This window comes from Pseudomonas salmasensis (assembly GCF_014268375.2).
GTDB lineage: Bacteria > Pseudomonadota > Gammaproteobacteria > Pseudomonadales > Pseudomonadaceae > Aquipseudomonas > Aquipseudomonas salmasensis.
Map to the genome: position 1 here is coordinate 1,093,657 of NZ_CP077083.1, position 115,343 is coordinate 1,208,999.

Below are 115,343 nucleotides of genomic sequence, written 5' to 3' on the forward strand. Positions count from 1 at the left end.
GGATTGATCCCATTCAGCACGCCGTCGTCCGTGACCTCGTTGGCGGTGTAGGTGTCTTCAAACACAACGCCTTCACTTTCGTACGTCATCCACATTAGTTGATCAGCATGGATGAAGCTCCACACCGGGATGTAAGTCCGCGCGGTCGGGCTGAGCTGCGACAAGTCCAGAACTGGCCCGCTGATGCCTTCGATAGTCGGCGTCGGCAATCCGGTCAGCGGCAGCAGCCGCAGGGGCACGATCACGGACTCGTAGAGGAACGTGCCACGATGGAAGTAATATTGCACATTGATGGTGTTGCCGCCCTCACGAATCCCGCGGGCGATGGTGCGAGCGTCGATCCACACGCTGGCTTCATGGGTAGTTGGGTTACCAGCGACATTATCTGCGAAGCTGCCGTGATGATCAGCGGTGATCCAATCCACCGTAATAAGGTCACTGTCCAGCATCGGCCGAAATTTCACGATTACCCGTGTGCCGCTTATTGCCGCCAACGGATTGAGTTCATCGGGAGAGGTGGAGGCCCCCTCGATAATCGGCCGTTCCAATTCCACACCTTTGCCCACGGTGAGCATCAGTACTTCTGAACGCAGCACTACTTTCGGCGGGCCAGCGCGCTCCAGGCTGTAGGAAATGCGCAGGCTACCGTTAAGGTTTTTATCAAGAATGTCGCGGGTGACTGGATAGTTTAGCTCCTTGCCAGCGGTTGCCGAGTTGATCGTGAGGGTGCCACTGGCGGATCCGCCAAGACCCGAGCCAACGCACGACCAGTGAAGCGTGTCGCCGGCCTTTGTGTCCAAGTAGGTAAAGGTCACCAGCGCATCACTGCCGGGCACATCAGCCGGGTCCACGTTGTTACCAATAGCGCCTTGCAAGCGTGGCGCCGGCATGTCGGCGGTGCGCTCACCGACTTGCGCCCCGAGCATCGCCGATGGACGAATCGCCAACGCGCCGCCTCCCAGGATATGGGCGGCGCCGTCATTGGTGGTGTAATAGATCTGGATTGGACCCCGCCCGTTGAATTGCTCCAACTCAGCGGCCGTGACCGAGTAGGTGCCACCCTGCGAACCTGCATATTGTGCTCGACTAAAAATAGTCGCATTACCCCCTCCCGGCGGTACATGGGTGATGTACAACGTTTCCAGCCAGCCGGGGTCATGCGGCTCGTAAGCCGGGATGGTGACCGTGATGTCCTCACCTGCCGGAATCAACCCCAGTTCGATAGGGCTGACGCTGGGCACGGGCATTGAAACCTTGGTGCCAACCACGGTGATCGTGATGCTACCGGACTCGCGCGGTAGCGGCGCATCGGCTTGCCAGGAAAATGACACCCGAAGTGAGCCACCGACGACTTTCGCAATGATGTCGTTCTCGATGGGAATAGAGGTAAACCCCCTGTTCAAATCAGGCACAGGTCCCAACCGGATAGTTTCGCTGGTGCCATCGTCTCGCGTGCAAAGCAAGGAAACGGTGATCTTATACTTGGGGTCAGGCTCTGGAAACTGCCGGTCTGTCAGGGCGATGAGTGTGAAGGTCGAGCCGCTCTGGGTATCGAAGTCGATCTGCCGGGACTCTCGGTCATCCACCAGAAAAATCGGCGCGCCCAACAGGTTGGGATCCAGTTCGGCGTTGAGGAAATAGGGTTTGGAGTACTGATATTTTTCGCCGGAGAAGTTCTCTACCACATCCCGCACCCGAAAACGCAGGGTTAATGTGCCCCGTTGTCCGCCCTGCGCAATGATCGACTTATCCACAAACACACGGATCGGCTCCGCTGCGCCCGCTTCATCGGACGTGACGGTATGCAGTACAAAAATGCCATCCCAGGACAGTTCGATCACATCGTTCTTGCGAATGTGTTCGTACGACTCAATCAGGCAATACACGCCAAGGCCGATATTTTCCAAGCGCAGGGTCTCGCCTTCGGGGAACCCTTCGACTTCCATGACCAATCCGGTATGCCATGAGCTGCCCGGGTCGATATCGGTGCCTCCCGGCCGGGTGGTCTTGATCAGAATAATCTGTTGAGGGGATGTGCTTTCGGAGCCACTGCCTGCCCGCCGTACTCGACCATAGGTCACCACCTCACCCTCGGGCATACGCTCCTCGGGAATGGCCAGGTTCTGGCGAACCAGGGTGGTATCCTCAACGAGATCGTCAGCGGCCGCGTAAACCAAATCGTCAAAGTAAATGGCGAAGTAGTCGTTGGAACTCTGAGAAGTCCAATTCTCAAAGGAATAGAGCGCATAAGGACGCACATGCCGGATGCCCAGGCCATAGACCGCAACCTCACCAGGCACATAACTTAGCGGTATAGCCGGGTAGGCCGAGTAAGGATGGTCCAGGTCTTCCACGCGCTGTGGGCCGGCGGCAATGGATTCTCTCTGGCGGGGCAGGCAGGCGATGGGCAAAGAAGTGTCGTCAGAGGCGGAGGGCGCGCGATCACTATCCGAATCAGGGTAACCAGACATGAAGTGTTCTCCTGGCTGAAGGGCACGCACAGAAAGTTATGCGTGGGGCCAGGAAGATCAAACAGCGGTGAGGGAAGCCGCGTCTAGCTGTGAGAATTGACAGTGGCGACAAGCGGTATATTGGGGCGAGTGAAAAGCCCGCCGCCCCAGCGGGCTTTTTTTTGCCTGCTTTTTGGTCAGCAAACGGCCTCACCCTGTAGGAGCGAGCTTGCTCGCGAAGAACGTCAACGATAACGCGGGCATTCTGGTTAACCGCGGTGTCATTGCGTTTTTCGCGAGCAAGCTCGCTCCTACAGGGGGTTGGGGATGGGTTTCAGCGTGTGGCTTGTTCGCGAATGGCGCGCTGGGTCTCCAGCACCTTGGCCAACGCCGTTTCAGCCTCGGCACTCTGCTGCGGCACCCGAATCGCTGCCGACACCAGCGTGATCAGCTTGGCCATCACCTCGGCATCCGTGGCCGGGCGGCCCAGGCTCATGGAGTTCATCAGCAGGCGCAGTTCGGTGCCGGCCATGACCCCGGAAATGGCCTTGAGGGCAAATTGCAGGCGCACCCCCAGTTCATTGCGCGGCAAATCCGGCAAGGCCAGGGCGAAGGCTTCAAAGAAACGCTGGAACACCGGCTGGTAATGCACCTTGAGGTACTCCTGGATAAACGGCGAGGTGTCGCTGTAGACCCGGCCCAGGAAGCGGATAAACGAGCGCCCTTCCCCGCTGGCCGGGTCGCTGCGTTCCAGGCCCATGGCCGGGGCAAACAGCACGCCCAGCAACGTGTCGCAGTCCAGCGGGCCGTCGGATTCGGCTTCACAGCGCGCCAACAATTCCAGGCGCTGCTCGTTGAGCGGCTCCAGGCGCTGCATCAGCAGGGTTTTCATCAGGGAGTCCTTGTCCCCGAAGTGGTAGTTCACCGCCGCCAGGTTGACCTGGGCGCGTTCGGTTATCTGCCGTAGCAACACGGCGTCATAGCCGTACTTGATGAAAAGAGCCTCTGTCGCATCCAGCAGTCGAGTCTTGGTAACGTTTGGAGCGCTGAGTTTCTTCGCGACCATATGGGTTCCACGGCGGAAATATTGTTTTAAAAAATAATTTGATTTTTTATACCGGGGCGGCCCGTCGAAAGCAAGTAGTGACACTCCGCCATATCTTGCAAAGCCCGTATATTCGGGCTTTTGAGGCAAATAGAAGGTTTTTTAACTGCCTCTGACACCCAGCGAGAAAATCGTTTCAACCGGTAAAACCGCTCTACCTCGACGGCTGGCGAAGCGTGAGGAAGGCAGTTACTATTCAAACAATATTTTAAAAACAAGAAATAAAACCAGTCCGTGACGCGTACAGGCAGCTTCCGAACTTGTTACAAAGGTTTTCCGGGGGCAAGGCGGTACCGTCGAGACTGCAGGCGTAGTCATGATGACACAGACCCCCGCGCACCCAGGTTTGATTTCCCTGCAAGGCATCGGCAAGCGCTATCAGCTCGCCGGGCAAGAATTGAGCATTCTCAATGATGTGTGCCTGTCCATCGCCAGCGGTGACAGCTGCGGCATTCTCGGGGCCTCTGGCTCCGGCAAAAGCACCCTGCTCAACATCCTCGGCCTGCTAGACCTGCCCAACTGCGGCCAATACCACTTTGCCGGCCACGATATCTTCAACGCCACCCCCGATGAGCTGGCGGCGATCCGCAACCAGCAGATCGGCTTCGTATTCCAGAGCTTCAACCTGCTGCCCCGCCTGAGTGCCCTGGACAACGTCGCGCTGCCCTTGAGTTATCGCGGCGTGTCGCGGCATGAATCGGTGGAACACGCCCAGCGCATGCTCGCACAGGTCGGCCTCGGCGAACGCGCCCATCACCGCCCTGCCGACCTCTCCGGCGGCCAGCGCCAGCGCGTGGCCATTGCTCGCGCTTTGGTCGGCAACCCCTCGGTAATTCTGGCCGACGAACCCACCGGCAACCTCGACAGCACCACCGCCCAGGAGATCATGGACCTGCTGTTGAACCTCAACCGTGAACAACAGGTGACGCTGATCATCGTCACCCACGATCCGCACATTGCCGAGCGCCTGGAGCGCAAGATCCTGGTGCGCAACGGCGTGGTGCATGAGGCCGGGCGCCCATGAGCCTGCGGGTCGAGCAGAGCCTCAGCCAGTTGCTGCATGAAGCCTTTATCAGCCTGCGTACCCTGGGCAAGCGTTCGATCCTGGCGCTCTTGGGGATCGTCATCGGCAGCTCCTCCGTGGTGGCGTTGATCAATATCGGCCACAACGCGGCGGTGGATGCCGCGATGATCTTCAAGGACATGGGCACCGACACCCTCATCGCCCAGTTCCCGCCCAAGGGCAGCAGCAACGTGCCGATGCGCACACAGCTGGACCTCGACGCGGTGCGCCAGGCAGTGCCGGGCATTGCCCATATCGGCGCGCTCAGCCTGTTCAGCGGGCCCATCGTGTTTCATGGGCGCACCACCAATGCCAGCTTTGTCGGCAGTACTGCCGGTATCCAGCACGCCATGCGCCTGGCGCTGCGTGAGGGGCGCTTCCTGTCACCCTTCGATGCCAACGAAACCTACGGGGTGATCGGCGACCAACTCGCCCAGGCCCTCGGCACGCCGGGCGACCCGCTGCAACTGGGCGACCGTGTGCGTATCAACGACTACCTGTTTCTAGTGGTGGGCATCCTGCACAACCAGCCCCGGGCCATGCTGATGCCGGTGCAAGCCAACGAATCGCTGTTTATTCCCGCCGAAGGCATGCGCCGCATCTACGCCACCCCGCAGATCAACAACCTGATCATTCGCGCAACGCCTGGGCAAGACATGGAACGTATCGCCAGGGACGTCACCGCCGCGTTGCAGCCCCAGCTCATCGACCATGACGTCGACATCACGGTGCCCCAGCAAATGATCGATGGCATGACTCGCCAAAGCCGCACCTTCGCCTACCTGCTGCTGGCCCTCGGCGCGATCTCCCTGGTGGGCGGCGGTGTCGGGGTGATGAACGTGATGCTGATGAACGTCTCGGAACGCCGCCGTGAGATCGGCATCCGCATGGCCTTGGGCGCGCGCCAGCGAGACATCCGCAACCTGTTTTTGCTCGAAGCGGTCACCCTCACCGCCGTGGGTGCGCTGTGCGGCGCGGTGCTAGGTATGACCGCTGCTTGGCTGTATGCGTGGCTGTCGGGCTGGGCCTTTGCCTTGGCAGTGGCTGCCCTGCCCCTGGGCGTTGGCAGTACGTTGCTGGTGGGTTTGTTCTTTGGCATTTACCCGGCGGTGTCGGCCTCACGCTTGCAGCCGGTCGAGGCCCTGCGCGATGAATAAGTACCTGCCACTGCTCATGCTGATCAGCCTGCCGGGCATGGCCGCCGACGTGGTCATCAACCCTCAGGCACCCAGCACCACCCGCAGCGGCTACGAGCGTAGCGTCTCGCTGAATGCCCAGGCCACCACCATGACCCTGGGCGACGCGGTGTACCTGGGCCTGCGCAATAACCCGGCGATTCGTAGCGCCTACCTGCAGCGGGTGGCGCAGAAGTTCGACCTGCGCGTGGCCGAAGACGTGTTCAACCCCAAGCTCACCCTCAACAGCTATTACCGCAGCACCCGCGGTTCCCAAGACAATGCGCGCAACGCCAACGTCGCGCCCAGCAGCAGCCTGCTGGGTGAATACGGCACGCGCTTGAGCATGGCCTGGACCCAGCAGCTAAACAACGCCAACCGCGCCGGCCGCTACCGCAGCGATGGCCTGGACCTGGCGATCATCCAACCGCTGATGCGCGGGGCCGGCTGGGATGCCACCACCGCACCGCTGCGCCTGTCGCGCCTGGCCGAGCAGGCCAACCGCCTGAACCTCAAGGCCACCGTGGCGCAGACCATCAGCCAGATCATCGCCACCTACCGCGAGTTGCTGCGCGCCCAGGAACAACTGGTGATCGTGCAGGAAGCCCTCAAGCGCTCCACGACCTTGCTGGAGGTGAACAAGGCGCTGATCAGCGCCGGGCGCATGGCCGAGTTCGAGATCGTGCAGACCGAAGCCGATATCGCCACCCAGCAATTGGGCGTGGAAGAAGCCCGCAACCAACTCGACACCAGCCGCCTGGCGTTGCTGCGCCTGCTGGCCCTGGACCTGTCGACACCGGTGCGCGCCACCGAGGCCCTGGAAGCCAGCCCCATGGAGATCGACAAACGCCAGGCCTTCAACCTCGCGCAAAACCAGCAACCGGAATACCTCGCCGCCCTGCTCGGCAGCCAGCAGGCCGATCTTAACCTGGTGATCGCCAAGGATTCCGGGCGCTGGCAGGTGGACCTGGTGGCCGGCGCCAACCAGATACGCGCCGCTACCGATAACGACGACGGCCATAACAATAACCGCACCTGGGACAGTTACGCCGGGGTGCAAGTGCAGATCCCCATTGGCGATATCAGCACGCGCCAGGCCGAAGTGCGTGCGCGGGTAAATGTGGAGGATCAGGAAATCCGCATCACCGACGCTCGCCAGGAACTGGAGCGCAACGTCAACAACGTGGTGCGTGACCTCGGCACCCGCTGGCGCCAATATGAAATCTCCAAGCGCGCCGTGGAGTTGTCGCGGCGCAAGATCGAGATCGAGCGGGAAAAACTCAGCGCCGGGCGCTCCACCAACTTCCAGGTGCTGAGCTTCGAAACCGACCTGCGCAACGCCGAAAATGCCCAGCTCAATGCGCTGATCGCTTATTTGAACGCCCAGACCCAGCTCGATCTGACCCTGGGCATGACGCTGGAAAGTTGGGAAATCGCCCTCAATGACTACTAATAAAAAATTGCTGATGGCCGTTGCCTTGATCCTGTTGCTGGGCGGCGCGGCAGTCAGCCTGCTGAGCCAACGCAGCGGCACCGAGCCGGCGAACACGGCCGAGCAGTGGCTGGCCGTGAAGCCCGACCCGCTGGTGCACCAGATCGGCCTGGTGGGCAAGATCGAGCCGCAGACCACCGTCACCCTGACGGCACCGTTCGACGGTAATGTGCTGGCCAACCTGGTCGAACAAGGCCAGCGCGTCGAAGCCGGCCAGGTCCTGTTACGCATGGACCCAGCGACGCTTGAAGTACAACTGCGCGACGCCCTCTCCGCGCAACTCAAGGCCCGGCGCACCGTGCAGGAAATGCAGGACTGGGGCAGCAGCCCCACCGTCAGCCGTGCCCGTCGCAGTTTACGCACCGCTGAAATGACCGCGGGCAACACCCAACGCAAACTCACCGAAAGCGAAAACCTGTTCAAGCGCGGCATCATCCCGCGCAACGAACTGGATGACCTCAAGCAGCAGACTCAGCAGCAGCAACTGGACCTGGCGGCGGCGCGCAGTGAACTGCAACAAGCCCTGGACCAAGGCCAGGGCGAATACCGGCAGATCGCCGAGATGGAACTGACCAATGCCACGGTGAAGTACGAAGCCTTGCAAACACTGCTCGAAGGCAAGGAGGTCAAGGCGCCCTTCTCCGGCATCGTGGTACCGGCACCCGGCAGCACCAATACGGCTCAAGGTGGCGGTAATAACAGCGCGCCGGTGCAGGCCGGCAGCAAGGTCAGCCAGGGCCAGGTGCTGTTCGGCCTGGCCAATATCGAACAGTTGAAAATCGTCGCCAAGGTCTCAGAGCTGGATATCAACCAGTTGCGTCAGGGCCAAGCCGTGGAAGTGATGGGTGATGGCTTTGATGGCGAACGGCTGACGGGTTCGGTCAGCGTGGTCAGCGGCTTGGCCATCGCCAGCGACAGCCAGGGCAGCGCGCAGTTTCCGGTGACCTTGTCGATCCCCAGGCTGACGCCACAGCAGTTGCAGCGGGTACGCCTGGGCATGAGTGCGCGGTTGACGATCGTCACCTACAACAATGACCAGGCGATCGTGATTCCCAGCCAGGCGATCCAGGCGGACATGAGCGTGGCGTATCGGGCGGCGATGGATCAGCCGGTGCAGCGGGTAAAAGTAACCACTGGGCAATCGACGCCCCAGGGGGTTGAGGTGTTTGGGCTAGAGGCGGGGTTTGTGAGGGTCGGGGAAGTCAGTCACTGACACTCGATCCCGGGTATGCCCTAACTGTAGGAGCGAGCTAGCTCGCGAAAAACGTCAACGATAACGCGTGCTTCCTGAACAAACGCGGTGCCCTCAGGCTCTTCGCAGGCAAGCCAGCTCCTACATCTGGCCCTGTGGCATCCGTTAGATAGCCGTCGTAATCCTGGCGGCCAGTGCCTTGGCCTGCAGCGCCACATCGGTCACCGCCGTGCTCTCCCACCACATCCCCCGTAACGGCGGCCCCATGGCGAACAGTCGCGGGCTGACCTGGCCGCGAGCATCCACCACCGCCCCCGTTGCATCCGCCGCAATCCCCAGCGCCAACGGCCCAGGCTGGACCAACCCACGCTTGAGCAGTTGCTGCGGTAACGGCCGGGCCACCCGCCGCCAGTCGTATTCAATGCCGCTGGAATTGATCAGCGCGGCGCCCACAACCTGATTAATCATCTCTTCACCACGGTAGCGCAGTGCAATGGCAACCCCCTCTTGCGATGGCACCAAGCCCTTGAACGACGCCGCGTGAATCCGCAACCGCCCTTGCTGGTGCAACCACGCCACCAACTGCGCGCTCAAGGGGGGCGAACGGTGATGGTGGCTTTCCCACCAGGGCCGCACATGCCGCACGAACTGGCGTTTCTGAGCCTCAGTGGCCTGGCTCCACAGGCGTGCTATATGCACGCGCACCGTGTCCAGCGGTGCCTGCCAGTCGATGCCTTGCTCCAGCGCGAGCTGGCACTGGCGTCGCACCTCACGCAGCAATTGTCGGGGGCTGCTCAGGCGGTGGTCAGCGGCGAGGAAGTCGTTCCAGCTCGGCGGTTGCCGGCGTACATGGGGCAACAAGCCGTGGCGCGAAAAAACATCGATAGGCCCGCGATGCCCGGCCTGCTCCAGGGAGACCACGGCATCGACCATGGTCAGGCCGGAGCCGATGATCAGCACCGTCGATTGGGGGTCCAATTGGGTCATTGCGTGCACGTCCCAAGGATCCAGCGCAGCGGCGTTCAAACCTGTGGACTCGGTTTGCGGGGTACGCGCCGCCGGGAACATGCCGGTGGCCATTACCGCACAGGCGCCCCGCAGTTGCTCGCCATTATCGAGGGTCAACAATGTCGAGGTGGCGTCGACTTGCAGGTCTACCACTTCGGCGCGGATGTGCTCGACGGTCGAGGTGGACAGCGCCTTGGCCTGTGCCAGGCGCTGCTGGGCGTACAGGCCAAAAATCCCGCGCGGCGGGAACAGTTCGCTGATGGGCACGTGCTGTTGATACGACTCGGGCCATCCCCCGGCGTTGATGTGATCGGTGAGCCACTGGGTGAGGTCGTCAGCATTGTCCGGGTCAACGCTCATGCGTGCGGCATTGCCATTCAACGTGTGGCCCAATTCGACTGCGCTGTAGGCTTCGCCGCGCCCCAGCTCGGCACGCGGTTCGACTATCAGGATGCGCCGCGTGCCTGGCAGGCGCAGCAGTTGCACGGCCAGCATCGTGCCGCTCAGGCCACCGCCGATAATGAGTACGTCAGCGTTGCGGGTGGAGTCGCTCATGCAGGTTCGCCCCTAAAATTTAGCCAAATACCTGTGATGCCAGTAACGCGCCCTGCAGAAACATTCGGTTGCATCTGCATCGTGGGCCGGACGGAACCGCATAGGTGATGACTACCAATAAACGTCGAGCGTTCTTTTCGCTCAAACAACTATTCCATTTCTGAACAGGTGTTGAAAATGACAACTATCCCGACCGGTATCCCGCCCGCTTTTTTCCCACAGGCCGATACACCGTCAGCACCGGGCAATCAAGCGGAACACGAGAAACCGCCCGCGGCGAAACCACCGCACGACAGAGACTTTATCTCCCCGAGAGAGGAAGAGGGTGGGTGGTTGGGAGGGCGCGACGGAAAACCCCCACCGCATTGGAAATGGTAAGTTCTAAAAATTCCTGACGCCTTCATCACATGATTAGCAAGAGATAAGGCCATGGGCACCTCTGAAAAAAGGTGCCCATGAAAACCATTTGCGCTCAAATCACCACATTTCGAACAAACCGCACCGCAGCATTCCCATCATTGCGATAAGCATGGGGCTGGTGGCTGGCGAACATAAAGAACTCTCCAGCCTCGATGACATTTTCCTGATCACCTATTACCAGTGTCAGGCTACCCTCGAATACAAACAGCTGTTCGCTCCACCCTTCCAGGTCAGGGTCCGGGCAATAACGATCACCGGGCTCAAGACGCCACTCCCACAACTCGACCTCACGCCGTGCCGTGGCCTTGGCCAGCAACACCGCCTTACTGCCAGCAATGTCGCCCGCCCAAGCCAACTCATTGATACGGCTATGATCGCGCACATCCGGCGCCTGAATCAGGTCACTGAACGCCACGTCCAACGCTTCGGCGACACGGTCCAGGGTCGACAGGCTGACGTTCTTCTCCCCCGCCTCAATCGCCACCAACATGCGCCGGCTGACACCGGATTTTTCCGAGAGCGCGGTCTGGCTCAGGTCGGCGGCATGGCGCAGGCGACGAACGTTCTGGCTGACGTGCTGCAGGACCGAAGCCCGTTGCGGATTTTCTTTGTGCACTATATTGCTCAATAGGTGGGTGTGCGCAGTATACTGCCCAGCGTGCGGCGCATTGTGCGGTCCGTGCTTTCCCCTTGCAAGACCGAGCCGCCATGACCGCCCCGAACTCCCCGAACTCCCCGTCGCGTTTCAACCGTTTCAGTAAAGCCGAATGCATCCTGGTGGTGATCACGATGATCTGGGGCGGCACCTTTTTGCTGGTGCAGCACGCCATGACCGTCAGCGGGCCGATGTTTTTTGTCGGCCTGCGCTTCGCGGCGGCGACGATCGTGGTGGGGTTCTTTTCCTTGCGCACCCTGCGCGACCTGACCCTGTTCGAATTGAAGGCCGGGGTGTTTATCGGGGTGGCGATCATGTTCGGCTACGGCTTGCAGACCATCGGCCTGCAAACCATCTTGAGCAGCCAGTCGGCGTTTATCACCGCGTTGTATGTGCCGTTCGTGCCGCTGTTGCAGTGGCTGGTGCTGGGCCGTCGCCCGGGGTTGATGCCGAGCATCGGCATCATGCTGGCGTTTGCCGGGTTGATGCTGTTGACCGGCCCGGCGGGGGCTTCACTGAACTTCAGCCCAGGTGAAATCGCCACGCTGATCGGTGCCGTGGCTATAGCGGCCGAGATCATCTTGATCAGCGCATTTGCCGGCCAGGTGGATATTCGCCGGGTGACCGTGGTGCAACTGGCCACCGCTTCGGTGCTGTCCTTCATGATGGTGGTGCCGATGGGCGAGGCGTTGCCGGGCTTTTCCTGGCTGCTGCTGTTCAGTGCCGTGGGCCTGGGCTTGACCAGTGCGGTGATCCAGGTGGCGATGAACTGGGCACAGCAGAGTGTCTCGCCAACGCGAGCGACGTTGATTTATGCTGGTGAGCCGGTGTGGGCCGGCGTTGTGGGGCGAATCGCCGGGGAGCGGTTCCCACCGATTGCTATGTTGGGGGCTGTGTTGATTGTGGTGGCGGTGATTGTGAGCGAGTTGAAGACCAAGGGGCAGAAGGCCGTTGAGTTGGCAGAGGCGTTGGAGCAGGAGCGGCAGGGGTAGCCCACGATCAACAGTAACCACGATGCGAAGCGAGCCGCTCTTGCTCTTGCTCTTGACCTGCTTTTGATCTCAGGCGCCCCGTCAAACCACGCTGGCCGGAATTCGACAGGGATTTGGGGGGTAAACCGGCAGGGATGCCGGTTTAGCCGCCCCGCGCCATGGATGGCGCGCGGCGGCGGCCCCCCAAATCACGGGCGGATTACGGGCACACCGAGCCCAAGCGAGGTGCCGAGTGGTGGGGCAAGAGCGTTTTGCTTACTTTTGCGCTGTTCAAAAGTGAGCCGCTGTCAGAGCGGAACCCTAGGTGGCCGTTACCGCAGCAATGGATATGTACACAATCCAACTGTGTTGACTGCAAGGACGCCTTCGCGAGCAAGCCCGCTCCCACAGTTGGATTGTGGGGTGTCAGGTAGAGAAGTGTCGGCTGATAGGCCGCCATCGCAGGCAAGCCAGCTCCCACAATTGGATCGTGGGGTTTCAGGGAGACAAGCGTCGACTGGCAGGCCGTCACGGGAGCAAGCTCCCTCGCCACAGGTACGGCGTCGCTGCAGATAACGGCTCCCACAGAGGTCGGCATTTTAATTCAAGGGCCGGTTCAAACAGTGCCAAATGGGAAATTTCAGCTTACCTTGTAGGATCCTGCCACATCTTGGCGTTTGGTGATCGTGAAAGCGGCACGTATGATGCATCCCAAACTCCCGCAGATTAGAAGCCTATGTCCCTGATAGTTCTACTGCTTCTGCCTTTTATCGGCAGCTGTCTGGCGGCCTTGCTGCCGCATAACGCACGTAACACCGAATCCCTGTTGGCCGGCCTTGTGGCATTGGTCGGTACTATTCAAGTCGCCCTGCTCTATCCCCAGATCGCCCACGGTGGCGTGATCCGCGAAGAACTCATGTGGTTGCCCAGCCTTGGGCTGAACTTCGTGTTGCGCATGGATGGGTTCGCCTGGCTGTTCTCGATGCTGGTGCTGGGCATCGGCACGCTGGTGTCGCTGTATGCGCGCTACTACATGTCACCGGACGACCCGGTGCCGCGTTTCTTTGCGTTTTTCCTGGCGTTCATGGGCGCCATGCTTGGCCTGGTGATCTCCGGCAACCTGATCCAGATCGTATTCTTCTGGGAACTGACCAGCCTGTTCTCGTTCCTGCTGATCGGCTATTGGCACCACCGTGCCGATGCGCGCCGTGGTGCGTACATGGCGCTGATGGTCACCGGCGCAGGTGGCTTGTGCCTGTTGGCGGGTGTAATGCTGCTGGGGCATATCGTCGGCAGCTATGACCTGGACCAGGTGCTGGCGGCGGGCGATCAGATTCGCGCGCATTCGCTGTACCCGGTCATGCTCGCCCTGGTGCTGGTCGGGGCCTTGAGCAAGAGCGCGCAGTTCCCCTTTCATTTCTGGCTGCCCCACGCCATGGCGGCACCGACACCGGTTTCGGCCTACCTGCACTCGGCGACGATGGTGAAGGCCGGCGTGTTCCTGCTGGCCCGCCTGTGGCCATCGCTGTCCGGCAGCGAAGAATGGTTCTGGATCGTCGGCGGTGCCGGCGCCCTCACTCTCCTCCTCGGCGCTTACTGCGCCATGTTTCAAAACGATCTCAAGGGCCTGCTGGCCTATTCCACCATCAGCCACCTCGGGCTGATCACCCTGCTGCTGGGCCTTAACAGCCCGCTGGCCGCTGTTGCCGCCGTCTTCCACATTCTTAACCACGCCACGTTCAAGGCTTCGCTGTTCATGGCGGCGGGCATCATCGACCACGAAAGCGGCACGCGGGATATCCGCAAGCTCAGCGGGCTGGTGCGCCTGATCCCGTTTACCGCGACCCTGGCGATGGTCGCCAGTGCGTCCATGGCCGGGGTGCCGTTGCTCAATGGCTTCCTGTCCAAAGAGATGTTCTTCGCCGAAACCGTGTTTATCTCCTCGACCCAATGGGTGGAAATCGCGCTGCCGGTGATCGCGACCATCGCCGGTACGTTCAGCGTGGCCTATGCCCTGCGCTTTACCGTGGATGTGTTCTTCGGCCCGCCCGCCACCGACTTGCCGCACACGCCCCACGAGCCGCCGCGCTGGATGCGCGCACCGGTCGAGCTGCTGGTGTTCACCTGCCTGCTGGTGGGGATTTTCCCGGCCCAGGTGGTCGGTTCGATCCTCGCCGCTGCCGCCCTGCCGGTGGTGGGCGGTACCTTGCCCGAATATAGCCTGGCGATCTGGCACGGCTGGAACGCGCCGATGATCATGAGCCTGGTGGCGATGACCGGCGGCGTGGTGCTGTACCTGATGCTGCGCAAGCAACTCAAGCGTGGCCGCTTCGAATACCCACCGCTGATCGGCTATTTCAACGGCAAGCGCGGTTTCGAGCGCTGTCTGGTGGTGATGATGCGCGGCGTGCGCCGCATCGAGAAACGCATCAGCACCAAGCGTCTGCAAACCCAGTTGTTCCTGTTGGTGCTGCTGGCGGTGATCGGCGCGATGATCCCGATGATCAACAGTGGCCTCAGTTGGGGCGACCGCCCGAAAATCCCGGGCTCCATCGTCTTCGTCACCCTGTGGTTGCTGGCGATTGCCTGCGCACTGGGTGCCGCCTGGCAAGCCAAGTATCACCGGCTGGCGGCCCTGACCATGGTCAGCGTGTGCGGCCTGATGACCTGCGTCACCTTCGTATGGTTCTCGGCGCCGGACCTGGCCCTCACCCAACTGGTGGTGGAAGTGGTCACCACCGTGCTGATCCTGCTGGGCCTGCGCTGGCTGCCAAGGCGGATCGAAGAGGTCTCGCCCCTGCCCAGCTCGCTGCGCAAGGCGCGTATCCGTCGCCTGCGTGACTTGCTACTCTCCACTGTGGTGGGCGGCGGCATGGCGCTGCTGTCCTACGCGATGCTGACCCGCCAGACGCCCAACGATATCTCCTCGTTCTACCTAAGCCGTGCCCTGCCCGAAGGCGGCGGCAGCAATGTGGTGAATGTGATGCTGGTGGACTTCCGGGGCTTCGACACCCTGGGCGAAATCACCGTACTGGGCGCCGTGGCCTTGACCGTGTACGCCCTGCTACGCCGCTTCCGCCCGTCCAAGGAAAGCATGGAGTTGCCGCCCCAACAACGCCAACTGGCGCCGGACGTGGCGACCGACCTGGTCAACCCGCGCCAGGCCAGCGACACCGCCCTGGGCTTCATGATGGTGCCGGCGGTGCTGGTGCGCCTGCTGCTGCCGATTGCGCTGGTGGTGTCGTTCTATCTGTTCATGCGCGGCCACAATCAACCGGGTGGTGGTTTCGTCGCCGGGCTGGTGATGTCGGTGGCGTTTATCCTGCAATACATGGTCGCCGGTACCCAGTGGGTCGAGGCGCAGATGAGCCTGCGGCCGATGCGCTGGATGGGCTTCGGCCTGCTGTCGGCCACCTTGACCGGGCTGGGTGCGCTGTTCGCCGGCTACCCCTTCCTCACCACTCATACCTGGCATTTCAGCCTACCGCTACTGGGCGATATCCATATCGCCAGTGCGCTGTTCTTTGACGTCGGCGTGTACGCCATGGTCGTGGGCTCGACCCTGTTGATGCTTACCGCCCTCGGCCACCAGTCGGTGCGCGCGCATAAACCGAGCAACCAGCCCAAAGTGGTTGCTGCAACCGAAGGAGCCGCCTGATGGAAGAAGTCATCGCAATAGCCATTGGGGTCCTGGCGGCCTCCGGCGTCTGGTTGATCCTGCGGCCACGGACGTTCCAGGTGGTCATGGGTTTGTGCCTGCTGTCCTACGGGGTCAACCTGTTCATCTTCAGCATGGGCAGCCTGTTTATCGGCAAGGAGCCGATCATCAAGGACGGCGTGCCCCAAGACCTGCTCAACTACACCGACCCACTGCCCCAGGCCCTGGTGCTCACGGCCATCGTCATCAGCTTCGCCATGACCGCGTTGTTCCTGGTGGTGCTGCTGGCATCCCGGGGCCTGACCGGCACTGACCATGTAGACGGCCGGGAGCCCAAGGAATGACGTGGATGAATCAACTGATTGTCGCGCCGATCCTGCTGCCGCTGCTCACCGCCGGGCTGATGCTGATGCTGGGCGAGAAACGCCGCCCGCTCAAAGCCCAGATCAATCTGTGCTCCAGCATCGTCGGCCTGGGCGTTGCCGTGCTGCTGTTGTACTGGACGCAACAAGGCGGCCCCGGCTCCATTGGTGTGTACCTGCCGGGCAACTGGCAAGTGCCGTTCGGCATCGTGCTGGTGGTGGACCAGCTGTCGGCGATGATGCTGGTGCTTACCGGGGTGATCGGCGTGAGTGCGCTGCTGTTCGCCATGGCGCGCTGGGACCGTGCGGGCACCAGCTTCCATGCCCTGTTCCAGATCCAACTGATGGGGCTGTACGGCGCCTTCCTCACCGCCGACCTGTTCAACCTGTTCGTGTTCTTCGAGGTGCTGCTGGCCGCCTCCTACGGTCTGATGCTGCACGGTTCCGGCCGTGCACGGGTGTCGTCGGGGCTGCATTACATTGCGATCAACCTGCTGGCGTCGTCGCTGTTCCTGATTGGCGCGGCGATGATCTACGGCGTCACCGGTACGCTGAACTTCGCTGACCTGGCATTGAAGATCCCGCTGGTGCCAGAGGCCGATCGCGGCCTGTTGCATGCCGGTGCGGCGATCCTGGCGACGGCGTTCCTGGCCAAGGCCGGCATGTGGCCGCTGAACTTCTGGCTGGCGCCCGCCTACTCCTCGGCCAGCGCGCCGGTGGCGGCGATGTTCGCGATCATGACCAAGGTCGGCGTGTACACCGTGCTGCGCCTGTGGACCCTGCTGTTCTCCGGCCAAGCCGGCGCCTCGGCGCTGTTTGGCGGTGACTGGCTGGTGTACGGCGGCATGGCAACCATCATTTGCGCGGCACTGGCGATGGTGGCGGCGCAGCGCCTGGAGCGCATGGCCAGCCTGAGTATCCTGGTGTCGGCGGGGATCCTGCTGTCGGCGGTCGGGTTTGCCCAGCCGAGCCTGACTGCTGGGGCGCTGTTCTATCTGGTCAGCTCCACCCTGGCACTGAGTGCGCTGTTTTTGCTGGCGGAGTTGATCGAGCGTTCGCGTTCGGCCAACGACCTGCCGCTGGATGAGGAGATTGATGCGCTGCCCAAAGCCATGGAATCGCTGCATCCGCGCCCGGGCGTGAACCTGGACGATGAGCAAAAAGCAGTGATCGGCCAGGTCATCCCTTGGACCATGGCCTTCCTGGGCCTGAGCTTTATCGCCTGCGCGCTGCTGATTATCGGCATGCCGCCGCTGTCCGGGTTTATCGGCAAGCTCAGCCTGTTGAGCGCGCTGATCAACCCACTGGGCCTGGGCAACGCCGTGGACGAGTCCATCCGCCCGGCGGCCTGGGGCCTGGTGGCGCTGCTGATTCTCTCTGGCCTGGCCTCGCTCATCGCTTTCGCCCGCCTCGGCATCCAGCGCTTCTGGACCCCGGAAGAACGCCCATCACCGCTGCTGCGCCGCTACGAGTGTGTGCCGATCTTCCTGCTGCTGGGGTTGAGCATCGCGCTGACCTTCAAGGCCGAGGCGCTGATGCGCTACACCCAGGCCACCGCCGAAAGCCTGAACAACCCGGAACACTACGTGATGGCAGTGCTCGCGACCCGGCCAGTGCCTAGCCCTGAAGCCAAGGCCGCCGCCCTGGAGGTGCAGCCATGAAACGTCTGTTCCCGGCTCCCTGGCTGTCGTTGGCGTTGTGGGTATTGTGGCTGGTGCTGAACTTGTCGATCAGCCCCGGCAACCTGCTGCTGGGCGCACTGTTGGGCTTTCTTGCGCCGCTGATGATGGCGCCGCTGCGCCCGCTGCCGATCCGCATCCGCCGCCCTGGGGTGATCATCCGCCTGTTCTTCCGGGTCGGCCTCGACGTGATTATCTCCAACCTGCACGTGGCCTGGGGCGTACTCACCTGCGGCTCACGCCCACCGCGCTCGCGCTTTATCAAGATCCCCCTGGACCTGCGCGACGCCAACGGCCTGGCTGTGCTGGCGATGATCACCAGCGTGACCCCCGGCACCGTCTGGTCGGAACTGGCCCTGGACCGCAGCATCCTGCTGCTGCATGTCTTCGACTTGGATGACGAGGCCTCGTTTATCCAGCAATTCAAGCACGCCTACGAACGGCCCCTGATGGAGATCTTCGAATGAGCGCCCTGCTCGCCAATGCGATCCTGTTCAGCCTGTTCCTGTTCTCCCTGGCCATGGTGCTGACCCTGGTGCGCCTGTTCAAAGGCCCCTCGGCCCAGGACCGGGTACTGGCGCTGGACTACCTGTACATCCTGGCGATGCTGATGATGCTCACCCTGGGTATCCGCTATGCCAGCGACACTTACTTTGAAGCGGCGCTGCTGATCGCGCTGTTCGGCTTCGTCGGCTCGTTCGCCCTAGCCAAATTCCTGCTGCGTGGCGAGGTGATTGAATGATGCCGTTATGGGTTGAAATTATCGTGGCGGCGTTGCTGTTGCTCAGCAGCCTGTTTGCCTTGATTGGCGCGATTGGCTTGCTGCGGATGAAGGCGTTTTTCCAACGCATGCACCCGCCGGCACTCGCCTCGACGTTGGGGGCGTGGAGTGTGGCGTTGGCGTCGATCATCTACTTTTCGGTGCTCAAGTCCGGGCCGGTACTGCATGGCTGGTTGATTCCGATTTTGCTCGCGATCACCGTGCCGGTCACCACACTGCTGTTGGCGCGAACCGCCCTGTTCCGCAAACGCATGGCCGGCGATGACGTCCCCGCCGAAGTCAGCAGCCGCCGCTGATTCATCAAACGAACGAATTAAAAATGTGGGAGCTGGCTTGAGATAGCCATAGGTATCTACACAACTTTGGTGCGACGCTGAACCTGTGGTGAGGGAGCTTGCTTCCGTGACGGCCTGACAGCCGGCGCCCATCTACCTGGCACCCCGCGATCAACCTGTGTGCGGGCTTGCTCGCGAAGACGGCCTGACAGCCTACCGGGATTTAGGATCAGACTGAGTACATATCCGTTATTTAGGTAACGGCCACCTAGGGTTCCGCTCTGACAGCGGCTCACTTTTGAAAAGCGCAAAAGTAAGCAAAACGCTCTTGCCCCACCACTCGGCACCTCGCCTAGGCTCGGTGTGCCCGTAATCCGCCAGTGATTTGGGGGGCCGCCGCCACGCGCCATCCATGGCGCGGGGCGGCTAAACCGGCATCCCTGCCGGTTTACCCCCCAAATCCCTGTCGAATTCCGGCCAGCGTGGTTTAACGGGGCGCCTGAGATCAAGATCACAAGCAGATCAAGATCAAGAGCGGCTCGCTTCGCATCGTGGTTACCGTTTGCTGTTACAACCCACAGAGTTGTGTAGATACCTATGGCCATCGCAGGCAAGCCAGCTCCCACATTTGGTTTGGCGCCAGGCAATCGAGCGGATACGCGCCGCCCATTGCGCCAGCTCAGCATCATCGCGCTACGCGCCACACCGGGAAGCGCCCGGTCGATCAGCAAAGCGGTTCTTGGTGGTAACCATTACCTCAGCTGGCACCTGATCCATCTAGGCATTGACGCCCAGCCAGAAATTTCCGACAGCGTTTTAGGGTTGCCCCTCGGAAGATGCCTGCCTAATCTTCGGCGGTCGCTGCAAATTCAGCGACCGGGTTTCGCAGCTCGGTTAAACTCTAGACGCACAGCGTCCACCTCAAGATAGCGGGCGCTTTTTTATGCCTGATGTTATGGCGGCTGTGCGCGGGATACCTTCGGGTATGCCGGGAGCCTAGAGTCCCGGTCTGCGAACCTGCGTACAGCTGCCACCCCAATATCGTTTCGCAGCGAGGGGTGGTGACTCCAATACTCTAGGAGCTTCGCCATGATTAAAGACAGTCCTAATCCGCCTTCAGATTCAATCACGCTTCACACTGCTGCTCATCGAGCAATCAACCACTATCTGAACCCGTCTGAGAAACCAGAGCCGCCTGCTGAGGGCCATGGCTTGTTTACCGTGCGAGAAGGACTAGACGTCGAGACGCTGCTGGTCAACGCATCTGAGGATCTAGCGTCGGTTCATGCACTGGCAAGCCACTTGGCTTTTGAGATCGACGGCAATCCTCGCAGCGTCGCCCTGGGGATTTGTCGGATGCTGGAGGGGATCCAGTTAATGGTGGATAAAACACTAAGCCTCAAAGACCATCCAACTCACACATAAATCTGAAACCGAAGAGTTCGCAAAGTGGGCACGGTAAAAAATTTGGGAGCTGGCTTGCCTGCGATTGCAGCGGGTGAGCCAACATTTTCGGTAACTGACACTCCGTCATCGCGGGCAAGCCAGCTCCCACAGTGGATCGAATGAAACGTTAAACAGTGTGCAAAAAAACGCCCCGAACCAGTCGGGGCGTTTTTTATTCAGCGTGCAGCTATCAACGGTCAGTCAGCCAGCCGCCACGTCGTCCCACCCTTGCCGTCTTCCAACACCACACCCATCGCGGTCAGTTGGTCGCGGATACGGTCGGATTCCGCCCAGTCTTTATTGCTGCGAGCCGCCAGACGTGCCTGGATCAGTGCATCTACCTCAGCCGCATCCACACGCCCTTCAGCGCCGGCTTGCAGGAAGTCATCGGCCTCCATCTGCAACACGCCCAGCACGCTGGCCAGTTCTTTCAGACGTGCCGCCAGGCCCGCCGCTGCGTCGATATCGGTCTCGCGCAGGCGGTTGATCTCGCGCACCATTTCAAACAGTACGGCGCAGGCTTCCGGGGTGCCGAAGTCGTCGTTCATCACTTCGGTGAAGCGTGCCACGAAGGCTTCGCCGCCAGCCGGTGCAACCGCGGGCAGGCCTTTCAACGCGTGGTAGAAACGCTCCAGGGCGCCCTTGGCGTCCTTGAGGTTGTCTTCGGAGTAGTTGATGGCGCTGCGGTAGTGGCTGGACACCAGCAGGTAGCGCACCACTTCCGGGTGGTACTTTTCCAGCACGTCGCGGATGGTGAAGAAGTTGTTCAAGGACTTGGACATCTTCTCGCCATTGATGCGGATCATGCCGCAGTGCATCCAGGCGTTGGCGTAGGTCTTGCCAGTGGCGGCTTCGCTCTGGGCGATTTCGTTTTCGTGGTGCGGAAACTCCAGGTCGCTGCCGCCGCCATGAATGTCGAAGGTCTCGCCCAAGCAGCAGGTGGACATCACCGAGCATTCGATGTGCCAGCCCGGACGCCCAGCGCCCCACGGCGACTCCCAGCTCGGCTCGCCCGGCTTGGTGGCTTTCCACAGCACGAAGTCGAGCGGGTCCTGCTTGGCTTCGTCGACTTCGATACGCGCGCCGATGCGCAGGTCTTCGATCTTCTTGCGCGACAGCTTGCCGTAGCCCATGAATTTGGCGACGCGGTAGTACACGTCGCCATTGCCCGGGGCGTAGGCGTAGCCCTTGTCGATCAAGGTCTGGATCATCGCGTGCATGCCCGGGATGTGGTCCGTGGCACGCGGCTCCATGTCCGGCTTGAGGATGTTGAGGCGCGCCTCGTCCTCGTGCATGGCGGCGATCATGCGCTCGGTCAGCGCGTCGAACGACTCGCCGTTCTCGTTGGCACGGTTGATGATCTTGTCGTCGATGTCGGTGATGTTGCGCACGTACGTCAAGTCATAGCCGCTGAAACGCAACCAGCGGGTCACCAGGTCGAAGGCAACCATGCTGCGGCCGTGGCCGATGTGGCAGTAGTCGTACACGGTCATGCCGCACACGTACATGCGCACCTTGTTGCCATCCAGCGGCTTGAAGACTTCTTTGGTCTTGCTGAGCGTGTTGTAGATCGTTAGCACGATGTTTCCCTTAAATCACTGGCCCCACGAATCTCGCAAGGTCACGGTACGGTTGAATACCGGAGCACCAGGTTTCGAGTCCTTGATATCCGCGCAGAAGTAGCCTTCGCGCTCGAACTGGAAACGGTCTTCCGGCTGTGCGTCGCCAAGCGATGGCTCGGCACGACAACCAGTGAGTACTTGCAGGGAGTCAGGGTTGATGTTGTCGAGGAAACTGGCGCTGTCTTCAGCCTTCTCAGGGTTGGGCGAGCGGAACAGACGATCGTACAGGCGCACTTCGCACTCGATGCTGGCAGCGGCCGGTACCCAGTGGACCACGCCCTTGACCTTGCGACCTTCAGGGTTCTTGCCCAGGGTGTCCGGGTCGTACGAGCAACGCAGCTCGACGATGTTGCCATCGGCGTCCCTGATCGCTTCGTCGGCACGGATCACGTAGCTGCCGCGCAGGCGCACTTCGCCGTTCGGCTCCAGGCGCTTGTAGCCTTTTGGCGGCTCTTCCATGAAGTCGTCACGGTCGATGTAGATTTCGCGGGCGAACGGCAATTTGCGCACGCCCAGCTCTTCTTTCTGCGGGTGACGCGGCAGTTCGAGGTTCTCGACCTGGCCTTCCGGATAGTTGGTGATCACGACTTTCAACGGGCGCAGCACGCACATGGCGCGCGGCGCGTTGGCATCCAGGTCCTGGCGGATGCTGAATTCGAGCATGCCGAAATCGACCACGCCGTCGGAGCGGTTGGTGCCGACCATGTCGCAGAAGTTGCGGATCGACGCCGGGGTGTAGCCACGGCGACGGAAGCCCGACAGGGTGGACATGCGCGGGTCATCCCAGCCATGTACGTGTTTTTCATCGACCAGTTGCTTGAGCTTGCGCTTGCTGGTGATGGTGTAGTTCAGGTTCAGGCGGCTGAACTCGTACTGACGCGGGTGCGCCGGCACCGGCAGGCTGTCCAGGAACCACTCGTACAGCGGGCGATGGCTCTCGAACTCCAGGGTGCAGATGGAGTGGGTGATGCCTTCGATGGCGTCCGACTGACCGTGGGTGAAGTCGTAGTTGGGGTAGATGCACCATTTGTCACCGGTCTGGTGGTGATGGGCATGGCGGATGCGGTACATGATCGGGTCGCGCAGGTTCATGTTCGGCGAGGCCATGTCGATCTTGGCGCGCAGTACGCGGGCGCCGTCCGGGAACTCACCGGCGCGCATACGGTTGAACCAGTCCAGGTTCTCTTCCACCGAACGGTCGCGGAACGGGCTGTTCTTGCCCGGCTCGGTCAGCGTGCCACGGTACTCCTTGGCTTGCTCCGGGGTCAGGTCGTCCACATAGGCCTTGCCGGCCTTGATCAGCTCGACGGCCCAGTCGAACAACTGGTCGAAATACTTGGAGGCATAGCGCACTTCACCGGACCATTCGAAGCCCAGCCACTTGATGTCGCTTTCGATGGCGTCGATGTATTCCTGGTCTTCCTTGGCCGGGTTGGTGTCGTCGAAACGCAGGTGCGTGACGCCACCGAACTCCTGGGCCAGGCCGAAGTTCACACAGATCGACTTGGCGTGGCCGATGTGCAGGTAGCCGTTGGGCTCAGGTGGGAAACGGGTGACGATCTGCGTGTGCTTGCCCGAATCCAGGTCCGCCTGGATGATCGGGCGCAGGAAATTGACCGGGACGGCAGGTCCGGCCTTGGTATTCGAGGTAGGGTCGACAGTGGGCTTGCTCATAGGATCCTTGAACAGACAGGTGCGTGGCCAGGTGGGGCCAGATAAAACAAAGGGCTCATAATAGCCGAAGCAGTCAAGACACATACAGAGCGCGGCCAATTAATTGCCCGGGCGGTAAAAAACCACCTCGAAATTCCCGCAGGGCACGCTAAACTGCGCGCCTTGGCCGTCGTTTAGCCAGACAGGTAAGGTGCCCAGGCGCCCACACCCACGAATTCCCTGAAAAGAGTAGCGCACATGACTCAAGTCAAACTGACCACCAACCACGGTGACATCGTCATCGAGCTGAACGCCGAGAAAGCGCCGATCACCGTCGCCAACTTCATCGAATACGTTAAAGCCGGCCACTACGAAAACACCGTTTTCCACCGTGTCATCGGCAACTTCATGATCCAGGGCGGCGGTTTCGAGCCTGGCATGAAAGAGAAGAAAGACAAGCGTCCAAGCATCCAGAACGAAGCGGACAACGGCCTTTCCAACGACAAGTACACCGTCGCCATGGCCCGTACCATGGAGCCGCATTCGGCCTCCGCGCAGTTCTTCATCAACGTCGCCGACAACGCCTTCCTGAACCACAGCGGCAAGAACGTGCAGGGTTGGGGCTACGCAGTGTTCGGTAAAGTCACCCAAGGCACCGACGTTGTCGACAAGATTAAAGGCGTATCGACCACCTCCAAGGCCGGTCACCAAGACGTTCCAGCCGAAGACGTGATCGTCGAGAAAGCCGAGATCATCGAAGCGTGATATTGCTGATTTCAGACTTGCATCTGGAAGAGGAACGCCCGGACATCACCCGGGCGTTTCTGGATCTGCTCCACGGCCGCGCCCGTGGCGCCCAGGCGTTGTACATTCTGGGGGACTTCTTTGAAGCCTGGATTGGCGACGATGGCATGACCTCCTTCCAGCGTTCCATCTGCGCGGCTCTGCGCGAGCTGAGCGACAGCGGCACCCCGATTTTCATCATGCACGGCAACCGCGATTTCCTGATCGGCAAGGCGTTCTGCAAAGCGGCAGGCGCCACCTTGCTCAAGGACCCGACGGTCGTGCAACTGTATGGCGAGCCTGTGCTGTTGATGCACGGCGACAGCCTCTGCACCCGCGACCTCGGCTATATGAAGCTGCGGCGCATCCTGCGTAACCCGATTGTGCTGTTTATCCTGCGCCACCTGCCCTTGGGCACCCGCCACAAACTGGCGCGCAAGTTGCGCAGTGAGAGCAGCGCCCAGGTGCGCATGAAGGCCAATGATATTGTCGATGTCACGCCGCAAGAAGTGCCCCGGGTGATGCAGCAGTTCGGCGTGCGCACCCTGGTTCACGGCCACACCCACCGCCCCGCCATCCATAAGTTGCAGATCGGCGACCAGGCGGCCAAGCGCATTGTGCTGGGGGACTGGGACAAGCAAGGCTGGGCGTTGCAAGTGGATGAGCAAGGGTTTCAGCTGGCGGCGTTTGACTTCGTCAACCCGCAGTTGGCATTGCCTGGCGCATAACCTGCGACACAACACCGATCAACCTGTGGGAGCTGGCTTGCCTGCGATGCAGACACCTCGGTGTATCAGATGCACCGAGGTGATGCTATCGCAGGCAAGCCAGCTCCCACACAAGCCAGCTCCCACAGGGACCGCGCTGACCTTATGATCAGTGCCCCGACGCCGCCGGCCCGGCCTTTGCCGTAAACGGCGGTTTGGCCAGCCACACCAGCAACATCAAGCCCATGAACATCCAGCCCAGCAACGTGAAGTAATCCACGGTGGACATCATGTATGCCTGGCTGGTGAGGATCTGGTCCAGTTGGGTATAGGCCTTCTGCCCTGCCCCGCCCAGCGCCTGCAACGCATCGCGGGTGGTCGAGTCGTAGACGGTCATGTTCTCGCTCATGTAGGCATGGTGCTGGTCGGCCCGGCGGATCCAGATCCAGGTGGTCAGCGAGGCCGCAAAGCTGCCGCCCAAGGTGCGCAGGAAGGTCGCCAGCCCGGCGCCGTCGGCAATCTGGTGCGGCGGCAAGTCGGACATCAGGATGCTCAAGGTCGGCATGAAGAACAGCGCCACGCCGATGCCCATGAACAGCTGCACCAAGGCGATATGGGTGAAGTCCACTTCGTTGGTGAAACCGGCGCGCATAAAGCAGCTCAAGCCAATCGCCAGGAACGCCAGGCCCGCCAGCAGGCGCAGGTCGAACTTGTGCGCGTACTTGCCCACGAAGGGCGACATCAGCACCGGCAAAATGCCGATGGGCGCCACCGCCAGCCCGGCCCAGGTGGCGGTGTAGCCCATCTGGGTTTGCAGCCACTGCGGCAGGATCAGGTTGATGCCGAAAAAGCCCGCATAACCGAGGATCAACACAATGGTGCCGATCCGGAAGTTACGGTGCGCGAACAGCCGCAGGTTGACCACCGGGTGCTTGTCGGTCATCTCCCAGATCACGAACACCGCCAGGGCAATCACCGAAATGGCCGCACCAATGATGATGAAATTGGACTCGAACCAGTCCAGGTCATTGCCCTTGTCGAGGATGATCTGCAAGGCGCCAACCCCGACGATCAGACTCAGCAGCCCAACGTAGTCCATCGGCTGGTAGCTGGTGACCACCGGGCGTTTTTTCAGCTGCGCACGCACCACCATCACCGCAAAGATACCGATGGGTACGTTGATGAAAAAGATCCACGGCCAGCTGTAACTGTCGGTGATCCAGCCACCAAGGATGGGACCTGCAATCGGCGCCACCACCGTGACCATCGCCAATAACGCCAAGGCCATGCCGCGCTTGGCGGGTGGATAGACCGCAATCAACAGCGTCTGCGTCATCGGGTACAACGGCCCGGCGACCAAGCCTTGCAGCACGCGAAAGCCGATCAGCTCAGGCATCGAGGTAGAGATACCGCACAGGAACGACGCCAGCACAAACAGCAGGGTCGCCCACAAAAACAGCTTCACCTCGCCAAAGCGCCGGCTCAACCAACCGGTGAGCGGCAAGGCGATGGCGTTGCTCACCGCAAACGAGGTAATCACCCAGGTGCCCTGCTCCGAACTCACCCCCAGGTTGCCGGAGATAGTCGGCAACGCCACGTTGGCGATGGTGGTGTCGAGCACCTGCATAAAGGTCGCCAGCGACAGGCCAATAGTGGCCATCAACAGGCTGGGTGGCGTGAACGAGGCGTTATTGCTCATCAGCGTTGCGCAGCCTTGGGAGCGGCGACGCTGTTGTCATGGATCAACTGGTTGATCATGGCATCGGCTTCGGCCAATTGGCGGTCATACACGTTGGTGGTGAACGAGGCTTTTTGCGGCGCCTGTTGCGCCAGCACCGGGCCGCTCTGGTCGTGCAGGTCGACGTTGACCACGGTGCTCAAGCCCACGCGCAGCGGGTGCTTGGCCAACTCTTCGGCGTTGATGTGGATACGCACCGGTACCCGCTGCACGATCTTGATCCAGTTGCCGGTGGCGTTCTGCGCGGGCAGCAAGGCGAACGCGCTGCCCGTGCCGGCGCCGAGGCTGTCGACGGTGCCGCTGTACTTCACGTCGCTGCCGTAGATGTCCGACTCGATATCCACCGGCTGGCCGATGCGCATATCCCGCAGCTGGGTTTCCTTGAAGTTGGCATCGATCCACAGCTGGTCCAGCGGGATCACCGCCATCAACGCAGTACCCGGCTGCACGCGCTGGCCCAGTTGCACGGTGCGCTTGGCCACATAGCCGGTGACCGGCGCGATCAAGGTGCTGCGCGCATTGGTCAGGTAGGCCTGGCGCAGTTGCGCGGCGGCCGCTTGCACGTCGGGATGGGACGAAATCACCGTGTCATCCACCAGGGCGTTGGTGGTTTTGAGTTGTTGCTCAAGGTTGGTCAAGGCGTTCTTGGCGGCGGTCAGGCTGTCGCGGGCGTGGGACAGTTCTTCCTGGGAAATCGCGCCGCCCTGGGCCAGGGTCTTACGGCGGTTGTAGTTGTCCTGGGCGGTTTGCACATCGGCTTTCTGCGCATTGACCTGGGCTTTCATACCATCGACGTTGCTGTACAAACCGCGCACTTGGCGTACGGTGCGGGCCAGATTGGCCTGAGCACTTTGCAGGCCGACGGCGGCGTCGTTGGGGTCGAAGTTGATCAGCACCTGGCCTTCGTGCACCAGGTCGCCATCGTCAGCGCCAATGCTGACCACGGTGCCGGTGACCAGCGGGGTGATTTCCACCACGTTGCCGTTCACATAGGCGTCATCGGTGCTTTCATTGAAGCGCCCGTAGAACTCATACCAGGCCCACACGCCCACCACACTGAGGATGACGATCAGCGCCAGGCCGATCAGCATCACTTTGCGTTTGCGCGGGTTGGTGTCGTTGGGTTGTTCGGTTGCGTTGTTGCTGTCGGCAGTGGCCATGACAAATACCTCAAATTATTCCGTGCGTGTAGCTGGGGTGGTCGCGGCCACGCTGTTGGCGTGGTACCCGCCACCCAGGGCCTGCATCAATTGAATCGACAGGTCGATCTGCGCCGCATTCAGGGTGGCCAGCTGACGCTGGGCCTGTAGCAGTTGCTGCTCGATGCTGAGCACATCCAGGTAGTTACCGATGCCGGAGCTGTAGCGTTGCACCCCGGTGTCGTAGGACTGTTGCGCGATGTCGGCGGCGTGTTGCTGGGCCTGGATCTGCCGCCCGGTGTCGCGCAGTTGCGAGAGGGTGGAGCCGATATCACCCAAGGCTTGCACCAGGGTTTTGTTGTACTGGGCCACGGCCAGGTCGTAGTCAGCGTCGCGGGCATCGAGGTCGGCGCGCAGGCGACCGCCGTCAAAAATCGGCAATGAGATCGTCGGCGCAATATTGAAAAAGCGGCTGGCCGAACCGAACATCGCATCGCCCAGCAACGACTCGGCACCTGCGCTCGCGCTCAGGTTGAGGTTGGGGTAGAAGCGGGTCTTGCTGGCGTCGATGTTCTTGCTCGCGGCCTCTACGCGCCAGCGTGCGGCGACCAGGTCCGGGCGACGGCCGAGCAGCTCGGCAGGCAACACCGCCGGCACGGCAACGGCGCTGGGTTTGAGCACCGCTGGGCGAACCAACTCGTCACCGCGGTCCGGGCCTTTACCCAGCAATACCGCGAGCGCGATCTTGGCGCTTTGCAGTTGTTTTTCCGCGTCAATCAGTTGCGACTGGGAGCTGGCTTCCAGGCTCTCGGTCTGCTGGTACTGGTATTCGCTGTCGATACCGGAACTCAGGCGACGCTTGCTCAGGTCGAGCATCTGGCGGGTACGCTTGAGGTCATCCACGGCCAGGTCACGCACGATATGGGCCTGGCCTAGGTCGCTGTAGGCCTTGGCCACGTTGGCAGCCAGGGTCAGGCGCGCAGCCTGCTGGTCGACTTCGGCAGCACGGGCCTCGCCCAACGCGGCTTCCCAGGCGGCGCGCTGGCCGCCCCAGAGGTCGAAGTTGTAGTTGAAGCTGGCGCCGATGTTACGCACCGTCGAATAGGCATCGCCCTGCCCGCGTGGGTCCTGGTCCTTGGCCAGGCGCGAACGGCTCACGCCGGCGCTGGCATCCACCGTCGGCATACGGGCGGCGTTAGCGGCATAGGCGGCGGCTTCGGCCTGGTGGGCGCGGGCGTCGGCGACTTGCATGTCGGGGCTGTTTTGCAGGGCTTCCTGGATCAGGCCGTCAAGCTGTGGGTCGCCCAGGCTTTTCCACCAGTCAGCGGCCGGCCAGGCGGCGCTCGACAGCGTCACGCCGCTCAGGGACTTGCCGGTTTGCAAGGTATTGGCGTCGAGGCGCCGGCCCTGGGTGTCGAGGCCGCTGTAATTGGCGCAACCGGCCAACGTCATCGCCGCCAGCACCAGGCTGAGTGCGCGTGTGTTCATGATCGACCTACCCGCTGGATCGTGATGGGGTCACCCGCAGCGATCAGCATTTTCTTCAGGATCCGCTCCAAGGTTTCCAGCTCGCCCGGCTCAAGCACGCCGGCCAACTGGTTGAGGGCCTTGGCGCCGATGTTCGGGAGCATATCCGCCAGGCGCTGGCCCTCGGCGGTCAGCACCAACTGCACCTGGCGCCGGTCCAGCTCGGAACGCTTGCGGCTGAGCAGATCTTTTTGCTCGAGCCGGTCGAGCATGCGCGTCATCGAGCCGCTGTCCAGGGACAGGTTGCGGCACAGCTCCGCCGGGGTATCGACGCCGAACTGGGCCATGATGATCAACACCTTGAACTGCGCGGCGGTGATGCCGTGGGGTTCCATATGGGTGTCGATGATGCGGTCCTTGAGAATCGCAGCGCGGCCCAGCAACAGGCCGAGGTGGCAGTTGTGGAAGTTGTCAGGGGTGAAGTGAGGCATCGAAAGTCACCTTATTACTGCCTAGGCAGTGAATGTGTGACGAGATGTTACTGCTTAGGCAGCGAATGTCAAATGGAATAGTTAGGTTGCTTGGTAGTTGAGTAACTTAGAGAGAATCCAGTTAAGGCTTTTGTAGGTGCGAGCTTGCTCGCGAAAAACTCAGGGGCGCCGCGTGCATTCAGGATGCACGGGTTATCGTTGACGTCTTTCGCGAGCAAGCTCGCTCCTACATTTTTTGACCCGGCAAGGCTTAGAAATCGCGCTTGTAGAAGATATCCAGAGAACTGGCCACACCCGTCGCCACCTCCAGGTACACCTTCTTGCTCAGCAGGTAGCGCAATGCAATGGTGTTAGCCGGCTCGAACACCCCGACCCCGTAACGCAGGCTGAGCTTCTCGTTGATCTTGCCGCTGGCCACCACGGCGGTGCTGTTACCCGTACCCTGGGTGTCCAGATCAAAATCCTGAATCCCCAGCTTATTGGCGATATCCGTGGTCACCCCGGCGCTGCCCATCAAGCCCAGGCCCAGGGCGGCTTCGGCGAGCATGTTGTTGTCTTCGCCGGTGTTGGTGCGCGAACGGCCCAGCACCAGATACGACAGCGCGTCTTCCTGGGCCATGGCCGGTTCGGAGAAGATTTGCGTGGTGGGCTGTTCGGCGCTGCCGCTCAGGCGAATCCCAGCGGTCACGGTGCGCGACGATTCGATCACCACGCGCACGGCTTCGATGTCCAGGAACGGTTGGTCCAGCGGCCCGGCAAACAGCAGCCGTGCACGGCGCACGTTGAGGCGCTGGCCGTAGGCGCGGTAGCGGCCGTCGTTGAGCCACAGCTCGCCGCGGGTGTCCATGTTGTCACCGATGTGCACATGGCCCTGGACCTTGGCGGTGAGGCCGAAGCCGGCGAAGTTGAGCTGGTCTTCGCCTACCTCCACGTCGATATCCATCGCCATGGCCATCGGCGGTTTGCCCTCTTCGGTCTGGCTGCCGATGATCACCGTGTCGTCGGACACCTTGACGGTCGAAGGCGGCAGCTCGCGCACGGTGATATCGCCACGGGGGATGTGGACTTTGCCGGCAATCGCCAGTTTGTCGTCCTTGAGGCTGATCTTCAGGTCGGGCGCCACTTCCAGCTTGGCGTAGGGCTCAACGGTGACCGGCAGTTGCGAGCCTTTGAGGCTGAGGTCGACTACCAGGGCGCGGCCCCAGTCGATCTGGCCCGTAAGGCTGCCCTGGCCAGCCTTGCCGCTGTGCCAGCCGCCGTTGAGCTGCACGCTTTCGCCAGCGATCTGCGCCTGCAGGTTCAGGCCTTCGAGGCTGATGGGCAGTTCCGGCCCGGAGACTTCACCGTCCACCAGGTTCAGGTTGCCGTTGACCAGGGGCGCGAGCAAGCCGCCGGAGATGCGGCCGTTGCCGTTGAGCTTGCCGGTGAGTTTTTCCACCATGGGCACAAAGGGCCGCGCTACGGAGAGGTCCAGGCCGGCGAGGCTGAAGGTGCCAGTGATCGGCTTGTTGTTCGGCAGCGGGTTGATCTGCGCCTGCAACAACAACTCGCCGAGTTTGCCGCCACGGAAATTCAGCTGGGTGTCGATGCGCTTGGGGTTGAGGGTGGTTTCCAGTTTCAGGGTGTCGTAGGGGAAATCCAGCCACTGGCCCTTGTCGCGCACGCGCAAGGTGCCGCCACTGGCGTCCACCGCGACCACGCCTTTGGGGCCGCTCTGCGGCAGGTCCAGTTGCACATCGGCGTTGAGCCTGCCCTGCCAGGCGAAGTCTTTGGGCAAGAAGGCCGCGAGGCTGTCGAGGGGGAATTGCTTGAGGTGGTAGCGCAGCTTGGGCTCGGGCATCAGGCGCTGGTCTTCGCCACACAGGCTGGCGCCGCCGGAGACCCAGCAGTGTGCGCCAAAGGTCAGCTTGCCATCGGCCAGGCGTTCGATCTTCGCCGGGGCTTGCAGCCGCCAGTCCTGGCCACCGGCTTGCACGTCGCCACTGGCCAGGCGCCCGCGCCAGTTGTCTTTGTCGAGGTTGCCGTCCAAGGCCAGGGCCAACTTGACCAGCGGGCCAGTCAGGGCCAGTTGGACCTTCTGGTTCTTGATGTCGCCCTGGGCGCTGGCGGTGAGGTTGCCAACTTGCGTCTCGCCGCTTTGAATGCCGCTGGCCTTGAGGTCGAGCTTGGCGCGTTGGGCGCTATCGAGGTTGGCGTCCAGGTTGAGGCTTTGCAGGCGGTTGTCGGCAAAGGCCAGTTGCTGGCCCTTGAGGTCGAGCTTGCCTTGAGGCGCTTGCAAGGTGCCAGCCACCTCGACACGCCCGTTGACTTGCCCGCGCAGTTGCGGCCAGAGCTGGGCCAGGCGCGCCAGCTTGATGTCGATCTGCCCGGCCAGGCGCTGTTGCAGGCTGCCGCTGCCGTTGATGCGGTTGTCGCCCAGACGGATGTCCAGGTTGGCGAGGGTCCATTGTTCGCCGGCGCCTTCGGCCTTGGCCGCGAGCACGGCGGTTTGGCCACGCAGGCGGCCCTTGAGGTCCAGGTCGGCGTTGAGCTTGAGCTGTTCATTTTTGAACTCGCCTTTGCTGCGCAGCGGTCCGGCCAGGGTGCCGGGCAGCTCCGCGACCCAGTAGGCGGGGTTCAGCGCTGACAGATCCAGGGCGGTGTCCCAGGCAATGCCGTCGGCAAATTGCAGGTTCAGGTGGCCTTCGGCCTTGCCTTGGCCGGCACTCAGTTTCAGCTCAGGCAGGAAGAGCTGCTTGAGGTCGCCACTGAACGGCGTGACCACATTGAACTTGCCCGCCGGGCCGTCGAGGTCAGCCTTGAGATTGCCCAGGTAGTTGCCGTCTTTATAGGAGATTTCACCGTTGAAGGTGCGCAAGGCCACTTGCGGTTCGTCGATGACCGGATAGAGGCGATGCCAGGGGAAGTCCAGCCAGTCGATCTTGGCGTCCGCACTGAAGCCTTGTTGCCAGTCCAGGTTGGCACTGAGCGTGAGGCTTTGCTTGTCGCCGGCCGTCAGGTCCAGGCCGGCAATCTGCGCGCCCTTGGCGTCAACCTTGCCCTTGAGCAGTAAGTCCACCGGGCCTTTTTCGGCCGGGAGCACGGCCTTGCCCAGCAACTGGTAGCCACTGTTCAGGTCGCCTTTGGCGCTCAGGTCCAGTTGGTTGAGTTGCAAGGTATCGGGCAGGTCTGCGCTGGGTTTGAACGACTCGGAGGTGATGTGCAACTGCGCCGGCAGGTGTTCCACCAGGGGTTGCAGCTCGCCAGTGAGCTTGGCCGGCAGGTAGCCGCTGCTGTCGGCGTCGAGCTTGAGGGTCTTGAGCAGGTCGCCGTCGATCTTGAGCGCGACCGTCCAGGGGGCCCCGCCTGGGGCGTAGGGCAAGCTCAGGTTGCCGGTGGCATTCAGCGGCCAGTCGCCGGTGGGTTGCAGCAGGCCGGCGAGGTCCAGTACCAGATCGTCGCGCTGCAGGTGCACCGAGTCGATCTGCAAGCCGGCGGCGGTCCAGTGTGCGGCCAATTGCAGGCCCTTGAGTTCTTCACTGCCGTTGAACAGCAGGCTGCCGATGCGCACATCGCCCAACTGCAGGGCAACCGGCAGCTTCAGGTCGGGCAGTTGAATCGGCCCGCTGTCGCTTTCTTCGGCACTGGGGGCGAATGCCAGGCTGACCTGTTCCACATCCAGTCGGTTGATGCACAGGGTCATGCGCAGCAGGCAGCCGGGCGACCAGTCAAAAATCGGCGCATTCAGCTCGACGCGACTGCCATCCTGTTGCCACAGCAGATGGTCGGCGCGCCACTGCCCGCCCAGACGCCCCTGGAAATTTTCCACGCTCAAACCTGGCACCTGGCTTAGGGCCCAGCGACTGCCCGCCTGGGTACCGAGCACCGACCACAGCACCACTAACAGCAAAACGAGGATAGCGACCAGCGCCAGCCCCGCTATTTTCAAACCACGCATCACAGCTCAGGCCCCATGGAAAAGTGCAAGCGAACGCCGCCCGGATCTTCGAGGGCATGGGCCAGGTCGAGGCGAATCGGCCCCACCGGCGACACCCAGCGCACGCCGACGCCCACACCGGTTTTCAGGCTGGGCAAGTCCAGGTTGTTGAAGGAGTTGCCCTGGTCGATGAAGGTCGCGATGCGCCATTTATCGGTGATGGAGTATTGATACTCAGCGCTCAAGGCCACCATGTAGCGGCCACCGATGCGGTCGCCGCGATCGTTCTCGGGCGACAGGGTCTGGTACTCGTAGCCGCGCACGCTCTGATCGCCACCGGCAAAGAAGCGCAAGGAAGGCGGCACGGATTTGTAGCCATTGGTGGCACTGCCGCCAAATTGCGCACGGCCCAGGAAGCGGTGGTTATCCCACACGGTGGTCAGGCCCTTGATGGTCGCCGTGCCGTAAAGCAGGTTGGTGTCGGACCCCAGGCCCTCTTTCGCGACCTTGGTGTCGAACATCAGGCGGTAACCATGGTGCGGGTCGATGCGGTTATCACTGCGCAGGTAGGAATAACTCACGCCTGGCATCAGCAGGTTACTCAGGCCCGAGTCATTCCCCAGGCGGTATTCCTCGCGCTGGTACTTGAGGGAGATCACCCGCGTCCAGCCACTGGGCAACTTGCTGTGCCATTCAGGGCCGATGGTGAGCAACTTACTCAAGGTATCGGTGTTGGCGATCTCTTCATTCTGGTAGCCACCGGCAAAGCGCAGTTTGTCGGTGAGCGGCGGGTCCAGCGGGATGTCGTACCACAGCCCGACGTTCTGCCGTGGCGCCGACAGTTCGGCTTCCCAGCCATAACTGTGGCCCTGGGGGTTGACCCAATGGCGCGTCCAGTTGGCTTTGCCCCGTGGGCCGACGTCGGTGGAATAACCCAGGCCCAGGCCCATGGTGCGCGGCTTGCGAGTGTCCAGTTGCACCGCCACCGGGATCACGTCATCGGTGGCGGCGGTGGGGCTGGCATCCACGCGCACGCCTTCAAAAAAACCGCTGGCTTGCAGGTTCTGGTTGAGTTCGGCGACCAGTTCGGAGTCATAGGGCGTGCCGGGCTTGAACGGCACCATGCGCTGCAACAGCTCTTCATCAAAGGGCGTGTCGCCGGTAAAGCTGACCTTGCCCATGCTGTAGCGCGGGCCGCTGTCGTAAATCAGCTCGATGTCGGCCACGCCCGCTTGAGGGTCTACGGCAAGTTTCTGGCTGGTGAAGCGCCCGCTGAAAAAGCCGTAGCGCGAGGCCTGGTTCTGGATCAGGCGCTTGGCGTCTTCGTAATGGCCGTGGTTGAGCACGGCGCCGGATTTGAGGTCGTCGCTGGCGGGCAAGCGAAACGCCTTGAGGCTCGCAGCCGGGCCATCGACTCGCAGGGTCACGTTGCGCAAATGCACCGGTTCGCCGGGGTCGATGGTGAGGGTCAGGCGCGGGTTCTTGCCGCCCTTCACATCGCTGGCGATCTGTGGCTGATAGTAGCCCAGGGCCTGCGCGGCTTTGCGCGCCTGCTCCTCGGCACCACGGCTGAACCGCAGCAAGGCTTCTTCATCACGATCGCCCACCCCGCCGATATAGCCTTCGATGTTGGCTTTCAGCGCGTCGTTTGAGGGTTTGATCCGCACGTCCAGTTCGCTTTGCGCCAAGGCGCCGCAGCTTGTGAACAGCAGAATCAAGCCGCTGGTAAATCTTCCTGGAAACTTCATAGGCGCGGATGCTACACGAGCGAGGGAGGAACTTTGAACCCGGATTAGTCTGAATAATTCTGCGCTAAGCCGTTGCAGGATGTAACGCCTGGGGATTGGGATGGTAAAACACATGCTCGCGCACCGGCCCTACGGCGACTTCGCCGATTTCCTCATAGCCCTGGCGCTTGTAGAAATCCAGATAGCGGGAGTTGCCAGTGTCGAGCACCACGCCGGATGAATGCGGGTCGTCGGCACACCAATTGTGTACCGCTTCCAGCAACTGCTCACCATGGTGCTTGCCCTGGAACTGCGGGTGAATGCCCAGCAGCGGCAGCACATGCACAGATGCGTTGGGCAGGCATGCCATGACGGCATGATGGTATTCCAGATAGCGCCGCGTACCGCGCACGCCAGTGCTCAGCCACATACGGATTTGCCAGGCCCAACTTTCGGTGATGCCCAGGCGCCGCTGGGGCGGTGCGATCAAGGCGATGCCGATCAGCCGGTCATTGACGAACAGGCCGATGGCCGGGAGTTTCTGGAAGAAATGCTGCTTGACCAGTTCGCGCACGGTGGCACGTACTCGCTGTTCATAGCCCGGCCGCTCGGCTTCGAAGATGTAGGCGAAGGTCGGCTCATGGCGATACGCCTGGTACAGCAAGGATCGCGCTTCACGGGAGTAACCGCTATTGAGCAGACGGATTTCGGCAGTCGAAGTTTCAGGCATACAGTCAATCTCCCTGGGCGCCACTGAAAAAGATGGCGTTCTTATGGGTACGAACCTACACAGCACCAGTCGTTCCCACATTAGCAGCGCATTCACCCTACCGCCACGCTGGCACCCGTCCGACTTGTCGGCTAGCATCGCCCTTTTGCCAGACTGGACTGCCGACCATGAAAATCGTCTCCTTCAATATCAACGGGCTGCGTGCTCGCCCTCATCAGTTGGCGGCGCTGATTGAAAAGCATCAACCGGACGTGATCGGCCTGCAGGAAACCAAGGTCCACGACGATCAGTTCCCATTGGCCGAAGTGCAGGCCCTGGGTTACCACGTGTACTACCACGGGCAGAAAGGCCACTACGGCGTGGCCCTGCTCTCGCGCAAAGAAGCGTTGAGCGTGCACAAAGGCTTTGCCAGCGATGAAGAAGACGCCCAGCGCCGGTTTATCTGGGGCACCTTCGCCGATGAAAACGGCCAGCCGGTGACCATCATGAACGGCTACTTCCCCCAGGGCGAAAGCCGCGACCACCCAACCAAGTTCCCGGCCAAGCAGCGCTTCTATGCAGACTTGCAGCACCTGCTGGAAACCCAGTTCAGCAACGACCAGGCACTGGTGGTGATGGGCGACGTGAACATTTCCCCGCAAGACTGCGACATCGGCATCGGCGCCGACAACGCCAAGCGCTGGCTGAAAACCGGCAAGTGCAGCTTCCTGCCGGAAGAACGCGAGTGGATGGAGCGCCTGAAGAACTGGGGCCTGGTGGACAGCTTCCGCCACCTCAACCCGGACGTGACCGACCGCTTCAGCTGGTTCGATTACCGCAGCCGTGGGTTTGAGGACGAGCCCAAGCGTGGGCTGCGCATTGACGTGATAATGGCCTCCACTGGTTTGGTGCCACGGGTCAAGGATGCCGGGGTGGATTACGATTTGCGCGGGTTGGAGAAACCTTCGGACCATGCGCCGATCTGGCTGGAACTGAGCTGACCCTACGGCCCAATGTGGGAGCTGGCTTGCCTGCGATTGCCTTACGCATCAACACAACCTTACAGGCTGTAGCAACCAACGGTAACCACGATGCGAAGCGAGCCGCTCTTGATCTTGATCTGCTTTTGATCTTAGGCGCCCCGTTAAACCACGCTGGCCGAACGCAGGCTTGAATTCGTGGGTAACCCGGCAGGACGCCGGGTTAGCCGCCCCGCGCCATGGATGGCGCGTGGCGGCGGCCCACGGATTCAAGCCTGTGTTCGGGCACACCGAGCCTAAGCGAGGTGCCGAGTGGTGGGGCAAGAGCGTTTTGCTTACTTTTGCGCTTTTCAAAAGTGAGCCGCCGTCAGGGCGGAACCCTAAGTGGCCGTTACCGCAGCAATGGATATGTACACCATCCAACTGTGTTGACTGCCAAGCCGCCTTCGCGAGCAAGCCCGCTCCCACAGTTGGATGGTGGGGTGTCAGGTGGATAGATGCCGGCTGGGAGGCCGTCATCGCAGGCAAGCCAGCTCCCATAGCTTGAATCGTGTTGTGTCAGTCATATGGCTGCAATCCAACTGACTTAATCTTGCGGCACTCCCTTTGGCCTAAGAAGGTGCCGGCATGATGCTGCGCGTTCTATTCCTGTGTTTTGCAATCGCCCTCCCCGCCGTGGCGACCCCGTTGCCCATTCCCGACCAAGGCCCGGCCCTGCGCATCCAGGGTTCCAACACCATCGGCGCGGCACTCGGCCCGGCGCTGGTCAAGGGTTTGATGGAGCATCAGGGCTTGCAGGACGTACACGCTGAAGCGGGTGCGGGGGCCAATGAACAACGCGTGGTCGGCAAGACACGCCGAGGCCAGACAGTCACCATCGAGGTGGCGGCCCACGGTTCCAGCACCGGCTTCGCGGCACTGAAAAACAACCGCGCCGACCTCGCCGCAGCGTCCCGCTCGATCAAAGACAGCGAGCTGATGGACCTCGCCCCCTTAGGTGACTTGAAAAGCCCAGGCGCTGAGCATGTGATCGCCATCGATGGCCTGGCAATCATCGTCAACCCGCGTAACCCACTCAGCACCCTGAACACCGAACAATTGGCGCAGATCTTCAACGGCGAAGTCAGCACCTGGGAGGCACTCGGCGGTACGGGCGGGACCATTCATTTATATGCCCGGGATGATCAATCCGGCACCTTCGACACCTTCCGGGAACTGGTGCTGAGCCGCCGGGGCCAACCACTCGCGCCGTCGGCCAAGCGCTTTGAATCCAGCGAACAACTGTCCGATGCGGTGAGCCAGGACCCGCAAGGCATCGGCTTTATCGGCCTGCCCTCTGTGCGCCAGGCCAAGGCGGTGGCGATTATCGATGGCGACTCGCAACCCATGTTGCCGCTGACCAGCCTGATCGCCACCGAAGATTACCCGCTGTCACGCCGGCTGTTCTTCTACTTGCCGCCCTCTTCCCGCAACCCGTGGGCCAAGGCGTTGGTGGAGTTTACCCAAAGCAGCAAGGGCCAGGCGATGGTGGCGGCCAATGGCTTTATCGCCCAGCAGGTACAAGCAATTAGCGTGACGCCGCGCCCGTCGATGCCCGACGACTACCAAGCCATCGCCCGTGACGCTCAGCGCCTGACAGTGAATTTTCGCTTCGATGAGGGCAGCGCCAGCCTCGACAACAAGGCACGCCAGGATGTGCAGCGGGTGGTGGCTTATATAAATAGCCACGGCAAGCTGGATAAAAAAGTGACGCTGGTGGGGTTTGGCGATACCAAGAATGATCCGCAACGTGCGGCCTTGTTGTCGAAGTTGCGGGCGATGGCAGTGCGCCGGGAGCTGGTCAAGAGCGGTGTGGTGCTCAAGGATATTCGTGGGTTTGGCGCGCAGATGCCGGTGGCGGCCAATACGGCGGATGAGGGGCGGATCAAGAATCGGCGGGTGGAGGTTTGGGTGTACTGAGGCTTGAGTGTTGTGTTGTTGATACTGGCCTCTTCGCGAGCAAGCCCGCTCACACACTGGACCGCATTCTCATGTTGGAAATCGGTCAAGTGTGGGAGCGGGCTTGCTCGCGAATACAGGCGACGCGGTGTTACTGCCCGCCGCGCATCAATTCCCGCGGCACATATTTGCCAATCTCAAACTTGCCAATCGCCGCGCGGTGCACTTCGTCCGGGCCGTCGGCCAGGCGCAGGGTGCGTTGCATGGCGTACATATAGGCCAGCGGAAAATCGTTGGAGACCCCGGCGCCGCCGTGCATCTGGATCGCGCGGTCGATGACCTTCAAGGCCACATTCGGCGCCACTACCTTGATCTGGGCGATTTCGCTTTTCGCCACTTTGTTGCCCACGGTGTCCATCATGTACGCCGCCTTCAAGGTCAGCAGGCGAGCCATGTCAATTTCCATGCGTGAGTCGGCGATCTTGTCGATATTGCCGCCCAACCGCGCCAAAGGCTTGCCGAACGCGGTACGACTGACCGAGCGTTTGCACATCAACTCCAATGCCCGTTCAGCCATGCCGATCGAGCGCATGCAGTGGTGGATACGGCCTGGGCCAAGGCGGCCCTGGGCGATCTCGAAGCCACGACCCTCGCCCAGCAATACGTTTTCATACGGCACACGCACATTATCGAACAGCACTTCGGCATGGCCGTGGGGCGCATCGTCGTAGCCGAATACCGGCAGCGGCCGCAGGATTTTCACGCCAGGGGTATCGACCGGCACCAAAATCATCGAGTGCTGCTGGTGACGCGGCGCATCGGGGTTGCTCAGGCCCATGAAGATCAGGATCTTGCAGCGCGGGTCGCAGGCGCCGGAGGTCCACCACTTCTTACCGTTGATCACCCACTCGTCGCCCTGGCGTTCGGCGCGGGCGGCCATGTTGGTGGCGTCCGAGGACGCCACATCCGGTTCGGTCATGGCAAAGGCCGAGCGAATCTCGCCGCGCAGCAGGGGTTCGAGCCAGCGCTGTTTCTGCTCTTCGTTGGCGTAACGCACCAGTACTTCCATATTGCCGGTGTCTGGGGCTGAGCAGTTGAATGGCTCCGGGCCGAGCAACGAGCGGCCCATGATTTCCGCCAAGGGTGCGTATTCAAGGTTGCTCAGGCCGGCGCCCAACTCGGATTCCGGCAGGAACAGGTTCCACAAGCCCTCGGCCTTCGCCTTGGCCTTGAGTTCTTCCATGATTGCCGTGGGCTGCCAGCGATCACCTTCGCTGACTTGGCGTTCAAACACCGGTTCGGCCGGGTAGACATAAGCGTCCATGAACGCAGTGACGCGTTCACGCAGTTCCTGAACCTTGGGCGAATAGGCGAAATCCATGAGCAGCTCCCTTCTCTGAGAGGTTGTTTAGGTCATGCATTCGATGCTAGAACAGCGCTGATAATTTACCTAGCCTATTCTCGGCGTGTATTAACATTCATCACCGATATATGATCGGCGCATGGGCACCTCACAATAAGAGCGCAACGAAATGAATCTGAGCAAGGTCGATCTCAACCTCTTCATCGTCTTTGATGCGATTTACACCGAAGCCAACCTGACCCGCGCCGGGCAGATCGTCGGTATCACCCAGCCGGCGGTGTCCAACGCCCTGGCACGGTTGCGCGAGACCTTCAACGACCCGCTGTTCGTGCGCACCGCCCAAGGCATGGTGCCTACGCCCATGGCACAGAACATCATCGGCCCGGTGCGCAATGCGTTGTCGTTGCTGCGCGTGTCGGTGCAGGAAAGCCGCATCTTCAACCCGCAGCAGGCGGCCAAGACCTACCGCATCAGCATGACCGACCTGACCGAGGCGGTGATCCTGCCGCTGCTGTTCCAGCGCCTGCGCCGCCTGGCGCCGACGGTGGTGATCGAGAGTTTCCTGTCCAAGCGCCGCGAAACCACCAAGGAACTGGCCGCCGGGCGCCTGGATTTTGCCGTGGATGCGCCGCTCAACACCGACCCGCAGGTGCGTCACGTCAAGCTGATGGAAGACCGCTACGTGTGTGCCATGCGCAAGGGCCACCCGATGGCGGGCAAGGACAAATTCACGCTGGATGATTACTTGTCGCTGACCCATATCCATATCTCCAGCCGCCGCAACGGTTTGGGTTACGTGGACCTGGCTCTGGGCAAAATGGGCATCCAGCGCAAGATCGCCCTGCGTTCCCAGCATTACCTGATGGCCTCCCAGGTGCTGCAACAGACCGACATGGTGATGACCGTGCCCGAGCGTTTCGCTCGCCGTCATGAACTGCACTGGTTCCATCTGCCGGTCAACAACGTGCCGCCGGTGGAAACCCATTTGTACTGGCACGAAAGCACCGACCAGGACCCGGCGAACCGCTGGATGCGTGAACAGATGATCGAGTTGTGCCAGCAGGTGACGGCCCAGGAAAAGAAGTTGGATAAACAACAGGCTTGAAGTTGAAGGGCTAGCCCTGTGAGCGCATAGGTATCTACACAACTTCGGTATGACGCCGAACCTGTGGCGAGGGCGCTTGCTCCCGTGACGGCCTGACGGCCGGCGCCTATCTCCCTGGCGCCCCAGGATCCAAATGTGGGAGCTGGCTTGCTCGCGAAGGCGGCCTGACAGTCCACATAGTTGGATTGGGTACATATCCGTTCCTGCGGTAACGGCTACTTAGGGTTCCGCCCTGACGGCGGGTCACTTTGGAAAAGAGCCCCAAAGTAACCAAAGGGCTCTTGCCCCACCACTCGGCACCTCGCTTTGGCTCGGTGTGCCCGTAATCCGCCAGTGATTTGGGGGGCCGCCGCCACGCGCCATCCATGGCGCGGGGCGGCTAAACCGGCATCCCTGCCGGTTTACCCCCCAAATCCCTGTCGAATTCCGGCCAGCGTGGTTTGACGGGGCGCTTGAGATCAAAAGCAGATCAAGATCAAGAGCGGCTCGCTTCGCATCGTGGTTACCGTGTGCTGCTACAGCCCAAAAGTTGTGTAGATACCTATGTCTGTGGGAGAAGGCTTGCTCCCGATGGCTGCGCAGCGGCCCTTGACGTTTACGTCAACCTGCAATTAGCTTAGCGCCAAGACTTTCTTGAGCACTGCCATGAGCACCACCTACAGCATCTCCGACCTCGCCCGCGAGCTCGACATCACCACCCGCGCCATTCGTTTCTATGAAGAACAAGGCCTGCTGGCCCCGGAGCGTCGGGGCCAGGAGCGCATTTACTCGGCGCGCGACAAGGTCAGCCTCAAGCTGATCCTGCGTGGCAAGCGCATCGGCTTCTCCCTGGCCGAATGCCGCGAGCTGATCGAACTCTACGACCCCACCGGCGGCAACCAGATCCAACTCAACAGCATGCTGGCCAAGATCGCCGAACGCCGTGAGCAGTTGGAACAGCAACTGCTGGATATCGAACAGATGAAGCTGGAACTGGACACCGCTGAAGAGCGTTGCACCCAGGCCCTGGCGCAGACCATCAGCCAAGCCGGCCATTGAACAGAAGGTAACTGCCATGTCCCTCCCCTCCCACGTACGCCTGGTTGAAGTCGGCCCGCGCGACGGTTTGCAGAACGAAGCCCAGCCCATCAGCGTGGCGGATAAAGTCCAATTGGTAGACGCGCTGAGCGCCGCCGGTTTGAGCTATATCGAAGTCGGCAGTTTTGTCTCACCCAAGTGGGTGCCACAAATGGCCGGCTCCGCCGAAGTGTTTGCGCAGATCCAGCGCAAGCCCGGCGTGACCTATGGCGCACTGGCACCGAACCTGCGCGGCTTCGAGGATGCGCTGGCGGCCGGGGTCAAGGAAGTCGCGGTGTTTGCGGCGGCGTCCGAGGCGTTCTCCCAGCGCAATATCAATTGCTCCATCAGCGAAAGCCTGGAGCGCTTCGCGCCGATCATGGCCTCGGCCAAGCAGCACGGCGTGAGCGTGCGCGGTTATGTGTCCTGTGTGCTGGGTTGCCCCTATGAAGGCGAGATCGCACCGGAGCAAGTGGCGGCGGTCGCCCGCGAGTTGTATGCCATGGGCTGCTATGAAGTGTCCCTGGGCGACACCATCGGCACCGGCACCGCGGGCGCTACCCGACGCCTGTTCGAAGTGGTCGGCGCGCACGTACCACGAGACAAGCTGGCCGGGCATTTCCACGACACCTACGGCCAGGCCATCGCCAACATCTATGCCAGCTTGCTGGAGGGCATCACGGTGTTCGACAGCTCTATCGCAGGCCTGGGCGGCTGCCCTTACGCCAAGGGCGCCAGCGGTAACGTCGCCACCGAGGACGTGCTGTACCTGCTCAACGGCCTGGGTATCGACACGGGTATCGACCTGGAACGCTTGATTGGCGCCGGCCAACAGATCAGCCAAGTGCTGGGACGGCCAACCGGGTCCCGTGTGGCGAAGGTGCGTAACGCCGGTGAGTAGCGCAGCTGTGACAATGTGTTACCGCACCCCGGCATAACGGGTAACGCGGGAACAAAATCGTCCGCACCGTTTGAAAGAAAAGGCTGACCAAAAAACCAAGCCATTGATTTTAAAGGCTTTTAAAAAGTTGGCACGCCTTCTGCTATCTCTATGGCATAACAAGAATAAAAAGCGCCAAACCTAATAAAAATAAGACGAAACGACTCTGACATAACAAAAACAACACGGCAGAGACGCAGCTAACAGATTTTTTTGGAGAAGATGTGCTTCCCAGGGTACGGCATGCCGCAACCCGCAACCGGCTAGAGAAAAATAAAACTACCTCAGGTAGCTACCCACTGGTTGGATCGTTTACGAAGAAGCAGGTCAGCGTTCAAAAAAATACGTTTGCTCTTGACCCCGGATGGGGGTCGCCAAAAAAGCGGTACGGGCCACGGCTACCAAAAACAACAACAGGCCGCCCCTCAATAATAAGAAAAGAGCAGGCAACGACAAATTAAAGGGGACCTTCGGGTCCCCTTTGTGCTGCTCGCACTTTTTGGCTTAAGTGGATGCCACCTTCTTCGCTGAGAAATTATTAAGCACTGTGACCGTCAGGGCCTGCATCGCCGCTGTCTCCTTGGCTTGTCGCTGCGCCCCCAGCTGTCTCATTTGCTGATGGTAAAAAGCATCGGTCATGGAACCGTCGATCAGAATTTGATCCCGGTTCTTACCCAGCAGGGTAGCAACGCTGTCAACCGCTTCGTCGTACTCGCGCTGCCACACCCGTTTTGCATCTTGATCTACAGGGCGATCCGGGCTTTTTTGCAGTTCAGCTACCTTTTCCAACGCCTCTCGCTTTCCAGTTATCAACTCAAAATCGGTGGCCGTCAGGGCGTTGAATTCCTGTGTGTATTGGGTGCAAAGCTGCTTCCTCCAAAACGCCATATCTACAAAAAAACGACTCTTTTCGCTTATGTTTTTTTCGTCCTCAAGCACTTTCAGATAAGCAGCATCAAGAGCCTCTGGGCTCACACCCGCGGTTTGGCGATAGAGCATTTCGAAGGTTTTGATCGGCAAATTCAGCCGCTGTGCCAAGCCGGTGCGATACGCAAGAACGACTTCGGTCTCCTCCGCAAAGTCGGGCCCTCGCGCCTCGACATCACGCAGAGCGATGATATCCACCAACCTCAGGCGAAAAAGCCGCTCGCCCGTGCTGATAAAGGTCGCTTCTACCTCATGCTCCCCCACCCTCTCAAGCGATTGTTCCACTAACAAATCAGTTTCCAGCTTCATGAACTCAAGTACGCTTCCGTCACCACAGGTAGCGCGGCCATCGGCGGACTTAAACAATACGTCACGGGTCTTTTGATTCTCATAGACCGCTTTAATCATGTCCCAGACGCGCTCGGCCAACTGCGGTCGAGTAGCCCCGGATACGTACTCTGCGCAACGTGTCGTGTCCGCCACCACGGCGAAAAACGCCGCTGCCTGAGGACTGGAGCTGAGCTGGTCCCACATATCGCCGCGACGGGTTTGCATGTCTGCGGGAGAATCGTGCAGCCATAACCTGCGCCCCTCCAAGAGGGTGACGTGGTCATCGGTCAAGCGTTCTTGCGATAAAGGATTATCATGCACACTGATTCGATCTGGATGATCGAGGGCGTACCGAGGCAATTCAGTCATCGCGTTTGTATGCAGATCGATCCAGGCCAAGTTATTCAGATGTTCGGCGCCTCTGGGGAACGTTGTCGTTCCGGTATTCGCCAGATTCAGCCGGTTCAAATCATGCATGTTGCTCAGGTCGGCCGCCCATCCCAAATGGCGGTTGTGGGAGAGATTGAGCGTGGTCAAACTCCGCATGCCCTGGAGGCGTGCCTGGCTTTGCCTCGTCAGCCGTATGTCATTGCCGCTCAAATTGAGCGTGGTCAGACCCGCGCCACCCTTGGCGAACTCCGGCAAACGCGTGAAGTGGCTGTAGCTGATATCCAACCAGCGCAAACCGCCAAACCCATTCAAAAAGGGCAAGGATGCATCCGAAAGATACATTCTCGATAAATCAAGACAGTCCACATGATCCATGTTCGCCGTAATCGGAGGCAACTCACCGACTTGCTCATCGGCCAAGCGCAGGATGTATTCCATCCCCTCCTGCTCGGAAGCCTGGGCTTGTTGCGATGACCTACGCTGCCATGCGTCTTTGAGTGTGTTGGCGACCCGCCCTCGGGCCCTGCGTTGTTGCCACTCTCCTGCGTCGAGCCAAGCGTCCAGGTCGGTCTTGAGTTGCGTAAACTCGCGATTGAGTGCTTCCATTTTTGCCAGGAACTCAATATCGCCGACGCCTTGCAGCCCCAACATTTGCTCCACCTGCTCGATGGACTTTGACGGATAAAGATCTATCGCTGCCCTTTCACACGCATAAGGCCGACGCCCCTCGCCAACTACCGGACTCAACGGGTAACCCATGCGCCCATCGGCAAGACGCATTGGCGGTTTGTAGCGTGGTTTGACAGGCTGCATCCCTAACAGCCGGCGCAATTCATCGCGTGGCATCAGCGACATTTGCTCCAGCGCCTGTTTCAGGCTCGCGCCACGATCATGAGCGGTCAATTTCATCGCCCTCCAATCCTCGGGCGACACCGCTGACTGGACAGCCCCATAGATATCCGCCTGCGAACTCAATAGCGCAAACTTATCGTCTTGGACTTCATAAAGATTTTGGGCGCCAAACCTGATAAAGCGACGCTTGACGGCCGCATTCTCTGGCCCCAATGAATCCAGCAGACGCTCCCCTACGGGCAGCCGCTCGACGATATCGATGCGCAGGTCGCCGGGCCAACCAGGCAGCTTACTCAGGCTGTGCAGCACCATGCGTTGTGTATCGTCATTACCCAGGGTCTTGCGGTACAGCCCTTCATAAGCCCGCGCCAAACGCACTTGCTGTTGATAATGGCGAGCCTCTTCCGCCAGGCGCAACGGCACACGATTGTGTTCGGTGAGACTCTTCATTTCTGCGGAGTTGGCAGCGTTCAACAGTTCTTCAATAACGGCCTGGGGAAGCGAGGGAAACACACGCTTGATCAACCTTGCGGCCTCGCTGCCTGCGCTCTGGGCAGCGGCATAGCGCTGAGCGAAAAGCTCAGACAGGTGCGCCGCCCTCTGTGAGGCGCTGACAGTGTTGGGTTCCTGCGCCACTGCACTGTCCATTTCCAATCGCTTCAAGGTATCGGCCAGGAGGGCAGGCAGTGGTGACTGATCTGCATGCATTTTGCGCAGAGCGTCCATGGTGGTTTCAGACATTTGCACAATACGTTCAAGCTTGAGTGGTTCATTTGCAAAACGCTCTGCTGTCGGGCCAAGCCGCTGCATCAACTGCGAATCGGTCAATGTCAGCGGGTTTTCATGCTCATGGGCCCAAGCCCCAGCGCGCGTACGGCTTACCTTGGGGGTGTAAGCTGCCGCGTTGTCCGGGTGCAGGATTTTATAGTCATTGCTGGTCCCCACCCTCTCCACCCGGTAATACGTAGCGTTTTCCCGCAGGTACAAGCCGCCTTCATGTTCGTATAAGCCATGCTCATTGGCCGAGAGCCCATCGGGCAGTGTGACCTGTCGCTGGTAGGGTTTGAGGTCAGGAGAATACAGACGGATATTGCCGTCAGGGCAACGCACGTGAGCCAGGCTCTCGACAAATGCTGTATTGACAAGCGGTAAAAACTTGGCGCCCACATATATTGTTGCCGCATTGAAGAGGATGGTTGAAACGTGGACCCACGCGGCTTTTTTATCCCCCTCTTCCCACGCCTCTATACCTGAGCCGACCTCATACAACATTTGCACCGCGCCAACCAGCAACATGACGGGCGCCAGTTCTGGAAAGACAAGGACTGCCACGTTCAAGACATTCAAAGCCGTACTGCCTAACTTAACCAGCCACGCGTTACGCGCACGTACCTCTGCCGCATCGGTGGAAACGGCGATCGCCTGGGCGTTATTGAGCATGAGATCGACGTTTTGCCGAGCATAGTCTTGCCACAACAACGAAAGACGCAGCCCGTAGCCAATGGTGAATGTTTTTATGTCTTTTTTGTCGGCATCAAACTTTTCAAGTTCAGAAAATTGTTCAGTAGGGTCAAGGTGCCGCTTGAGTTTGGTAAAAAATTGTGACTGGCTCGCGTGCGGAACGAACTGACTGAAAAAGAGCCGGTAATCCGCCTGGCATAATCGCTCCACCACATCGACTTTAAAGTCATTTAAGCCTTTGTACTCCTTTAGCATGCAAACAGGATCTCCCGGAATGAATACTAAACAGGGCTCGCGCTTGTACACAAATACACCGTGCACGGGGTAAATATTCAAATGACCGATAACAATAATTTTTGCCAACGGCTGACCCAGCACGTTCAAACATGAACAACTGACTGTTTTGCCCCGCCACGTCAGCGCCTGCTGATGCCACACCAACTGTTGTATCAGTTGGTAGGCATCTTGCTGGATGTCCCCGCGCTCAACCGCCACTTCGGCGGCGAACGCCAACTGCTGCAGGGTCGCGCCAATCATGAGGTGACGAACGGCTCTTGCCGAGGTGCCCATCGCTAAGTTTGGCGTATCGACAGGGCTGACAAACGACTCAACATGCCTCAAGTATTGCGCGCCTAAATCCAACGTTCTGCACAGACGTGCAAACAAGGAGGGTTTTATCGACGTTTTACGAGCGAGGACCTCGGCCTGATTAAATGTAAGAGACCGCTCGTGAAAATCATACCGTGTGATAACACTGGCATCCTCGTCAGCCACTTCAAGCGTCTCTTCGGTCGCGAAGTTATTTAACGCGGCCTCGATTAAACTGACGCCCTCATAGCGGCAATATCCAGTGGCCTCCAGACCAAAGACTTTTGAGCGATCGGCAGGCACAAATACCTTCCGCGCAAAAAACAGCCGCCTGACATCGTGATCCTCACCAAACTCCTTTTTCATTGCCGCCACGAGAAGAGGCTCGCAGAATGCTACAGCACCATGCATTTTACTGAACTTCGCATCCAGCTTGTTCAGTGCTCTAAAACTACGCGTATAGGCCGTCGTCACGACCAGCTTTCTCTGCGGCGATAAATTTGTATACCACTGCGGCACGACTAACTGTGTTTCAGAGAACGCCTTTTTGTGCTTGAGAGTAGCGCCGCCATACCACGATGGCACCCGATCCAGAATGACATTCGCGTGCACACTCTGCGCCGCCCCCGATTGACTGCTATCGCGTTGATCAAGATCGCTCATTTACCGAATTCCATTTGACAGAACAAACAATCAATATCCGATCATTGCCCCATCAAACAGGGGTATCCACATACCCCACACTGCGATGACACCCTCCCTCAGCCGCGAGTAGACGCCAACTCCTCTATGCTGATCTCCCGCATGCGAAATTTCTGGATCTTGCCCGTTACCGTCATCGGAAACTCATCCACGAATTTGAAATGCCTGGGCGTCTTGAAATGGGCGATACGGTCCTTGCACCAGCTCAATAGCTCCAGCTCGTTGGCCACATGGCCGGGATGAAATTTGATCCAGGCGACGATTTCTTCACCGTAACGCTCGTCCGGGACACCAATGATCTGCACGTCCGCCACCGCCGGATGGGTAAAGAAAAATTCTTCCAGCTCACGCGGGTACACATTCTCGCCCCCGCGAATGATCATGTCTTTGTTACGCCCGGCAATGCACACGTAACCCTGATCATCCATGGTCGCCAGATCGCCAGTGTGCATCCAGCCGGCGTCGTCGATGGCTTCACGGGTGCCTTCAGGGTTGTTCCAGTAACCGAGCATCACACTGTAACCCCGGGTGCACAGCTCACCGATCACGCCGCGCGCCACGGTGTTACCGGCCTCGTCGACAATTTTGGTTTCCAATTGCGGTTGGGTGCGGCCCACGGTGGTGACCCGCCGTTCTATATCGTCATCCGCCCCAGTCTGCAGCGACACCGGGCTGGTTTCGGTCATGCCGTAGGCGATCTGCACTTCCCCCATGTGCAGCTCATGGATGACCCGGCGCATCACTTCGATCGGGCAGGTCGCCCCAGCCATGATGCCGGTGCGCAGGCTGGACAGGTCGAACTCGGCCCGGCGCGGGTGATCGAGCAGCGCGATGAACATGGTCGGCACGCCATATAAGCCGGTGGCTTTTTCTTCGGCCACGGCGCTCAGCGTCAGCAACGGGTCGAAGCCGTCATTGGGGTAGATCATGGTAGTGCCATGGGTGATACAACCGAGGTTGCCCATGACCATGCCGAAGCAGTGATACAGCGGCACCGGGATCACCAGGCGGTCCCCTGCGCTCAGGCCCAGGCTTTCACCGACCATGTAACCGTTATTGAGGATGTTGTGGTGACTGAGGGTGGCGCCCTTAGGGAAGCCGGTGGTGCCGGAGGTGTACTGGATATTCACAGGTTGATCGAAATGCAGGCTGGCCTGGCGGCTGTGCAGTTGCTCGGGCGACACGCCTGCGCCAAGGGCCGCCAACTGCGACCAGGGCATGAATCCCGGCGGCGGGCTGGGGTCGAGGCTGATGAGGCCGCGCAGCTCGGGCTTCAGCACCTGGAGCATGGCGTGGTAATCGGAGGTCTTGAACGAACCGGCGCATACCAGCCATTGGCAACCGGACTGCTTGAGCACGTAATCCAACTCGCTGCTGCGATAGGCCGGGTTGATATTGACCAGGATCACCCCGAGCTTGGCGCTCGCCACCTGGCAGATCAACCACTCGGCACAGTTAGGCGCCCAGATACCCAGGCGGTCACCGGTTTGCATGCCCAGGGCGAGGAACGCGCGGGCGTGTAGCTCAACCGTCTCGGCCAGCTGTCGCCAGGTGTAGCGCCGCTGCTGGTGGCGCACCACCAAGGCTTCGCCCTGTGGAAACTGCGCGACGGTGTGATCGAATGCCTGGCCAATGGTCATGGCCAGCAAGGTCTTATCCTGGGAGCCACGGCTGTAGCTCGGGTGCGGTTGATCCATAACGACCCCTGTTATCTTTTTTGTAGGTTGACGTATACGTAAACTACGATTGACAGCGCCGTAACGCAAGCTTACGTTAACGTAAAGGTGAGCGCCCTCCTCCCGCGCCCCGCCCACACAACAACAAAGCTCACATTAAGGTGCCTGTCCATGAGTTACCCGTCCCTGAACTTCGCCCTCGGCGAGACCATCGACATGCTGCGCGACCAGGTGCAGTCCTTCGTGGCCAAGGAGATCGCACCGCGCGCGGCCCAGATCGACATCGACAACCTGTTCCCCGCTGACCTGTGGCGCAAGTTCGGCGACATGGGCCTGCTGGGCATCACCGTGCCCGAGGAGTACGGCGGTGCCGGCCTGGGTTACCTGGCCCATGTGGTGAGCATGGAAGAAATCAGCCGTGGCTCAGCTTCGGTGGCGTTGTCGTACGGGGCGCACTCCAACCTGTGCGTCAACCAGATCAACCGCAACGGCAACCACGCACAAAAACTCAAGTACCTGCCCAAGCTGATCAGCGGCGAGCACATCGGCGCCCTGGCCATGAGCGAGCCGAATGCCGGCTCCGACGTGGTCTCGATGAAACTGCGCGCCGACAAGCGCGGCGACCATTACGTACTCAATGGCAGCAAGACCTGGATCACCAACGGCCCGGACGCCAATACCTACGTGATCTACGCCAAGACCGACCTGGATAAAGGCCCCCACGGCATCACCGCCTTCATCGTCGAGCGCGACTGGAAAGGCTTCAGCCGCAGCAATAAATTCGACAAGCTGGGCATGCGCGGCTCCAACACCTGCGAGCTGTTTTTTGACGATGTCGAGGTACCCGAAGAAAACATCCTCGGCGTGCTCAATGGCGGCGTGAAAGTGTTGATGAGCGGCCTGGACTACGAACGCGTAGTGCTCTCCGGTGGCCCTACCGGGATCATGCAGGCATGCATGGACTTGATCGTGCCCTACATCCACGACCGCAAGCAGTTCGGCCAGAGCATCGGCGAGTTCCAGCTGATCCAGGGCAAAGTCGCCGATATGTACACCCAGCTCAACGCCAGCCGCGCCTACCTCTACGCGGTGGCCCAGGCGTGCGAGCGTGGCGAGACCACGCGCAAGGACGCTGCGGGCGTGATCCTTTACAGCGCCGAGCGCGCCACGCAAATGGCCCTGGATGCGATCCAGATTCTGGGCGGCAATGGCTATATCAACGAATTCCCCGCCGGGCGCCTGCTGCGTGACGCCAAGCTCTACGAAATTGGTGCGGGCACCAGCGAGATTCGGCGGATGTTGATCGGTCGCGAACTGTTCAACGAAACCCGCTGAAGGAGCACGCCCATGGCCACCTTGCACACCCAGCTCAACCCGCGCTCGGCGGAATTCGCCGCTAACCGCGCGGCGATGCTTGAACAGGTCAACGCCCTGCACAGCCTGCTCGCCCACGTCCACCAAGGTGGCGGCGCCAAGGCCCAGGAGCGCCACACCTCTCGCGGCAAGCTGTTGCCCCGCGAGCGCATCAACCGTCTGCTCGACCCCGGCTCGCCGTTTCTGGAGCTGAGCCAACTGGCCGCCCATCAGGTGTACGGCGAAGACGTCCCGGCGGCCGGGGTGATTGCCGGCATCGGCCGGGTGGAAGGCGTCGAATGCATGATCGTGGCCAACGATGCCACGGTCAAAGGCGGCTCCTATTACCCGCTGACGGTGAAAAAACACCTGCGTGCCCAGACCATCGCCGAGCAGAACCGCCTGCCGTGTATCTACCTGGTGGACTCCGGCGGCGCCAACCTGCCACGCCAGGACGAGGTGTTCCCCGACCGCGAGCACTTCGGGCGGATCTTCTTCAACCAGGCCAATATGAGCGCCCAGGGCATTCCACAAATTGCCGTGGTGATGGGCTCGTGCACCGCAGGCGGCGCTTACGTGCCGGCCATGGCCGACGAAGCGATCATGGTGCGCCAGCAAGCCACCATCTTCCTCGCCGGCCCGCCGCTGGTAAAGGCCGCCACCGGTGAGGTGGTGAGCGCCGAAGACCTGGGCGGTGCCGATGTGCATTGCAAAATCTCGGGCGTGGCCGACCACTATGCCGACAGCGATGAACACGCCCTGGCCCTGGCGCGGCGCAGCGTGGCCAACCTTAATTGGCGCAAGCAAGGTGAGCTGCTGCAACGCCCACCGGTGGCGCCGTTGTACAGCAGCGACGAGCTGTACGGCGTGATCCCGGCGGATGCCAAGCAACCCTTTGATGTGCGCGAAGTCATCGCACGCCTGGTGGACGGCTCGGTGTTCGATGAGTTCAAGGCCTTGTTCGGCACGACCCTGGTGTGCGGCTTTGCGCATTTGCATGGCTACCCTATTGCGATCCTGGCCAACAACGGCATCCTGTTCGCCGAAGCCGCGCAAAAAGGCGCGCACTTTATCGAATTGGCCTGCCAACGCGGGATTCCCCTGCTGTTCTTGCAAAACATCACCGGTTTCATGGTCGGCCAGAAGTACGAAGCCGGCGGCATTGCCAAGCATGGCGCCAAGCTGGTGACCGCCGTGGCGTGCGCCAAGGTGCCGAAATTCACCGTGATCATCGGTGGCAGCTTTGGTGCGGGTAACTATGGGATGTGTGGCCGCGCCTACGACCCGCGCTTTTTGTGGATGTGGCCCAACGCACGCATTGGCGTGATGGGGGCCGAACAGGCCGCCGGGGTGTTGGCGCAGGTCAAGCGCGAACAGGCTGAGCGCGCCGGCAACGGTTTCAGTGCCGAGGAGGAAGCCGCGATCAAGCAGCCGATCCTCGACCAGTATGAAACCCAGGGCCACCCCTACTACTCCAGTGCACGCTTGTGGGATGACGGCGTGATCGACCCGCTGCAGACCCGCGACGTGCTGGCCCTGGCCTTGTCTGCCGCACTGAACGCCCCCATCGAGCCGAGCCGCTTCGGCGTGTTCCGTATGTAACCTGTAGGAGCGAGCCTGCTCGCGAAGAACCTCAAGGCAACGCGGTCATCCAGAAGCCCCGCGTTATCGTTGACGACCTTCGCGAGCAAGCTCGCTCCTACAGGAAGCCTCTCATTATCATGGAGCTCCTTGCATGAGCGACTTCAACACCCTCGAACTGATCACCGACCGCCGTGGCTTTGCCACGCTGTGGCTCAGCCGTGAAGCCAAGAACAACGCCTTCAACGCCCAGATGATCCGCGAGCTGATCCTGGCCCTTGACCGCGTACAAGGCGACCCGTCCTTGCGCTTTCTGGTGCTGCGCGCGCGCGGCAAGCACTTCAGCGCCGGTGCCGACCTGGCCTGGATGCAGCAGTCGGCCGAGCTGGACTACCACACCAACCTGGACGACGCCCGCGAACTGGCGGAGTTGATGTACAACCTGTCCAAGCTGAAAATCCCCACGCTGGCGGTGGTGCAAGGCGCCGCCTACGGTGGCGCGCTGGGCCTGATCAGTTGCTGTGACATGGCCATCGGCGCCGATGATGCGCAGTTCTGCCTGTCGGAAGTGCGTATCGGCCTGGCACCGGCGGTGATCAGCCCGTTCGTGGTGCAGGCCATCGGCGAACGCGCTGCCCGTCGTTATGCGCTGACCGCCGAGCGGTTCGGCGGCCAGCGCGCACGGGAGATCGGCTTGCTGGCGGAAAGTTATCCCGCCGAGACTCTGGATCAGCAGGTCGCCCTGTGGGTCACCAACCTGCTGCAAAACAGCCCGGCGGCCATGCGTGCCAGTAAGGATTTATTGCGTGAAGTAGGCAACGGTGCCCTCACCCCCGCGCTGCGCCGCTATTGCGAAAACGCCATTGCGCGCATTCGGGTGAGCGCCGAGGGCCAGGAAGGCTTGCGCGCGTTTCTGCAAAAACGTGCGCCGAGTTGGCAAACCCAGGAGCCGCGCTCATGAGCACACTCACCACCGTTCTGGTGGCCAACCGTGGCGAGATCGCCTGCCGGGTCATGCGCACCGCCAAGGCCATGGGCTTGACCACCGTGGCCGTGCACAGCGCCATCGACCGTGATGCCCGCCATAGCCGTGAAGCGGATATCCGCGTCGACCTGGGCGGCAGCAAAGCCACCGACAGTTACCTGCAAATCGACAAGCTGATTGCCGCCGCCCACGCCAGCGGCGCCCAGGCGATTCACCCCGGCTACGGCTTCCTCTCGGAAAACGCCGGCTTCGCCCGGGCCATCGAGGCGGCAGGCTTGATCTTCCTTGGCCCGCCCGCCTCGTCCATCGACGCCATGGGCAGCAAATCCGCGGCCAAGGCCCTGATGGAAACGGCTGGTGTACCGCTGGTGCCGGGCTATCACGGCGAGGCCCAGGACCTGGAGACCTTCCGCGCCGCCTGTGAGCGTATCGGCTACCCGGTACTGCTCAAGGCCACGGCGGGCGGCGGTGGCAAAGGCATGAAGGTGGTCGAGGACGTCAGCCAATTGGCCGAAGCGCTGGCCTCCGCCCAGCGTGAGGCGTTGTCGTCCTTCGGCAACGGGCAAATGCTGGTGGAGAAATACCTGCTCAAGCCGCGACATGTGGAGATCCAGGTGTTTGCCGACCAGCATGGCCATTGCCTGTACCTCAATGAACGCGACTGCTCGATCCAGCGGCGCCATCAAAAGGTCGTGGAAGAAGCCCCGGCTCCCGGCCTGAGTGTTGATCAGCGCAAGGCCATGGGCGAAGCAGCCGTGCGCGCTGCCCAGGCCATCGGGTATGTCGGCGCAGGTACGGTGGAGTTTTTGCTGGATGCCCGTGGCGAGTTTTTCTTCATGGAGATGAACACGCGGCTGCAAGTCGAGCACCCGGTGACCGAAGCGATTACCGGCCTCGACCTGGTGGCCTGGCAGATTCGGGTGGCCCAGGGCGAGGCGCTGCCGATCACGCAAGAGCAGGTCGCGTTGAACGGTCATGCGATTGAAGTGCGGCTGTATGCCGAAGACCCGGCCAATGACTTTCTGCCGGCCACCGGGCACCTGGCGCTGTACCGCGAGTCCAGCCCGGGCCCTGGGCGTCGAGTAGATAGCGGCGTCGAGCAAGGCGACAGCGTGTCGCCCTTCTACGACCCAATGCTCGGCAAGTTGATTGCCTGGGGCGAAGACCGCGAACAGGCGCGCCTGCGCTTATTAAGCATGCTGGATGAGTTTGCGGTCGGCGGGCTCAAGACCAACCTGGGCTTTTTGCGGCGCATCATCGGGCACCCTGCGTTTGCGGCGGCCGAGTTGGACACCGGGTTTATCCCGCGCTATCAGGATGAGCTGTTGCCCACGCCAGGTGCCTTGAGCGATGAGTTCTGGCAGGCGGCGGGCGCGGCGTTTATGCAGAGCTTGCCGGTGGGTGACGGGCCGTGGGCAAGTCATCAGGGCTTTCGTGCGGGCCTGCCTGCCGAAGTGTCGCTGCACCTGAGCTGTAATGGTCAGGATCGGCTGGTGAAACTGGCGGGGCACACCACGCAGTTATGCGACGAACAGTTGCTGACTGAACACCAGGGCGTGCGCCGTGCCCATCTGGCGGTGCGCAATGAAGGCAGCCTGTACCTGCGTTGGGACGGCGAGATGCATGCTGTCAGCCTGTTCGACCCGATTGCGGCGGTCGAGGCTAATCAATCTCATCAGGGCGGCCTCACTGCCCCCATGAACGGCAGCATCGTGCGGGTGCTCGTAGAAGTGGGTCAAACCGTTGAGGCTGATACTCAACTGGTGGTGCTCGAAGCCATGAAGATGGAGCACAGCATCCGTGCGCCCCACGCCGGGGTGGTCAAGGCGCTGTTCTGTCAGGAGGGTGAAATGGTGGCCGAAGGCAGCGCATTGGTGGAGCTTGAAACGGCCGGCTAGAACTTCGCCGTGGCTTGCACCACCACACCCAGGAGGCGGCAGCCGTCGGTGAGCAGCACCTTGGGGTAAGTGGGATTGAGCGGCACCAGGTAGTGCTGGCCGCTTTCTTCCTGCAATTGGCGAAAGGTGGCCTGAGGGTTGCCCGCCCATTGGGCCACCACCAGCCTGCCGGGCTCGGGCGCGATGGCCGGGTCAACCAGGATCATCATGCCAGCCGCAATGCTCATGCCCGTGGGCGCAGTCATGGCGTCTCCCGTCACCGGCAGCCAGAACGCCTCGCCTCGCGCGTGGTAATCGGTCAATTCGTAGCGCTCGGTTCTGTAAGGTGCCCGCTCCTCACGCAACTCGCAGGCCTGCTTCCAGTCGCTGACCGGGTAGCGGAAATACGGGTTGTAGTGCAATTCCAGCTCAGGCGCTTGCGCGGCCCGTTCACGAATCTCCAGCGCCACCTCCAAATACCCCAACCCCAGTTCGGCCAGTACGCGGTTCATGTCCGCCAGGCTCGGCACACGGCGTTTATTGAGCCAATGGCCGATGCCGCCCTGGGACATGCCCAGGCGCTGCGCCAGTTCATCCTGCGTGACCTTGCGGTCTTTCATGTTGGCTTTGACCAACGCTATCCAGTTATCCATGGTGCATCACCATACGGCGCCTGTTTTTGCGGGCAATAAACAGTTTGTAGTAATCCATAAAACGACAGGAATACGATACGTACTATCATCAAGCCCAAGGATTTCGACACCCACCGGAGTACTGCCGCTTATGACCACCCGCCCACATCCATTGCCCGAAACACCCGAACTGACTGAAGTAAACGACATGTGCACCAGTGGCGCTGCACAGCGCGCATTGGACTATTACTTGAAAGAACACCGGTCGATGCCGGCCTCGGACGGGGCCCTGTTCGCAATCAAACCCGACGTCAGTCAGGAGGAAGCCCTGGTACACGCCTCGGACCTGTTGCGCAGTGCAGCGGCTAGCGCCTACGAATCGGCGTGCAGCCATCAGGGCAACCAGCGTGACCTGGCGTTTTCGGTGGTGTATTTGATCGATATGGCGAAGGCGATGGTGGAGCGATCGTTGCAAGCGCCAGGGGCGACGGCAAACGCATAGCAGACACGAAAGAAAAATATTTCTATCCCACGGATAAAAACATTTGACTTGCAAATGATAATGATTATTATTGGGCTCAGCTGATCGCGAGATCAGTCGATAGACCAAGAGACCTTAGGTCGGACTCTTGGAATATCTCCTCATCAGGCTAATCACGGTTTTTGACCCGGCTCTTTGGCCGGGTCTTTTTTTGCCAGTTTCCCTGGCGTGGCTTCAGGCTAATGAAGACTGTGTGTTGCTTGATGGCGCGCATGGTAGCAAAAGACTATCGCCCAAAGAAAGTCGTCCGAACGCTCTAGCCCGTATATCTGCGAATTAGCGCTTGAGAATCAATCTCATAGACTCTAAGCTGCCGCGGCGTCACGGATGACGCCCCCTCCCCCTGCAACAATTTTTGCATCCAGGTTTTACCGAACGCCTGTGTAAGATAGCCGCCACATCACTCATATTCAGGCAACCAGACTATGACCGTGGCCTTGACCTCCATCAAGATCTGCACCGACTTCGACAGCGGCAACATCCAGGTCCTGGATGCCAGCGACGCTTATCAGTTGTTGCTGGCAATCAAACCCGACACCCGCAGCGATCACTATCAATGGTTCCACTTCAAGGCCGAAGGCATGCATGTGGGGCACACCCACACCTTTCGCTTGAGCAACGCCGGGCGCTCGTCTTACAAAAATGCCTGGAGCGGCTACAACGCCGTGGCGTCCTACGACCATATCAACTGGTTCCGGGTACCGACGCGCTTTGATGGCGAGATCCTGCACATCACCCTCCAGACCCGGCAAAAGCACGTCTGGTTTGCCTACTTCGAGCCCTACAGCCGTGAACGCCATGACTGGCTGATCGAGCAAGCTTTGAAGTACGCCGGGGTCACCCTGCTGGCCACCGGCAAAAGCGCTGAAGGCCGCGATATCCAACTGCTGCGCCGTGGCAAAGGGATCGAAGGCCGGCGCAAGGTGTGGATCATCGCCCAGCAGCACCCCGGCGAACACATGGCCGAATGGTTTATGGAAGGCGTGATTGAGCGCCTGCAAAAGGACGGCGACGACGAACTGAAAAAACTGCTGGCCGTCGCCGATCTGTACCTGGTGCCGAACATGAACCCGGACGGCGCCTTCCATGGCCACCTGCGCACCAACGCCATGGGCCAGGACCTCAACCGCGCCTGGCAAAGCGCCAGCCAGGAACTCAGCCCCGAAGTGTTGTTCATCCAGCAACAGATGGAAAAATACGGCGTGGATATGTTCCTCGACATCCACGGCGATGAAGAAATCCCCTACGTGTTCACCGCCGGCTGCGAAGGCAACCCCGGCTACACGCCGCGCATCGAAGCCCTGGAAAAACACTTCCGCAGCCACCTGAGCCACCTGACCCGGGATTTCCAGACTACCCACGGCTACACCCGCGACCTGCCCGGCCAAGCCAACATGACCCTGGCCTGCAACGCGGTGGGCGAAAAGTACGACTGCCTGTCCCTGACCCTGGAAATGCCGTTCAAGGACAACGACGACGCGCCCAACCTGCGAACTGGCTGGTCAGGCGATCGTTCCAAACAGTTGGGCAAGGACGTGTTGAGCAGCGTCGCTGATATCGTCGGGCGTTTGCGCTAGCGCCTGAGGCGAGCGCTGGTGGCGAGCGAGCTTGCTCGCCACCAGAAGCGGTCAATCTTTACTGCCGGTCATGCTTTGCAAGACACCATCGCGGCGGATCAAACCGTGGAACAACGCGGCCGCCAGATGCACCAGCACAGTGAGAAACAGCAGATAGGCCAAATAACCGTGAGCCTTGCGCAACAACGCAAACAACGGCGCATTCGCCCCCACCAGTGCGGGCAGTTGCAGGTTACTGCTGAGCATCACCGGGTCACCGGCCGCCGAAATCATCGCCCAACCCAGCAGCGGCAACACCAGCATCAAGGCGTACAACAGCACATGGGAAGCCTTGGCTGCCAGCTTTTGCCACACCGGTAAATCCGCTGGCAACGGCGGCTGGCGCGTCGAAAAACGTACCACCAGGCGCACGATCACCAGCGCCAGAATCGCAATGCCCAGCGGCTTGTGCAGGTGGATCAGCCACTCATGGCGCTCCGACACCGACGCCGCCAAACCCGCGCCGATAAACAACATGGCGATGATCATCAGCGCCATCAGCCAGTGCAGCACGCGCGCCAGAGGCGCAAAAAACCGCGGTTGAGCATTCATGGCTTCGACTCCTGAGGGGCGCTGTGCAACGGGCTGACTTCACCGGCGCGGCGCAGGTACGAACTGGCATACGCGGCCGAACGTGCCGCCAGCAGTGGGTCGTTTGAGGCTTGGATACCGCTGGGCAGAATCAGCGGGTCAAAGTTGATATCGCGGCAATCGCCGTCCGCCTGTGGCTGGCTGCTTTGCAGCACAAGGGTGCCAGCGTTGAGCACCTTGTGCGTGCCGGTCCAAGTCTTGCTCGCGTCGTCCAGCGGATCGCCGGGGTTGGCCAGGGTCATGTTCAACTGCCAACGCAACGGCCCGGCAGCCAGGCGTCGCACCAAATCCTGCTCCAGGAAGTCACTGCCAGCAGGTGCGGTATCACCGGCTGCGTCCTGGCTCTGGGGCACCACCTCCCAACGCACGGCCTGGCGTGCGCCATCGGCAGCCACCAAGTAAAACGCGTTGATGCCGTTATAGGTTTCGGTCGCGTAACTGGCCGATGGCTTGGCGGTCTTGACCCAGGCCAGGAATGGCGCGGTCTCCGGGTGTGCGGCAAAAAACGCCGGCATGCTCGACGGGTTCGGCTTGCCGGTAGCCGGGTCTGGCGCGCCGGCCTTGAGCAACTGGTAGAACGCCTCGGGCGTGCCCACCGGGAACACCGGCATGCTGTTCATCCCCGTACGCCATTGCTGGCCGTTGGCCTGGCTGAATTGCACGGCAAAGCTGCGAATCGGCACACTGCTGTCCGGCGCGTAGGGGTTACCGCTGGGCAAGGCAAAGCGGCCGATGATCGGGGTCTTGGCCTCGCTGAACACCTGGGCACTGGAATACGCACGGGCCTCGCTACTGCTCTGGAAATACCCCGCCACGCATACGCCCTTGGCATGGTTGCGGCGAAAGCCCGGATGCACGCCGTTATTGGTTTCCAGGGCATTGACCAAGGTTTTTGGCCGCAGGCGTTGTGGGTCGAGCGTGCCATTGACGTAGGCAAATGCCCCGGCAACAACCGCAACCACGGCACCGATGCCGGCGAGTCGTGCGATCAGGCTCGCAGTGCTCAAAGGAGGACGAGGGGGTGATGAGTGATCTACCATGCAGGAACTCCAGGGCCAGAGGCCTCAGGCTGAAACATAAGGTCGGAGCATTAAGACGAACGCCGATGAGCTCTATTCCCAAGCCCTGGATTTATTTTGCGGGACGGGGAATAACCTTCAACGCCGGACGTCTCTCTAGTCCCAGCGTAGTGACCAGCCAGACGCCCATGCATGAACTCGACGAACAGTTACGTGAACTCATCCCCAGGTTGCGGCGTTTTGCCGTGTCCCTGACGCGCAACAGCAGCGGCGCCGATGACCTGGTGCAATCGACCCTGGAGCGCGCGATCGTCGCCTGGGCCGATAAACGTCTGGAGGGCGACCTGCGCGCCTGGCTGTTTTCGATCCTCTACCGGCAATTTCTCGACGCCCACCGCCGCAGCCGCCGCTATGCGCGCATGCTCGAATTCTTCACCGGCCGCGATGACGTGCAACCTTCGGTGGAACGCACGGTGCTGGCCCAATCCACCCTGCAAGCCTTCGATCAACTGAACACCGAACAGCGCGCCCTGTTGCTGTGGGTGTCTGTCGAAGGCTTGAGCTACAAGGAAGTGGCCGAGATCCTCAAGGTGCCCATCGGCACCGTAATGTCACGCCTGTCCCGCGCACGCCAAGCGTTGCGTCAACTCAGCGATGGCGAGATGACCGGCCCTTCCCTGCGGAGACTCAAATGATCAGCCTGCCCCCCAGCGAACGCGATTTACACGCCTATGTCGATCACCAATTGCTGGACAGTGATCGCCGCGTGCTTGAAACCTGGCTGGCCAGCCACCCCGAAGTGGCGGCCCAGGTACAGGCTTGGCAACAGGATGCGCAGTTGCTGCGTGCGTCGCTGAGCGGCGCCCTGCAACAGCCGCACAACCCGGCATTGGACCCGGCGCTGATTCGCCAGCGCATCAAAAAACAATCCCGTCGGCACCTGGCCACGGCGGCATTGCTGCTGATCGCCGTGAGCCTCGGCGGGGTTGGCGGTTGGCACGTCCGCGAAGCCACCCAGCCGCCGCTGCTGCCGATGACCGACGCCATGCAGGCCTACCGCCTGTTTGCCCAGGACGGCATCATGCCCGCCGACTACAACGCCCAGGACCGCGGCACCATGCAGGCCTGGCTCGACCGCTATTTCAACCAGGCCCATCGCCTGCCTGACCTGAGCCAAGCCGGTTTCAAGCCGGTCAGCGGGCGCCTGCTCACCACCGACCAAGGCGCGGCAGCCATGGTGCTGTACCAGGACGCCCAAGGCCGGCGCATCAGCTTCTACATCCGCCCGCCTGGCCCGAACAACGGTTTCCTGCCTCGCGGCAGGCGCAGTGCCGATGGCTTGCAGGCCGACTACTGGTCGGGCGGCGGCTACAACTATGCGATGGTCAGCCCGGTGGATCAGGCTGCCGCGCTGCAGACGCCCTTCTAGAAACCGACGTCCAGCACCACATTGTCCAGATAGGTGCCAGCCGGCGGCGTGGGCTGGTCGGTGTAGACCTTGGCGTTGTAGTTGTACACCTGGCTACCGATGCCCAGGCCATTGCCAGGATTGACCTCAGCCGTGGAGCTGGCCCGCCGCGCCGCGCCGACACTGCCCCAACGCGTGGTGCCGGCGCTTTTAAAAATGTCATAAGCCAGGTAATTGCCGCCGGAAACCATACGCCGCCGACCGCCGACACTCACCGGGTTCTGACCATCGCTCAAGCCCACGGTATAGGCGCTGCCCTTGGTGCAGGCGATGTTGATGGTCTGCCCGGTCACCGCAGTGAACCCACTGACCACCGGTGCGCTGCCAAAGCTGATATTCGGGGCAGTGATCTGGCAGTCGTTGGTCACGGTCATGTTGACGGTCAGGGACGCCGTGCCGCTGCCAATGTCACGTCCCAGGCAAATGCCGCCAAGGCCGATCCCCGAGCAATAATTCCACACCCAGGCGATGCTCAATGTCTCGGTGTACACCCCGGCGGCGACGTTGCTGCCGGTGATACTGCTCAGGTACAACGGCACGGTTTTCGCGCCAGGCCCAGTGACAAGGCCAATACTCTGGGCGATGCCGCCAGCGCCGCCGAAATCGAACTGCGCACCACGGGTAATAGGATAACTGGTGCTGTTGTTGCCATAAATCGTGTAGCCGATCACATCACCGGTCGGCCCGACCATGCCGCTTTGGGTCGAGGTGATCGTGGCGTAAAAGTGGTCGGTGGGTACCAGCAACGAAATCAATGCCGGGGTGCAACTCAAGCCCGAGTTTGTCGTAGAGCTGGTTTGCGCGGCGGTACGCACCGTCATCGAACTGATCGAGCCAAAACTGGCCGGCACGGTGGACACCACCGAACACGCCGCCATGGCCTGCCCGCAAAACAACACACCTACGCCATATAACCCTACGCTGCCCCTCACCTGAACACTCCCTGTTCAATCTCTCATTGGCACACTAACGGCCCGATCAAGGGCACATCCTGTTGCTGCTCATCCATATCGAAGGTTGCCTGGCAGGTGCGGCCCTCTCCCAAAGTGACCTGCAAGGTGTTGTGGGCGCTGAGGTTTTCCAGATACACCAGGCCATCCCAGCCGACCACCGCCTGAGTGTTGCTTTGCTCATGCACCACCAGGCTGCCCAGCGGCAATTCCTGGTGCTGGCGGTCCACCAGGGTGATGCTTGCGGCGAGCACACGGCGCAGCGGGAATTCCAGCAGGTAGCCACTGCCTCGGCGTACCGACACGCGCTGTTCCACATTGGGGCTCTGCACATTCGCCGGCAGGTTCAACGGGTCGATCTCATATTTACCGCGGTAGTAGGCACTGCTCCACGGCACCAGCAAATGGCCGTTGTGGTCAGTCTGGCCCACCAGTTGGTTTTCGTAGCGCACCGGAATCCCGGCGAAACCCTGGGTGCTCACCACCACAAACGCGTCATTGATACGGTTGGCGGCAAAGGTTTCGCCGCCCATCCATACCAGCGAGCCGCTGGCATCGGCCCAACGCGTCATGGCCTCGCTGCTGCCGTACACACCGGCCTGCAACTGCACCGACTGCAAGCGCCAGGTCAGGTCGGCCTGCCGATAGCTGGGGGCATCCCCCTGGGCATAGCCGAGGTTGTAGCCCACCCCGCCTTCGCTGGGCACCGCTCGGCTGTAGTTGATGCGCTGGCGACTGGCGCCGTCCTTGCTGCGCTCGGTGCTCAAGGCCAGGCTGCCGTTGAGGTCGAACGGGATGACCAGTTGCGCCTGCATGGCCCAGTTGCTGTCGCCGATTTCGCGGTTGGCCGACAGATAAAAGCTGGTGTTGCGCCACAGCGGTTTGCTCCAGCTCAGGTTGAGCAGGCGCGTGCGCGAGTCGTCCGCCGCCTGCACGTCGAAATAGCCCAGGCCCAGGCTGCCGAAACGCTGGAGGTTGAGGCTCAGGGTCACCTGCTCGCTGCGCTTGCTGAGGCTGGCGTAAGGGGTATCGACCAGGGTCAGGTCGGCGTAGTCGTCGCGACGTTCCACCCGTTGGTACATAAAGCTGTAGCGCGTGCTGTTGTACTGGTAACCGAGGCTCAGTTGCTGGCCGGTGCGGCTGTCGAACTGGCTCTGGCTGAGGGCGGTATTGAGCACACCGAAGTTGCCCAGGCGCAGGTTGCCGCCGAGCCCGCCGAGGGTCAGGTCGCTGGAGGCTTCGGCGTGGCTTTCCAGGGTGAGGTTATCGGAATAGCCATAGCGGAACGTGCCACTGGCCACGCCCGGCCCGTAGCCGAAATCCCGCAGGGTGTAGTCACGGCGCAAGGTACCGGCGGCCAGCGAAAAATCCGTCAAGCCTTGTTGCAGCAAGGTGCTGGTGACGTAGAACGGCACCGTGGTCGACACTTGGCGGCCCAGGGCATCGGTGGTGACCACCACGGCCTCGCCGGCACCGTTGATGAACGGGATGTTGGTCAGGGTGTAGGGGCCGGGTTGCAGTTGCGCGGTGTCGGATTTGTAGCCGTTGATAAACAGGTCCACCGACGACGGCACCGCCGCCTCACCGGCAAACTGCGGCAAGGGGTACGTGACCAGGTCGGGGCGCACGGCAAAATCGCGCGACAGTTGCACCCCGCCCAGGCGCACCGAGCTACTCCAGGGCAGCGCGCCGCTGATCACGTCGCCGGCCTCGTAGGTGAGCAGGCGCTCATCGTCGGAAAAACGCCAGGTGGTGTCGTAACGCCGATAACCCTTGTTGAGGGTGCCACCGCTGATTCCATCGGACAGGGTCTGGCGCAGTTGCCCGGTAGTGGACAAGGTGCCCCAGGTGTCGAACAGCCGCACTTCGTTCCAGGCCGCGAGGTAACTGCCGCCGTCGTCGGTGTCATTGAAATACACGTCATAGTTGAGCAAGGCGCCGAAGCTGCTCATGGCCTGGGTGCGCGGATAGGTGTTGCGGTTGCCGATGAACTGTTCCTGCAACCACGAGGGCGGCACATCCAGCAACAGGCGCTGGCCGTTGCTGTCGTAATCGCTGTGCAGGCCCGGCACTTGGTCCAGGGCTACGCTGCCGACGGGTTCACCCGGCAGTTTCATGCCCACGTCCTGCAACGCGCTGGCCGGCACAAACAGCTGGCCGGCGCGCTGCTCCACCGCAATGACGCGGCCGGTATCCATCTGGTTGACCACCAGTTCCAGAAACAGCTGTGCATCGGCAACTGCCTCCATGCTACCGGGCGGCGGCGGCAAGTCGCCTGCCATCGCTGCGCCCCACAGCCAGCTTGCTACCGCCACCGACGGCCATAAAACCCGAGCCCAACCACGACTCACCATGGCGTTGTGTCCTTCAATGGACATCTCCATCCTGTCAAAACCCGGGCGTGTGCCCGTCCAGCTGCTTAACAATCAGCGCGTGGGCGCCAGGCTCTCCAGTTGCGGCGCGCCGTTGACCCGTACCTGCAACGGCTGGTCGGACGATACGGCGTCCGGCACCGGCCAGCGCATGCTCGCGCCCGGCAGCACATAGCCGAGCAAGCCGTCCACCAACGGCCGGGTCTGCCCGCCCTGTTTGAATGACGCATCGGTAAGCCGCGCATGCACGGCGCCCTGGTTGCGCACCTCGATGTAGTTGCGCCCTGCCACGTTGACCTTCTGCCAGCTCAACTGCGGCTTGCCCGCGCCCTTGGGATCGCGTTGGCGGGTAGCGTCGTCCTTGCTCCACAAGCCGGCGCCGTAGGCAAACAACGGCACCGAATAACGCATCTGGAAGCGAATCGCCGCCGCGGTGTTCTTGCCCTCCGGCGGCGTGGGCACCTGCAACGCCGAGGGGATTTCATCAATGATGATGCGATAGGCCAGCTCCTGCCCCGGCGGTACTTCCCGGGTGCGGGTCAGGCGCACCAGTTGTTTCTGGCCCGGCTCGATTTTGGCCACCGGCGGGCTGCCGATCACATCGCGCTGGTTCTGGTACTGCTCGTCAAAGCCATTCTGGCTCCAGGCAAACACACGGATCTGCAGGTTGGCGGTCTCGGTGCCACGGTTCTCCAGCCACAGCGCGCTGGCCTGTTGGTCGGCCTCCAGCACTGGGTCGATGGGCCAGATCAGCACCGAACTGGCCGCCTGCACAAAACCGGCAGAGCACCACGCCCCCCAGGCGAAACCTATGGTCCATAACCGTCGCAAAGCACACCCCATAACACCCCTCCTTAAAACCGTTAGCCCTACCACGTCAGCTGCACCTGCAGCGTGTCGCTGTACGTCCCCCCAGGCTGATTGCCCGGTAAAACCACTCGCCCGTAAATCGGCAGGCTGATGTTGCTCGCATCGCTGTACGTCACGCTGACGCTCTGGCTGATGCCCAGGCTCTGGCTGAACGCCGCATCGCGAAACAATTGGTAAGCCACCCGCGCGCTGCCACTGTTGAGCTGCAAGTTGCGCCCGGTGCTGCTGTGCAGGCCGCCATCGACGCTCATGCTCAGGGCTACGCCCGGCGTGCATTGCAGGGTTACGCCGCCGGTGAGAGCCGCTGTGACCGTGCTGGTGGCCAGGGCCGAATAGCTGCCGTAGGCCAAGGTGCCGTAGTTGGAGCTACCGCCCACGATCAGGCAGCCCGGCGTGATGGTCGCGCTCACCTGGAAGCTCTGGTTGACCACCGCCGACAGCGGCAACGGCATCGCCAGGCCAATGGCGAGCAACACCCTGGGCCACATCGTTAGAACGTCAGTTCCACGGCCACCGTGTCGGTGTAGGTGCCCGCTGGCAGCCCCGCCTTGCCCACCGCCCTGCCGTAAAGGTTGACGGTCTGCGCCACGCCGGTACTGGTGGCGAGTGTCACCACGCCATCAATCGCCAGAAGCGCGGAACGCCCACTGTCAGTGTAGAAATCGTAGGGCACGAAGTTACCCACGCCATCGGCCAGCGCACGGGTGCCTCCTGGGGAAGCGCCATCGTGGGCGCCGGCACGCACCTTGATCGTTGGCGCGGTGCCAGCCGAACACAGAATCGACAACGCGCCGCCGGTACCGGTGCCGCCGAGCAACTGGGCGTCGGCATTGGTAAACAGGCTGTTGGTGGTACCGAAGTTCAAGCTACCGAAATTCAGCCCGGTGGCCGCGCCGGAGCCGTTGACCTGGCAACTGGCAATCAAGGTCAGGCTGGAACTGATCTGCCCGGTCACCGTGGTCGCCGCGTTCAGGCTGGACGCCAGCCCCAGGCCCAGGGCACAGAGGCCGATTCGCGATACAAGTACATGCATGATATCCATCCTCATGGTTTACCAATCCAGAGTCACCGTCAGGGTGTCTGTGTAGATGCCGGCCGGTAGGGCCCTGGTATTCGCCACCACGGAGCCGAATACCGGGATCGGTATCTGCGTGCCCTGGGTCACGACGAAATTGCGTTGCTGGCCGATGCGGTAGGCACTGCGCCCCTGGGGGTCGGCCGAGAGTCGATAGGGAATGGTCTGGCGGCCATTGCTCAGGCGCCGCGTGGTGCCGTCGCCGTTGGCGCCCCCGTCGATGGTCACCGTGAAACTGCTGACCACCGAGGGGTTGCAGGACACCGACAGCGGCGCCTTGTCGCCATCGGAAATCGCCGCGTCCAAGGTCTCGTTCCAGGTCGGCCCCTGGCTGCCAAAGTCCAACAGCGCGGTGCCGCCTTCGGGGGTGACCGGCGCGGTTTCCACGCCCTTGCTCACTTCGCAACTGGCGGTGATCACCAAGCGCGCGTGGACCTGACCGTTGACCACCGCCGCCTGCGCGTCATCCGCCAGCAACAGCAGGCCGCCCAGGGCCGTCACGGCCAGGTAGCGGCTTACCATGTGACCGTGACCTTGAGCAGGTCGGAATAACGGCCGACGGCGGGGATGTCCTTGAGCGGTTCGATGCGCCCATACAGCGGCAGGTCTACAGAGCCGGTGTCCGGCACGCGGCCACTGACGGGCACGTCCACCGGCAAGGGGATCAGCCGCGCGGCGTCGGCATAGATTCGATAGGGAATGGGCCGGCTGGAGGGTGCCGGATTGGCGAGATAACGCACTTCGCCGACGCCGCCATGCAGGCCGCCGTCAACGCGCACCTGGTAAGGCGTGTCGGGGTTACATTCCAGGCGCGGCTGGCGCTGGCTGATCAGGGCCGCACTCAGGGGGCCGGCCGGGTCATCCAGACGCGGGCCGCTGCCGAAATCCAATACGCCAAGTTGCTCGATGCCCGCACTGCGGGTGGTGCCCACCAACTGGCAACCCCGCTGCACGTCGATGCGCACCTCTACTTGGAGTTGCGCAGCAAAAGCCGTGTTGCAGAGCATCGTGCCCATGACTGCCAATACCGCCGGTCCCTTCACAGCCCCAATTCCTTATACAGGGGTGACAACTGTGTATGAGGTTAGCCAGTTAACCCGAAAGTGCCAGTTTGCAAGGCTTGGGGCCCTTCGCTATTGGTCAAATGGTTTCGAGCGTCTTACAGTGAGCGACCATCGTAATACAGAGTGTTTATTCTTGGCCGTGCTTGCCCTGCTCCAGCGCCTGCTGGGTAAAAAAACCGACGCCTCGGACGCCTCGCCTATCCCGGCATACTTTCAAAAAAAGGCCGAACAACAGGGCTATACCCTCAGTGATGGGCAAATCCGGGCGATTACCGCCCTGAATCGCGAGGCCCAGCACCTGCTCAACGGCCAGCCCACGCGCAGCCTGTACCTGCACGGCCCGGTGGGGCGCGGCAAAAGCTGGCTGCTGGACGGGTTTTTCCAGGCGCTGCCCCTCGCCCAGAAGCAGCGCGTGCATTTCCACACCTTCTTCGCCCGGCTGCACCAGGGCATGTTCTTGCACCGCGAGCATGACGATGCCCTGGGCGTCACGCTGGACGAGCTGCTGGCCGGCTGCCGAGTGCTGTGTTTCGACGAATTCCATGTGCACGATATCGGCGATGCGATGCTCATCAGCCGCTTGTTCAAGGCCCTGTTCCAGCGCGGCGTGCTGGTGCTGGTGACCTCCAACTACCCGCCCGAAGGCTTGCTGCCCAACCCGCTGTACCACGAACGCTTCAAACCGGTGATCGAGCTGATCGCCGCGCGCATGGAGGTGCTGGAAGTCAGTGCGCCCCAGGACTTTCGCAGCCTGGCCCAGGCCCACACGCAACAGCGCTTCACGGGCGGCCAGTACGTCTGGCCAGGTACGACTGGCCAGCGTGAAAGCCTGGGCCTGCCTGCCACAGATTGCCCGGCGCACACCCTGAAGGTCGGCACTCGGCAGTTAAAGTGCCGAGGCCATCAGGCGCGAACCATCGCCTTCACCTTCAACGACCTGTGCGAACAACTCACAGCGGTCATGGACTACCTGTTGTTGTGCCAGGACTTCGACCACTGGATCATCGACGGCCTGCCGCAGCTGGCCGAATGCCCCATCGCCGTGCAGCAGCGCTTTATCAACCTGGTAGACGTGCTCTACGACCAGGACAAGCAACTGACGCTGATCGGCCACCAGCCCCTGGATAAATGCCTGGAAGGCCAGGCCATTGACCTCGCCCGCACCGCCAGTCGCCTGCGCCAATTGCACACGCTGTGCCCGCAAACCGCGCCCGAGCCGCTATCATGAGCGCCTTTTACGCCCTCTTCCGAGCACCGCGCCCTGCATGAATACCCTCGCCCAACTCAAGGCTGGCCAATTGGCCGGCGCGACGCGCCTGGACCTGGCCTGCGGGCTGACCGAGTTCCCCCGGGAAATTTTCGATCTGGCCGACTCGCTGGAAATTCTCAACCTCACCGGCAACGCCCTGAGCAGCCTGCCCGACGACCTGCACCGCCTGACGCACCTGCGCGTGCTGTTCTGTTCGGACAACGCCTTTACCGAACTGCCGCAATGCCTGGGCCAATGCGCCCAACTGAGCATGATCGGCTTCAAGGCCAACCAGATCCGCCAGGTGCCCGCCGCCGCCCTGCCCCCGCTATTGCGCTGGCTGATCCTCACCGATAACTGCATCAGCCAGTTACCCGATGAGCTTGGCCAACGCCCGTTGCTGCAAAAGTTGATGCTGGCCGGTAACCAGTTGACCCACCTGCCGCCAAGCCTGGCCCAGTGCCAAAACCTGGAGTTGATCCGCATCGCCTCCAACCGCCTCACCCACCTGCCACAGTGGCTGCTGACCCTGCCGAGCCTGACCTGGCTGGCCTACGCCGGCAACCCGGTGGAAATGGCTGTGCAGGTAAGCAGTGATGAGGCGACGCCGAACATCGCCTGGCACGAACTGGCAATGGGTGAAGTCCTGGGCGAAGGTGCCTCGGGGATCATTCGCAAGGCGCTGTGGAAACCCCGGGCGTTGCCGGTTGCGGTCAAGCTGTACAAGGGCACCATCACCAGCGACGGTTCACCGCTGCATGAAATGCAAGCCTGCATCGCCGCCGGGCTGCATCCCAACCTGATCAAGGTTGAAGGACGCGTCATCGGCCACCCCGACAACCAGGCCGCCCTGGTGATGGACCTGATCGACCCGAGTTACCGCAACCTCGCGGCCCTGCCGAGCCTGGCGTCGTGCACGCGGGATATCTACGCACCTGCCACCCGTTTCAGCCCGGAGGTGGCACTGCGCATGGCGCAGGGCATTGCTTCGGTGGCGGCGCACCTGCATCGGCACGGCATTACCCATGGCGACCTGTATGGTCACAATATTTTGTGGAACGCAGCGGGTGATTGCTTGCTGGGAGACTTTGGCGCGGCGTCATTCCATACCACGGAGGACACGCTGCAAACCCGTGCGCTGCAGCGTATTGAAGTGCGCGCGTTCGGAGTGTTGCTGGGGGAATTGTTGGAGCGGGTTGAGGCCAGTGACGAACGCTTGCAGGCACTGCAACAACGCTGCTGCCAGCCGGATGTGCTGACGCGGCCGGGCTTTGAAGAGATCGAAGCCTTGCTGCACGCTATCTAACTGTAGGAGCGAGCTTGCTCGCGAAAAACGTCAACGATAACGCGTGCGTCCTGAATAAACGCAGCGCCGGTGAGTTTTTCGCGAGCAAGCTCGCTCCTACAAAGCAATTTGACCGCTTGTACTCAGATAGAAATCAGCCCGCCAGGCCGACAAACATATCCTGCACATCATCATGGTTGTCCAGGCCTTCCAGGAACGCCTCGACTTCAGCCATCTGCTCATCGGTCAAACCGCTGACCGGGTTCTTGGAGATATAACCCAGCTTGGCCGACAACACGGTAAAGCCCTGCTCCGGCAACGCCTTCTGCACGGCATCCAGGTCGGTGGTTTCGGTGATGAACAAGGTGGCGCCTTCTTCGCCCTCTTCAAAGTCCTGGGCGCCTGCTTCAATGGCGGCCATTTCCGGATCGGCGTCCGAGGTGTCCGGCGATGCTTCGATCAGGCCCACATGGTTGAAATCCCACGCCACCGAACCGGAAGCGCCCAGTTGGCCCTTGCGGAACGCCACGCGGATTTCCGCCACGGTGCGGTTGATGTTGTCGGTCACGCACTCGACGATCAGAGGTACCTGGTGCGGCGCGAAACCTTCGTAGGTCACGCGGTGGTATTGCACGGTTTCACCGAGCAGACCGGCGCCCTTCTTGATCGCGCGGTCCAGGGTTTCCTTGGGCATCGAGGCCTTTTTGGCCTGTTCCACCACCAGGCGCAGATGCGCGTTGGTCGCGGTGTCGGCGCCGTTGCGGGCGGCAATGGTGATTTCTTTCACCAGCTTGCCGAAAATCTTGCCCTTGGCATTGGCTGCCGCTTCTTTATGTTTGACTTTCCACTGTGCGCCCATGACTCACTCTCTTATTTCCATCGCGCCCAAACGTCTACTGGCCGGCGCTTTGGGGGCAGAGTTTATAGCGCGAGAACGCTTCGTTCCACCAAAAAACCGGCCAGGGTACTCAGGTGCGCAAGGGTTTGACCGCAACGTGTGTAAGCGCCTTCACGCCAACTCGAAAAACGCCTGAATCAAGCGCAGCGAGCGACGGCGCTCCATGCAGCCGAGCATGTGCCGGTTCAGCAGGCCATCGCCGAGGATCGGCACCGCTTGCACACGCGGGTCCGGGCTGACCTCCATCGACGACACCACACCCACGCCCAACTCTGCCGCCACCGCTTCGGTCACGGCTTCACGGCTGTCCAGTTCCAGCAGCACTTTGGGTTGCACATTTGCCGCAAGGCAGGCGTCATCAAAGGTGCGTCGGGTGATGGAACTGGGCTCGCGCAGCACCATGATCACCTCATGCAGCTGCGCCAGTTCAATTCCCTCGGGCTGCCTGGCCCACGGGTGCGCGGCCGGCACCAAGGCGCAAATCCGTGACTGGTCCAGGGGTTGCACGTGCAGGCCATTGCGCGGCTCCACCTCGGTGAGCACCGCCACATCGGCATGTTCGGACAGCAGCGCCGCCAGGGTTTCCTGGGCATTGCCCAAACGCAGGTTCACGGTAATGCCGGGGTAGCGTGCGCGCAGGCTGGCGATCATCGGCATGACCAAGTGGGGCCCATCCGCCGCCACTTCCAGGCGCCCGGTGAGCAACTGGCGGTTGGCCTCCAGCATGGTTTGCGCCTCGTCGACCAAACCGAAGATCGCCCGGGTGATGGCCGCCAGGCGCGCGCCTTCCTCGGTCAACTCCACCCGGCGTGCGGTGCGGCGTAACAACGGGATCTGGTAGTGCTCTTCAAGGGCCTTGATATGCCCGGTCACCGCCGGTTGGCTGATAAACAGCCGAGCCGCCGCACGGGTAAAACTGCCCTCGCGGGCCACGGCATCGAATGCACGCAGTTGAAACAGGTTCATAGCTATCGGCCTCACTGATAGCTCGCATAACAACAAACAATTTTATTGATGACAAGCCAAACTGCAATTTAGACGCCGTAGCTTGACCCCGACACCTTGCGAGGATTTGACATGACCCCTGCCGCGCCGATCCTGTTGACCCCCGGCCCCCTGACCACATCGAACCGCACCCGTCAGGCGATGATGGTGGACTGGGGTTCATGGGACGACCGCTTCAACCAGCTCACCGCCAGCGTGTGCACGCAGTTGCTGGCGATCCTCAACGGTGCCGACAGCCACCACTGCGTGCCGTTGCAAGGCAGCGGCACCTTCGCCGTCGAAGCTGCGATCGGCACCTTGGTCCCCCGCAATGGCAAGGTGCTGGTGTTGATCAACGGCGCTTACGGCAAGCGCCTGGCGAAAATCTGCGAGGTGCTTGGCCGCGAATTCAGCACCTTTGAAACCGCCGAAGACGAGCCCACCACTGCCGCCGATGTGGATCGCCTGTTACACGCCGACAGCGCCATCACCCACGTCGCGCTGATTCATTGCGAAACCAGCACCGGCATTCTCAACCCGTTGCCGCAAATCGCCGAAGTCGTCAAAAGCCACGGCAAGCGCCTGATCGTCGACGCCATGAGTTCCTTCGGTGCACTGCCGATTGATGCCCGCGAAATCCCCTTCGACGCACTGATTGCCGCCTCGGGCAAATGCCTGGAAGGCGTGCCGGGGATGGGCTTTGTCTTTGCCGAAAAAGCGGCGCTGGCTGCGTCCCAGGGCAACTGCCATTCCCTGGCGATGGACCTGTTCGACCAGCACAGCTACATGGTCAAGACTGGCCAGTGGCGCTTCACCCCGCCCACCCACGTGGTCGCCGCCCTGCATGAGGCGCTGTTGCAATATGCCGAGGAAGGCGGCCTGCCCGCCCGTCACCGGCGCTATGCGAACAACTGCCAGGCATTGCTGGACGGCATGGCCGAACTGGGCCTGCGCAGCTTTCTACCGGCGGCGATCCAGGCGCCGATCATCGCCACCTTCCACGCCCCCGACGACCCGCGCTACCAGTTCAAAGCGTTCTACGAACGGGTCAAGGCCAAGGGTTTCATTCTGTACCCGGGCAAATTGACCCAGGTGGAAACCTTTCGCGTGGGCTGCATCGGCCATGTCGACGCGACCGGTATGCGCGCAGCGGTCAAGGCCATCGCCGAGGTGCTGCACGAAATGTGTAGGAGCGAGCTTGCTCGCGAAGAGTGTTAACGATAACGCGGGCGTCCTGAGTTAACGCGGTGCCTGGATGTTTTTCGCGAGCAAGCTCGCTCCTACATAGATGAATGTTATTACCCCACAGGATCTGAACGATGAACTATCAAAACCCCAATACCCTCCAGGCCGTTATCCTCGACTGGGCCGGCACCGTGGTCGATTTCGGCTCCTTCGCCCCCACGCAGATTTTTGTCGAGGCCTTCGCCGAGTTCGACGTGCAGGTGTCTATCGAGGAGGCCCGTGGCCCGATGGGTATGGGCAAGTGGGACCATATCCGCACCCTCTGCAACCAGCCACAGGTTGCCGAACGCTACCGCCAGGCGTTCGGCCGCACGCCCACCGACGACGACGTGACCGCCATCTACCAACGCTTCATGCCGCTGCAGATCGAGAAGATCGCCGAACACTCGGCCCTGATCCCCGGTGCCCTCGACACCCTCGCCGCCCTGCGCGACCAAGGCATCAAGATCGGCTCCTGCTCCGGCTACCCCAAGCAGGTGATGGACAAGGTCGTGGCCCTGGCCGCCACCAACGGCTACGTCGCCGACCACGTCGTGGCCACTGACGAAGTGCCCAACGGCCGACCATGGCCGGCCCAGGCCCTGGCCAACGTGATTGCGTTGGGCATTGATGATGTGGCGGCCTGCGTGAAGGTCGATGACACCGTGCCGGGCATTCTCGAAGGCCGACGTGCGGGCATGTGGACCGTGGCTCTGACCTGCTCGGGCAACGCGCTGGGCCTGACCTACGAGCAGTTCCGCGCCCTGGACAGCGCCACCCTGGCCAGCGAGCGCCAGCGCATCGAAGCGATGTTCGAAGGGTCGCGCCCGCATTATCTGGTCGACACCATTACCGACCTGCCACGGGTCATCAGCGACATCAACCAGCGCCTGGCCCGCGGGGAAATGCCGCAGGCCTACTGACCGAGGTCAACACAACGGCATTGGCAACAAGCGCAGCGCTCGAAACAGGCATAAAGTTAATGCACTCCATCGCTAAAGAATGGAGGTATGCCCTGATGAGTGAGGAACACAGCAATGCCGTGGAAAAATTCCGATACGCGCTACAGCACCATGTCGATTGCGTTGCACTGGTTGATGCTGGTGCTGCTGGCGGTGGTCTACGCCTGCATTGAACTGCGCGGCCAATTCCCCAAAGGCAGCGGTGCGCGCACGCTGATTGTGGAAATGCACTTTATGCTCGGCCTTACCGTGTTTGTGCTGGTGTGGCTGCGCCTGTTCGCACGCAGCCTGGGAGTGGCGCCGAAGATCGTGCCGGCACCGCCGCAATGGCAAAGCCTGCTGGCGACGCTGATGCACTGGGCGCTGTATGCGTTGATGATCGGGTTGCCGATTGCCGGTTGGTTGATCGTCAGTGCCGAAGGACATTCGGTGATGTTCTATGGGATGGAACTGCCGCCATTGATCGCTGAGAACAAGGCACTGGCCAAGGAGATTGAAGGCTGGCATGTGCTGTTTGGCCAGATCGGTTACTGGCTGATCGGCCTGCATGCGGTGGCGGGGATCTTTCATCATTACGTGATGCGCGATAACACGGCGCTGCGCATGATGCCGGGTAGGCAAAAACGCATCATCTGATAACCGCTACCCTGTAGGAGCGAGCTTGCTCGCGAAGAACTCCCAGGCAACGCGATCATCCAGAATGCACGTGTTATCGTTCAGGTTCTTCGCGAGCAAGCTCGCTCCTACAGGAAGCCTCGGCGGCCTTGCAGGCCGCCGGTGTGGATGAAGATCAGGCGCGTGCCGGGGGCGAAGCGTCCGGCCTCGATCTGCTGTTTCAACGCCAGCAGCGCCTTGCCGGTGTAAAGCGGTTCCAGCGGTAGACCGCACGCTTGTTCGGTGCGCTGGATGAAGTCGAGCAACAGCGGATCGACCTTGGCAAAGCCACCGCGACTGGCGTCCAGCAATGTATAACCGTTGTGCACGATCGCACTCACGTTCTGCGCCACACCGTGATCATCCGGTACCGCCATTGCGCCATACACCGGATGCGCGCCCGCCTCCGCCAGCACCAACCCCGACACCGTCGTGCCGGTACCCGCCGCCAACCACCAGGCGTCGTAATCGCTCCAACCGAGGCTGCCCAACTGCGCCCGCGCCTGCTCGACCAACACGCCACAGCCCTGCGCCCCGGCCAGCCCACCGCCGCCTTCGGGTACCGGATGAAAGCCGGGATACTGCTCGCGCCAGGGTAACCAGAAGCCCGGTTCATGCCGCGCCCGATAACCGCCATAACCCAGCCAATGCAGCTGCATGCCGAAGGCTTTGAGGTCGAGAACCGTGGGGGTGTCTTGAGGATGGCCGCGCAACAGGCCGACGGTGGGGAAGCCAAAACGCTTGCCCGCCGCCGCCAGTGCATGCAGATGGTTGGAGTAAGCGCCGCCGAGACTGATCACCCCCGTGGCCCCGGCATGTCGGGCCTGGGCCAGGTGCTCGGTGAGCTTGAACCACTTGTTGCCGCTGATCAGCGGGTCGATACGGTCCAGGCGCAGCACGGCCAACTCGACCCCGTTCAGCCAGTCCAGCTGCAAGGGTTCAAGGGGTGCGTGAGGAAGCCAGTCGAAAGGGCCCATCGGCAGGTATCTGAATGAAAACGGGGCGGTAGTCTACCACCGCCCCGCTTGGCGCCTTACAGCTCGGCAGCCAGGCGCGAGCCCTGGTTGATGGCGCGCTTGGCGTCCAGTTCGGCCGCCACATCGGCGCCACCGATCAGGTGCACGTTCTGGCCGGCGGCGACCAGGCCGTCGTGCAATTCGCGCAGCGGGTCCTGGCCGGCGCAGATAACGATATTGTCTACTGCCAGTACCTGCGGCTCGCCCTCGGCGCCGATGCGGATATGCAAGCCTTCATCGTCGATCTTCAGGTACTCGACGCTGTTGAGCATCTGCACCTGCTTGTTCTTCAAGCCGGTGCGGTGGATCCAGCCCGTGGTCTTGCCCAGGCCGTCGCCCACCTTGGAAGCCTTGCGTTGCAGCAGGAACACTTCACGGGCCGGCGCATGGCGCTCGGGTTTGATCCCGGCCACACCGCCACGGGCTTGCAGTTGAGTGTCGATGCCCCACTCTTTCCAGAACGCCTCGCGATCCAGGCTGGTGGAGACGCCTGGGTGCACGAGGAATTCAGACACGTCAAAGCCGATACCGCCGGCGCCGATCACCGCCACGCGCTTGCCCACCGGCTTGCGTTCGAGGATCACGTCCAGGTAACTCAGGACCTTGGCGTTGTCGACACCGGGAATCGCCGGGGTACGCGGTGCGATGCCGGTGGCCAGGATCACCTCGTCATAACCACCCGCTACCAGTTGCGCAACGTCCACACGGGTGTTGAGGCACAGCTCGACGTGGGTGGTCTGCAATTTGCGCTTGAAATAACGCAGGGTTTCAAAGAACTCTTCCTTGCCCGGCACGCGCTTGGCGATATTGAACTGGCCGCCGATCTCGCTGGCGGAGTCGAACAAGGTCACCTGATGCCCGCGCTCGGCAGCCACGGTAGCAGCGGCCAGACCCGCAGGGCCGGCGCCGACCACCGCAACCTTTTTGATCTGCTTGACCGGCAGGTAATTGAGTTCGGTTTCGTAGCACGCTCGCGGGTTGACCAGGCAGGTGGTGAGCTTGCCGCCAAAGGTATGGTCCAGGCACGCCTGGTTACAGCCGATGCAGGTATTGATCTCATCGGCGCGCCCGGCGGCGGCCTTGTTGACGAACTCAGGGTCGGCGAGAAACGGCCGCGCCATCGAGACCATATCGGCGTCGCCTTCGGCCAGGATCTGCTCAGCAATTTCCGGAGTGTTGATGCGGTTGGTGGTGATCAGCGGAATCTGTACCGAACCGCGCAATTTGGCCGTGACTTTACTGAACGCACCGCGGGGCACTTTGGTGGCGATGGTCGGGATACGGGCTTCGTGCCAGCCGATACCGGTGTTGATGATCGTCGCGCCGGCCTGTTCGATGGCCTTGGCCAGTTGCACGATTTCTTCCCAGACGCTGCCGCCTTCCACCAGGTCGAGCATCGACAGGCGGAAGATGATAATGAAGTTCGGGCCTACGGCTTCGCGTACACGGCGCACGATTTCCACCGCCAGGCGCATGCGATTTTCAAAGCTGCCGCCCCAACGGTCGGTGCGATGGTTGGTATGGGCAGCGAGGAACTGGTTAATGAAGTAGCCTTCGGAACCCATGATTTCGACGCCGTCGTAGTCGGCGACCTGGGCCAGCAGCGAGCAGGTGACAAAATCCTGGATCTGCTTTTCGATGCCCTCTTCATCCAGTTCCTTGGGCTTGAACGGGTTGATCGGCGCCTGGATCGCGCTCGGTGCCACCTGCTTGGGGCTGTAGGCGTAACGCCCGGCATGGAGGATCTGCATGCAGATCTTGCCACCCGCGTCGTGCACGGCCTGGGTAACGATCTTGTGCTTGCGCGCCTCGTCTTCGGTGGTCAGCTTGGCCGCACCGGCGTACACGCCGCCTTCATCATTGGGGCCAATGCCGCCGGTGACCATCAGGCCCACGCCGCCACGGGCGCGCTCGGCAAAGTAAGCGGCCATACGCTCGAAACCGCCGGGCTTTTCTTCAAGGCCTGTGTGCATCGAGCCCATCAGGGTACGGTTGCGCAAGGTGGTAAAACCCAGGTCCAACGGGGCCAGCAGGTGCGGGTAGGCAGCAGCGGTCATGGTACAGCTCCACAACGGATCATCACGGGACGTGGCGCACTCGAACGGCGTGCCATCGGTTTATGTCCCACAGACTAAGAGGCGGTGGACCACGGCTCAATGACTGAAACTGACAAGTTATTGATCCAAATGCACAGCGCCCCTTGGCAAGCCGCGCCATGGGCCCTACCCTAGTCGCGAACCCTGCACCCGGTCTGTTGTCTGTTGCCCCATGCGTAAACTTCTAGCGTTCACCGTCATCATGGCCCTGGTTGCCTCCCTCGCTGCGTATCTGGTCTGGACCCAGGAGCGCCCCGTGGCGCATTACCTGTCCGACCTGCGCATCACCCTCGCCGTTAATGAGGGCGAACCGGCCGACCGGGGCAACCTGCTGGGCATCAAGCCGGAGCTGTTCCCTGCCGATTACCAGAGCCTGGAACGCCTGCACCTGAAGCTGTCGGCCTACCTGCAAAACGCTCGGGACCTTGGGCTGATCAACGCCAAGACCGTGGTGGTGCTGCCGGAGCATATCGGCACCTGGCTGATGCTCGGCGGCGAAAAGAATGAGCTGTACCAGGCCGCGCACCTCAAGGACGCCATGAACTGGCTGTCGATCAGCAACCCGCTGCAATTTGCCAAAGCCTGGATCAGCGCCACCGGCGACAACCGCATGGATGATGCCTACCTGCGCATGAAAGCCCCGGCCATGGCCCGCGACTATCAAGTGTTGTTTGGCGGCCTCGCCAAAGAATTTGGCGTGACCCTGGTGGCCGGCTCCATCGCCCTGCCCAACCCGAGCGTGATCCAGGGGCAACTGGAGATCGGCCACGGCGCGCTGTACAACGCCAGCGTGGTGTTTGCTGCCGACGGTTTGCCGCTGGGCCAGCCGCAGCGCCAGCTTTACCCGATCTACGATGAGCGGGGCTTTATCGAGCCTGGCGATGAGCATGTCGTCAATGTTGTCGATACTCCCGCCGGGCGCCTGGGCATCCTGGTGGGCAGTGACAGCTGGTACCCGGACAACTACCGCAAGCTCAACGAGCAAGGCGCGCAATTGATCGCGGTGCCGGCCTTTGTCACCGGCCGCGACACCTGGGAGCGTCCGTGGCGTGGCTTCAAGAGCGTATCCACGCCCTCTGAAGTGAGCCTCAAGCCTGAAGAAACCAGCGAGGGCGCAGCCTGGCGTCGTCTCACCCTGATCAGCCAGCCACCCGTCAGCCAAGCCACCGCCGGCATGAGTGTCTTTCTGCGCGGGCAGTTCTGGGACCTGGGCAGCGCCGGCCAGAGTTTTCTCAGCCGCAATGGGCAAGTCTTCGCCGATGGCGACGCCCGTGGTGCGCGCCTGCTGAATATCTGGCTGTAGCGCCTTGAAGCCGGTGCGCCTGGGGGATCTGTCGGTGGGCTTCGTGCACACCCTGGCCGACGCCATCCACAGCCACGGCCAGGACCCGCAACCCCTGCTGCTGCAATACGGCCTCGACCCGGCGCGCCTGGCTGAAGCCGGCGCACGCTTGTCGATCCCGCGCTACATGCGCCTGGGCCACGCGGCCATCCAACTGACCGGCAACCCCGGCCTGGGCCTGCGCATGGGCCAGCTCAGCCGCTTGAGCCAAGCCGGCCTTGCCGGTGTCACTGCCGCCCAAGCGCCCACGGTGCGCGAAGCCGCGCGCACGCTCACACGCTTTGAAGCGCTGTATGGTTCCAACTATCGCGGCCAATCGAGCTTTCATGAAGACGCCGAAGGCGCGTGGCTGCGGTTTTATTCCATCAGCCCCTATAACGCCTATAACCGCTTTGTGGTGGACTCGATCATCGCCGGCTGGCTGCAACAACTGTCGGGCCTCGCGCAACAACCGGTGCAGGCCCAGCGGATTGAAATCGAATTCGACGCGCCGGACTACCACGACCACTACAGGGTACTGGGAGAGGGGGTGGTGCACTTCGGTGCCGAGGTCAATCAACTGCGCCTCAGCCAACCGACCCTGGCGCTGCGCAACCCACAGCATTGCCCAAGCACCTGGCACCTGTTGCTGCAGCTGTGTGAAAGGGAGTTAGAGCAGCTGACTCGCACCCGCAGCCTGCGCGAGCGCATTACCCGGTTGCTCGGGCCGATGCTCAATGGCGGGCGGGAACCCGACCTGGAAGAAGTGGCGGCACGCTTGAAGCTGCCAACCTGGACGCTACGGCGCAAACTGGCCGAGGAAGGCACGCAGTTTCGCGCGATCCTCAATGACACCCGTCGCGACCTGGCCATGACCTACATTCGCGATACGGAACTGGCGTTCGGCGAGATCGCCTACTTGCTCGGTTTTGCTTCGGCCCAAGCCTTCCAAAGGGCCTTCAGACGCTGGAACAACCAGACCCCAGGGGAATTTCGCCGCAGTCAGCGGCATTCCGCCTGAAGTCAGCGTTACAGCTCGGTGGCATCGTCGACCGGATCCAGCGGGTCCAATTCGAATGCCTGGTACTCCAGCAGCTCTTCCTGGTAATCGTCCATGGTGGACTCCTTTTCGTGTTGAAAGCGGTTGCAGATTAATGACCTGCGAACCCAGCCTAAAGTGCCGTCATGACGAAAAAATGTCGACGTCGTGACATTCCTGCTCTTCAGGATTAAACGTAGCAGCGATCACTGGATTTAACTTAACCCAACCTCGGTCAACATGTGGGAGCGGGCTTGCCTGCGATAGCCATAGGTATCTACGCAACTTTGTGGGCTGGAGCAACAGACGGTAACCACGATGCGAAGCGAGCCGCTCTTGATCTTGCTCTGCTTTTGATCTTAGGCGCCCCGTTAAACCACGCTGGCCGGAATTCGACAGGGATTTGGGGGGTAAACCGGCAGGGATGCCGGTTTAGCCGCCCCGCGCCATGGATGGCGCGTGGCGGCGGCCCCCCAAATCACTGGCGGATTACGGGCACACCGAGCCTAGGCGAGGTGCCGAGTGGTGGGGCAAGAGCGTTTTGCTTACTTTTGCGCTTTTCAAAAGTGAGCCGCCGTCAGGGCGGAACCCTAAGTAGCCGTTACCGCAGGAATGGATATGTACACGGTCCAACTGTGTTGACTGTCAGGCCGCCTTCGCAGGCAAGCCAGCTCCCACATTTGGACTGCGGCGCGTCAGGTAGAGAAGCGTCGGCTGACAGGCCGCCATCGCAGCATAGGTATCTACACAACTTCGGTACGACGCTGACCTTGTGGCGAGGGAGCTTGCTCCCGTGGCGGCCTGTCAGCGACGCTTCTCTACCTGACACCCTTCCCACATTCGAGCATTGCGTTATTGCGCAGGCATCGGCAGCGGTGGAATCGCTTCCGTCGGCGCCGGCAAGGCAGGATCAGTCGGCGCCGGTGCAACGGGAGCAGGCTCTGTCACCGGTGCAATCGGTGCAGCCTCAGGTGGCGGCGCGAGCGGCTCTGCAGCAGCGGGCGCTACAGGCACGTCCTTCGGCGCTTCGACCTTCTCGGGTGCCGGAGCGGCCTTGGGCTCGGGAACACCCAGGTCGGCCTTGGGCTGCTCGGGAATATGCTCGGCCTGCTTTACTTCCTGCGGCAGGAACACATCCACCAACGCGAAGTATCGCTCGTAGAACTTGGGTGCCGAGACGGTCTCGCTGGCCACTTTCACCATCGAGTCGTCGGTGGAGCCAATCGGCATCGACACCGAGCCCAGCACGCCCACACCGAGGCTTGCGGAGTTGTTGACCTTCTTCAGCGCATAGCGGTCCTGCAAGGCGTTGGCAAACATCGTCGAGTGATTGCTGCCCTTGCCATCAGCGGCGCACACCACATTGAAACTGATCTGCAGGTGGGTCTCGCCGGTCTGCTGGAAGCTCTTGTTGCCGGCCACCAACTTCGGATCGCTGCTGGTGATGATGTAGCCCTGGCTCAGCAAGGCGCGGCGCGCAGCTTCACAGGCGGCCACATCGCTGACCGGGTAATCGCGGGAAAACGTACCGGAGTCGTCGAAGTTCTCATGTTCGTAGATAGCGGTCTTGGGTGACGAGCAGCCCGCAGCGCCCGCCAGCACCAGCGCCACCCCGAGAGTGCGCAAGTGAAATGATGTCGACATTGAAAATCCTGAAGAAAACGGTCCGGACGGTATTGTGCAACAGAACGCGACATTGAAGCGCGATTCCTGTCGGTAAAACATCTCAGGCTTAGACAGCAGCGTCAGTAGGAAAAAGCCCGGCGCACATATGATCGATAAAGGCCCGCAGCTTGGCCGAAGCGTGGCGACTGGCCGGCCACAGCAACCAGAAACTGCCGCGATGTTCGAGGTGCTCGTCCAGCACCCGCCGCAAACGCCCATGCTGTATGGCCTGGTTGACCATGTAGTCGGGCAGGCACGCAATGCCAAGTCCTTCTTGCACCACATGATTGAGGGACTCGATGGTGCTGCTGACCAGCGGTGCACGCAGGTTCAGTTCTGCGGCCCCCGGCACGGAACGCAGCGGCCAGGGCTCCAGCTTGCCGGTGGCGCAGAATTTGTGCCGCAGGCAGGCGTGATGATTCAGGTCCTGGGGTCGATGGGGCGTGCCGTGCTGCTCGAAGTAGCCGGGCGTACCGACGAGGACCAACCGGTAGTGCCCTAGATGGCGCGCCATCAAGCGCGAATCTTCTGGCTTGCCGGTGCGAATCACCGCGTCGAAGCCCTCCTCGATCACATCCACCATGCGGTCGGAAAAATCCACATCCAATTCAATGTCCGGGTAGGCACGCATAAAGTCGCTGATCACCGGCATCAACAAACCGCGCACTTGGGGCACACTGATCCGCAGCTTGCCGCGAGGGCTCGCAGTGACCTCAGTCAACTCCTGTTCGGCCGCTTCCAGTTCCGCCAGGATGCGCCGCGAACGCTCCAGGAACAGCGCGCCCTCGCCGGTCAAGGTGATGCTGCGGGTGCTGCGGTGGAACAACCTGACGCCCAGGCGCTCCTCCATCCGCGCAATGCTTTTACCCACTGCCGACGAAGACACGCCCAAGACGCGGCCCGCAGCGGTGAAGCTCAGGGTTTGCGCGACCTGCACGAATACCGAGAGGCTGCCCAGATTGTCCATGGTGATGCCTTTACCGATTACGGACATCAACGTCCGATAAGTTCGGAACCTTAGCCTGTTTTTCCGCGACTTGCAGCCCCCTACCCTGGCTCCTTGCCCTTTCAAGGAGAGCCCCCATGAACGACAGTCCCCTATTGGTCGACACAGCCCCCCACGCTGAGCCCCTGCCGCTGGCCGGTTTACTGGCGTTGGCCTGCGCCGGCTTTATCACCATTCTCACCGAGGCAATGCCCGCCGGCCTGTTACCGCAAATCGGTGCAGGGCTTGGGGTCTCCCAGGCCCTGGTCGGGCAACTGGTGACGCTCTATGCGCTGGGCTCATTGCTCGCCGCTATCCCGCTGACATTGCTGACCCGGGGTTGGCGCCGGCGGCCGTTGCTGTTGATTGCCATCGGCGGCTTTGCAGTGGTTAACAGTGTCACTGCGTTCTCCAGCCACTATGGCTTGACCTTGGCTGCACGATTTTTCGCCGGTGTGTTCGCGGGCTTGTTGTGGGCCTTGCTGGCGGGTTACGCCAGCCGCATGGTCGCGCCCCACCTGCAGGGCCGGGCGATTGCCGTGGCCATGCTGGGCGCGCCGCTGGCCTTGTCCCTTGGCGTGCCCGCCGGCACCCTGCTGGGTACGCTTGTCGGCTGGCGCGCCAGTTTTGCCATCATGACCGGCCTGACCCTGTTACTGCTGGTATGGGCGCGCTGGCAACTGCCGGATTTTGCCGGTGAACCGCCAAGCAAACGTCTCGGCTTGCGTCAGGTACTGGCGTTGCCAGGCATCCGGCCGGTGCTCTGGGTGACCTTTACCTACGTGCTGGCCCATAACATTCTCTATACCTACATCGCCCCTTTGCTAGTGCCCGCCGGCATCGACGGCGAGATCGATCGCGTGTTGCTGGTGTTCGGCTTGATGGCCCTGTTGAGCATCTGGCTGGTAGGCGTCTGGATTGATCGACACCTGAGGCTGCTGACCTTGATCAGTTGCGCGATGTTCGCCGTTGCGGCCGTGCTGCTCGGGTTGTGGTTCAACTGCGTAGTCGTCATTTACGTCAGCGTGGGTTTGTGGGGGCTCGCCTTCGGTGGCCTGCCCGCGCTCTTGCAAACCGCGCTGGCCAAATCGGCTGGCAATTCGGCCGATGCCGCCCAATCGATGCTGGTCACGGTATGGAACCTGGGCATCGCCGGAGGTGGATTGGCGGGCGGGCTCTTGCTCGAACGTTGGGGCGCCGTGGTATTTCCATGGGCCGTTCTAGGATTGATCGTGTTGGCGCTGGGCGCAATCCGGGCCAAAGGGTTGCCCGCACGATGACAAGTTTGTTTACAACTTATTCCTCACCTTTCTATCATCGTCCCTGGGTGCGTTGCTGCATAAAGTACGGCGCAGGTTAAAAGCCAAGCATTGGTCGGGCCGCCAATGGAGAGTTGTCGTGCCTGATAAACACCCCGCCATCCCACGCCCTCAGCGTTTGACTGAGGGCGCGCTGTCCGCCCTCGAGCGCTTTTCACACATCGAAGCCGTCAGCGGTATCGTGCTGCTGCTGGCCGCCATCGTTGCGCTGGTGTGGGCCAACAGCCCCGCCGCCGCGACCTACGAGCATTTCTGGAACACGCCCATCACCCTCGGGCTGGGCGACTACAGCGTGTCGCGCTCCCTGCATTTTCTAGTGAATGACGGGCTGATGACCATTTTCTTCCTGGTGGTCGGTGCCGAAATCCGTCAGGAAATCAAAGACGGCGCCCTCGCCAACCTGAAGCTGGCCACGCTGCCATTAGGCGCAGCCCTGGGCGGCGTGCTGATGCCGGCGCTCATCTACACCCTGCTCAACCACGGCACTGCCGCCGCGAGTGGCTGGGCGGTGCCTACCGCGACCGACATCGCCTTTGCCGTCGGCGTGCTCGCACTGTTGGGCAAGTCGATTCCCAGTGGCGTGCGTATCCTGCTGCTGGCCCTGGCGATCATCGATGACATCGTGGCGATCCTGATCATCGCGATCTTCTTCACCGCCAGCCTCGACTACATGGGCTTGGTAATAGCCGCAGGCGGGCTGGCTCTGGTGCTGGTGTTCCAACGCATGGGCATCAGCAAGGCGGCGATCTACCTGCTGCCGGGCGCTATTGTGTGGTTTGGCCTGCTCAAGACCGGCGTGCACCCGACGCTCGCCGGGGTGATCCTTGGCTTGATGACCCCCGTCAATTCCAAGCCCACCAGAGAACGCCCGCTGGAGACCATCGAGCGCACCTTCAACGAACTGATGGACCGGTTCTCGCAGCCAGCCGAAGGGGCCCAGCAAGTCGCCGCGCCCCTCAAGCAATTGCGCGAAGCCCAGCGGGAAATATTGCCGCCGGTGCAGCGCGTTCAATCAGCGCTGCACCCGTGGGTAGCCTTCGGCGTGATGCCGCTGTTTGCCTTGGCCAACGCCGGCGTGAGCCTGGACGGCTTCAATCTGGATGACCCGCTGGCCCACGGTGTGTTCATGGGCGTCATCTTCGCCCTGGTGCTCGGCAAGCCTATGGGCGTGATGTTGGCGAGCCTGGCGCTGGTCAAGCTGAACATCTGCAAGCTGCCGGACGGAGTGACCTGGACGGGTGTCGGCCTGGTCGGCCTATTGGCGGGGATCGGTTTTACCATGTCGATCTTTATCTCGTCCCTGGCATTTTCCGACCCGGCCCTGCTGTCGGCTGCGAAGCTGAGCGTATTGGCCGCTTCAACCCTGGCGGCAGTGATCGGGTTGACGTGGGGCAAGCTCAAGTTTGCAGCCAAGAGCGCCTAAAGCGCATTCAGCACTCACTTTATCAAGGGCAAAAAAAGACCCCGGCCTTTTCAGGTCGGGGTCTTTTTATTCAGGCCGGCATCAGTACTTCTTGATGTCTGCCTGGGTTTCCAGCTGCTTGCGGTAGGCCGCGAAGTCCTGCTGGCCAATACGAGAAGCGAGGAAGCGGCGGTATTGCGCCTTTTCTTCGTCCGTAGGGGCCGCCGCTTCGTTCACGCCGTTCAAGCGCACGATCATCAGGCTGCCATCGCGCAGGGTCACGGTGGTGAAGGTCGGCTTGTCCTTGGCCGCAGGCTTAGGCATGCGGAACAAGGCTTGCAGCACGGCCGGGTCGATAGACTCCTGACCACGGGTAGCCGCCTCAGTCACCTTCCAGGCCTGACCGTCGACCGGCTGGTCCAGCGCGGTCTTGCCATCACGCAGGCTGGCGATCAACTCGTCGGCACGGGCTTTGGCAGCAGCGCTCGCGCGCTCCTTGGTCATCTGGGTGCGAATGGCCGCAGCGACGTTCTCCAGCGGCAACTGGGCCGGCTTGAGATGCTCTTTGGCACGCAGCACGATGATGGTTTCCGGGTCCAGCTCGATAGCGCTACTGTTGGCACCTTCATCCAGCACTTCCGGGCTGAAGGCTGCAGTGACCACGGCACGGTTGGCCGCAACACCTTCGCCACCTTCACGGCCAAACGGCGCGGAGGTGTGAACGGTCAGCTTCAGGTCAGACGCCGGCTGGGCCAGGTCAGAGGCTTCGAATGCCGCATCTTCCAATTGCTTGGTCGCTTCGACAAAACGCTGCTCAACCTGCTGAGCCTTGAGTTCGCGGGTCAGCTTGTCTTTCAGGCTGGCGAACGATGGCACCTCAGGCGCTTCAACGCCCAGCAACTTGATCAAGTGCCAACCGAACGTGGTGCGCACTGGCACCGACACCTGGTCTTGCTTCAAGCCGTACAGCGCGGTTTCGAAGTCCGGGTCATAAACGCCAGGGCCGGCAAAACCAAGGTCGCCGCCATTGTTGGCCGAACCCGGATCCTGGGAGAACTCCTTGGCCAGGGCTTCGAACTTCTCACCCTTGGCCAGGCGCGCCTGGATGTCTTCGATCTTGGCCTTGGCTTGCGCCTCGGTGACCTTGTCGTTGACTTCAATCAGGATGTGCGCGGCACGACGCTGTTCAGCGAGGTTGGCGGTTTCCTTCTCGTAGGCAGCCTGCAGCTCATCGTCCTTGACAGTAACCTGGTCGAAGAAGGACGACTTCTTCAATTCCAGATAGTCGATGACCACCTGGTCCGGGGTCATGAACTCTTTGGCGTACTGGTCGTAGTAGGCCTTGACCTCGTCGTCGGTGAGTTTCACCGCCGCTGGGTCAGCCTTGATGTTGACGGTGGCGAAGTCGCGGGTCTGTTTTTCCAGACGGGCAAATGCCAGCACCTCGGCGTCGGTCACAAAACCACTGCCGGCGATGCCTGCGCGAACCTGGCCGATCAGCATTTCCTGGGTCAGCATCTGACGGAATTGCATGCGGCTATAGCCCAGCTGACGGATCACCTGGTCAAAGCGTTCGGCGTTGAACTTGCCGTCCACCTGGAATTCCGGCGTCTGCAGGATCACCTGGTCCAGCGCAGCTTCGGAGAAGCCGAACTTGGAATCGGCAGCACCTTGCAGCAGCAGCTTACGGTCGATCAGGCCCTTGAGGGCAGCATCGCGCAGCAGTTTTTCGTCCAGCAGGGAAGCATCGAAATCCTTGCCCAACTGTTGCATCAGCTGGCGCCGTTGCATGTCGACAGCCTGGCTCAGCTCGGTCTGGGTGATTTCTTCACCGTTGACCTTGGCCACGTCCTGCTTGTTATTACCCGAAGCCTGGAAAATGGCTTCGATACCGGTGAACGCCATCAATGCGACGATGATCCCGATAATAGTCTTGGCAATCCAGCCTTGTGAATTGTCCCTGATATTTTGCAGCATGCGTCCCCCAGAAACGGTTGAACTTCAAAAATTAGGCAACCGTGGAGCGTGGGTAGAGTCCGGATAGAAGAAAGGCGCATCCGAGGATGCGCCTTCTCGTAACTGGCGGAGCGGACGGGGGTTCGAATCTGCACCCCCGGCGTGGCGACCCGATACGTGGGTCAGCTACCGCTCCGCTGCCAGGCCAGACCTGCGTCCGACCCGGGTAAGCAAAGGCTTGAACGAAGCTTAGTTAACGGCTTCTTTCAGGGCTTTACCGGCTTTGAAACCTGGTTTCTTGGCAGCAGCGATTTGCAGTGCTTTGCCGGTCTGTGGGTTACGGCCAGTGCGAGCTGGGCGGTCAGTCACAGAGAAAGTACCGAAGCCTACCAGTACCACGGAGTCGCCGGCCTTCAGAGCGCCAGTGACGGATTCGATTACTGCGTCCAGCGCACGGCCAGCAGCAGCTTTCGGGATATCAGCGGATGCAGCGATAGCATCAATCAGTTCCGACTTGTTCACTCTAAGTCCCCTTATATATCTATTGAGTATGATTCTAAGTTTTTTGGTAAAAAGCAAAACCAGTGCTGAATGGCCTACAGACACTTAAGAGCCGCTTTATAACAAGGGCTCTAAAAAGCTGTCAAGGAAGCCCCCAGGCTCCAACACATTAATGCGTGCTAATTCTTTCCTTGGAATCGGACTCGCGTTTTTCGTCCTTCGCGACAATCTCCGGGGCCACATCCGGCAAGGGCTCCGGCGCGTATTGCAGCGCAATTTGCAGGACCTCGTCAATCCATTTAACCGGTTTAATCTGAAGATCCTGCTTGATGTTGTCAGGAATTTCCTTCAAGTCGCGAACATTCTCTTCAGGAATGATCACGGTCTTGATTCCACCCCGGTGGGCGGCGAGCAATTTCTCTTTCAGGCCACCGATAGCGAGTACCTGGCCACGCAGGGTGATTTCCCCGGTCATGGCCACATCGGCGCGCACGGGAATGCCGGTCAAGGCCGACACCAGGGCCGTGCACATGCCTACGCCAGCGCTAGGGCCGTCTTTGGGAGTCGCCCCTTCCGGCATGTGGATATGGGTGTCGTGCTTCTCGTGGAAGTCCAGCGGGATGCCCAGGCTGCGGGCGCGGCTGCGTACCACGGTCTGCGCGGCGGTAATGGATTCGACCATCACGTCACCCAGGGAGCCGGTCTTGATCAATTGACCTTTGCCCGGAATCACCGCAGCTTCGATGGTGAGCAATTCGCCACCCACCTGGGTCCACGCCAAACCAGTCACCTGGCCGACCTGATCCTGCTGCTCGGCCAAACCGTAGCGGAATTTCTTCACGCCCAGGAAGTGCTCCAGGGAGTCGGCAACCACTTTCACCGAGAAGCGTTTTTCCAGCGCGTGCTCCTTCACAGCCTTGCGGCAGATCTTCGCGATCTGGCGCTCAAGGCCCCGCACACCGGCCTCGCGAGTGTAGTAACGCACGATGTCGCGGATCGCCTCGACCTCGAATTCGATCTCGCCCTTCTTCAGGCCGTTGGCCGAAATCTGCTTGGGCGCCAGGTACTTGACCGCGATGTTGATCTTCTCGTCTTCGGTGTAGCCCGGCAGACGAATCACCTCCATCCGGTCCAGCAAGGCTGGCGGAATGTTCATGGAGTTGGAGGTGCACAGGAACATTACGTCAGACAAGTCGTAGTCGACTTCCAGGTAATGGTCGTTGAAATTGTGATTCTGCTCGGGATCGAGCACTTCAAGCAGCGCCGAGGCAGGATCGCCACGCATGTCGCTGCCCATTTTGTCGATTTCATCGAGCAGGAACAGCGGGTTGCGCACACCCACTTTTGTCATCTTTTGAATCAATCTTCCCGGCATCGAACCGATGTAGGTACGGCGATGACCGCGAATTTCCGCTTCGTCACGCACGCCACCCAAGGCCATGCGCACGAATTTGCGGTTGGTGGCGCTGGCGATCGATTCCGCCAGGGACGTTTTACCCACACCCGGAGGCCCGACCAGGCACAACACCGGGCCACGAATTTTCTTCACGCGCTTTTGCACGGCGAGGTACTCAAGGATGCGTTCCTTGACCTCTTCCAGGCCGTAATGGTCGGCGTCGAGGATCTCTTCAGCACGGGCCAGGTCCAGGCGCACCTTGGTCTGGGCCTTCCACGGCACTTGCACCAACCAGTCGATGTACGAGCGCACCACGGTGGCTTCGGCCGACATCGGCGACATCTGCTTGAGCTTGTTCAGCTCGGCGGTGGCCTTGGTCAGAGCGTCTTTGGGCAGGCCAGCGGCATCGATACGCTTTTTCAGCTCTTCGATTTCGTTGTGGCCTTCCTCGCCGTCGCCGAGCTCCTTCTGAATGGCCTTCATCTGCTCATTCAGATAGTACTCGCGCTGGCTACGCTCCATCTGCTTCTTCACGCGGCCACGGATGCGCTTCTCAACCTGCAACAGGTCGATTTCGCCATCCAGCATCGCCAATACGTGTTCGACACGGGCCGACAGGTCGATGATTTCGAGGATGTCTTGCTTCTGCTCGATCTTCAGCGCCATGTGTGCGGCCATGGTGTCGACCAGGCGGCTTGGCTCATCAATGCTGTTGAGCGAAGACAGGACTTCGGCCGGGACTTTCTTGCCCAACTGCACATACTGCTCGAACTGCGACAGCAGGCTGCGCACGAACACCTCGGACTCACGTTCCGGGGCTTCGACTTCTTCGATCAGCGCCACTTCCGCGCGCAGGTGGCCGTCCACCTCCATAAAGCGCTCTACGGCACCGCGCTGCTCGCCTTCGACCAGCACCTTGACGGTGCCATCGGGCAACTTGAGCAATTGCAGGACAGTGGCAATGGTGCCGACGCGATACAGGGCATCTTCACCCGGATCATCATCAGCAGGATTCTTCTGGGCCAACAGCAGGATTTGCTTGTCGCCCGTCATCGCGGCCTCGAGGGCTTCGATAGACTTCTCGCGCCCCACGAACAGCGGGATAACCATGTGCGGATAGACGACGACATCACGCAACGGCAGGAGAGGCAATTCGATGGTTGTCTTCATGATTTCGCCTCTATGACAGTTCAAAAATAAGCTTGAAACCAAGATGGGGGTTGCATGCAAAAAAAACAAGCTCAATGCCAGCAGTTAAACGCATGAATACACGCGAATTTACCCACCGCCTCGAAAAAACGCCCCAAAAAACAAGGGGCCTCTAGAGGCCCCTTGCTTGTACCGCAACTGCTGAACGCTTACGCGTCGGGTGCAGCCTTGGCAGCCGGCTCACTGTTTTCGTAGATATACAGTGGCTTGGACTTGCCTTCGATCACGCTTTCATCGATCACCACTTTACTCACCTCAGACTGCGAGGGGATTTCGTACATGGTGTCGAGCAACACGCCTTCGAGGATAGAGCGCAGGCCACGTGCACCGGTCTTGCGCTCCAGTGCCCGCTTGGCCACCGATTTCAGCGCGTCGGTACGGAACTCGAGGTCTACACCTTCCATCTCGAACAATTTGCCGTATTGCTTGGTCAGCGCGTTTTTCGGCTCGGTGAGGATCTGAATCAGAGCCGCCTCATCCAACTCGTCCAACGTGGCCAGGACCGGCAGACGGCCAACGAATTCCGGGATCAGACCGAACTTGACCAGATCGTCAGGCTCGACTTCACGCAGGGACTCGCCCACCTTCTTGCCTTCTTCCTTGCTACGCACTTCCGCACTGAAACCAATGCCGCCACGGGTGGAACGTTGCTGAATCACCTTCTCAAGACCCGAGAACGCACCGCCACAAATGAACAGGATGTTGCGTGTATCAACCTGAAGGAATTCCTGCTGCGGGTGCTTGCGACCGCCTTGCGGCGGTACGGATGCAACCGTGCCTTCGATCAGTTTCAACAGGGCCTGCTGCACGCCTTCACCGGAAACGTCCCGGGTGATCGACGGGTTGTCCGACTTGCGCGAGATCTTGTCGATCTCGTCGATGTAGACAATACCCATCTGGGCTTTCTCTACGTCGTAGTCGCACTTCTGCAGCAGTTTCTGAATGATGTTCTCGACATCTTCACCCACGTAGCCAGCCTCGGTGAGGGTGGTGGCGTCGGCGATGGTGAACGGAACGTTCAGCAGGCGAGCGAGGGTTTCTGCAAGCAGGGTTTTACCCGAGCCTGTAGGACCGATCAGCAAGATGTTGCTCTTGCCCAGTTCAACCTCGTCACCTTTCTTGTCACGCTGGTTCAAGCGCTTGTAGTGGTTGTACACCGCTACGGCCAGAACCTTCTTTGCACGCTCTTGACCAATGACGTATTGGTCAAGGATGCCGCTGATTTCTTTAGGCGAAGGTAATTTATGCGCACTGCTCTCGGCCTGGGCTTCCTGCACCTCCTCACGGATGATGTCATTGCACAGGTCGACGCATTCGTCGCAGATAAACACCGAGGGGCCGGCAATCAATTTGCGTACTTCATGCTGGCTTTTGCCACAGAAGGAGCAATAGAGCAGCTTGCCGTTGTCCTCGCCGTTGCGGGTGTCAGTCATTCGTTCGATCCAAATCCGATAGGCTTGCAACACAAGATGAAGGCTTATGCGGGCTTTTTCAAGCCCGCCAGTGGTCGGACATGCCGACCAGCCCTATTTTGAGCGGCTTATATTATGCGGGGCGCTTGTCGATCACTGCGTCGATCAACCCGTATTCCTTGGCGGCTTCAGCGCTCATGAAATTGTCACGGTTGGTATCGCGCTCGATTTCTTCCAGGGTGCGCCCGCTGTGCTTGGCCATCAGCGTGTTGAGACGCTCACGAATGAAGAGGATTTCCTTGGCGTGGATTTCGATGTCCGACGCCTGGCCCTGGAAGCCGCCCAGTGGTTGGTGAATCATCACGCGCGAGTTCGGCAGGCAGAAACGCTTGCCTTCGGCACCCGCGGTCAGCAGGAAGGCGCCCATGCTGCACGCCTGGCCAATACAAGTGGTCGACACGTTTGGCTTGATGAACTGCATGGTGTCGTAGATCGACATGCCCGCAGTCACCGAACCACCCGGCGAGTTGATGTAGAGATGGATGTCCTTGTCCGGGTTTTCCGCTTCAAGGAACAGCAGCTGCGCACAGATCAGGTTCGCCATGTAGTCCTCTACCGGGCCAACCAGAAAGATCACTCGCTCCTTGAGCAGGCGCGAGTAGATGTCGTAGGCGCGTTCGCCACGAGCGGACTGCTCGACAACCATCGGGACCAGGCCGCCTGCGGCCTGGATATCAGAGTTCTGCTGAATATAGGAATTACGGAACATGCTCTGCAGTTACTCCCAAATAGTCATGTCTTGAAAACGCATAAGCCAGCGCGAGGCTGGCTTATGGTTGAATTTCCAACGAGTTGGACAATCAGTCGGCTTGTGCTGCTTCCGCCGGTTTGACTGCTTCTTCGTAAGAGACCGCTTTATCGGTCACCTTAGCCTTCTGCAGAACAGTATCCACAACTTGTTCTTCCAGCACAACCGAACGTACTTCGTTCATCTGCTGCTCATTCTTGTAGTACCAAGCCACGACCTGCTCAGGCTCCTGGTAGGCCGAAGCCATTTCCTGGATCATTTCGCGAACACGGTCTTCGTCTGGCTTGAGGTCGAACTGCTTGACCACTTCAGCCACGATCAGGCCCAGCACAACGCGGCGCTTGGCTTGCTCTTCGAACAGCTCGGCCGGCAGTTGGTCAGGCTTGATGTTGCCACCAAACTGCTGAACCGCTTGAACACGCAGGCGATCCACTTCGTTGGACAGCAGGGCCTTAGGCACTTCGATCGGATTGGCGGCCAGCAGACCGTCCATGACCTGGTTCTTGACCTTGGACTTGATGGCCTGGCGCAGCTCACGCTCCATGTTCTTGCGAACTTCGGTGCGGAAGCCTTCGATGCCGGTTTCCTTAATGCCGAACTGAGCGAAGAACTCTTCGTTCAGCTCTGGCAGCTTAGGCTCGGAAACGCTGTTGACGGTAACGGTGAACTCGGCGGCTTTGCCAGCCAGGTCCAGGTTCTGGTAGTCAGCAGGGAACGTCAGGTTCAGAACGCGCTCTTCGCCGGCTTTGGCGCCAACCAGGCCGTCTTCGAAACCAGGGATCATGCGGTTGGAACCCAGCACCAGCTGAGTGCCCTTGGCGGAGCCGCCAGCAAAGACTTCGCCGTCAACCTTGCCAACGAAATCGATGTTCAGTTGATCTTCGTTCTGGGCGGCACGGTCGGCCACTTCGAAACGGGTGTTCTGCTTGCGCAGGATTTCCAGCATGTTGTCCAGGTCCGAATCAGCCACTTCGGCGCTCAGACGCTCGATTTCGATACCGTCGAAACCGGCCACTTCAAATTCCGGGAACACTTCGAATACGGCAACGTATTCCAGGTCCTTGCCCGCTTCCAGGGACTTGGGCTCGATCGAAGGCGAGCCAGCCGGGTTCAGCTTTTGCTCGACAACGGCTTCGTAGAAAGAAGCCTGGATCACGTCACCTACAGCTTCCTGGCGCGCATCGGCACCAAAACGACGCTTGATTTCGCTCATCGGCACTTTGCCTGGACGGAAACCAGCGATCTTGGCCTTCTGGGCAGTCTGCTGCAGACGCTTGTTGACCGCAGTCTCGATACGCTCTGCCGGCACGGTGATGCTCAGGCGGCGCTCGAGAGCAGTAGTATTTTCAACAGAAACTTGCATGGATATTCCTCGTTGCACAGACATTAGCCGGCCATTTCCGACCCCAATCAAGGGCATGCATTCTAGTGGGTCAAACTCAAGAAGTCACCCTACTGAAAACACAGCGGAAAACAGCCGGCAATTTATCGGTACGAAAGCACTGAAGTACCTCGCCCCGGTGACAAATACAGCCAAATTGCGCCAGGGCTCTGCGCCGCTCCTCTCTATATATAGAAGGAACAACCATTCATCTCCCTGACGGCCCGCCCTGCGAACAAAACAGGCAAGCAACGCAGCATCATCGAGATACACAAATACGACGACACGCCCTGCCAGGGCAGCCCAGCACCTGCGACCACCCAATCTCAAACCGCCAAAACCAAAAAAGGCGCCAGACTGTTAAATCTGGCGCCTTTCGAATATGGGGTGGACGAAGGGGATCGAACCCTCGACAACGGGAGTCACAATCCCGTGCTCTACCAACTGAGCTACGCCCACCATATTGCGTTAACAAAGAAACCAAACCACTTCTTTGTTGAGCCCTGCCCCGCCTGACGACCGGGAAAAGCTTTAATTGGTGCGGATGAAGAGACTCGAACTCTTACGCCTCGCGGCGCTGGAACCTAAATCCAGTGTGTCTACCAATTCCACCACATCCGCGCTTGAAGCTCTTAAAGCAAAGGCGCCAGACTGTTAAATCTGGCGCCTTTCAGAATATGGGGTGGACGAAGGGGATCGAACCCTCGACAACGGGAGTCACAATCCCGTGCTCTACCAACTGAGCTACGCCCACCATATAGCGCTACTTGTGCCAAAGCTGCCTAATGGCGCACCCGGCAGGACTCGAACCTGCGACCATCCGCTTAGAAGGCGGATGCTCTATCCAGCTGAGCTACGGGCGCCTTATTAATCTGTACTCTTGGAGGATTACAAACTAAGTGCTTCCAGCCTTGCAGTACAACTATTCTGCTCGACCTTCTTAACCAGTGCTAGGCTGTGCCCGACAAGTGCGACGAATAGTATAGATGCCCCGGAAACCCGTCAAATCTTTTTTGAAAAAAACTGATTTTATTTAAGGGGTTAGGGCAATTTGCAGACCAAGCGCCTTTGCCCTCGCGCCTTGGCATGCGAGAATGCGCGCACTTTTCTTCCCCCTCTCGATGGTTAATCACGCGTAATGACTGCACAACTTATCGACGGCAAATCAATCGCCGCCAGCCTGCGCCAGCAGATCGCCAAACGAGTCACCGAGCGCAGCCAGCAAGGCCTGCGCACGCCTGGCCTCGCGGTGATCCTGGTCGGCAGCGATCCTGCCTCTCAGGTTTATGTCTCGCACAAGCGTAAAGACTGTGAAGAGGTCGGCTTTATTTCCAAGGCCTACGACTTGCCTTCGGACACCACTCAACAGGCCCTGACCGACCTGATTGACAGCCTCAACGATGACCCGGGCATGGACGGCATCCTGCTGCAACTGCCGCTGCCCGAGCACCTGGACGCCTCCAAGCTGCTGGAGCGCATCCGCCCGGACAAAGACGTCGACGGTTTCCACCCTTATAACGTCGGCCGCCTGGCCCAACGCATTCCACTGCTACGCCCATGCACCCCCAAAGGCATCATGACGCTGCTGGAAAGCACCGGTGTGGATCTCTATGGTCTGGACGCCGTCGTGGTGGGCGCATCGAACATCGTCGGTCGCCCGATGGCCATGGAACTGCTGCTGGCCGGCTGCACCGTGACCGTCACCCACCGTTTCACCAAGGACCTTGCTGGCCACGTCGGCCGCGCTGACCTGGTGGTAGTCGCCGCTGGCAAGCCGGGCCTGGTCAAGGGTGAATGGATCAAGGAAGGCGCCATCGTCATCGACGTGGGCATCAACCGCCAGGAAGACGGCAAGTTGGTGGGTGACGTGGTGTATGAAACCGCCCTGCCCCGTGCTGGCTGGATCACGCCGGTGCCAGGCGGTGTCGGGCCGATGACCCGGGCCTGCCTGTTGGAAAATACGCTGTATGCCGCAGAAACCCTGCACGGTTAATAACCAGGCATGATGAAAAAGCCCTGCCTTATCGCAGGGCTTTTTATTGCGCGTGAAAACCCGTGTTGCAGGCTGTTATTGCATTAAACAAACTAGCCAAAAGCCGCCACTCTTCCGGAGCTCGAAATGCCTGGCATCTTCCCAAAGCCAGCCTTGCCTGGCATCGCGCTCAGGCGGTGGCGCTTGTTGCACCGAGTCAAACAAGCCCACGCTGCGCAGTTGTTCAACGTCACCCAATCCACTATTTCGCGCTGGGAAAGCGGCGTACAGGCAATCGACCCCTGCGCGCACCAACAGCTTGAGCAATTACTCGCCGCCCGCCTTGATGCCGCCGCCGATCAAGCCTTGGCTCGCTTGGTCAGGGAAAGCTCACGGCCCGTTCATCTCATGTGCGACCTGACCCATCGTCTGCTGGCTTGCTCCCCTGCCCGCGCAGCCCAGTTCGCAAGCCCCGTCAGCGAATTGCTGGGGCGTTCGCTATGGCGCTTTGCGACACCGGAGATCATCAGCAAAGAACTCTCCCTGGATGAAACCGGGTGGAGGGAAGTCAGTGCGCCACCGACGATCGAATTCGTCACCGGCCACAATGACTCGCTTGTTGTGCCTATCAGCCAGAGCGCCTGTCGGTGGACGCGCATCCCTCTTTCAGACGGTACATCGGCGCGTTTGGTGGAGACGCTTTGACTGCCCTGCGCTATGCATATTGTATGCGTGGACGCTCAGCCTACCCGGGCTTAATCTGACTCCAATAGCATAGCCTTCGCCACCGGAGACAGAGAACTTCATGAACATCGACAAAATCAAAGGGCGCCTCGAATTCCTGCGAGAAACGGAAAAACTCAAGGATGTTCTCAGAAGTGCACACACCTCTTCCGGGCGCACCGAAAGCACGGCAGAACACAGTTGGCGTCTTTGTCTGATGGCTATTGTTTTCGAGGATCAACTGGCCGAACTCGACATGCTGAAGATTCTCAAGATGTGCGTCATTCACGATTTGGGTGAGGCCATCAATGGAGACATCCCGGCCGTCAGCCAGGCAGCGTTTCCCAACAAGGGCGAGCAAGAGAGAGACGATCTTGTGCTTCTGACCTCTGCCCTGGATGAGCCGCTGAAAGCTGAGATATTGGCGCTCTGGGATGACTATGAGCACGCACAGTCTGCGGAGGCAAAAGCCGTCAAGGCGCTGGACAAGCTGGAAACGCTGCTCCAGCACAATCAGGGCAAGAACCCACCGGGCTTCAATTACGAGTTCAATCTGGCTTACGGTAAGAAGTACACAGATGCCGACCCTCTGTTTGAGCAACTTCGACATCTTATCGATGAGGACACTCGGGAAAAAATTTCAAAGCAGTAGGTAAAAATCGCTACAAGCCCGACCAATCATCGGCTTACAGCCTTTATTTAAAGGCTCTCTATCGCTTTCTGATCCATACTCCTAAAATGTAACGTCATTTGTCACAAGATCCGTTCTACAACGGCATTTCCTTACTTTTTTAGCGAGTTCATCCGCGTGAAAATTCGTCTTTCTATTGTCAGCCTGTTTTTTGCTTTTACAGGCACTTTCGCCCACGCCGCCGAATCCACCCTGGCCCCGCGTGACGCCTCCAAGCTGCAGATCGCCTCTGGCAGCGCCATGCTGGTCGATTTGCAGACCAATAAAGTCATTTATTCCAGCAACCCCGACGTGGTGGTACCCATCGCTTCGGTGAGCAAGCTGATGACCGGCCTGATCGTCCTCGAAGCCAAGCAGAATATGGACGAGTACATCGACATCAACATCACCGACACGCCCGAGATGAAAGGCGTGTTCTCCCGGGTGAAGATCGGCAGCCAGATGCCGCGCAAGGAAATGCTGCTGATCGCGCTGATGTCCTCGGAAAACCGCGCCGCTGCGAGCCTGGCCCACCATTATCCTGGCGGTTACGCAGCCTTTATCGCGGCGATGAACGCCAAGGCCAAATCCCTGGGTATGACCAGCACCCACTATGTGGAGCCCACCGGCCTGTCGATCCATAACGTGTCGACCGCCCGCGACCTGAGCAAGCTGCTGGCCTATGCGCGCAAATTCCCGATGCTGAGCCAGTTGAGCACCACCAAGGAAAAGACCGTGTCGTTCCGCAAGCCCAACTACACCTTGGGCTTCTCCAACACCGATCACCTGATCAACCGCGCCAACTGGGATATCAAGCTGACCAAGACCGGCTTCACCAACCAGGCCGGCCATTGCCTGGTGCTGGTGACGAGCATGGGCAATCGCCCGGTGTCGCTGGTGATCCTGGATGCCTTTGGCAAGTTCACCCATTTTGCAGATGCCAGCCGTATTCGTAGTTGGGTCGAAACTGGCAAAGGCGGCGCAGTGCCGGATGTGGCGCTGCGGTACAAGGCCGATAAAAACCTCAAGAATCGAGCGACCGCTACGGAAGTACGTCGATAAACAGTGATGTGATTTAGTGTGGGAGCGGGCTCCCACATTATTTGAGTTTCACTTCTTCTCTGCCAACACCTTGAGCGCTTGGGCCGCTGCCTGCTCCTGCCCCGCCTGCGCCGTGGCATTGGCCGCATCGCGCCAGCGCTGCGCGTCCACATTGGCGGGCAACTGGCTCGGGCGCTGGGTCAGGATGGCCCAATGGCCCGCGCCCTTCCACGCCGACTCAAAGTCGCTGAAGCTCATGCTCAAGCGACGCTCATTGCCTGAGCGCAACAGCACCGTACTTTTTTGCTGGTTAAACCCCACCACCACGACATAACGCGCCCCGGACCAATAGCTGGCGTTGATCCGCGCCATCACCGGGTAACCCGCCGCCACCTGCGCCAGCACGGCGGTCAGCTTGGCGTCCAATGGGTACACCATCAGCCCGTACTCGCGCGCCAGCACCTGCATATTGCGCTCAAGGTCGGCCTCGGCACCGGGCAGGCGCAGCGGCTTATCAAGCAAACCCGGTGTCATGACAATGCCTTGTTGCGACAGCATGCTGGCAAGTGCTGTAGGACCGCTCTGATAAGCCTCGCTGCGAAAGGTCGGCACGCCATTGAGTTCAACGCGCTCCGGCAAGCCTGGCAGTTTTGATGGAGTGTTGCTGGAACAGGCCGCCAACCCGAGGGCAACGGCCAATAGCAAGGAAGTTTTAAGGTTCGACCGTAAGCGCAATTTTTTCACTCTCTTGATCAACTGCCAGTAAAGGCCCCGATCATAGCCCAATCGCGCTTTCTCTATCCCGTAGGAGCGAGCTTGCTCGCGAAAAAATTGGGGGCGCCGCGTTTATTCAGGAAGCCCGCGTCATGGTTGGCGGTTTTCGCGAGCAAGCTCGCTCCTACAGGGGGGGGGCGGCGCAAGATATCTATAGCCGACGCGTGCAATAAAGCGGTGACGATAGAGCAAACAAGTTGGACGGACTCGACCATTGGTCAATAGCAGGCAACCGTCAGCTGACTAGACTGTCCATTGAGAAGACTGTGTGTGCCCCAAGCGGGCGAAAGGAGGCCCGAATGAGCCTTGCAACAACGATTTTCCTGTTGATCTGTGGTTGGCTGGCCGTCGCCGCCGCCATGCTGTGGGGGGTCATGCGCGTGACGCGCCGGCATCATCACCCCCACGTCAAACCTGCTGAACCCGCCGAGCCGCGCAAGGCGACGGCGCATCACGCCTAGCCAGGCATGCAATTGAAGTCCTGGGTCGCGGCAATTTCCTTGCCGTGGCCGTCCTCAAGGGACGCGCGCACCGTGGTGCCCAGGCTCGACTCCACCAGGGTGTAGTGCTCACCCGCCTTGAAATGCTTGTACTCGATGCGGCCCTGGCAGTCCTGCTGGTTGTCGTCGCCCGGCTCGTCTTCAAATAAGGTCACGTCCAGGCGATGGTCCCCCGGGGTCACTTCAAAATAGCGCCCATCGTCCACGCGCTTGCCATCGACACGCTCGGCCATCAGGTCATTCGGCGCCTCTTCCTGCAAGCCTATCCAGGCTTGGCTGGGGTCCGCCTTGGGGATCGGTCCGGCGCACGCCGACAGCAAACAGACAACGCCAAGGACGGGAACTAACAACAGTGGTTTGAGTGACATGACAGCGCTCCAAAGGGCAGGTATTAAAAGGTCGTATCCGATGGCTGACAAGCTTGATGAGCCACCCTTCCTGGAACAAATGAATCCCTATGAAAGGATCTTCAGCCATTAACTAAAACTTCCTTCACTTGGCTGAAAGGCGCGTGTTAGGTGGGTCGGGCAAGACTGCCGGGGTTTGCAATCCTGCTCTTCTCGGAGACTCACGCATGCTCGGGCTGGTAAAGACCGCACTGCACAAGCCGTACACCTTCATCGTGCTGGCTATATTCATTTGCATCATTGGGCCGATGGCGGCCCTGCGCACGCCCACGGATGTTTTTCCCGATATCGGCATTCCCGTGGTCGCCGTGGTCTGGCAGTACAACGGCCTGTCCCCGGACGCCATGGCCGGCCGGGTGATCTACACCTACGAACGCTCCCTGAGCACCACCGTCAACGACATCGAACACATCGAGTCGCAATCGTTGCCCGGCATGGGCATCGTCAAGATCTTCTTCCAGCCTGGCGTGGATATCCGTACCGCCAACGCTCAGGTCACGGCGGTGTCACAAACCGTGCTCAAGCAAATGCCGCCGGGCATCACCCCGCCGCTGATCCTCAACTACAGCGCCTCCACGGTGCCGATCCTGCAAATGGCGTTCTCCAGCCCGAGCCTTTCGGAAGCCAGAATTCGCGACCTGGTGCAGAACAATATCCGCCTGCCCTTGAGTGCCCTGCCCGGCCTGGCCATGCCTACACCGATGGGCGGCAAGCAACGGCAGATTACGCTGGACCTCGACCCCCAAGCCCTGGCCGCCAAAGGTTTGTCGGCCCAGGATGTGGGCAATGCCCTGGCGCTGCAGAACCAGATCATCCCGGTGGGCACCGCCAAGCTGGGCCCCAACGAATACACGATCCTGCTCAACAACAGCCCCAAAGCCATCGATGAGCTCAACGACTTGCCGATCAAGACGGTTGACGGTGCGCTGATCACCATCGGCCAAGTGGCCCATGTGCGCGACGGTTCACCACCGCAAACCAATATCGTGCGGGTCGACGGCCATCGCGCCGTGCTGATGCCGGCGCTGAAAAACGGCAGCATTTCCACCCTGTCGATCATCGACGGTATCCGCCAGATGCTGCCGCGCATCAATGAAACCCTGCCGCCGTCATTGAAAACCTCGCTGCTGGGCGACGCCTCGGTATTCGTCAAACAGTCGGTGGGCAGCGTGGCCCAGGAAGGCATCATTGCCGCATTGCTCACCAGTGCGATGATCCTGCTGTTTCTCGGCAGTTGGCGTTCGACCTTGATCATCGCCGCGTCGATTCCCCTGGCGGTGCTCTCGGCCATCGCGTTGCTGGCGGTCAGCGGGCAAACCCTCAACGTGATGACATTGGGCGGGCTGGCATTGGCGGTGGGTATCCTGGTAGATGACGCCACGGTGACCATCGAGAACATCAACTGGCACCTGGAACAAGGCAAGACGGTGAAGACCGCGATTCTCGACGGCGCCGCGCAAATCGTCGGCCCGGCGTTCGTCTCACTGCTGTGCATCTGCATCGTGTTCGTGCCGATGTTTTTGCTGCAAGGCATCGCCGGTTACCTGTTCCGGCCCATGGCATTGGCGGTGATCTTCGCCATGGCCAGCTCGTTCATTCTCTCGCGCACCCTGGTGCCGACGCTGGCGATGTTTTTGCTCAAACCACATAGGCCCGAGCCAGGCGCGGGGCATCATCCGGAAGATGCATTCATCAACCACCACGAGGGTGAACAGCACCTGAAACCGCGCAATGCGTTGCTGCAATCATTGCTTAATTTTCAGCAGGGGTTCGAGCGGCACTTTTCCAATGTCCGCGACACCTACCATGGCCTGCTGACGCTGGCATTGGGCGCACGCAAGCGCTTCATTGTCGGGTTCCTGGCCTGCGTACTCGCGTCGTTCCTGCTGTTGCCCAGCCTGGGCCAGGACTTTTTCCCAGCCACCGATGCGGGTGCCCTGGCCCTGCATGTGCGCTTGCCCCTGGGCACGCGCATCGAGGAAAGCGCCGCGGCGTTCGACCGCATCGAAGCGCGGATCCGCGAGGTCATCCCCGCCGAAGAACTGGACACCATCGTCGACAATATCGGCATTCCGCTCAGCGGCATCGACATGGCCTACAGCAGCAGCGGCACCATCGGCCCGCAGGATGGCGATATTCAAGTCAGCTTGAAAACGCACCACGCGCCCACCGCCGACTACGTGAAAAAACTGCGCGAAGCCCTGCCGCAAAGTTTCCCCGGCAGCCACTTTGCGTTCCTGCCCGCCGACATCAGCAGCCAGATCCTCAACTTCGGCGCACCCGCCCCGCTGGACGTCAAAATCTCCGGGCGCAATGACGCAGACAACCGCGCCTATGCCGTCGAGCTTGAACGGCGCTTGCAGCATGTACCGGGGATTGCCGACCTGCGCATTCAGCAGTCAACCGGCTACCCCTCATTGCAAGTGAATGTAGACCGCATGCGCGCCAATGGCCTGGGTATCACCGAGCGTGACGTCACCAACAGCATGGTCGCCTCCCTCGCCGGCAGCTCGCAAACCGCGCCGACCTTCTGGCTCAACCCGGCCAACGGCGTGTCTTACTCCATCGTCGCCGCCACCCCGCAATACCGTCTCGACAGCCTGCCGTCCCTGGAAGCGCTGCCGGTAACCGGTGCCAATGGCCAGGCGCAAATTCTCGGCGGCGTGGCGACCATCTCCCGGGTACAAAGCCCGGCCGTGGTGACCCACTATAACATCGAGCCGACCCTGGACCTGTACGCCAACGTGCAAGGTCGCGACCTCGGCGGTGTGGCCCGCGATGTGCAAAAGGTGCTGGATGACACGGCGTCCATGCGCCCCAAAGGCGCGACCATCAGCCTGCACGGGCAGATCGATGCGCTGCATGAGGCGTTCAGTGGTTTGAGCTTCGGGCTGCTCGGCGCGGTGGTGCTGATCTACTTGCTGATCGTGGTCAACTTCCAGTCGTGGGCCGACCCCTTTGTGATCATCACGGCGTTGCCGGCAGCATTGGCGGGCATCGTGTGGATGCTGTTCCTCAGTGGCACCTCGTTGTCGGTGCCAGCACTCACCGGCGCCATCTTGTGCATGGGCGTGGCCACCGCCAACTCGATCCTGGTGGTGAGCTTCTGCCGTGAGCGCCTGGCCGAACATGGCGATGCATTGAAAGCCGCGCTGGAAGCGGGCTACACACGCTTTCGCCCGGTGTGCATGACCGCCCTGGCAATGATCATCGGCATGTTGCCCCTGGCGATTTCCGAGGAACAGAACGCCCCGCTCGGTCGAGCGGTCATCGGTGGCTTGATCTTCGCCACCATCGCCACTTTGTTGTTTGTTCCCGTGGTCTTCAGCCTGGTCCACGGCCGTCATCCTACTCGCGCAACTGCTGGAGAAACGCCCCATGTCGCCTGATCAAAAACCCTCGCGCAAGCGTCTGATGCTCCTGGGTGTCGGTGGCCTGACGTTGGCTGCCCTGTTGGTCGCCAGCGGCCTGCACGCACGAACGCTGCACGAGCAATCGGTCACTGCCTGGACCGAAGCCGCCGCTGTCCCCCAGGTGATGGTGTTCCAACCCAAGCCAAACGCCGCCGGTGATACCCTGCGCCTGCCCGCTCACCTGGAAGCATGGAGCCAGGCGGCGATCCATGCACGGGTCAGCGGCTACTTGAAGGACTGGAAAGTCGACATCGGCGCCCAGGTCAAGGCCGGGCAAATCCTCGCCGAAATCGACAGCCCCGAGCTCGACCAACAACTGGCCCAGGCCCATGCCCGCCTGATCCAGCAACAAGCCAACGCACGCCTGGCAGCCACCACCGCGACCCGCTGGCAAAACCTGCTGGCCAGCCATTCGGTATCGCGCCAGGACGCCGATGAGAAAACCTCCAATGCCGCAGCCGCCAAGGCCAACACCGAAGCTGCGGCGGCGGACTACGCGCGACTGTGCGCCCTGGAAAGCTACAAGACCCTTCGCGCGCCGTTCGCCGGCACCATCACCGCCCGCAACACGGACATCGGCCAGTTGATCAAGGCCGATAACGCCAGCGATCCGGAACTGTTCAACATTGCCGACACCCACCAATTGCGCTTGTACGTGCCGGTGCCGCAGAACTATGCAGCGGTGATTCATACGGGCCTTGAGGCTGAACTGACCGTCCCTGAGCACCCCGGCGAGCACTTCAAGGCACGCCTGATCGGTGACTCCACCGCCATCGACCGCCGCTCCGGCACCCTGCTCGCCCAGTTCGTTGCCGACAACCCCAACGGCGAACTGCTGCCAGGTGATTACGCCGAAGTCACCCTGCCGATTCCGGCCGATACCCATGGCGTGAGCATCCCGGCCAGCGCCTTGATCTTCCGCGCCCAGGGCACCCAGGTTGCGGTGCTGGACGGGCGCAACCATGTGCACCTGCAAGACATCCATATTGGCCTGGACCTCGGCGAGCGCCTGGTGATCGACCAAGGCTTGAAGCCTGCCGACCGCATCATCGACAACCCGCCCGACGCCCTGCGTGAAGGCGACCCGGTGCAACTGGCTGACGCCACCGGAGGTGCCCATGCGCCCAAGGCTTAAGCCGCTGGCGGCGTTGATGCTGCTGGCGTTGCAGGGTTGCTCGATGGCACCCACCTATACAGTGCCGTCGGTTGACCTGCCCGCGAACTACCGTGAACAAACCAGCGATGGCCCCTGGCACAGCGCGCAACCGTCGGACCAATTGGCGCCCCAGTGGTGGCAGCTTTACAACGATTCGCGCCTGAACTCGCTGCAACAGCAACTGCTCAAGGCCAACCCGGACCTGGCCGCGGCGCTGGCGCACGTGGATGCGTCCCAGGCCTACGCCAGCCAATTGCACGCGGGCCTGTTCCCGCAAATCACCGCCAGCGCGCAACCGCTGCGTCAGCGTCAATCGGATTCACGACCGTTGCGCGGCACTACACAGCCGTCGGTGTACAACAGCAATACCGCTGGGTTTTCCCTGGGTTACGACCTCGACCTGTGGGGCAAAATCCGCAACCAGGTGGCCGCGGGCGATGCCCAGGCGCAAGCGTCTTTTGATGATTTGGCGGTGGTGAGCTTGAGCCTCCAACAGCAGTTGGCGAGCCTCTATGTGCAGCTCAATGGGCTGGATGCACAGGGCCGAATCCTCAACACGTCGTTGCAGGACTTCAGCAAAGCGCTGCAACTGACCCGCAGCCGTTATGAAGGCCAGATTGCGTCGGAACTGGACCTGACCCGCGCACAAAACCAACTGGCCGAAGCCAAGGCACAGCTGGACGAAGTGCGTGGCCAGCGCAACCTCGCCGAGCATGCCATCGGCGAATTGGTGGGCGTGACGGCCAGTGATTTTTCATTGCCGCCCAGCTCGCAATTAATGGCGTTGCCTGGCATTCCGGCGCAGTTGCCCAGCCACCTGTTGCAGCGTCGCCCGGACATTGCCGCCGCTGAACGACGGGTGTTTGCGGCCAATGCAACTATCGGCGTGGCCAAGGCAGCGTGGTTTCCGGATTTCAGTTTGACCGGTGTGCTGGGCGGGCAGACCCAAGGCGTCGGCAACCTGCTGTCCGCCGGCAACCGGTATTGGGCGCTGGGGCCACTGATGAACCTGCCGATCTTCGACGGCGGGCGCTTGAGCGCCAATGAGCGCCAGGCCAAGGCCGAGTTCGAGGAGGCCTCGGCACAGTACCGTAGCCACGTGTTAAAAGCCGTGCGCGAGGTGGAAGATAACCTCGCCCAACTGCGGGATTTGCAGCAGCAAGCCGAGGACGAGCAAGCGGCGGCAGAGGCAGCGCAACATACCCAGGCCTTGGCGATGAACAGCTATCAGGCCGGGGCGGTGAGTTACCTGGATGTGGTCACCGCCCAAACCGCCGCGTTGCAGGCGCAGAGAACATTGCAGGCGGTGCAGACCCGGCAATTGCAAGCAAGCGTGGGACTGTTGACCGCACTCGGCGGCGGCTGGCAGCCCGGTTAATACCCTGTAGGAGCGAGCTTGCTCGCGAAAAACTCACAGGCGCCGCGTATTTTCAGGAAGCACGCGTTATCGTTGGCGTTTTTCGCGAGCAAGCTCGCTCCTACATTTTTTAGCGCATTTCAGGCCGCGAGCTGGCCGCTGGCGATGGCCGCTGAGGCGGCTACCATCGCGCGCAACAACACCGCACAGCCCGCCGCGAGGTCATCCGGCGCGGCATTCTCGATTTCGTTGTGGCTGATGCCGCCTTCACACGGCACAAAGATCATCCCCGCCGGGCCCAGCTCAGCCACGAAGATCGCGTCGTGCCCCGCCCCGCTGACGATATCCATGTTCGACAAGCCCAAGCCATTGGCGGCATTGCGCACCGCGTCCACACAGCCTTTGTCGAAGTACAGTGGCGGGAAGTCCGCCGTGGGCTGCATGTCGAAACTCAAGCCGTGTTTGGCGCAGGTGGCCTCGATCACCTGGCGAACCTGGGCAATCATCGAATCCAGCCGTGCCGGTTCCAGGTGACGAAAATCCAGGGTCATGCGTACTTCACCGGGAATCACGTTGCGCGATCCCGGATACGCTTGCAGGCAACCCACCGTGCCGCATGCATGGGGCTGGTGCGCCAGCGCCGCCGCGTTCACGGCGGCCACCACTGCCGCCGCGCCTACCAGGGCGTCCTTGCGCAAGTGCATGGGTGTAGGGCCCGCGTGGGCTTCAACACCGCGCAGCTTCAGGTCGAACCATTTTTGCCCAAGGGCGCCGAGCACCACGCCGATGGTTTTGTGTTCATCCTCCAGAATCGGCCCTTGTTCGATATGCGCCTCGAAATACGCGCCGACCTTATGCCCGCTGACCGGCCGTGTTCCCGCATAACCAATCGCGTTCAGCGCCTCACCCACGCTGACCCCTTCCGCATCGACCTTGGCCAGGGTATCGGCCAGGCTGAACTTCTCGGCAAACACCCCTGAGCCCATCATGCACGGTGGGAAGCGCGAGCCTTCTTCGTTGGTCCATACCACCACTTCCAGCGGCGCCTCGGTTTCCACATTCAGGTCGTTAAGGGTGCGCAGCACTTCCACACCGGCCAGCACGCCGAAGCAACCGTCGAACTTGCCGCCCGTGGGCTGGGTGTCGATATGGCTGCCGGTCATCACTGGCGGCAGGTCGGGATTGCGGCCGGGGCGACGCGCAAAGATATTGCCGATGCCGTCGATGGTCACGGTGCAACCAGCCGCTTCGCACCACTGCACGAAGAGGTCGCGAGCCTTACGGTCGAGGTCGGTGAGGGCCAGGCGGCACACACCGCCCTTGGGGGTGGCACCGAGTTTGGCCAGGTCCATCAGCGACTGCCACAGACGGTCGCGGTTGATGTGCTGATGGGTCGATTGCAGAACGTCGAGGGCAGCGTTCATGGAGGTCTCCTCAGGCTGAGTTTCTTATGAATTGACGCGGTCAAGTGTGGGAGCTGGCTTGCCTGCGATAGCGGTGTGTCAGTCGACACGGCTTTAGCTGATAATCCGCTATCGCAGGCAAGCCAGCTCCCACCTGGACCGTGTTTACAACGGGGATTTGACGGTGAGTGGAGTGCTAGCGCGCTTGGCATTGAGCCCGTAATACAACACCCCGCCTAACGCCGAACCGGTAAACCAGCCGTAGCTGTAGAACCAGCTGAACGCGTCGCTGCCCAACGACAGCAGCGTCAGCACCACCGGTACGCCAAAAGCGACAAACCCGCTCCAGTTCCAGGCCGGGTACACGTCGTCGCGGTACAGGCCGGCCAGGTCCAACTGTTGTCGGCGGGTAATGAAGTAGTCCACCACCATGATCCCGGCAATCGGCCCCAGCAGGCTCGAGTAGCCGAGCAGCCAATTGGAATACACGGTTTCCAGGCTGACGTCCGAGACGATCAGCCCGAGTTTTTTCAGCAGTTCATGGGCCATCAGCGCCAGCCCTACCAGGCCGGTGAGGATCACCGCTGTGGTGCGGTTGATCAGCTTGGGCGCGATGTTCTGGAAGTCGTTGGTGGGCGAGACGATGTTCGCCGCAGTGTTGGTGGACAACGTTGCGACGATGATCAGCGCCATGGCGATGGCTACCCACACCGGGCTCTGGATATGGCCGATCAGGCTCACCGGGTCGGAGACGCTCACCCCCACCAGTTTTACCGAGGCGGCGGTCATGACCACGCCGAGGGCGGCGAACAGGAACATGGTCAGCGGCAAGCCGAAGATCTGCCCCAGAATCTGGTCTTTCTGGCTGTTGGCGTAGCGGCTGAAGTCGGGAATGTTCAGCGACAACGTAGCCCAGAAACCCACCATCGCCGTAAGCCCCGCCATGAAGTAACCGGTGAGGCTGGCGCCTTCGGGGCGCTTGGGTGGGATCGCCATCAACTCGCTGAGGGACACATTCGGCATCGCCCATACCAACAGCCCAACGCCCACGGCGACCAACAGCGGCGCCGACAAGGTTTCCAGGCGCTTGATCGACTCGGCGCCGCGCAGCACCACCCACAGGTTCAGGCACCAGAACAGCATGAAACCGATCACCTCGCCAGTGCCGCCGAGGGCTTTCCAGCCATCGAAAATCGAGCCCAGAAACAGGTGGATCGCCAGCCCGCCGAACATCGTCTGGATACCAAACCATCCGCAGGCCACCAGCGCACGGATCAGGCACGGTACGTTGGAGCCGAGGATGCCAAAGGACGAACGCAACAGCACCGGAAACGGAATGCCGTACTTGGTGCCGGGAAACGCGTTGAGGGTCAGCGGGATCAACACCACGATATTGGCCAGCAGGATCGCTACCAGCGCCTCCCCCACCGACAGCCCGAAATACGCCGTGAGCACCCCGCCCAGAGTGTAGGTGGGCACGCAGATCGACATACCGACCCATAGCGCGGTGATGTGCCATTTGTTCCAGGTGCGCTCGTGCACTTTGGTAGGTGCCATGTCGTGGTTGTAGCGAGGGCTGTCGAGGACGTCGGGGCCGGCGTCAAGTTCGTACAGGCCGTTGCGCTCGATGACTTGCGATCTGTTCTGTTGCATGGCCGCTCCACGGTTTTTTTTAAAATTATTGTTGCTCACCTGCACGCTAGGTTCAGGTGGCCGGAGTACCGCATCAACAACATGACTTCCAGGGTTCCGGCCAACTGCCCGTGCACTCAATAACCGTGCCGACAACCGCCTCTGAACCCGCACCGCTTATATAACGTGCTGATGTTTATCAGCTTTCCAATTGAGCCTACGGTACTTGCCGCACGCGTCAGGCTAAACAATACGCAAGTTGCTCGAACTTCAGGTCTCAATCTGGTGCATCACAATTATTTTTATTTCTCGACGCCGTCAAGCGGCATATCTCAAGCGCCTGATTTGCAATAAGAAATATTGATCAGATCAAGAACCTGTCAAGTGCGTCAAAACAGGGTGGGCGTGCTTCATTTTGGTGAAAATAAGATTTTTCTTATAAAAATCAAAAGGATAAAACCTATAAACGCTTGCGAAAAATCTTCTTGCTCATTCGAAAAACTCGGGCTAGTTTCTATTCCTGTCACCGATGACAGGAATTAATCCGTCATCGATACGCAGTATTACAACACTTAGAACTGGCACAAGCCGGTCAAGCCTGTGAGGAACTCGACATGTCGCTGTTGATCCGTGGCGCCACCGTTATTACCCATGATGAAAGTTACCGCGCCGACGTGTTATGCGCAGAGGGTCTAATTCGCGCCATTGGCACGAATCTGGATATTCCCGCAGGCTGTGAAATACTCGATGGCAGCGGCCAATACTTGATGCCGGGCGGCATCGACCCTCATACCCACATGCAACTGCCCTTCATGGGCACCGTGGCCAGTGAAGACTTTTTCAGTGGTACGGCGGCAGGCTTGGCCGGTGGCACCACGTCGATCATCGACTTCGTGATTCCCAACCCGCAGCAGTCGCTGATGGAAGCTTTCCACCAGTGGCGCGGCTGGGCCGAAAAGTCTGCCGCCGACTATGGGTTTCATGTAGCGATCACCTGGTGGAGCGAACAGGTACGCGAGGAAATGGCCGAGTTGGTCAGCCATCACGGCATCAACAGCTTCAAGCATTTCATGGCCTACAAAAACGCGATCATGGCTGCCGACGACACCTTGGTCGCCAGTTTCGAACGCTGCCTGGAACTCGGCGCGGTGCCCACCGTGCATGCCGAGAATGGCGAGCTGGTGTATCACCTGCAACGCAAACTGATGGCCCAGGGCATCACCGGGCCGGAAGCCCATCCGCTGTCGCGCCCCTCCCAAGTGGAAGGCGAAGCGGCCAGCCGTGCTATCCGGATTGCCGAGACCATCGGCACGCCGCTGTACCTGGTGCATGTGTCGACGAAGGAAGCCCTGGATGAAATCACCTACGCCCGAGGCAAGGGCCAGGCGGTGTACGGTGAAGTACTCGCCGGCCACCTGTTGCTCGATGACAGCGTGTACCAGCACCCCGACTGGCAGACCGCCGCTGGCTATGTGATGAGCCCGCCATTCCGCCCGCGCGGGCACCAGGAGGCACTGTGGCATGGCCTGCAAGCGGGCAACCTGCACACCACCGCCACCGACCACTGCTGTTTCTGCGCCGAGCAAAAAGCCGCCGGGCGTGACGACTTCAGCAAGATCCCCAACGGTACCGCCGGCATTGAAGATCGCATGGCGCTGCTGTGGCACGAAGGCGTCAATACCGGGCGTTTGTCGATGCAGGAATTCGTCGCGCTGACCTCCACCAACACCGCGAAGATTTTCAACCTCTACCCCCGTAAAGGCGCGATACGCGTGGGCGCCGATGCCGACCTGGTGCTATGGGACCCCGAGGGCACGCGGACCATTTCAGCCAAGACCCACCATCAGCAGGTGGACTTCAACATCTTCGAAGGCAAGACCGTGCGCGGCGTGCCCAGCCACACCATCAGCCAGGGCAAGCTGGTGTGGGCCGATGGCGACCTGCGGGCCGAGCGAGGCGCCGGCCGGTATGTGCAGCGGCCGGCGTATCCGTCGGTGTTCGAGCAGTTGAGCAAGCGGGCAACGCTCTCCAAACCAGTGGCCGTGAACCGCTGAGTCCAAAAAAAGCGGACGCGGAGCGTCCAGTGAGGCATTCCCACGCAGAGCGTGGGAACGATCGCCCATCAGAGGCAGCACCTCAATAACCGTGAGGCCAACACCGTGATTCAGACCCTGACCCACCTCCCCCACCCCCGCGAAGACGGGGCCACCCTCGCCAACCAGTTCACCGACCTGGCACCGCCACTCAACGCGCGCCAGGCCCAGCTGGAAGCCTCGCGCTGCCTGTACTGCTACGACGCGCCCTGCGTGAATGCGTGCCCCAGCGAAATCGATATCCCGTCATTCATCCGCAATATCCACACCGACAACGTGCAAGGCGCCGCGCAGAAAATTCTCTCGGCCAACATTCTCGGTGGCAGCTGCGCGCGGGTGTGCCCGACGGAAATCCTTTGCCAGCAGGCCTGCGTACGCAATAACACCGAAGAATGCGCTCCCGTGCTGATCGGCCTGTTGCAACGCTACGCTATCGATAATGCGCACTTCAGCGAACACCCATTCCAACGCGCCGCGCCCACCGGCAAGCGCATCGCCGTGGTCGGCGCCGGGCCCGCCGGTTTGGCCTGCGCCCACCGCGCCGCCTTGCACGGCCATGACGTGGTGATTTTCGAAGCGCGGGAAAAAGCCGGCGGCCTGAATGAGTACGGAATCGCCAAATACAAACTGGTGGACGACTTCGCCCAGAAGGAACTGGATTTTCTCCTGCAGATTGGCGGCATCGAGGTTCGCCACGGCCAGCGCCTGGGCGGCAACCTGACCTTGAGCGAACTGCACCAGCAATTCGATTCGGTGTTCCTCGGCCTGGGTCTCGCGGCCAGCAAACGGCTGGGCCTGCCCTTTGAGGACGCCCCCGGCCTGCTCGCCGCCACCGACTATATCCGTGAACTGCGCCAGGCCGATGACCTCAGCCAATTGCCCCTGGCCGACCGTTGCATCGTACTCGGCGCCGGCAACACCGCCATCGACATGGCCGTGCAAATGGCCCGCCTCGGTGCCCGCGATGTCAACCTGGTATACCGCCGTGGCCTCGCGGACATGGGCGCGACCCACCACGAACAGGACATCGCCAAAGCCAATCAAGTACGGCTGTTGACCTGGGCCCAACCCGACGAGGTTCTGCTCGACGACCAGGGCCGCGTACGCGGCATGCGCTTTGCCCGCACACGCTTGGAAGACGGTCGCCTGCTGCCTACCGGGGAAACCTTCGAACTGGCCGCCGATGCGATCTTCAAGGCGATCGGGCAAGGCTTTGACAACGACGCCCTGCACGACCCGCTGGCCCAGCAACTGCACCGCGTCGACGAGCGCGTCTTCGTCGATGAGCAACTGCGCACCAGCATCCCAGGGGTGTATGCCGGCGGCGACTGCGTCAGCCTCGGCCAGGACCTCACCGTCCAGGCGGTACAACATGGCAAGCGGGCTGCCGAAGCCATGCACGCCCAACTCATGCTGACTGTGGAGGCTGCGTAATGGCCGATCTCTCGATTGTATTCGCCGGAATCAAAGCGCCCAATCCGTTCTGGCTGGCCTCCGCGCCACCCACCGACAAAGCCTACAACGTGGTGCGCGCCTTCGAGGCCGGCTGGGGTGGCGTGGTGTGGAAAACCCTGGGGGAAGACCCGGCGGCGGTGAACGTGTCGTCGCGCTACTCCGCGCACTACGGCGCCAACCGCGAAGTGCTGGGCATCAACAATATCGAACTGATCACCGACCGTTCCCTGGAGATCAACCTGCGGGAAATCACCCAGGTGAAAAAGGACTGGCCGGACCGCGCGCTGATCGTCTCGCTGATGGTGCCCTGTGTCGAAGCGTCCTGGAAAAACATCCTGCCCTTGGTGGAGGCGACCGGCTGCGACGGCATCGAGCTGAACTTCGGCTGCCCCCATGGCATGCCCGAACGGGGCATGGGCGCCGCCGTCGGCCAGGTGCCGGAGTACGTGGAGCAAGTGACGCGCTGGTGCAAGACGTATTGCTCGCTGCCGGTGATCGTCAAGCTCACGCCGAACATCACCGACATCCGCGTGGCGGCGCGGGCGGCCTATCGCGGCGGCGCCGATGCGGTGTCGCTGATCAACACCATCAACTCCATCACCAGCGTAGACCTGGAGCGTATGGTCGCCCTGCCGGTGGTCGGTTCCCAGAGCACCCATGGCGGTTACTGCGGCTCGGCGGTCAAGCCGATTGCGTTGAACATGGTCGCCGAAATCGCCCGCGACCCACAGACCCACGGCCTGCCGATCTGCGGCATCGGCGGTATCGGTACCTGGCGGGATGCGGCGGAGTTTGTTGCCCTGGGCTGCGGCGCGGTGCAGGTGTGCACGGCGGCGATGCTGCATGGGTTTCGCATCGTTGAAGAAATGAAGGATGGCTTGTCGCGCTGGATGGACAGCCAAGGCCATGCCAACCTGCAGGCGTTTTCCGGGCGGGCGGTGGGCAATACCACGGACTGGAAGTACCTCGACATCAACTACCAAGTCATCGCCAAGATAGACCAAGACGCGTGCATTGGCTGTGGGCGTTGCCATATTGCCTGCGAGGACACCTCGCACCAGGCCATTGCCAGCTTGAAGCAGGCCGATGGCACGCATCTGTATGAGGTGATCGACGATGAGTGCGTGGGCTGCAACCTGTGCCAGATCACCTGCCCGGTGGCCGACTGCATCGAGATGGTGCCGATCGATACCGGCAAGCCGTTTTTGAACTGGACGCAGGACCCGCGCAATCCTTACCGGGAGGCTGTGTAGTTCTTTAGGTCGCTATCGCAGGCAAGCCAGCTCCCACAGTTGATCGCGCCCGGCCACACACTCCACGATGCGAAGCGAGTCGCTCTTGATCTGCTTTTGATCTTAGGCGCCCCGTTAAACCACGCTGGCCGGAATTCGACAGGGATTTGGGGGGTAAACCGGCAGGGATGCCGGTTTAGCCGCCCCGCGCC

At 61.0% G+C, this 115,343-nt stretch carries 89 protein-coding genes and 4 tRNA genes (1 of these 93 running past the window's edge); 47 read left to right on the plus strand and 46 right to left on the minus strand.

Going from position 1 to position 115,343, the window contains the following annotated elements; translation table 11 throughout:
- A protein-coding gene (locus HU731_RS04555; RefSeq protein ID WP_217894833.1) for an immunoglobulin-like domain-containing protein crosses the window boundary here: on the minus strand, nucleotides 1-2,471 show its 5' portion. Its footprint begins 1,402 nt before the window's first position; 2,471 of the gene's 3,873 nt are visible here — the first part of the coding sequence; its start codon is at nucleotides 2,469-2,471; its stop codon lies beyond the left edge, outside the window.
- 313 nt (nucleotides 2,472-2,784) lie between these two features.
- Nucleotides 2,785-3,516: a TetR/AcrR family transcriptional regulator gene (locus HU731_RS04560; protein ID WP_032880606.1), complete on the minus strand. Its 732-nt coding sequence runs from the start codon at nucleotides 3,514-3,516 to the stop codon at nucleotides 2,785-2,787.
- Nucleotides 3,517-3,871: 355 nt separating this feature from the next.
- On the opposite strand from HU731_RS04560, the gene HU731_RS04565 reads away from it, so the two are divergent.
- From HU731_RS04565 to HU731_RS04580, 4 genes are read left to right on the plus strand one after another with little or no spacing between them, the layout of a single operon-like run.
- Entirely contained in the window at nucleotides 3,872-4,579 is a 708-nt protein-coding gene (locus HU731_RS04565) for an ABC transporter ATP-binding protein (protein WP_186609536.1), read from the plus strand.
- Nucleotides 4,576-5,775, plus strand: coding sequence for an ABC transporter permease (locus HU731_RS04570; protein WP_186609538.1), 1,200 nt, complete (start codon nucleotides 4,576-4,578; stop codon nucleotides 5,773-5,775). Before HU731_RS04565 ends, HU731_RS04570 begins: the two co-directional genes overlap by 4 nt.
- Complete coding sequence (locus HU731_RS04575; RefSeq protein WP_032896633.1) at nucleotides 5,768-7,246, plus strand: TolC family protein; 1,479 nt, start codon at nucleotides 5,768-5,770, stop codon at nucleotides 7,244-7,246. The genes HU731_RS04570 and HU731_RS04575 overlap by 8 nt, the downstream gene beginning before the upstream one ends.
- A complete protein-coding gene (locus HU731_RS04580; protein WP_186609540.1) occupies nucleotides 7,236-8,498 on the plus strand; it encodes an efflux RND transporter periplasmic adaptor subunit in 1,263 nt (420 codons plus the stop codon). The genes HU731_RS04575 and HU731_RS04580 overlap by 11 nt, the downstream gene beginning before the upstream one ends.
- A 144-nt stretch (nucleotides 8,499-8,642) precedes the next feature.
- On the opposite strand, the gene HU731_RS04585 is transcribed toward HU731_RS04580, so the two are convergent.
- The gene (locus HU731_RS04585; RefSeq protein WP_186609542.1) at nucleotides 8,643-10,040 is read right to left on the minus strand and encodes an FAD/NAD(P)-binding protein; all 1,398 of its coding nucleotides are present in this window, start codon (nucleotides 10,038-10,040) and stop codon (nucleotides 8,643-8,645) included.
- A gap of 472 nt (nucleotides 10,041-10,512) precedes the next feature.
- Nucleotides 10,513-11,076 (minus strand): type II toxin-antitoxin system RelB family anti-toxin, encoded by a 564-nt coding sequence (locus HU731_RS04590; protein ID WP_186609544.1) that lies wholly within the window; start codon nucleotides 11,074-11,076, stop codon nucleotides 10,513-10,515.
- A gap of 92 nt (nucleotides 11,077-11,168) precedes the next feature.
- On the opposite strand from HU731_RS04590, the gene HU731_RS04595 reads away from it, so the two are divergent.
- The 8 genes from HU731_RS04595 (at nucleotide 11,169) to HU731_RS04630 (ending at nucleotide 20,266) form a co-directional block, all read left to right on the plus strand.
- Nucleotides 11,169-12,107, plus strand: coding sequence for a DMT family transporter (locus HU731_RS04595; protein WP_186609546.1), 939 nt, complete (start codon nucleotides 11,169-11,171; stop codon nucleotides 12,105-12,107).
- Between the two features lie 715 nt (nucleotides 12,108-12,822).
- The gene (locus HU731_RS04600; RefSeq protein WP_186609548.1) at nucleotides 12,823-15,744 is read left to right on the plus strand and encodes a monovalent cation/H+ antiporter subunit A; all 2,922 of its coding nucleotides are present in this window, start codon (nucleotides 12,823-12,825) and stop codon (nucleotides 15,742-15,744) included.
- Entirely contained in the window at nucleotides 15,744-16,088 is a 345-nt protein-coding gene (locus HU731_RS04605) for a Na+/H+ antiporter subunit C (protein WP_003192163.1), read from the plus strand. Before HU731_RS04600 ends, HU731_RS04605 begins: the two co-directional genes overlap by 1 nt.
- Nucleotides 16,085-17,767, plus strand: coding sequence for a monovalent cation/H+ antiporter subunit D (locus tag HU731_RS04610; protein ID WP_161907437.1), 1,683 nt, complete (start codon nucleotides 16,085-16,087; stop codon nucleotides 17,765-17,767). Before HU731_RS04605 ends, HU731_RS04610 begins: the two co-directional genes overlap by 4 nt.
- The gene (locus HU731_RS04615; RefSeq protein ID WP_014718934.1) at nucleotides 17,764-18,252 is read left to right on the plus strand and encodes a Na+/H+ antiporter subunit E; all 489 of its coding nucleotides are present in this window, start codon (nucleotides 17,764-17,766) and stop codon (nucleotides 18,250-18,252) included. The genes HU731_RS04610 and HU731_RS04615 overlap by 4 nt, the downstream gene beginning before the upstream one ends.
- Nucleotides 18,249-18,527 carry a K+/H+ antiporter subunit F gene (locus HU731_RS04620; protein ID WP_003192168.1) on the plus strand — a complete coding sequence of 93 codons (279 nt, stop codon included), beginning with the start codon at nucleotides 18,249-18,251 and terminating at the stop codon, nucleotides 18,525-18,527. The genes HU731_RS04615 and HU731_RS04620 overlap by 4 nt, the downstream gene beginning before the upstream one ends.
- Nucleotides 18,524-18,862, plus strand: a complete 339-nt coding sequence (locus HU731_RS04625) for a Na+/H+ antiporter subunit G (RefSeq protein ID WP_186609550.1) — start codon at nucleotides 18,524-18,526, stop codon at nucleotides 18,860-18,862. The genes HU731_RS04620 and HU731_RS04625 overlap by 4 nt, the downstream gene beginning before the upstream one ends.
- Nucleotides 18,863-19,930: 1,068 nt before the next feature.
- Nucleotides 19,931-20,266, plus strand: a complete 336-nt coding sequence (locus HU731_RS04630; protein WP_098950966.1) for a DUF6124 family protein — start codon at nucleotides 19,931-19,933, stop codon at nucleotides 20,264-20,266.
- 218 nt (nucleotides 20,267-20,484) lie between these two features.
- Here the strand turns inward: HU731_RS04630 and cysS are convergent, their stop codons facing one another.
- Both cysS and HU731_RS04640 read right to left on the minus strand, forming a co-directional pair.
- Nucleotides 20,485-21,867, minus strand: a complete 1,383-nt coding sequence (cysS, locus tag HU731_RS04635; protein ID WP_003192173.1) for a cysteine--tRNA ligase — start codon at nucleotides 21,865-21,867, stop codon at nucleotides 20,485-20,487.
- A gap of 15 nt (nucleotides 21,868-21,882) precedes the next feature.
- Entirely contained in the window at nucleotides 21,883-23,583 is a 1,701-nt protein-coding gene (locus HU731_RS04640) for a glutamine--tRNA ligase/YqeY domain fusion protein (protein WP_186609463.1), read from the minus strand.
- A gap of 237 nt (nucleotides 23,584-23,820) precedes the next feature.
- Between HU731_RS04640 and HU731_RS04645 the strand changes: the two genes are divergently transcribed.
- Nucleotides 23,821-24,327, plus strand: a complete 507-nt coding sequence (locus tag HU731_RS04645) for a peptidylprolyl isomerase (RefSeq protein WP_014718940.1) — start codon at nucleotides 23,821-23,823, stop codon at nucleotides 24,325-24,327.
- On the plus strand, nucleotides 24,324-25,073 hold the full coding sequence (gene lpxH / locus HU731_RS04650) for a UDP-2,3-diacylglucosamine diphosphatase (protein WP_186609468.1): 750 nt from the start codon (nucleotides 24,324-24,326) through the stop codon (nucleotides 25,071-25,073). The genes HU731_RS04645 and lpxH overlap by 4 nt, the downstream gene beginning before the upstream one ends.
- A gap of 148 nt (nucleotides 25,074-25,221) precedes the next feature.
- On the opposite strand, the gene HU731_RS04655 is transcribed toward lpxH, so the two are convergent.
- The 7 genes from HU731_RS04655 to HU731_RS04685 all read right to left on the minus strand — a co-directional run bounded on the left by HU731_RS04655 (nucleotide 25,222) and on the right by HU731_RS04685 (nucleotide 36,260).
- Nucleotides 25,222-26,751 (minus strand): DHA2 family efflux MFS transporter permease subunit, encoded by a 1,530-nt coding sequence (locus HU731_RS04655; RefSeq protein WP_186609470.1) that lies wholly within the window; start codon nucleotides 26,749-26,751, stop codon nucleotides 25,222-25,224.
- Nucleotides 26,751-27,950: an HlyD family secretion protein gene (locus tag HU731_RS04660; protein ID WP_003192180.1), complete on the minus strand. Its 1,200-nt coding sequence runs from the start codon at nucleotides 27,948-27,950 to the stop codon at nucleotides 26,751-26,753. The genes HU731_RS04655 and HU731_RS04660 overlap by 1 nt, the downstream gene beginning before the upstream one ends.
- A gap of 15 nt (nucleotides 27,951-27,965) precedes the next feature.
- Entirely contained in the window at nucleotides 27,966-29,417 is a 1,452-nt protein-coding gene (locus tag HU731_RS04665; RefSeq protein ID WP_186609472.1) for an efflux transporter outer membrane subunit, read from the minus strand.
- The gene (locus tag HU731_RS04670; protein ID WP_032896609.1) at nucleotides 29,414-29,887 is read right to left on the minus strand and encodes a MarR family winged helix-turn-helix transcriptional regulator; all 474 of its coding nucleotides are present in this window, start codon (nucleotides 29,885-29,887) and stop codon (nucleotides 29,414-29,416) included. Before HU731_RS04670 ends, HU731_RS04665 begins: the two co-directional genes overlap by 4 nt.
- Nucleotides 29,888-30,137: 250 nt before the next feature.
- Nucleotides 30,138-33,824 carry a translocation/assembly module TamB domain-containing protein gene (locus tag HU731_RS04675; protein WP_186609474.1) on the minus strand — a complete coding sequence of 1,229 codons (3,687 nt, stop codon included), beginning with the start codon at nucleotides 33,822-33,824 and terminating at the stop codon, nucleotides 30,138-30,140.
- Nucleotides 33,824-35,551, minus strand: a complete 1,728-nt coding sequence (locus HU731_RS04680) for an autotransporter assembly complex protein TamA (RefSeq protein ID WP_186609476.1) — start codon at nucleotides 35,549-35,551, stop codon at nucleotides 33,824-33,826. The genes HU731_RS04675 and HU731_RS04680 overlap by 1 nt, the downstream gene beginning before the upstream one ends.
- Before the next feature lie 64 nt (nucleotides 35,552-35,615).
- Nucleotides 35,616-36,260, minus strand: a complete 645-nt coding sequence (locus HU731_RS04685; protein ID WP_186609478.1) for a GNAT family N-acetyltransferase — start codon at nucleotides 36,258-36,260, stop codon at nucleotides 35,616-35,618.
- Nucleotides 36,261-36,427: 167 nt separating this feature from the next.
- Between HU731_RS04685 and xthA the strand changes: the two genes are divergently transcribed.
- Nucleotides 36,428-37,240: an exodeoxyribonuclease III gene (xthA, locus tag HU731_RS04690; RefSeq protein ID WP_047711179.1), complete on the plus strand. Its 813-nt coding sequence runs from the start codon at nucleotides 36,428-36,430 to the stop codon at nucleotides 37,238-37,240.
- 606 nt (nucleotides 37,241-37,846) lie between these two features.
- Nucleotides 37,847-39,178: a substrate-binding domain-containing protein gene (locus HU731_RS04695; protein ID WP_186608674.1), complete on the plus strand. Its 1,332-nt coding sequence runs from the start codon at nucleotides 37,847-37,849 to the stop codon at nucleotides 39,176-39,178.
- 130 nt (nucleotides 39,179-39,308) lie between these two features.
- Here HU731_RS04695 and HU731_RS04700 read toward each other — a convergent pair whose 3' ends face one another.
- Nucleotides 39,309-40,538 carry an acyl-CoA dehydrogenase gene (locus tag HU731_RS04700; protein WP_032896588.1) on the minus strand — a complete coding sequence of 410 codons (1,230 nt, stop codon included), beginning with the start codon at nucleotides 40,536-40,538 and terminating at the stop codon, nucleotides 39,309-39,311.
- A gap of 151 nt (nucleotides 40,539-40,689) precedes the next feature.
- On the opposite strand from HU731_RS04700, the gene HU731_RS04705 reads away from it, so the two are divergent.
- From HU731_RS04705 to HU731_RS04715, 3 genes are all read left to right on the plus strand, one after another.
- Complete coding sequence (locus HU731_RS04705; protein WP_032896586.1) at nucleotides 40,690-41,625, plus strand: LysR family transcriptional regulator; 936 nt, start codon at nucleotides 40,690-40,692, stop codon at nucleotides 41,623-41,625.
- Nucleotides 41,626-42,270: 645 nt separating this feature from the next.
- Complete coding sequence (locus HU731_RS04710) at nucleotides 42,271-42,663, plus strand: MerR family transcriptional regulator (RefSeq protein WP_003192195.1); 393 nt, start codon at nucleotides 42,271-42,273, stop codon at nucleotides 42,661-42,663.
- A 16-nt stretch (nucleotides 42,664-42,679) separates the two neighbouring features.
- Nucleotides 42,680-43,582 (plus strand): hydroxymethylglutaryl-CoA lyase, encoded by a 903-nt coding sequence (locus tag HU731_RS04715; protein WP_186608673.1) that lies wholly within the window; start codon nucleotides 42,680-42,682, stop codon nucleotides 43,580-43,582.
- Between the two features lie 543 nt (nucleotides 43,583-44,125).
- Here the strand turns inward: HU731_RS04715 and HU731_RS04720 are convergent.
- Together HU731_RS04720 and HU731_RS04725 are read right to left on the minus strand one after the other, a co-directional pair.
- Nucleotides 44,126-48,832: a dermonecrotic toxin domain-containing protein gene (locus HU731_RS04720; protein ID WP_225931603.1), complete on the minus strand. Its 4,707-nt coding sequence runs from the start codon at nucleotides 48,830-48,832 to the stop codon at nucleotides 44,126-44,128.
- Nucleotides 48,833-48,930: 98 nt separating this feature from the next.
- The gene (locus HU731_RS04725) at nucleotides 48,931-50,568 is read right to left on the minus strand and encodes an AMP-binding protein (protein WP_186608672.1); all 1,638 of its coding nucleotides are present in this window, start codon (nucleotides 50,566-50,568) and stop codon (nucleotides 48,931-48,933) included.
- 150 nt (nucleotides 50,569-50,718) lie between these two features.
- Between HU731_RS04725 and HU731_RS04730 the strand changes: the two genes are divergently transcribed.
- The 4 genes from HU731_RS04730 to HU731_RS04745 all read left to right on the plus strand — a co-directional run bounded on the left by HU731_RS04730 (nucleotide 50,719) and on the right by HU731_RS04745 (nucleotide 56,364).
- A complete protein-coding gene (locus HU731_RS04730; protein ID WP_186608671.1) occupies nucleotides 50,719-51,882 on the plus strand; it encodes an isovaleryl-CoA dehydrogenase in 1,164 nt (387 codons plus the stop codon).
- Nucleotides 51,883-51,894: 12 nt separating this feature from the next.
- Nucleotides 51,895-53,502 carry a carboxyl transferase domain-containing protein gene (locus tag HU731_RS04735; RefSeq protein ID WP_186608670.1) on the plus strand — a complete coding sequence of 536 codons (1,608 nt, stop codon included), beginning with the start codon at nucleotides 51,895-51,897 and terminating at the stop codon, nucleotides 53,500-53,502.
- A gap of 133 nt (nucleotides 53,503-53,635) precedes the next feature.
- Nucleotides 53,636-54,442, plus strand: a complete 807-nt coding sequence (locus HU731_RS04740) for a gamma-carboxygeranoyl-CoA hydratase (protein WP_186608669.1) — start codon at nucleotides 53,636-53,638, stop codon at nucleotides 54,440-54,442.
- Complete coding sequence (locus HU731_RS04745) at nucleotides 54,439-56,364, plus strand: acetyl/propionyl/methylcrotonyl-CoA carboxylase subunit alpha (protein WP_186608668.1); 1,926 nt, start codon at nucleotides 54,439-54,441, stop codon at nucleotides 56,362-56,364. Before HU731_RS04740 ends, HU731_RS04745 begins: the two co-directional genes overlap by 4 nt.
- On the opposite strand, the gene HU731_RS04750 is transcribed toward HU731_RS04745, so the two are convergent.
- Nucleotides 56,361-56,996 carry a LexA family protein gene (locus tag HU731_RS04750; protein WP_186608667.1) on the minus strand — a complete coding sequence of 212 codons (636 nt, stop codon included), beginning with the start codon at nucleotides 56,994-56,996 and terminating at the stop codon, nucleotides 56,361-56,363. The two genes, HU731_RS04745 and HU731_RS04750, sit on opposite strands and share 4 nt — an antisense overlap.
- A 130-nt stretch (nucleotides 56,997-57,126) precedes the next feature.
- On the opposite strand from HU731_RS04750, the gene HU731_RS04755 reads away from it, so the two are divergent.
- Together HU731_RS04755 and HU731_RS04760 are read left to right on the plus strand one after the other, a co-directional pair.
- Nucleotides 57,127-57,477, plus strand: coding sequence for a DUF6124 family protein (locus HU731_RS04755; RefSeq protein WP_186608666.1), 351 nt, complete (start codon nucleotides 57,127-57,129; stop codon nucleotides 57,475-57,477).
- 464 nt (nucleotides 57,478-57,941) lie between these two features.
- The gene (locus HU731_RS04760) at nucleotides 57,942-59,093 is read left to right on the plus strand and encodes a M14 family metallopeptidase (RefSeq protein WP_186608665.1); all 1,152 of its coding nucleotides are present in this window, start codon (nucleotides 57,942-57,944) and stop codon (nucleotides 59,091-59,093) included.
- Between the two features lie 51 nt (nucleotides 59,094-59,144).
- Here the strand turns inward: HU731_RS04760 and HU731_RS04765 are convergent, their stop codons facing one another.
- A complete protein-coding gene (locus tag HU731_RS04765; protein WP_186608664.1) occupies nucleotides 59,145-59,684 on the minus strand; it encodes a cytochrome b in 540 nt (179 codons plus the stop codon).
- Nucleotides 59,681-60,763 (minus strand): catalase family peroxidase, encoded by a 1,083-nt coding sequence (locus HU731_RS04770; RefSeq protein ID WP_186608663.1) that lies wholly within the window; start codon nucleotides 60,761-60,763, stop codon nucleotides 59,681-59,683. The genes HU731_RS04765 and HU731_RS04770 overlap by 4 nt, the downstream gene beginning before the upstream one ends.
- A 167-nt stretch (nucleotides 60,764-60,930) precedes the next feature.
- Here HU731_RS04770 and HU731_RS04775 point away from each other — a divergent pair, with 167 nt between their 5' ends.
- Both HU731_RS04775 and HU731_RS04780 read left to right on the plus strand, forming a co-directional pair.
- Nucleotides 60,931-61,437 (plus strand): sigma-70 family RNA polymerase sigma factor, encoded by a 507-nt coding sequence (locus tag HU731_RS04775; protein ID WP_186608662.1) that lies wholly within the window; start codon nucleotides 60,931-60,933, stop codon nucleotides 61,435-61,437.
- The gene (locus tag HU731_RS04780; protein ID WP_186608661.1) at nucleotides 61,434-62,171 is read left to right on the plus strand and encodes an anti-sigma factor family protein; all 738 of its coding nucleotides are present in this window, start codon (nucleotides 61,434-61,436) and stop codon (nucleotides 62,169-62,171) included. The genes HU731_RS04775 and HU731_RS04780 overlap by 4 nt, the downstream gene beginning before the upstream one ends.
- On the opposite strand, the gene HU731_RS04785 is transcribed toward HU731_RS04780, so the two are convergent.
- From HU731_RS04785 to HU731_RS04815, 7 genes are all read right to left on the minus strand, one after another.
- On the minus strand, nucleotides 62,168-63,088 hold the full coding sequence (locus HU731_RS04785; RefSeq protein WP_186608677.1) for a Csu type fimbrial protein: 921 nt from the start codon (nucleotides 63,086-63,088) through the stop codon (nucleotides 62,168-62,170). The genes HU731_RS04780 and HU731_RS04785 overlap by 4 nt on opposite strands.
- A 77-nt stretch (nucleotides 63,089-63,165) precedes the next feature.
- Nucleotides 63,166-65,514, minus strand: coding sequence for a fimbria/pilus outer membrane usher protein (locus HU731_RS04790; RefSeq protein WP_186608676.1), 2,349 nt, complete (start codon nucleotides 65,512-65,514; stop codon nucleotides 63,166-63,168).
- Between the two features lie 72 nt (nucleotides 65,515-65,586).
- Nucleotides 65,587-66,375: a fimbrial biogenesis chaperone gene (locus HU731_RS04795; RefSeq protein ID WP_186608660.1), complete on the minus strand. Its 789-nt coding sequence runs from the start codon at nucleotides 66,373-66,375 to the stop codon at nucleotides 65,587-65,589.
- 26 nt (nucleotides 66,376-66,401) lie between these two features.
- Entirely contained in the window at nucleotides 66,402-66,890 is a 489-nt protein-coding gene (locus tag HU731_RS04800) for a Csu type fimbrial protein (protein WP_186608659.1), read from the minus strand.
- Nucleotides 66,891-66,892: 2 nt separating this feature from the next.
- Nucleotides 66,893-67,435: a Csu type fimbrial protein gene (locus HU731_RS04805; RefSeq protein ID WP_003192220.1), complete on the minus strand. Its 543-nt coding sequence runs from the start codon at nucleotides 67,433-67,435 to the stop codon at nucleotides 66,893-66,895.
- Nucleotides 67,436-67,453: 18 nt separating this feature from the next.
- Complete coding sequence (locus tag HU731_RS04810) at nucleotides 67,454-67,999, minus strand: spore coat protein U domain-containing protein (RefSeq protein WP_186608658.1); 546 nt, start codon at nucleotides 67,997-67,999, stop codon at nucleotides 67,454-67,456.
- A complete protein-coding gene (locus HU731_RS04815) occupies nucleotides 67,993-68,493 on the minus strand; it encodes a Csu type fimbrial protein (protein ID WP_423814705.1) in 501 nt (166 codons plus the stop codon). Before HU731_RS04815 ends, HU731_RS04810 begins: the two co-directional genes overlap by 7 nt.
- A 181-nt stretch (nucleotides 68,494-68,674) precedes the next feature.
- Here HU731_RS04815 and zapE point away from each other — a divergent pair, with 181 nt between their 5' ends.
- Complete coding sequence (gene zapE, locus HU731_RS04820) at nucleotides 68,675-69,769, plus strand: cell division protein ZapE (protein WP_186608657.1); 1,095 nt, start codon at nucleotides 68,675-68,677, stop codon at nucleotides 69,767-69,769.
- A 37-nt stretch (nucleotides 69,770-69,806) separates the two neighbouring features.
- Nucleotides 69,807-71,096 carry a protein kinase gene (locus HU731_RS04825; protein WP_186608656.1) on the plus strand — a complete coding sequence of 430 codons (1,290 nt, stop codon included), beginning with the start codon at nucleotides 69,807-69,809 and terminating at the stop codon, nucleotides 71,094-71,096.
- A gap of 133 nt (nucleotides 71,097-71,229) precedes the next feature.
- Here the strand turns inward: HU731_RS04825 and HU731_RS04830 are convergent, their stop codons facing one another.
- A complete protein-coding gene (locus HU731_RS04830; RefSeq protein ID WP_186608655.1) occupies nucleotides 71,230-71,934 on the minus strand; it encodes a YebC/PmpR family DNA-binding transcriptional regulator in 705 nt (234 codons plus the stop codon).
- 150 nt (nucleotides 71,935-72,084) lie between these two features.
- Entirely contained in the window at nucleotides 72,085-72,939 is an 855-nt protein-coding gene (locus HU731_RS04835) for a LysR substrate-binding domain-containing protein (protein WP_186608654.1), read from the minus strand.
- 111 nt (nucleotides 72,940-73,050) lie between these two features.
- On the opposite strand from HU731_RS04835, the gene HU731_RS04840 reads away from it, so the two are divergent.
- The 3 genes from HU731_RS04840 to HU731_RS04850 all read left to right on the plus strand — a co-directional run bounded on the left by HU731_RS04840 (nucleotide 73,051) and on the right by HU731_RS04850 (nucleotide 75,779).
- The gene (locus tag HU731_RS04840; RefSeq protein ID WP_186608653.1) at nucleotides 73,051-74,175 is read left to right on the plus strand and encodes a 2-aminoethylphosphonate--pyruvate transaminase; all 1,125 of its coding nucleotides are present in this window, start codon (nucleotides 73,051-73,053) and stop codon (nucleotides 74,173-74,175) included.
- 101 nt (nucleotides 74,176-74,276) lie between these two features.
- Nucleotides 74,277-75,104 carry a phosphonoacetaldehyde hydrolase gene (gene phnX, locus HU731_RS04845; RefSeq protein WP_186608652.1) on the plus strand — a complete coding sequence of 276 codons (828 nt, stop codon included), beginning with the start codon at nucleotides 74,277-74,279 and terminating at the stop codon, nucleotides 75,102-75,104.
- A gap of 114 nt (nucleotides 75,105-75,218) precedes the next feature.
- Nucleotides 75,219-75,779, plus strand: a complete 561-nt coding sequence (locus HU731_RS04850) for a cytochrome b (protein WP_186608651.1) — start codon at nucleotides 75,219-75,221, stop codon at nucleotides 75,777-75,779.
- Between the two features lie 107 nt (nucleotides 75,780-75,886).
- Here the strand turns inward: HU731_RS04850 and HU731_RS04855 are convergent, their stop codons facing one another.
- The gene (locus HU731_RS04855; RefSeq protein ID WP_186608650.1) at nucleotides 75,887-76,774 is read right to left on the minus strand and encodes a 1-aminocyclopropane-1-carboxylate deaminase/D-cysteine desulfhydrase; all 888 of its coding nucleotides are present in this window, start codon (nucleotides 76,772-76,774) and stop codon (nucleotides 75,887-75,889) included.
- 56 nt (nucleotides 76,775-76,830) lie between these two features.
- Entirely contained in the window at nucleotides 76,831-78,870 is a 2,040-nt protein-coding gene (locus HU731_RS04860; RefSeq protein WP_186608649.1) for an NADPH-dependent 2,4-dienoyl-CoA reductase, read from the minus strand.
- A gap of 211 nt (nucleotides 78,871-79,081) precedes the next feature.
- Here HU731_RS04860 and HU731_RS04865 point away from each other — a divergent pair, with 211 nt between their 5' ends.
- Both HU731_RS04865 and HU731_RS04870 read left to right on the plus strand, forming a co-directional pair.
- Nucleotides 79,082-80,212, plus strand: coding sequence for a carbon-nitrogen hydrolase family protein (locus HU731_RS04865; RefSeq protein ID WP_186608648.1), 1,131 nt, complete (start codon nucleotides 79,082-79,084; stop codon nucleotides 80,210-80,212).
- A 4-nt stretch (nucleotides 80,213-80,216) separates the two neighbouring features.
- Nucleotides 80,217-81,251, plus strand: a complete 1,035-nt coding sequence (locus HU731_RS04870; protein WP_186608647.1) for an AraC family transcriptional regulator — start codon at nucleotides 80,217-80,219, stop codon at nucleotides 81,249-81,251.
- Nucleotides 81,252-82,121: 870 nt separating this feature from the next.
- Here HU731_RS04870 and HU731_RS04875 read toward each other — a convergent pair.
- Both HU731_RS04875 and HU731_RS04880 read right to left on the minus strand, forming a co-directional pair.
- A complete protein-coding gene (locus HU731_RS04875) occupies nucleotides 82,122-82,913 on the minus strand; it encodes a DUF2242 domain-containing protein (protein WP_186608646.1) in 792 nt (263 codons plus the stop codon).
- 88 nt (nucleotides 82,914-83,001) lie between these two features.
- Nucleotides 83,002-83,901 carry a LysR family transcriptional regulator gene (locus HU731_RS04880; RefSeq protein ID WP_186608675.1) on the minus strand — a complete coding sequence of 300 codons (900 nt, stop codon included), beginning with the start codon at nucleotides 83,899-83,901 and terminating at the stop codon, nucleotides 83,002-83,004.
- A gap of 116 nt (nucleotides 83,902-84,017) precedes the next feature.
- On the opposite strand from HU731_RS04880, the gene HU731_RS04885 reads away from it, so the two are divergent.
- On the plus strand, nucleotides 84,018-85,199 hold the full coding sequence (locus HU731_RS04885; RefSeq protein WP_186608645.1) for an MFS transporter: 1,182 nt from the start codon (nucleotides 84,018-84,020) through the stop codon (nucleotides 85,197-85,199).
- A 118-nt stretch (nucleotides 85,200-85,317) separates the two neighbouring features.
- Nucleotides 85,318-86,661, plus strand: coding sequence for a Na+/H+ antiporter NhaA (gene nhaA / locus HU731_RS04890; protein WP_186608644.1), 1,344 nt, complete (start codon nucleotides 85,318-85,320; stop codon nucleotides 86,659-86,661).
- 81 nt (nucleotides 86,662-86,742) lie between these two features.
- Here nhaA and HU731_RS04895 read toward each other — a convergent pair whose 3' ends face one another.
- The 10 genes from HU731_RS04895 to HU731_RS04940 all read right to left on the minus strand — a co-directional run bounded on the left by HU731_RS04895 (nucleotide 86,743) and on the right by HU731_RS04940 (nucleotide 96,166).
- A complete protein-coding gene (locus tag HU731_RS04895) occupies nucleotides 86,743-88,617 on the minus strand; it encodes a SurA N-terminal domain-containing protein (protein WP_186608643.1) in 1,875 nt (624 codons plus the stop codon).
- Between the two features lie 228 nt (nucleotides 88,618-88,845).
- Nucleotides 88,846-89,118, minus strand: a complete 273-nt coding sequence (locus tag HU731_RS04900; RefSeq protein ID WP_003174819.1) for an HU family DNA-binding protein — start codon at nucleotides 89,116-89,118, stop codon at nucleotides 88,846-88,848.
- 148 nt (nucleotides 89,119-89,266) lie between these two features.
- Entirely contained in the window at nucleotides 89,267-91,663 is a 2,397-nt protein-coding gene (lon, locus tag HU731_RS04905; protein ID WP_003192252.1) for an endopeptidase La, read from the minus strand.
- 188 nt (nucleotides 91,664-91,851) lie between these two features.
- Nucleotides 91,852-93,135: an ATP-dependent Clp protease ATP-binding subunit ClpX gene (clpX, locus tag HU731_RS04910; RefSeq protein ID WP_003192254.1), complete on the minus strand. Its 1,284-nt coding sequence runs from the start codon at nucleotides 93,133-93,135 to the stop codon at nucleotides 91,852-91,854.
- Nucleotides 93,136-93,247: 112 nt separating this feature from the next.
- Nucleotides 93,248-93,883: an ATP-dependent Clp endopeptidase proteolytic subunit ClpP gene (gene clpP / locus HU731_RS04915; protein ID WP_003192255.1), complete on the minus strand. Its 636-nt coding sequence runs from the start codon at nucleotides 93,881-93,883 to the stop codon at nucleotides 93,248-93,250.
- 91 nt (nucleotides 93,884-93,974) lie between these two features.
- Nucleotides 93,975-95,285 carry a trigger factor gene (gene tig / locus HU731_RS04920; protein WP_014718988.1) on the minus strand — a complete coding sequence of 437 codons (1,311 nt, stop codon included), beginning with the start codon at nucleotides 95,283-95,285 and terminating at the stop codon, nucleotides 93,975-93,977.
- 401 nt (nucleotides 95,286-95,686) lie between these two features.
- Nucleotides 95,687-95,762 (minus strand) — tRNA-His (locus HU731_RS04925).
- A 77-nt stretch (nucleotides 95,763-95,839) separates the two neighbouring features.
- Nucleotides 95,840-95,924: transfer RNA gene (locus tag HU731_RS04930), tRNA-Leu, on the minus strand.
- 57 nt (nucleotides 95,925-95,981) lie between these two features.
- A tRNA-His gene (locus tag HU731_RS04935) sits at nucleotides 95,982-96,057 on the minus strand.
- Between the two features lie 32 nt (nucleotides 96,058-96,089).
- Nucleotides 96,090-96,166 (minus strand) — tRNA-Arg (locus HU731_RS04940).
- 275 nt (nucleotides 96,167-96,441) lie between these two features.
- On the opposite strand from HU731_RS04940, the gene folD reads away from it, so the two are divergent.
- The 4 genes from folD (at nucleotide 96,442) to pbpG (ending at nucleotide 99,730) form a co-directional block, all read left to right on the plus strand.
- Nucleotides 96,442-97,296, plus strand: coding sequence for a bifunctional methylenetetrahydrofolate dehydrogenase/methenyltetrahydrofolate cyclohydrolase FolD (folD, locus tag HU731_RS04945; protein WP_003192259.1), 855 nt, complete (start codon nucleotides 96,442-96,444; stop codon nucleotides 97,294-97,296).
- 126 nt (nucleotides 97,297-97,422) lie between these two features.
- Nucleotides 97,423-97,980 (plus strand): helix-turn-helix domain-containing protein, encoded by a 558-nt coding sequence (locus tag HU731_RS04950; RefSeq protein ID WP_186608642.1) that lies wholly within the window; start codon nucleotides 97,423-97,425, stop codon nucleotides 97,978-97,980.
- 100 nt (nucleotides 97,981-98,080) lie between these two features.
- Entirely contained in the window at nucleotides 98,081-98,650 is a 570-nt protein-coding gene (locus HU731_RS04955) for an HD domain-containing protein (RefSeq protein WP_186608641.1), read from the plus strand.
- A gap of 156 nt (nucleotides 98,651-98,806) precedes the next feature.
- Nucleotides 98,807-99,730: a D-alanyl-D-alanine endopeptidase gene (gene pbpG, locus HU731_RS04960; RefSeq protein WP_186608640.1), complete on the plus strand. Its 924-nt coding sequence runs from the start codon at nucleotides 98,807-98,809 to the stop codon at nucleotides 99,728-99,730.
- Between the two features lie 48 nt (nucleotides 99,731-99,778).
- Here pbpG and HU731_RS04965 read toward each other — a convergent pair whose 3' ends face one another.
- Nucleotides 99,779-100,444 (minus strand): C39 family peptidase, encoded by a 666-nt coding sequence (locus HU731_RS04965; RefSeq protein ID WP_069558224.1) that lies wholly within the window; start codon nucleotides 100,442-100,444, stop codon nucleotides 99,779-99,781.
- Between the two features lie 338 nt (nucleotides 100,445-100,782).
- Here HU731_RS04965 and HU731_RS04970 point away from each other — a divergent pair, with 338 nt between their 5' ends.
- Nucleotides 100,783-100,944, plus strand: a complete 162-nt coding sequence (locus HU731_RS04970; protein WP_164692270.1) for a hypothetical protein — start codon at nucleotides 100,783-100,785, stop codon at nucleotides 100,942-100,944.
- On the opposite strand, the gene HU731_RS04975 is transcribed toward HU731_RS04970, so the two are convergent.
- Entirely contained in the window at nucleotides 100,941-101,351 is a 411-nt protein-coding gene (locus HU731_RS04975; protein WP_186608639.1) for a PA0061/PA0062 family lipoprotein, read from the minus strand. The two genes, HU731_RS04970 and HU731_RS04975, sit on opposite strands and share 4 nt — an antisense overlap.
- 206 nt (nucleotides 101,352-101,557) lie before the next feature.
- Between HU731_RS04975 and HU731_RS04980 the strand changes: the two genes are divergently transcribed.
- The 3 genes from HU731_RS04980 to HU731_RS04990 are packed head-to-tail and all read left to right on the plus strand — an operon-like array spanning nucleotide 101,558 to nucleotide 107,337.
- A complete protein-coding gene (locus HU731_RS04980) occupies nucleotides 101,558-104,779 on the plus strand; it encodes an efflux RND transporter permease subunit (RefSeq protein WP_186608638.1) in 3,222 nt (1,073 codons plus the stop codon).
- A complete protein-coding gene (locus tag HU731_RS04985) occupies nucleotides 104,769-105,938 on the plus strand; it encodes an efflux RND transporter periplasmic adaptor subunit (RefSeq protein ID WP_186608637.1) in 1,170 nt (389 codons plus the stop codon). Before HU731_RS04980 ends, HU731_RS04985 begins: the two co-directional genes overlap by 11 nt.
- Nucleotides 105,922-107,337, plus strand: coding sequence for an efflux transporter outer membrane subunit (locus HU731_RS04990; RefSeq protein ID WP_186608636.1), 1,416 nt, complete (start codon nucleotides 105,922-105,924; stop codon nucleotides 107,335-107,337). Before HU731_RS04985 ends, HU731_RS04990 begins: the two co-directional genes overlap by 17 nt.
- 119 nt (nucleotides 107,338-107,456) lie before the next feature.
- Here HU731_RS04990 and HU731_RS04995 read toward each other — a convergent pair whose 3' ends face one another.
- On the minus strand, nucleotides 107,457-108,740 hold the full coding sequence (locus HU731_RS04995) for a Zn-dependent hydrolase (RefSeq protein ID WP_186608635.1): 1,284 nt from the start codon (nucleotides 108,738-108,740) through the stop codon (nucleotides 107,457-107,459).
- A gap of 144 nt (nucleotides 108,741-108,884) precedes the next feature.
- Entirely contained in the window at nucleotides 108,885-110,372 is a 1,488-nt protein-coding gene (locus HU731_RS05000; protein WP_186608634.1) for an NCS1 family nucleobase:cation symporter-1, read from the minus strand.
- 593 nt (nucleotides 110,373-110,965) lie between these two features.
- Here HU731_RS05000 and hydA point away from each other — a divergent pair.
- The 3 genes from hydA (at nucleotide 110,966) to preA (ending at nucleotide 115,152) form a co-directional block, all read left to right on the plus strand.
- Nucleotides 110,966-112,405: a dihydropyrimidinase gene (gene hydA, locus HU731_RS05005; RefSeq protein ID WP_186608633.1), complete on the plus strand. Its 1,440-nt coding sequence runs from the start codon at nucleotides 110,966-110,968 to the stop codon at nucleotides 112,403-112,405.
- 105 nt (nucleotides 112,406-112,510) lie between these two features.
- Nucleotides 112,511-113,878 carry an NAD(P)-dependent oxidoreductase gene (locus HU731_RS05010; protein ID WP_186608632.1) on the plus strand — a complete coding sequence of 456 codons (1,368 nt, stop codon included), beginning with the start codon at nucleotides 112,511-112,513 and terminating at the stop codon, nucleotides 113,876-113,878.
- Nucleotides 113,878-115,152, plus strand: a complete 1,275-nt coding sequence (gene preA, locus HU731_RS05015) for an NAD-dependent dihydropyrimidine dehydrogenase subunit PreA (protein ID WP_186608631.1) — start codon at nucleotides 113,878-113,880, stop codon at nucleotides 115,150-115,152. Before HU731_RS05010 ends, preA begins: the two co-directional genes overlap by 1 nt.
- Nucleotides 115,153-115,343 lie beyond the last annotated feature (191 nt).

Excerpts from the sequence above, each read along its gene's own strand:
- HU731_RS04950 (WP_186608642.1), top strand. The coding sequence starts at position 97,423 with ATGCCTGGCATCTTCCCAAAGCCAGCCTTGCCTGGCATCGCGCTCAGG.
- HU731_RS04760 (WP_186608665.1), top strand. The coding sequence starts at position 57,942 with ATGACCGTGGCCTTGACCTCCATCAAGATCTGCACCGACTTCGACAGC.
- HU731_RS04615 (WP_014718934.1), top strand. The coding sequence starts at position 17,764 with ATGAAACGTCTGTTCCCGGCTCCCTGGCTGTCGTTGGCGTTGTGGGTA.
- HU731_RS04730 (WP_186608671.1), top strand. The coding sequence starts at position 50,719 with ATGAGTTACCCGTCCCTGAACTTCGCCCTCGGCGAGACCATCGACATG.
- HU731_RS04885 (WP_186608645.1), top strand. The coding sequence starts at position 84,018 with ATGAACGACAGTCCCCTATTGGTCGACACAGCCCCCCACGCTGAGCCC.
- lon (WP_003192252.1), bottom strand. The coding sequence starts at position 91,663 with ATGAAGACAACCATCGAATTGCCTCTCCTGCCGTTGCGTGATGTCGTC.
- HU731_RS04780 (WP_186608661.1), top strand. The coding sequence starts at position 61,434 with ATGATCAGCCTGCCCCCCAGCGAACGCGATTTACACGCCTATGTCGAT.
- HU731_RS04770 (WP_186608663.1), bottom strand. The coding sequence starts at position 60,763 with ATGGTAGATCACTCATCACCCCCTCGTCCTCCTTTGAGCACTGCGAGC.
- HU731_RS04620 (WP_003192168.1), top strand. The coding sequence starts at position 18,249 with ATGAGCGCCCTGCTCGCCAATGCGATCCTGTTCAGCCTGTTCCTGTTC.
- HU731_RS04715 (WP_186608673.1), top strand. The coding sequence starts at position 42,680 with ATGTCCCTCCCCTCCCACGTACGCCTGGTTGAAGTCGGCCCGCGCGAC.
- HU731_RS04815 (WP_423814705.1), bottom strand. The coding sequence starts at position 68,493 with ATGGGCACGATGCTCTGCAACACGGCTTTTGCTGCGCAACTCCAAGTA.
- phnX (WP_186608652.1), top strand. The coding sequence starts at position 74,277 with ATGAACTATCAAAACCCCAATACCCTCCAGGCCGTTATCCTCGACTGG.
- HU731_RS05000 (WP_186608634.1), bottom strand. The coding sequence starts at position 110,372 with ATGCAACAGAACAGATCGCAAGTCATCGAGCGCAACGGCCTGTACGAA.
- HU731_RS04895 (WP_186608643.1), bottom strand. The coding sequence starts at position 88,617 with ATGCTGCAAAATATCAGGGACAATTCACAAGGCTGGATTGCCAAGACT.
- HU731_RS04560 (WP_032880606.1), bottom strand. The coding sequence starts at position 3,516 with ATGGTCGCGAAGAAACTCAGCGCTCCAAACGTTACCAAGACTCGACTG.
- HU731_RS04955 (WP_186608641.1), top strand. The coding sequence starts at position 98,081 with ATGAACATCGACAAAATCAAAGGGCGCCTCGAATTCCTGCGAGAAACG.
- tig (WP_014718988.1), bottom strand. The coding sequence starts at position 95,285 with ATGCAAGTTTCTGTTGAAAATACTACTGCTCTCGAGCGCCGCCTGAGC.
- HU731_RS04755 (WP_186608666.1), top strand. The coding sequence starts at position 57,127 with ATGACCACCCGCCCACATCCATTGCCCGAAACACCCGAACTGACTGAA.
- hydA (WP_186608633.1), top strand. The coding sequence starts at position 110,966 with ATGTCGCTGTTGATCCGTGGCGCCACCGTTATTACCCATGATGAAAGT.
- HU731_RS04565 (WP_186609536.1), top strand. The coding sequence starts at position 3,872 with ATGATGACACAGACCCCCGCGCACCCAGGTTTGATTTCCCTGCAAGGC.
- HU731_RS04810 (WP_186608658.1), bottom strand. The coding sequence starts at position 67,999 with ATGGTAAGCCGCTACCTGGCCGTGACGGCCCTGGGCGGCCTGCTGTTG.
- HU731_RS04665 (WP_186609472.1), bottom strand. The coding sequence starts at position 29,417 with ATGAACACACGCGCACTCAGCCTGGTGCTGGCGGCGATGACGTTGGCC.
- HU731_RS04675 (WP_186609474.1), bottom strand. The coding sequence starts at position 33,824 with ATGCGTGGTTTGAAAATAGCGGGGCTGGCGCTGGTCGCTATCCTCGTT.
- HU731_RS04750 (WP_186608667.1), bottom strand. The coding sequence starts at position 56,996 with ATGGATAACTGGATAGCGTTGGTCAAAGCCAACATGAAAGACCGCAAG.
- HU731_RS04875 (WP_186608646.1), bottom strand. The coding sequence starts at position 82,913 with ATGTCGACATCATTTCACTTGCGCACTCTCGGGGTGGCGCTGGTGCTG.
- HU731_RS04695 (WP_186608674.1), top strand. The coding sequence starts at position 37,847 with ATGATGCTGCGCGTTCTATTCCTGTGTTTTGCAATCGCCCTCCCCGCC.
- HU731_RS04725 (WP_186608672.1), bottom strand. The coding sequence starts at position 50,568 with ATGGATCAACCGCACCCGAGCTACAGCCGTGGCTCCCAGGATAAGACC.
- HU731_RS04705 (WP_032896586.1), top strand. The coding sequence starts at position 40,690 with ATGAATCTGAGCAAGGTCGATCTCAACCTCTTCATCGTCTTTGATGCG.
- HU731_RS04985 (WP_186608637.1), top strand. The coding sequence starts at position 104,769 with ATGTCGCCTGATCAAAAACCCTCGCGCAAGCGTCTGATGCTCCTGGGT.
- HU731_RS04680 (WP_186609476.1), bottom strand. The coding sequence starts at position 35,551 with ATGAAGTTTCCAGGAAGATTTACCAGCGGCTTGATTCTGCTGTTCACA.
- HU731_RS04860 (WP_186608649.1), bottom strand. The coding sequence starts at position 78,870 with ATGACCGCTGCTGCCTACCCGCACCTGCTGGCCCCGTTGGACCTGGGT.
- folD (WP_003192259.1), top strand. The coding sequence starts at position 96,442 with ATGACTGCACAACTTATCGACGGCAAATCAATCGCCGCCAGCCTGCGC.
- HU731_RS04775 (WP_186608662.1), top strand. The coding sequence starts at position 60,931 with ATGCATGAACTCGACGAACAGTTACGTGAACTCATCCCCAGGTTGCGG.
- HU731_RS04970 (WP_164692270.1), top strand. The coding sequence starts at position 100,783 with ATGAGCCTTGCAACAACGATTTTCCTGTTGATCTGTGGTTGGCTGGCC.
- HU731_RS04600 (WP_186609548.1), top strand. The coding sequence starts at position 12,823 with ATGTCCCTGATAGTTCTACTGCTTCTGCCTTTTATCGGCAGCTGTCTG.
- HU731_RS04630 (WP_098950966.1), top strand. The coding sequence starts at position 19,931 with ATGATTAAAGACAGTCCTAATCCGCCTTCAGATTCAATCACGCTTCAC.
- HU731_RS04855 (WP_186608650.1), bottom strand. The coding sequence starts at position 76,774 with ATGGGCCCTTTCGACTGGCTTCCTCACGCACCCCTTGAACCCTTGCAG.
- HU731_RS04570 (WP_186609538.1), top strand. The coding sequence starts at position 4,576 with ATGAGCCTGCGGGTCGAGCAGAGCCTCAGCCAGTTGCTGCATGAAGCC.
- HU731_RS04790 (WP_186608676.1), bottom strand. The coding sequence starts at position 65,514 with ATGGTGAGTCGTGGTTGGGCTCGGGTTTTATGGCCGTCGGTGGCGGTA.
- HU731_RS04655 (WP_186609470.1), bottom strand. The coding sequence starts at position 26,751 with ATGAGCAATAACGCCTCGTTCACGCCACCCAGCCTGTTGATGGCCACT.
- HU731_RS04980 (WP_186608638.1), top strand. The coding sequence starts at position 101,558 with ATGCTCGGGCTGGTAAAGACCGCACTGCACAAGCCGTACACCTTCATC.
- HU731_RS04640 (WP_186609463.1), bottom strand. The coding sequence starts at position 23,583 with ATGAGCAAGCCCACTGTCGACCCTACCTCGAATACCAAGGCCGGACCT.
- HU731_RS04765 (WP_186608664.1), bottom strand. The coding sequence starts at position 59,684 with ATGAATGCTCAACCGCGGTTTTTTGCGCCTCTGGCGCGCGTGCTGCAC.
- preA (WP_186608631.1), top strand. The coding sequence starts at position 113,878 with ATGGCCGATCTCTCGATTGTATTCGCCGGAATCAAAGCGCCCAATCCG.
- HU731_RS04830 (WP_186608655.1), bottom strand. The coding sequence starts at position 71,934 with ATGGGCGCACAGTGGAAAGTCAAACATAAAGAAGCGGCAGCCAATGCC.
- HU731_RS04840 (WP_186608653.1), top strand. The coding sequence starts at position 73,051 with ATGACCCCTGCCGCGCCGATCCTGTTGACCCCCGGCCCCCTGACCACA.
- HU731_RS04645 (WP_014718940.1), top strand. The coding sequence starts at position 23,821 with ATGACTCAAGTCAAACTGACCACCAACCACGGTGACATCGTCATCGAG.
- HU731_RS04625 (WP_186609550.1), top strand. The coding sequence starts at position 18,524 with ATGATGCCGTTATGGGTTGAAATTATCGTGGCGGCGTTGCTGTTGCTC.
- HU731_RS04735 (WP_186608670.1), top strand. The coding sequence starts at position 51,895 with ATGGCCACCTTGCACACCCAGCTCAACCCGCGCTCGGCGGAATTCGCC.
- HU731_RS04670 (WP_032896609.1), bottom strand. The coding sequence starts at position 29,887 with ATGCCTCACTTCACCCCTGACAACTTCCACAACTGCCACCTCGGCCTG.
- HU731_RS04595 (WP_186609546.1), top strand. The coding sequence starts at position 11,169 with ATGACCGCCCCGAACTCCCCGAACTCCCCGTCGCGTTTCAACCGTTTC.
- HU731_RS04795 (WP_186608660.1), bottom strand. The coding sequence starts at position 66,375 with ATGGGGTGTGCTTTGCGACGGTTATGGACCATAGGTTTCGCCTGGGGG.
- HU731_RS04835 (WP_186608654.1), bottom strand. The coding sequence starts at position 72,939 with ATGAACCTGTTTCAACTGCGTGCATTCGATGCCGTGGCCCGCGAGGGC.
- HU731_RS04975 (WP_186608639.1), bottom strand. The coding sequence starts at position 101,351 with ATGTCACTCAAACCACTGTTGTTAGTTCCCGTCCTTGGCGTTGTCTGT.
- HU731_RS04825 (WP_186608656.1), top strand. The coding sequence starts at position 69,807 with ATGAATACCCTCGCCCAACTCAAGGCTGGCCAATTGGCCGGCGCGACG.
- HU731_RS04605 (WP_003192163.1), top strand. The coding sequence starts at position 15,744 with ATGGAAGAAGTCATCGCAATAGCCATTGGGGTCCTGGCGGCCTCCGGC.
- HU731_RS04880 (WP_186608675.1), bottom strand. The coding sequence starts at position 83,901 with ATGGACAATCTGGGCAGCCTCTCGGTATTCGTGCAGGTCGCGCAAACC.
- HU731_RS04995 (WP_186608635.1), bottom strand. The coding sequence starts at position 108,740 with ATGAACGCTGCCCTCGACGTTCTGCAATCGACCCATCAGCACATCAAC.
- HU731_RS04575 (WP_032896633.1), top strand. The coding sequence starts at position 5,768 with ATGAATAAGTACCTGCCACTGCTCATGCTGATCAGCCTGCCGGGCATG.
- HU731_RS04610 (WP_161907437.1), top strand. The coding sequence starts at position 16,085 with ATGACGTGGATGAATCAACTGATTGTCGCGCCGATCCTGCTGCCGCTG.
- HU731_RS04865 (WP_186608648.1), top strand. The coding sequence starts at position 79,082 with ATGCGTAAACTTCTAGCGTTCACCGTCATCATGGCCCTGGTTGCCTCC.
- xthA (WP_047711179.1), top strand. The coding sequence starts at position 36,428 with ATGAAAATCGTCTCCTTCAATATCAACGGGCTGCGTGCTCGCCCTCAT.
- clpX (WP_003192254.1), bottom strand. The coding sequence starts at position 93,135 with ATGACTGACACCCGCAACGGCGAGGACAACGGCAAGCTGCTCTATTGC.
- HU731_RS04580 (WP_186609540.1), top strand. The coding sequence starts at position 7,236 with ATGACTACTAATAAAAAATTGCTGATGGCCGTTGCCTTGATCCTGTTG.
- HU731_RS04685 (WP_186609478.1), bottom strand. The coding sequence starts at position 36,260 with ATGCCTGAAACTTCGACTGCCGAAATCCGTCTGCTCAATAGCGGTTAC.
- HU731_RS04990 (WP_186608636.1), top strand. The coding sequence starts at position 105,922 with ATGCGCCCAAGGCTTAAGCCGCTGGCGGCGTTGATGCTGCTGGCGTTG.
- HU731_RS04720 (WP_225931603.1), bottom strand. The coding sequence starts at position 48,832 with ATGAGCGATCTTGATCAACGCGATAGCAGTCAATCGGGGGCGGCGCAG.
- HU731_RS04740 (WP_186608669.1), top strand. The coding sequence starts at position 53,636 with ATGAGCGACTTCAACACCCTCGAACTGATCACCGACCGCCGTGGCTTT.
- HU731_RS04660 (WP_003192180.1), bottom strand. The coding sequence starts at position 27,950 with ATGGCCACTGCCGACAGCAACAACGCAACCGAACAACCCAACGACACC.
- HU731_RS04710 (WP_003192195.1), top strand. The coding sequence starts at position 42,271 with ATGAGCACCACCTACAGCATCTCCGACCTCGCCCGCGAGCTCGACATC.
- HU731_RS04745 (WP_186608668.1), top strand. The coding sequence starts at position 54,439 with ATGAGCACACTCACCACCGTTCTGGTGGCCAACCGTGGCGAGATCGCC.
- HU731_RS04805 (WP_003192220.1), bottom strand. The coding sequence starts at position 67,435 with ATGCATGTACTTGTATCGCGAATCGGCCTCTGTGCCCTGGGCCTGGGG.
- HU731_RS04700 (WP_032896588.1), bottom strand. The coding sequence starts at position 40,538 with ATGGATTTCGCCTATTCGCCCAAGGTTCAGGAACTGCGTGAACGCGTC.
- HU731_RS04800 (WP_186608659.1), bottom strand. The coding sequence starts at position 66,890 with ATGTGGCCCAGGGTGTTGCTCGCCATTGGCCTGGCGATGCCGTTGCCG.
- HU731_RS04585 (WP_186609542.1), bottom strand. The coding sequence starts at position 10,040 with ATGAGCGACTCCACCCGCAACGCTGACGTACTCATTATCGGCGGTGGC.
- clpP (WP_003192255.1), bottom strand. The coding sequence starts at position 93,883 with ATGTTCCGTAATTCCTATATTCAGCAGAACTCTGATATCCAGGCCGCA.
- HU731_RS04785 (WP_186608677.1), bottom strand. The coding sequence starts at position 63,088 with ATGGCGGCGTGTTCGGTGGTGTCCACCGTGCCGGCCAGTTTTGGCTCG.
- HU731_RS04850 (WP_186608651.1), top strand. The coding sequence starts at position 75,219 with ATGCCGTGGAAAAATTCCGATACGCGCTACAGCACCATGTCGATTGCG.